Raw genomic sequence first — 111,430 nt, 5'->3', positions numbered from 1 at the left:
GTCGTACCAGGTCACCCCGCCGAGCGTGGCGATGCGCTCCATCCGGTGCCGGAGGCCGGGGAAGGTCTCAAGCCCTTGCTCGATCACCTTGGGCTCAAGGCCGAGCTTCACGCAGGTGGCGATTGCGGCAGCCGCATTCTGCGCATTGTGCGCGCCTCGAAGGGCAGGCCAACGTGACTGATCGGCGACAGGATTACGGCCGATTAAGAAGGTCTGCTCACCGCGACCCGCCAAGCCATTCGCGATCCTGTTCGAGGCGTCGTCCATCACGCCAATGACGACGTCATGCTCCGCCGACTGCATCGCGAACAGCCGCGCCTTGCTCGCGGCATACGCCTCGAAACTGCCGTCGTAGCGGTCGAGGTGGTCCGGAGTGATGTTGAGCAGCACCGCGACGTCGCAGTCGAGCGTCCGTGTCAGATCGATCTGGTAGCTCGACAGTTCGAGGACGTAGACGCCGCCTGCCGGAAGCGGGTCCTGCGACAGGATCGGCACGCCGATGTTGCCGCCCATCAGCGCCGACACCCCCGCGGTCTTGAGGATATGGGTGACGAGCGCGGTGGTGGTCGACTTGCCGTTGGTGCCGGTGATGCCGACGACCTTGTGCGGCGGAAGTTCGGCGCGGGCCTGGGCGAACAGCTCGATGTCGCCGATGATCGGCACCCCCGCCGCCCGCGCCGCCGCGGCGAGCGGGTGAGTGTTGAGCGGGACACCGGGGGAGAGGATCAGGGCGTCGAACTTGGCGAGGTCGAGGTTGGCGAGGTCGGCGAGTTGCAAATCCTCCCCGGTACGCGGAGGGGGACCATCCGAAGGATGGTGGAGGGGGCCCGCCACGGGCGATGTCGCTTGGGGCGGAGCCCCCTCCACCACTCGCTGAATGCTCGTGGTCCCCCTCCCCGTTCCGGGGAGGATTTGATTGCGCCACCCCTCGTCCGCGTCCCACGCCACCACGCTCGCCCCGCTCGCCAGCAACGCCGCGACCGTCGCCGCGCCGGAGCGCGCCAGCCCCAGCACCGCGTAGCGCTTCCCAGCCCAGGCGTGGCTGGTGATCACCGCAGCTTCAACGTCGCGAGGCCCGCGAGCGCCAGCACGAACGCCACGATCCAGAAGCGGATCACGACGGTCGGCTCGCTCCAGCCGAGCTGTTCGAAATGGTGGTGGATCGGCGCCATGCGGAAGATCCGCCGGCCGGTGCGCTTGTACCAGAAGACCTGGATGATGACGGAGAGCGCCTCGACCACGAACAGCCCGCCGATGATCCCGAGCACGATCTCGTGGTGCGCCGCGACCGCGATCGTCCCCAGCGCGCCGCCGAGCGCGAGGCTGCCGGTGTCGCCCATGAACACCGCCGCCGGAGGCGCATTGTACCAGAGGAAGGCAAATCCCGCCCCGATCATCGCGCCCGTGAAGATGCCCAGTTCGCCGACGCGCGGAACATGGGGGATGCCGAGGTAATCGGCGAACTTCACGTTCCCCGCGACATAGACGATCACGGTGAAGGCGAGCGCGGCGATGATGACGGGCATGGTCGCCAGCCCATCCAGCCCGTCGGTCAGGTTCACCGCATTGCCGAACGCAACGATCGTGAAGGCGGCGAAGACCGGGAAGAACCAGCCGAGATCGACGTACCAGCGGTTGGTGAAGGGCAGGTACAGGTGCGATCCGTTCTCGATCATGATGATCGACGCCGCCGCGCCGGCAATGGCGAACTCCAGCAGCAGGCGAGTGCGGCCCGAGATGCCCGCGACGCTCGCTTTGCGCACCTTGTCGTAGTCGTCGAGGAAGCCGATCGCGCCGAAGCCGAGCGTGACGAACAGCCCCGCCCAGACGAACGGATTCGACAGGTCCATCCAGATCAGCACCGCGGCGGCGAGCGCGGTGAGGATCATCAGCCCGCCCATGGTCGGCGTGCCGCGCTTGGCGAGGTGGGTCTGCGGGCCGTCGGTGCGGATCGGCTGACCCTTGCCCTGGCGGACGCGGAGCCAGCCGATGAACTTCGGGCCGATGATCAGGCCGATCAGCAAAGCGGTCGCGATCGCCCCGCCCATCCGCACCGTCTGGTAGCGGAACAGGTTCAGAAGGCCGGGAAACCCCAGCTGTTGGGCGATCCAGTACAGCACTAACTCGTTCCCTTCAGGCCCGCGACGAGACGCGCGAGCCCCACTCCATTCGATCCCTTAACGAGAACCGTGTCGCCGGGCGCGAGCATCCCGGGCAGGAGTTCGAGCGCCTCCGCGGCGGTCGCCACATGGACGAGATCGACCCCTCCCTCAAGCGCCTCTGCGAGCGGCGCCATCGCTTCGCCGACCAGCAGCGCCCGTTCGACGCGGGCGTCCCGGACCGGCCCGGCGAGGTCGCGGTGATAGTCGGCGGAGCCTTCCCCAAGCTCACGCATCTCGCCCAGCACCGCGACATGGCGGCCCGGCTCCTGCGCCAGCACCGCGAGCGTCGCGCGCATCGAAGCGGGGTTGGCGTTGTAGCTCTCGTCGATCACGAGGACCTCACCGTCCCGGACCGGGATGGCGGTGCGCGCGCCGCGCCCGGCGAGGCCGCCGAGTTCGGCAAGCGCCAGTCCCGCCTGCGCCAGATCGGCCCCGACCGCGTCGACCGCGGCGAGCACGGCCAGCGCGTTGGACACCCAATGCGCGCCGGGCTGGGCGATCGTGAAGGAGAGTTCGCGTTCGCCGACGCGCGCGGTGACGAAGGTGCCGCCGGTCGCTGTCCGCATCGTCTCCAGCGGGCGGACGTCCGCGGCCTTGTCGGTGCCGAACGTCACGATCCGCTCGGCGTAGGGCCTCGCAGCCGCGATCAGGCGCTCGCGGTGCGGGCTGTCGTAGGGGACGATCGCGACGCCGCCCGGCTCCAGCCCGCGGAAGATCTCGCCTTTCGCGTCGGCGATCTGCCATTCGCCCTCGAAGAACTCGGTGTGCGCCGGCGCGATCGCGGTGACGATCGCGACGTGCGGGCGGACGAGCGTGGTCAGATGCGCGAGCTCGCCCGGATGGTTCATCCCCATCTCGAGCACGGCATAGCGCGTCGCCGCGGGCATCCGCGCCAGGCTGAGCGGGACGCCGGTGTGGTTGTTGTAGCTCTTGACGCTGCGGTGGGCCTCGCCGGGCACTGTGCGATCGAGACAGGCGTAGAGCGCCTCCTTAGTCCCGGTCTTGCCGACCGAGCCGGTGACGCCGATCACGCGGGCGTCGGTGCGCGCGCGGGCGGTGCGGGCGAGGCCTTCGAGCGCGGCGAAGGTGTCGGCGACACGGACGTTCGGCCCCCCGCATTCCTCGGAGACGATCGCGCCGCCCGCCCCTTGCGCGAAGACCTGACCGAGGAAGCGGTGCCCGTCGGTCGCCTCGCCCTTCAGCGCGATGAACAGATCGCCGGCCCGGACCTCGCGCGAGTCGAAGGTCACGCCGGTCGCGACGAACGGCGCGGACGCGACGCCCCCCGCGGCGGCGGCGATCTCGGCTGAGGTCCAGAGCGGCCGGGTCAAGATTACCGCAGCCCGCTCACGCCTTCGCCCGTCACCGCGTCGTAACGCAGCCCCAGACGACGCCGCTCGCGCGGCTCGCGCTCCTCCGCGGGGCGGATCGCAGGCTTCGACGGGATCACGACCTTCCTCTTCATGCCACTTCCCTCGCTACGGTGACGTCGTCGAACGGCAGGATCAGATCGCCGACGATCTGACCCTGCTCGTGTCCCTTGCCGGCGATCAGGACGATGTCCTCGCCCGTCGCCATCTCGACCGCGCGCGCGATGGCGGCGCGGCGATCGCCCAGTTCGATCGCGTGCGGGGCGCCCTCGAGCACCTGCGCACGGATCGCGGCGGGGCTCTCGGTGCGCGGATTGTCGTCGGTGACGATCGCGACATCGGCGACACGGGCGGCGACCTCGCCCATCGGCTGGCGCTTGCCCTGATCGCGGTCGCCGCCCGCGCCGAAGACGAGGATCAGCCGCCCCGCCACATGCGGCCGCAGCGCCGCGGCCGCCGCCTCCAGCGCGTCGGGCGTGTGGGCGTAATCGACATAGATCGGCGCGCCCGCCTTCGAGATCGCCGCGCGTTCGAGCCGGCCGCGTACCGGCTGGAGGCGCGCGAGATTGGCGAGCGTCGTCGCGACCTCGCCGCCGGTTGCGATCACCAGCCCGGCGGCGATCAGCGCATTGGCGGTCTGATAGGCGCCGATCAACGGCAGGTTGACCCGGTGCGCGCGGCCCTCGGCCTCGATCACCAGCCCCTGACCCAGCAAGGTCGGATCGCGCGAGACGAGCCGCAGCGTGTCGCCGTGCTCGCCGACCGTCACGAGCGTGTTGCGACGCTGCCGCGCGAGGTCGATCACGCGCTCGGAACTCGGATCGTCCACCCACACGACGGCGGTTCCGTCGTCGCCCAGCACCTCGCTGAACAGGCGGAGCTTGGCGGTGAAGTAGCTCGCCATGTCGCCGTGATAGTCGAGGTGGTCGCGGCTGAGATTGGTGAACGCCGCCGCCGCGACCGGCACCCCCTGGATGCGGTATTGCGCCAGCCCGTGGCTCGACGCCTCGAAGGCGAGATGGGTCACCCCCTCACGCGCGAGCCCGGCGACGTTCGACAGGAAGGTGACGACGTCGGGCGTGGTCAGGCCGGTGACGGCGCGATCCTCTGCGGTCGTCACGCCCAGCGTGCCGATCGAAGCGGCGTGGTGGCCCGCCATCCGCCACAGCTGGCGCGTCATCTCGACGGTGGACGTCTTGCCGTTGGTGCCGGTGACGGCGACGCAGGTGGCGGGGAACGGCGCGAAGAACTGCGCCGCCAGATCGGCGAAGCAGGCGCGCGGGTTGTCGGCGGCGATGTGGACCGCGCCGTCGACCTTCGCCTGCGGACGCGCGACCACCGCGATCGCCCCGGCGGCGACGGCGGCGGGGATGAAGTCCTCGCCGCTGACGCGCAGCCCCTCGAACGCGCCGAACACCGTGCCGGGCGCGACCTTGCGGTGGTCGATCGCGAAGCCGGTGACGGTCGCGGTCTGATCATCGCCGGTGAGCGCGCCCAATCTCACTGCGGAATCCCCACCGCCTTGCCGCGATCGGCGATCACCATCGTCAGCGCCGGGGCGAGATCGTTCAAGTCGATGTCGCGGCGGTCGTCGGGCGTGACGCCGAGCATCGCGCCGGTGCGCGCGATCACGCGGCCGACCACCGGCGCGGCATTCCAGGCGGCGGTCTTGAAGCCGTAGGTCTCCTTGGTGGCGTTCGGCGAATCGAGCATCGCCAGCACCACGTAGCGCGGCGCCTCCATCGGGAAGGCGGCGGCGAAGGTCGCGACGTTGCGGCTGCGGTCGTAGCCACCCGCGGCCGCCGCTTCCGCCGTCCCGGTCTTGCCCCCGACGCGGTAGCCCGGCGCATCGCCCTTCCGGCCCGTGCCGTAGAGCACGATCAGCCGCAGCAGCTGGCGCATCCGGGCGCTGGTCGCCTCGCTGAACACGCGCCGTCCGGCGGCCTCATGCCCCGGCCGGACCTTGAGCAGGGTGGCCGGCCGCCAGACGCCGCCGTTGACGAGCGCGGCATAGGCGCTGGCGAGCTGGAGCGGGGTGATGGCGATGCCGTGGCCGTAGGCGGTGGTCATCACCGTCGTCCGCGCCCAATAGGTCGGCCACAGCGGGCGGCCCTTCTCCTTCAGCTCGATGTCGGGCTTGGTGTCGAACGCAAGCTTCCTGAACATCGCCTGCATCCGCTGCGCGCCGAGCTCGTCGGCGACGCGCGCAGTGGCGATGTTCGACGAATAGATCAGCGTCTCGGGGATGTTGAGCCAACGCTTCTGCTCGTCGCCGCGATCGTCGTGGATGGTGTAGCCGCCGACATGCATCGGCGCCGTCGCGTCGAAGCGCCGGGTCATGTCGGTGACCATCCCGCTGTCGATCGCCGCCGCCATCGTCAGCGGCTTGAAGGTCGAGCCGAGTTCATAGACGCTCTGGATCGTCGTGTTGCGCAGCTGGTCCGCGCCCGCCATGCCGACCCGATTGGGATTGAAGGTCGGCAGCGAGGTCATCGCGATCACCTCGCCGGTCCGCACGTCGAGCACGATCCCCGCCGCCGAGCGCGCGGCGAACGTCGCCATCGCGCGCCCGAGTTCCGACTCCATCGCCCCTTGGACACGGGTGTCGAGCGAGAGCTGGACGGGCGCGTGAGCGGTGGCGGGGTTGGTCAGCTGCGGTTCGAGCACGCGCTCCATGCCGAGCCGGCCCATGAAGGTCGGGTCCTTCGCGGTGGGCCCGACGTAGCCGAGCACATGCGCGGCGAGCGTCACCTGCGGGTAGAGGCGCTGCGGCTCGGCGGCATAGACGATCCCCGGCTCGCCGATCGCGTTCACCGCCTCGACCAGCGCGGGGCTGGCGCGACGATCGAGATAGGTGAAGTTCACGTCTTTCATCAGCTGCGTGAAGAACCACGCCTGGTCGCCGACCTCGGGCATCAGATCGGCGAGCTTCTGCGCGATCTCGCGCTTGTCGCCCAGGATCTCGCGCGGGTGGACGCCGATCGTCCAGGCGTCGATCGTGCGCGCGAGCGGCTGTCCGTTGCGATCGACGATGTCGCCGCGGGCGACATAGCCGGCGGTCGGCGAAGCGCGTTCGCCCGACGAGAGGACGCCCAGGACGCCGAGCCGGATCGTGATGCCCGCCATCGCCGTCGCGAACAGCAGCATCAGCACCATCAGCCGCATGTGCTGCGTCGCGAGCAGCTGACCACGCTGCGCGGCACTGCGCTGGGGCGTATGGATCGGCCGGGCGACGATCGTCGTCAACGCAGCGTCCTCGCTTCGCTGCGCGCGCCGCTGACCAGATCGCCGAGCGTCGCGTCGGACAGGAGCATCGCGACCGCCTGGCGGCGGACGGGCGCGGGCTTCGCGACCGTCGCGACGGCGGGGATCATCCGCGCGGGCGGAGCGCCTGCGGCGACCTTGACCGTCACGGGCGCACGGCTCGGCCCGGCGGCGGCGACCTTGATCGTGACCGGCCCAGGAGTCGGCGCGGCGGGCGCGATCGTCGGCGCGGTCACGGCGGCGGGCGGCGTGAAGGCGGGAACGACCAGCGCCGCGGTCCGCACCGGCGCGCCCGCCTGACCGCCGTCGAAGCGGATCGACGCGAGCTGCGCCTCGTCGCGGACGAACTGGCCCGCCGTCGGCGCGACCAGCGCCAGCGTGTCGCCGTTCCAGCGCTCGAGCTGGGTCAGGTTCGCGCGCGTGTCGAACTCGGTCTCCAGCGCGCGGATGTCGCGCTGGGCGACGCGGATGCGCGCATCGGCCTGTTCGAGCTTCTTGCGCTCGGCCGCGACCTGGAGGCTGACGAGGTAGAAGCCGAGCGCCACCATCACGCAGCCGCCGAACCAGCCCAGACCCTTCAACCGATATGCCGCCGTCATGCCACTCCTCCACTCGCCGAATTGCTCGCCGCGCCCGTGTCGTCCCACGCCGACGCCGCCGTCCGCCGCGCCGCGCGCAGCGTCGCCGAGCGCGCACGGGGGTTCGCCGCCAGCTCCGCCTCGCCCGCGCGCACCGCCTTCGCGACGCCATCGAAGGTCGGCGCCCGCGCCGCCGTCGTCTGCGGGAGATGACGCGAACCTGACGGCTCCGCGCCCGAGCGCCCGCGCAGGAACTGCTTGACCAGCCGGTCCTCCAGGCTGTGGAAGGTCACCACCGCCAGCCTCCCGCCGGGCTTTAGCACCGCCTCCGCCGCCGCGAGGCCGTTGGCGAGCTCGCCCAGCTCCCGATTGACGTGGATGCGCAGCGCCTGGAACGTGCGCGTAGCCGGATCCTTCTTGTCGTGCGGCTTGTGGCCCAGCGCGCGGCGGACGATCGCCGCCAGCTCGCCGGTCCGCGTGACCGGGCGTGCGGCGACGATCGCCCGCGCGACGCGGCGCGACTGGCGCTCCTCGCCGTAGAGATAAAGGACATCGGCGATCTCCGCCTCGTCCGCCGTGTTGACGAAGTCGGCGGCGGTCGGACCGTCCTGGCTCATCCGCATGTCGAGCGGCCCGTCCGCCTGGAACGAGAAACCCCGCTCGGCCCGGTCGAGGTGCATCGACGACACGCCGATGTCGAACACCGCGCCGTCCGCCTGCGCGACGACGTCGGCGATACGCGAGAACTCGGCGTGGTGGAGCGTGACGCCGGGGATCGCCGCTGCCTGGCCGATCGCGATCGCGTCCGGATCGCGGTCGAACGCGATCACCGCCGCGCCGGTCGCCGCGATCGCCCGGGCGTAACCGCCCGCGCCGAACGTGCCGTCGACGATCGTCTCGCCCGGCTGCGGCGCCAGCGCCGCCAGCACCTCGGCGAGGAGGACGGGAGTGTGCGGAGCCGGGATCACGGCGCGATCCCGTTCTTCTCGCACGCCCACACGCACGCCTCCTGAACAAAGGGATCGAAGTCCTCGAGCGCGAGCAGCACCTGGGGCGACCAGATGCTGATCACCCGCGAATCCCCATTGAAGAAGGCCGCCCCGTCGATCCGCGCGTAGCGGCGCTCGAACGCCGGCAGGACGAAGCGGCCGGAACCGTCGAACGGCAGCTCCTCGGTCGCGTTGGCGCGCGCGGCGATCGCATAATCGCGCTTGCCGGTCCGCGCGAACGCCTCGGCCTCCAGCCGCGCGACATCGGCGTCGATCTCGTCGGCGTAGGCCGGGTCGTAGGCGATCAGGCAGCGGTACTCGGGATGGGGGGCGAGCACGACCGTGCCGCCGTCCTTGCCGTCGGCGCGCGGAGCGTTCTGGGCAAGGGCATTGCGGAGCGCGACGGGGATCGCGACGCGACCCTTGTCGTCGACGAGCCCGAGCCCCTTGCCTCGATATTTCGCCCGATCCGACACGCACACCCCGCACCTGGCGTGCAGACTTCCCCGTTTCCGGAAACGGCTTTCACCGAATCCGGAGTGTTCGAACCTCGAACACGGCGACGCTGCCCCTGTCTAAGCAGAGGACGTATCAACTTACGTTGGGGATTGGAAGGGAAATTGCGGGAAAATCGGGGACCGTGATCAATCTTCTCGACTGCCCAGGAGATCGTGCCACGCCCAGTCGCAACGGACCTGTTTCGTTCGCACCCGAGGTGGCGGTTTCGGGCGCGCGATCCCGAACCGGGCCGTCATCGCCCGGCTCGTCCCGACTTTTCCCCGATCGTCGATCACTTGCCCGCCGGTTGCGCGGCGTTGGTGTCGGCGGACGGCGCCACGCCGAGTTCGGCGAGGGGCTCATTCGCCGGATCGGCGGCGTTGGCGGCGGGCTTGGCGGCGGCGACGTTGGCGGGATCGACCGCGATCGGCCGTTCGCGATTGGCGGCGCTGAAGATCGCGCTCGCCAGCCCGATCAGCAGGATCACCACGGCGAGGCCGACCATGCCGACCTTCACGCGCTGGACCGTCTGGTGAGAAGATGGGCTCGCCGGTCTCATTCCGTCCGCCGGGTGTACCGGTTCGTCACCCGCTTGTCGAACCGGTTGTGCGATCGTCGCGGACGAGCCCCTTCGCCGCTCGCCATGCCGGATCGTGGAGCGTGGAAAGATAGCGGAATCCGGTGTCGCACAGGATCGTCGCGATGCGTCTGCCCGAGCCGAGCAGCCGCGCCAGCCGCACCGCGCCGGCGACGTTGATGCCCGACGAGAGCCCCAGGCACAGCCCTTCCTCGCGCAGCAGCCGATCGACCCAGGTATAACCCTCGATATCCGACACGCGGAACTGGGTGTCGATCGGCGCGCCTTCGAGATTGCCGGTGATCCGCCCCTGACCGATCCCCTCCGCGACCGAGCATCCCTCGCTGCGCAGCTCTCCGTGCGCGTAGAAGTCGTAGAGCGCGGCACCGTGCGGATCGGTCAGCGCGATCGTCACCGCCTCGTCCTTGGCCTTGAGCCCGAGGCCCACCCCGGCGATCGTCCCGCCGGTGCCGGCGGCGCAGGTGAAGCCGTCGATCCGGCCATCCATCTGCGCCCAGATCTCCTCGGCGGTACCGGCGATGTGCGCGCGGCGGTTGGCGACATTGTCGAACTGGTTCGCCCAGACCGCGCCCGGCGTTTCCTCCGCGATGCGCCGCGACTGGTGGACGAAATGGCAGGGCGACGAATAGGGCGCGGCCGGGACCAGGACCAGCTCGGCCCCGAGCGCGCGCAGCGTGTCCATCTTCTCGCGGCTCTGCGTCTCGGGCATGACGATGATCGTCTTGTAGCCCTTGGCGTTGGCGACGAGCGCCGCGCCGATGCCGGTGTTACCGGCCGTGCCCTCGACGATCGTGCCACCGGGCGCGAGCAGCCCGCGCTCCTCCGCGTCCTCGACGATCGACAGCGCGGCGCGGTCCTTCACGGACCCGCCGGGGTTCGCGAACTCGCACTTGCCGAAGATCTCGCAGCCCGCGGCCTCGCTCGGCCCGGCGAGGCGGACGAGCGGGGTGTTGCCGATGAGGGCGAGCGTGTCGGGGGTGATTGGCATTGCGGGGAGATGGCGGGGGCTAGGCCGGGGCGCAACCGCAGCTATCCTTGGTTGCGAGCAAGCGAGCGGTCGGGTATATCGGCGGCCTCAAAGGTAGAAGATGGTGGTCCAGCTCAACATCAAGGATCCGGAGACTGTCGCACTCGCACGGACGATGGCCGAGCGGAGCGGCAAATCGGTGACGGCGACGATCCGGGACGCGCTTGAGCGAGCGGACGCGACAAACGCCGCGGCGGCGAAAGCACGGGCGGAACGGATCATGGCGGAGTTAAGGGCGATCAATCCGAATCCACGCGACCTGCTGTCGCCGGAGTGGCGCGACAAAAACTCGGTCGAGATCGCCAATTCGATCTACGACGAAGATGGCTCCTCTGCAGGGTGATTGTCGACACCTCCGTGATGGTCGCTCTGCTTCTTCACGAACCTGAAGAGCCGCTCTTCGTGTCCGAACTCGAGCGTGCGACCCGACGTTTGATCTCCGCGGGGAATTGGATCGAGCTGTCAACGGTGATCGCCCGACGGTTTGATGTGCAGATGCTCGATCGAGCCGACCGGAGCATCGCGGCTCTCGCCATCGACATCGCACCGGTCACGACGACGCAGGCCCAGATCGGGCGAGACGGCTACCGAAGATTCGGCTGCGGTTCCGGGTCGCGCGCGCGACTCAACCTCGGCGATTGTTTCGCCTACGCGCTCGCCAAAGAGGCTGACGAACCCCTGCTCTTCAAGGGTGACAACTTCATCCACACCGATGTGAAACAGGCGATCCCACGCTGAAATCGAGCTTCCCGCCGATCGTCGACGCGCGCACGCGGGTGCTGGTACTCGGCAGCCTGCCGGGGGAGCGGTCGCTGGCGGCCGGACGCTATTATGCGCATCCGCAGAACCAGTTCTGGCGGCTGATCGGGTCCGCGATCGGCCGCGACGTCGCGGCGCGGCCCTATGACGACCGGCTGGCGACGCTGCTGGCGGCGGGAGTCGGACTGTGGGACGTGGTCGCCGAGGCGCGGCGCGCGGGGAGCAGCGACGCCGCGATCCGCGATGCCACCGCCAACGATCTCGGCGCACTGGCCGACACCCTGCCCGGCCTTCGCGCCGTCGCGTTCAACGGCGGGACGGCGGCGGCGATCGGGCGGCCGCTGCTCGCGGGCCGCCCGCTCGCGCTGATCACCCTGCCCTCGTCGAGCCCGCTGCACACCATCGGTGTCCCTGCCAAACAGCCGGCGTGGAGCCGGCTGGCGGAGTGGCTGGTGGACTGAGCGTCAGCTCGTCTGAGCTTCGGGCGAGGTCGCCGAAGGAGTACGGCGGCGGCGCTTCGGCTTGGGCTCGCCCTCCACGGTCGCTTCGTTCGCCGCCACGGGCTCGTCCGAGCGGGCCGAAAGGCCGAGCGACGGCGGCAGCCGGTCGGCGTCCAGGCCCTCAGCGACGACCGGCGCGGGCTTGCGGGCGCGCGTCGACGGGCGGCGCGACGACGGCTTCGGCTCGTCTCCGCTCGCCGCGGCCGCCGTCACTTCGAGATCGTTGGCGACGCGCTCACGATAGCCGTGCCCGTTCGGCTGCGACGCGGGCTGCTCCGCGCGCTCGTCGCGGGCCTGCTCGCGCGAGTCCTGGCGCGGCTGGTACTCGCGCTGCGGGCGCTCGTCGCGACGTGCCTCCTGGCGGTTATCCTCGCGGCGGCCGTCGTCGCGGCGGGGCGGCTGCTGGGGGTCGCGGGCGTTCTGCTGATACGAAGGCTGAGGCTCACGACCGTTCGGCTGATACGGCTGCTGCGAATCGCGGCCGTTCTGCTGATACGGCTGCTGACGCCCGTCGCCCTGCTCGTTGGCGCGGATCGGCTCGCCCTCGTCGCCATATTCCTCGTCCGAACCGTCGAAATCGTCGACGGGGCGGATCGGGCGGTGATCGTCGGAGCGCGCGCGGCTGTCCGACAGTACACGGAAATAATGGTCGGCGAACTGGAGGTAATATTCCACCTGGACGCGGTCGCCCGACATCTGCGCGTCGCGGGCCATGTTCTTGTACTTCTCGAGCAACTGGGCGGCGTTGCCGCGCGCGCGGCTGTCGATCCGGTTGCCGCTGTCGCGCTGCCCCGAACTGCTTCCCGACGAACGCTGCTGCGAACTTCCACCGCGGCCGCGACGGCGGCTGCCCTGGCGATTGTTGATCAAGTCTATGTCCTTGTCCTGACCCTGAGGGTGCCCTGGAACTGGTACGGCGCGTGGCTCCCGGATGCGCGGCCGTCGGCCGGCGCGATGCGAGGGGATCGGTGAACCGAGCCTGTCACGACCGCCGGCAGCCGACGGTCCGTGACGAGGGATCCGGGCACGCGCCCGAGATCAACAGCTTTTGCCGATGTCCCACCCCGCGGAGCGACCCTTATCGCGGCGTGAAAGCTTCTCAAAGCGAAATATCGTGTCGCAGCGGCGGGCTTCAAGGTGTGACGACGAGGCAACGATCGCGACCGGCAAGATCCGGGCGCAGCCCGACCGTCAGCCCTTCGGCGCGGAACAGGACGGCGGCGCTCTCCCCCTGGTCGTGACCGATCTCGACGCAGGCAGCCGCGCCGGGCGCGAGCGCGCGGGCGATCTGGGGCGGGAGGACGCGGTAGGCGTCGAGCCCGTCGGGGCCGGCGAACAGCGCCGCGGCGGGCTCGTGGTCGGACACCTCGGGCGGCAGCGCGGCGCCGGTGGCGACATAGGGCGGGTTGCAGAGGATCAGGTCGAAGCGCGCGTCCCTGCCCGCCAGCCAGTCGCCGTGGTCGAAGCGCGCGCGGTCGCCCATGCCCAGGCTCGCCGCATTGCCGCGCGCATAGGCGAGCGCCGCCTCGGACGCATCGATGCCCAACCCGTGCGCCCGCGGCCATTCGTCCAGGGCCGCGAGCAGGAGCGTGCCGGGCCCCGTGCCGAGATCGAGGATCGCGTTCGGGCCGAGCGTCCCGGCGAAGTGCGCGACCGCGGCCTCGATCAGCGTCTCGCTGTCGGCACGGGGGATCAGTACGCCGGGGCCGACGCGGAGGTCGATCGTCCAGAACGCGCGCTCGCCGGTGATGTAGGCGACGGGTTCGTGCCGCGCGCGGCGTTCGACCAGCGCGGCGAAGGTCGGCGGGACCCGGTGGTCGTCGAGCGTCAGCAGCAGCCGCTCGCGAGAGATGCCGAGCGCGTGGGCGAGCAGAAGCTCGGCATCGAGCCGGGGCGTTGCCGCGAAGGCGAGGCGCGCGACGGCATCGCGCAGTGCCTCTCGCGCGCTCGCCCCCATCAGGAGTCGAGACTGGCCAGCCGCTCCGCCTCGTCCTCGGCGATCAGCGCGCCGATCAGCTCGTCCATGTCGCCCTGGAGGATCTCGGGCAGGCGGTGGAGGGTCAGGTTGATGCGGTGGTCGGTCACCCGGCCTTGCGGGAAATTGTAGGTGCGGATGCGCTCGGAACGGTCGCCCGAGCCGACTTGCGACTTGCGCTCGCCCGCGCGCGCCGCCGCCAGTCGCTCGCGTTCGGCCTCGTACAAGCGTGTCCGCAGCACCTTCAATGCCTTGGCCTTGTTCTTGTGCTGGGACTTCTCGTCCTGCTGGATCACGGTGAGCCCCGTCGGGATGTGGACGATCCTGACCGCGCTGTCGGTGGTGTTGACCGACTGCCCGCCGGGGCCGGACGAGCGGTAGACGTCGATCCGCAGATCCTTCGCCTCGTCGATCTGGACGTCGACCTCCTCCGCCTCGGGCAGCACCGCCACGGTCGCAGCGGAGGTGTGGATGCGGCCACCGCTTTCGGTCACCGGCACGCGCTGGACGCGGTGGACGCCGCTCTCGAACTTGAGCTTGGCGAACACGCCCTTGCCCTCGACCGAGGCGACCGCCTCCTTGAAGCCGCCGCTGTCGGAGGCGGAGGAGGAGATCAGCTCGACGCGCCAGCCCTGGGTCTCGGCATAGCGCTGGTACATGCGGAACAGGTCGCCCGCGAACAGCGCCGCCTCGTCGCCGCCGGTGCCGGCGCGAACCTCGAGCATCGCCGAGCGCTCGTCGGCGGCATCGCGCGGCAGCAGCGCAAGCGCGAGCTTGCGGTCGGCATCGGCGAGCGCGCCCTCGTTGGCGCGCAGCTCGTCGGCGGCCATCGCGCGGAGTTCGGGGTCGCTCTCCTGCGTCATGTGCTCCAGGCTCTCGGCCTCGGCGCGCAGGCGGCGCACCTCGGTCGCGGCGGCGGCGACCGGCTCGAGTTCGGCATATTCCTTGGAGACCTGGACGAAGCGATCGCCGGCGAGCTCGCCCGACGCCATCTGCGCGGCGAGCTCGTCGCGGCGGGCCTCGATCTGGCGGATGCGGTCGAGGGAGATGGCGGTCATGCTAAAATCCTCCCCGGCACGGGGAGGTGGCGCGCAGCGACGGAGGGGGCGTTCCACCAGCGGATCGCTCGCGGCCAGCCCCCTCCACCATTCGCTGAATGCTCATGGTCCCCCTCCCCGTCCCGGGGAGGATTGAGTGCGCACTCATCGCAGCGTCTCAAGCAGTGGAGCCGTTCGCGCGGTCACACCCTTCGCGCTCAGACTTACCGCGCCGTCCACCGACGTGACGACCACCAGTTCAGCCGAGCCAGCCTTTACCGCCTTGTCAAAGCGTTTGCGCGGGGAGCCGGACGCGAAAAGTTCGGCGGCGTAGCCACCCCGACGAAGCGTCGCGAGCGCGCGCAGGCCAGCTCCGATAACTGCGTCATCCTCGACGACGACGGCGATCGGTGCCGAGATCGGGGCAGACTCCCCCACCAGCATCGCCAGCCGCTCCACTCCCGCGGCCCAGCCCACACCAGCCGTCGGCGGGCCACCCAACGTCTCGATCAGCCCGTCATACCTACCGCCGCCGAGCACCGTCCCCTGCGCGCCGAGCCGATCGGTGACGAACTCGAACGCGGTGTGGCGATAGTAATCGAGCCCGCGGACCAGCCGGGCGTCGCGCTCCCACGCCACGCCCGCGGCATCCAGCCCGCGCGTCACCGCCTCGAAGAACGCGCCCGCTTCGCTCGTCAGATGGTCGTCGATCCCCGGCGCGGCGTCGGCGATCGGGCGGTCGCGCGGGTCCTTCGAATCGAGGATGCGCAAGGGGTTCTTGTCGAGGCGGGCGAGCGAATCCTCGCTCAGATCGCCGCGGTGCGCCTCGAAGTGCGCGACCAAAGCCGCGCGCCAGGCGTCGCGGGTCTCGGCATCGCCCAAAGTATTCAGCTTCAGCGTCACGCCGTCGGCGATGCCCAGCTCGTTGAGCAGCTGATCGGCCAGCGCGAGCAGTTCGACGTCCGCCGCGGGCTCGGGCGCGCCGATCACCTCGGCGTCGATCTGGTGGAACTGGCGGTACCGCCCCTTCTGCGGGCGCTCGTAGCGGAACACCGCGCCCGACGTCGCCAGCTTCATCGGCGCATACTGCTGCCAGCCCTCGGTCAGGAACGCCCGCGCGATCCCGGCGGTAAACTCCGGGCGCAGCGTGATCGAATCCCCGCCACGGTCGGCAAAGGTGTACATCTCCTTCGAGACGACATCGGTGGTCTCGCCGATCGAGCGGGCGAAGACCTGGGTGTCCTCGAACATCGGAATCTCGACCCGCTGGAAGCAATAGAGCCGCCGCACGCGATCGAAGGTGTCGAGCACGTGCGCGAAGCGGCGCTCGGCGTCGCCGAAGATGTCCTGCGTGCCGCGCACGCGGTTGGGGGTCTGGATACGGGCCATAAGTGCGGGGCATCTAGGCGAGCGGCGGCGCGATCGCTAGCGTCCGGCGAATGGCGAAGACGGGCGGGCGGTGGCAGATCGGCAGGCGGGTCGCGCCCGCACGTTTCATCGCCTTCGTGATGGTGCTGGTCGTCGCCACCGCAGCCGCGGCCTGGCCGCTCGGCGTCAAGCTCGGCCGCGCGCTGCTCGCCGGGTTCGACGTGGCGAGCGCGCTGTTCCTCGTCTCGCTCTATCCGCTGCTCGGCGAGGAGACGCAGCAGATGCGCGAGCGGGCGGAGTCGAACGACGCCAATCGCGCCGGGCTGCTCGCGATCACCGGGCTGGTCATGCTCGTCGTGCTGGTCGCGGTCGCCAACGAGCTGGCGGGCAAGCCGACGCCGACCGCGGTCGCGCTGGTGATCGGGACGTTGGTGCTCGCCTGGCTGTTCTCGAACGTGATCTACGCCCTCCATTACGCCCACGTCTTCTACCGCGACGTCGACGGCGACGAGAAGGACGACGGCGGGCTCGATTTCCCCGACTGCGACGAGCCCGACTACTGGGACTTCCTCTATTTCAGCTTCACGCTGGGCATGACGTTCCAGACCTCCGACGTGTCGATCGGCTCGGCGCGGATGCGGCGGATCGTGCTGGGGCACACGATGGCGGCGTTCGTGTTCAACATCGGCGTCCTCGCCTTCACGATCAACGTGCTCGGCGGCGGCAGCTGAGGCGGATCCTGCCGCAGCGCAGCACTCGACACGTCTTGGACCCTCGGCTACCCGCCCGCCCCGAACGATCGCCGCCGCGGCGCTTTCGCGAACAGGGAAGACGATGCGCATTGACCTGATCCCGGTGGGCAAGAACCCGCCCGACGACCTCAACGTCATCATCGAGGTGCCGACCGGCGGCGAGCCGGTGAAGTACGAGTTCGACAAGGCGAGCGGCGCGCTGTTCGTCGACCGCATCCTCCACACGCCGATGCGCTACCCGGCCAATTACGGCTTCGTGCCGCACACATTGTCGCCCGACGGCGACCCGCTGGACGCGCTGGTCGTGGCGCGCTCGCCGTTCATTCCCGGCTGCGTCGTCCGCGCGCGGCCGATCGCGGTGCTGAACCTGGAGGACGAGGCGGGCGGCGACGAGAAGCTGGTCTGCGTCCCGGTCGACTCGACCTTCCCCTATTATTCGAACGTCAGCGAGCGCGGCGACATGCCCGAGATCGTGTTCGAGCAGATCGAGCACTTCTTCACCCACTACAAGGACCTGGAGAAGAAGAAGTGGGTGCGCGTCGGCACCTGGGGCGGGCGCGACGAGGCCCGCCGGATCACGCTGGAGGCGATCGACCGCTACAACGAAGCCAAGGCGCAAGGGCAGCAGGCGCAGGGCTTCGAGGTGCCGGGGCGCGAGGACAGCTAGGCGGTCGCCTTGAGCCCGGCGATGCAGCCGACGACGCCCAGGATCAGCAGCCCGCGCACCGCGGTCAGCGGCTCGTGGAACCAGAGCATGCCGACCAGCACCGTCCCGAGCGCGCCGATGCCGGTCCACACCGCATAGGCCGTTCCCATCGGAATCGCGCGCGAGGCGAGTTCGAGCAGCCCCATCGACAGCGTCACGCTGGCGAGGAAGCCGAGCGTCCAGGGCAGGTTGCGGAAGCCATCGGCATGGCGCAGGCAGGTGGTGAACCCCACCTCGAACAACCCGCCCAGGATCAGCCACGCCCATGCCATGCCGGGCGTGTGGGCGAGTGCGGGCGCGGCGGCAACCCCGACCCGTTCGTGCCAAGCGACGTCGAGGCACCGGCCCCGCGAGGTCCCTCGACGTCGCTCGGGACGAACGGAGATCCGGTTGCATCCGCGCCAGGTTTCCGCTAACGGCGCGCGCTTCCATCACGGTGGAACCATGCGGGAGGGGGTGCGCGAGCGCCGCCGCTATCACCGCTCGACTTGAAAGAGAGTGACATATGGCGAAGAAGATCACCGGCTACATCAAGCTGCAGGTGCCCGCGGGCTCTGCCAATCCGTCTCCGCCGATCGGCCCGGCGCTGGGTCAGCGCGGCGTCAACATCATGGAATTCTGCAAGGCGTTCAACGCGAAGACCGCGGACATGGAGAAGGGCTCGCCCCTCCCCACCGTCATCACCGTCTATGCCGACCGCAGCTTCACCTTCGAGACCAAGACCCCGCCCGCGACCTATCTGATCAAGAAGGTGCTGGGGCTGAAGTCGGGTTCGAAGGAGCCGGGCAAGGCGTCCGCGGGCAAGATCAAGCGCTCGCAGCTCGCCGAGGTGGCGCAGGCCAAGATGGCGGACCTGAACGCCAACGACCTCGAAGCGGCGACGAAGATCATCGAAGGCAGCGCCCGCGCGATGGGCCTCGAAGTGGTGGAGGGCTGATCCCATGGCGAAGCTGAGCAAGAAGCAGAAGGTCTGGACGATCTCCCCCGAGCAGCTCCACGGCGTCGACGAGGCGATCACCCTCGCCAAGACCAACGCGACGAGCAAGTTCGACGAGACGATCGAGGTCGCACTGGGCCTGGGCGTCGATCCGCGTCACGCCGACCAGATGGTCCGCGGCGTGGTGACGCTGCCCAAGGGCACCGGCAAGACGGTGCGCGTCGGCGTGTTCGCGCGCGGCCCCAAGGCCGACGAGGCGCGTGCCGCGGGTGCGGACGTCGTCGGGGCCGAGGACCTGATGGAGCAGATCCAGGGCGGCAAGATCGACTTCGACCGCTGCATCGCGACTCCGGACATGATGGGGATCGTCGGCCGGCTGGGTAAGGTGCTCGGCCCCAAGGGGCTGATGCCGAACCCGAAGCTGGGCACGGTGACGATGAACGTCGCCGCCGCGGTCGAGGCGGCCAAGGGCGGCCAGGTCGAATACCGCGTCGAGAAGGCGGGGATCATCCACTCGGGCATCGGCAAGGCGAGCTTCCCGGCCGAGGACCTCCGCGCGAACTTCGACGCGCTGGTCGACGCGGTGATCAAGTCGAAGCCATCGGGCGCGAAGGGCAAGTACGTCCAGAAGGTCGCGATCTCGAGCACGATGGGCCCGGGCATCCGTGTCGACGTGTCGGACGTCGTGGGGGCGTAAGGCCCTTCGCGCTTAGCGCGGGGTTGGAAGGGGCCGGGGGAGCGATCCTCCGGCCTTTTTTCGTGTCGACGGCAGCGAAAAAACTTAGCTCATCTAGGAGAAATAATTACCTTAATTTTTATGTGGCCGCCGCCCCTCTCAAGATCTCGCTCTAATCCATACGGATTGTTTATTTTTTCCTTCGGATCGTACACGAAGCAAACAAGAGTCCCACAGTCAGGGTGAATTTCGTATCTAGCGCGATCTATGATAAGTTGATCTCCAATTTCGCCTGCCCTTAGCCCATCCCGGGTCTTTTTCACTTCAACAATTATGCGCTCTTCCTTAAGTAAAAAAATCAACACGTGATGACTTTCCAGCATAACTCGGAGTCCATTCCTCCGGTCTGACGTCATTGTAATGCAATCTCAGAATCACATGCAATAAATCCTGGACGTCATACTCATCTGCAATCTCCAGCGTCGGTCGGCCACCATGTCGCACGCGCAACTGACGGGCTGCGAGGTGAAACCTCAACAAGATCCGCTCCAGAAGATCGAGAGCTCCACCAGATTGCTCCACCTCTTCACCGAGACCATAATCCTTGATCTCATCTATCATCGACGACAAAACAGCCTCAGCCCGTCCTAAACCTCTGAGATAGCTTGACTGAAAAACAGATTGCGGGCTACTGGTAGAAAAGGCTATGGGCGTATATCTTATTTCTACGAAATCCTCTACTTGACGAGACTCTACAGAGAATATACGCTCGATTGCGATCTCCGTATCTCTTTTCCATTTCGAGAAATCATCCGAACCACTCGCGGTCGATTTCAACGAGAGGGCGACTGCTCGCTGCCTCTCAAGAATTTCAATCGCCCTGTCAGCTTTCACACCCCACCTCTAAAATTAGCGCTTTCAAGCCGCCGCGCAATGAGCCCGGCTGAGTACCCAGACTGCTCGGCGCAGGTCCATCCCCCGCCCACCCCTTTCTCCCCCCCGGACTAGCACCGTCGACAATCCAGGGGCGAGGCGAGGTTCGAACGGAGGATAGCGCATCCGCTGCAACGATGACGAAGCCCCCCTCACCCCAACATCGGCGCCATCCCCGGCTCCGCCTTCGCCATCGCGCGCTGATACGCCTCCCTCTCCCCGATCCGCTGCAGATACGCCCGCGTGTTCGGCAATTCCCCGAGCGCGCCGCCGAAGGCTCGCGCAGTCGTCAGCGTATAGACCATCATGATGTCGGCCAGCGTCACCTCGCGCCCGCCGAAGTACTCAGCCTCGCCCAGCCGCGCCTCGATCATCGCGGTCGCGCGATCGGCGCGGTCGGCGACCAAGGGGACCGCCGCAGGATCGTTCCCCGAGACGGTCAGCACCAGCTGCATCATCCGCGTCGTCATGTAGGTCGCGTTCGACCAATGGAACCAGAACAGATGGTCCGCGAAGTCCGCATCGTCCGCCGCCGGGGCCAGCCGCCCGCCGCCGTGCTTGACGTTGAGATAGTCGCAGATCGCGCCGCTCTCGCCCAGCACCAGGTCGCCTTCGGTAATCACCGGCGCAATCCCCATCGGGTGGAGCGCCTTGTAGTCGTCGGGCGCGAGCCGGTTGTCGGCGCGGCGGTCGTAGAGCTTGAGCTCGTAATCGAGGCCCAGCTCCTCGCACAGCCAGACGATGCGCTCGGATTGTGAGAGTCGCAGGTGGTGGACGGTCAGCATCGGGGCGCTCCTCGCATGGTTTGAGGGAGCTTGGTCCCATCGGGAACACGGCTCAACCCTTCAACGTTGCACAACCCCAACGACGTGCGCTGTCCCGGGCGTCCAACTAGACGAGAGGCTGTATATGCGTTCTTTCACCCGCACTTCGCTCGCCGCCGTGGCGGTGCTCACGGGCTCGGTCGCGCTCGGTGGCTGTGCGACCAAGGGCTATGTCAACGAGCAGATCGCGACCGTGAACCAGCGGATCGACGGGCTCGACGGGAGGCTGAGGACGGTCGAGGGTACCTCGGGCCAGGCGCTCGCCGCGGCGCAGGCGGCGGCCGGCCAGGCGCAGCAGAACGGGCAGCGGATCGACCAGCTCCAGGGCCGCGTCGACGGGCTCGACCAGCAGGTCCAGCAGATGCGCGCGCGTCCGCGTCGCCCGCGCGGCTGAGCCCCGCGTTCAGCCTTGCGTAACGGACGGTTCGGCCAGACGTCATCCCGATGAAGGCAGGACCGTTCCGTTGCGCGCTCGCCGGGTTGTCGCTGGGGATCGCCCCCGCGACGGCGCCGGCCGCACCCGCCAAGCCGCCAGCGAAGGCGAAAGCTCCGGCGAAAATGGCGGCCAAGAAGACGGCCGCAAAGGCCGCTGCCGCGCCGCTGCCCGATCCGGTCGCCACGCCCGAGGCGGGGCGGCTGATCGATTGGGTGGCGGCGTCGCACGACAACGGCGCGATGCCGTATATCGTGATCGACAAGCAGCAGGCGGCGCTGTTCCTCTTCGATCGCAAGGGCAGGTTCCTCGGCCAGACGCCGGTGCTGATCGGCATCGGCGTGGGCGACGAGTCGACCCCTGGCGTCGGCGCGAAGACGCTGTCGGAGATCGGCCCGGCCGAGCGAACCACGCCTGCTGGGCGCTACGTGGCCAAGTTCGGGCTCGCGGTCGGCGGGACGAAGGTGCTCTGGGTCGATTATGCGACCTCGGTCGCGCTCCACGCGGTGATCACCACCCATCCCAAGGAGCGTCGCGTCGAGCGGCTGAGGTCGCCCGAACCCGACGACAACCGCATCAGCTTCGGCTGCATCAACGTCGGCACGCCCTTCTATACGGGCAAGATCCGCCCGCTCTTCGCCAAGGGAGGGATGGTCTACATCATGCCGGACACCAAGACGCTGGACGAGGTGTTCCCGCGGGTGCGGATGCTGCCCTATCTGCGCGCGCAGGCCGAAAGCTGGTACCAGGGCTCATGATGATCCTGCTCCTCGCCGCGGTCGCCGCCGAACCGCCGCCAGTCGTCGTGAGTTCGCTCACGACCGAACAGCTCGCCGCACAGTGCATGGGGAACGATCGCGACACGCGGGCGACCTTCTGCACCGGCTATGTCCTGGGCGTGTTCGACGCGCTTTCCAGCACGCGCGCGATCTGTCCGACCGCCGGCAAGGCCTCGACGGCCGAAGTGATCGCCGCCCCGCGCAAGTACATGCGCAAGTACCACAAGAAATGGAGCGCCGCGCCGGCGTTCGTGGTGCGCGACGCGCTGCGCGAGGCGTTTCCCTGCAAGACGAAGTAGGCGAAGCCCCTCCCCCTCAGGGAGGGGCTCCGCGCGATTATTACTTCGGTCGCCCGCTGAACCCCGCCGCCTGGCGCAGCTCGTCGGCGTTCATCAGCGCGCCGTCGGACATGACCCACAAAGTCCGCCGCATCGCGCCGATCTCCTTCGAGGCGTCGCCGTCGACCAGCACCAGATCGGCCTGCTTGCCCACCCGAATCGAACCGGTCTCCTTGTCCGCGCCGACCAGCCGCGCCGGGACGAACGTCGCCGCCTGGAGTGCCTCGCCCGGGGTGAAGCCCGCGCCGACGTAGAGTTCGAGCTCGCGGACGATCTCCAGGCCCGAGCCGTCGGTCCCGGCGACGATCGGCACGCCCGCGTCGTGCAGCTTGCGGGTCAGCTGCGCGAGCTTGGCGTAGCTCGCGCGCCAGTCGGCGCGGGTCACGCCCTCGGGCGGCTTGAACCCGCTCTCGCGGAAGCCGCGTTCGACCTGCGGCGGCATCGTCCCGAGATAGGGCGCGTACGCCGGCGAGAGGTCGCCGTCCTCGGGCACGTACATCCCCTCGAACACCGACAGCGTCGGATCGACGGTGATCTTCTTGGCGGCCATCTCGGCGATCAGCGGCTTCATCGGCGCGGCGTCGAGGTTCACGTCCTTGGCGTATCGGCCGGGGCCGTAGAAACGCTGGATGCCGTTATCGATGTTGACCACCTCGTCGGGCATCGCCTGCATCATCACGAAGTTGATGTGAGTGATCTCGTCATAGCCGCCCTTGATGACGTCGGTGGGCCTAAGCGTCGCGGGAATATGGCCGTGGACGTGAAGGCCCAATTTGTGCGCCTCGGCGATCGCCGGCCACAGCCATTCGGGCTTCATCGAGGTGTAGAACTTGACCGCGGTGAAGCCGTTGTCCTTGGCCTTGTGGACTGCGGCGATCGCCTCCTCGGCGGACGACACCGAGATGCCGCCCTGCGCCGCCAGCGGACCCTTGCCGTCGATCAGCACCGACGAATAGACGGTCGGGAACAGCAGCTCGCCCTTGGCGATCCGCTGGTTCCTGAGGATCGTCGACTGGATGTCGGCGCCCGGATTGCGCGAACTCGTCTCGCCCTGGCTCAGCAGCTGGAGTCCCTGGAGGTCGCTGCCGACGTGCATGTGCGCGTCCCAGATGCCGGGCGAGAGCGTCTTGCCCCGCCCATCGATCACCTTGGCGTTCGCGGGAACCTTCACCGATCCGGCCGAGCCCACCGCGGCGATCGTCTTGCCGTTGGTGACGACGGTCTGATCGTCGATGAACGACGCCTTCTCCGCGTCGAACATGCGGACGTGGGTGAACGCCACGGGGACGGGCGAAACCTGGCCGAAGCGCTTCATGTACGCCGGGTTGCGCGCGGCCATCGCGTCGATCTGCGCCTTCTGGATCTTCAGCAGGTCGCCCGCATATTCGGGCGGGAGCATCCCAATCCCGAACACGAAGCCGAAGAAATTGCCATCCTTGTCGAGGAGCACCGGCTGCGGCTCGAGCCCGACGCCCTCGATGGTCCAGGCGGTGATCGTCTTCGCCGTCGCGCCGTTGCCGACGGGGATGTCGACGAGCCGGACCAGCCGCTCGGTGCCGCCGGGGAGCAGCGCAAGCGTCTTGTTCGGCGCATCGTAGAGCGACTTGACGGTGTAGACCGACGAGGCGGGTGTGCCGCCGTAGGTCGAATATTGGGCCTTGCCGTCATAGGCGACCGAGGCGTTCTCGACCTTGTTGCGCCAGGTCGCCTTGCCGTCCTTGATCTCGAACGTCTCGCCCGCGTCACCGTTCGGGGTGAAGCCGCGGACGACGATCCGGTCGGGCTGGCCGTTCGGGCCGAGGTGGATGACCTCGTCGGTCTCGAACACCTGCCCACGCAGGTTCATGCTGAACCGCGACGCCCAGCTGCCGTCGGGAAGCTTCCACGCCGACGAGGTACCGTGCTGCCCGGCGATCGAGACGATCACGAACTGCTGCGCGTCCGCAGGCGGCGTCATCAACTGTTCCTTGGTCGTCTGCGCGGCGGCCTGCGACGGAACCGCAGCGAGCGGCAGCATGGCGACGCCGGCGGCGAGCGCGGCGAGAAGTTTCAGGCGCATCGAGTCGTTCCCCCTGTATTGCTGTAGTGACACACTCCCCGATTCCGCGCGGCAGAGCAAGCGTCGCCCTCGAAAAACCTTACTCCCACCCCATATGCCCGAGCTCATGACATTCCCGGATCTCCCGCCCGCGCTCGGCGCGGCGCTCGCTGCGCGCGGTTACGAAGCGCTCACTCCCGTCCAGGCCGCGGTGACGGCGGAGGACGCGCGCGGCCGTGACCTGCTCGTCTCTGCTCAGACCGGATCGGGCAAGACCGTCGCCTTCGGCCTGGCGATGGCCGATGCGTTGCTTGGCGAAGGCGGTCTGCCCGCGCCCGCGGCGCCGCTGGCGCTGGTGATCGCACCGACCCGCGAGCTCGCGCTCCAGGTCGCGAAGGAGCTCGGCTGGCTCTATGCCGGCACGGGCGCACGGGTCGCGACCTGCGTCGGCGGGATGGACCCCTCGCGTGAGCGGCGGACGCTCAGCCACGGGACGCACATCGTCGTCGGCACGCCGGGCCGGTTGAAGGATCACGGCGAGCGCGGCGCGCTGGATCTGTCGGCGGTCCGCGTCGCCGTCCTCGACGAAGCCGACGAGATGCTCGACATGGGCTTTCGCGAGGACCTCGAGACGCTGCTCGACGCGACCCCGCGCGAACGGCGCACGCTGATGTTCTCGGCGACGCTCCCGGCGCAGATCGTCAGGCTCGCCAAGGGCTATCAGCGCGACGCGCACCGGATCGCGACGATCGGGCAGGACCGCGGCCACGGTGACATCGCCTATCAGGCGATGGCGGTGGCGCCGGCCGACATCGAACATGCGGTGGTCAACCTGCTGCGCTTCCACGAGGCGGAGACGGCGATGCTGTTCTGCGCGACCCGCGATGCGGTGCGGCGGCTGCACGCCAGCCTGGTCGAGCGCGGTTTCTCGGCGGTGGCGCTGTCGGGCGAGCATTCGCAGTCCGAGCGCAACCACGCGCTCCAGGCGCTGCGCGACAAGCGGGCGCGCGTCTGCGTGGCGACCGATGTGGCCGCGCGCGGGATCGACCTGCCGTCGCTGAGCCTGGTCGTCCATGTCGAGCTGCCGCGCGACGCCGAGACGCTCCAGCATCGCTCGGGCCGCACGGGACGTGCCGGACGCAAGGGCACGGCGGTGCTGGTCGTCCCCTTCCCCGCCCGACGCCGCGTCGAGGGGATGCTGCGCCAGGCCAAGATCGCGGTCGAGTGGATGCCGGTGCCGAGCGCCGAGGCGATCCGCGCCAACGACCGCGAGCGGCTGATCGCGACGCTATCGCAGCCGGTCGAGATCGACGACGAGGACCGCGCCATCGCCGAGCGGCTGCTCGCCGAGCGCGAGCCGCTCGATATTGCCGCCGCGCTGGTCCACGCCAGCCGCGCCGCGCTGCCGCAGCCCGAGGAGCTGATCGACCGCGCGCCGCAGGTGCCCGTCCACCGCGACGGCTTCGACGATACGGTGTGGTTCCGGATGAACATCGGCCGCCGCCACAACGCCGATCCACGCTGGCTGCTGCCGCTGATCTGTCGCCGGGGGCACGTCACCAAGGCGGAGATCGGCGCGATCCGGATCGGCGCGGCGGAGTCGCGCTTCCAGGTGCCGCGCGCGATCTCCGGACGCTTCGCCCAGGCGGTGCGCGCCTCGTTGGTCGCGGGCGCGGACGACGAATCGGGCGTGTTGATCGAACAGGCGGATGGGCCGCCGCCACAGCTCACGCGCGCGCCCTCGCCGCCGCGCCAATATGCGGCACGGCCCACGGGCGGGATGGGGCAGGCGGCGCGCAAGCACCGGAAGTGAGGTCGGGACCGATTCTCCTCCAACCGTTCGTCCTGAGTAGGGACCGAGCGCAGCGAAGGCCCGTATCGAAGGACGGTGCGCCTCCATGTCCTTCGATACGCCACTTCGCTACGCTCAGCGGCTACTCACGACGAACGGAAGAGTTGGATAGAGAGTGGCCGAGTCTAAGCGCATCCTCGTCGATGCTGACGCCTGCCCGGTCAAGGACGAGATCTACAAGGTCGCGTGGCGGCGCGAGGTGCCGGTCGTCGTCGTCAGCAACGCGCGCATCCGCATCCCCGAGCACCCGCTGGTGACGCGGCAGGTGGTGAGCGACGCCTTCGACGCCGCCGACGATTGGATCGCCGGCCCAGAAGGTGTCGGGGCCGTGCCCGGCGCGGTGGTGGTGACCGCCGACATCCTGCTCGCCGACCGCTGCCTGAAGGCGGGGGCGGCGGTGGTGTCGCCGACCGGACGCGAGTTCACGACCGCCTCGATCGGCGCGCAGATCGCGACCCGCGCGATCATGGCGGACCTGCGCGCGGGCGGCGACCAGCTCGGTGGCCCGGCGGCGTTCACCAAGGCCGATCGCTCGCGCTTTCTTCAGACCCTCGACATGGTGCTGGCGCGGCGCTGAATGTCGCGCCGGCTCAGAGGATGAGATCGGCGGCGATGAGGGGCGCTTCCGTGGTGACGACGATGGCGAAATCGGCCTTGCCGTCGTGATTGGTGTCGCCCTGCAGTGTCACGGTCCCGTCGCCGTTGACGTGTTGGCGCAATTCGAAGGCCAACCCGCCCCGGCCGGTGAATTCAGCCTGATCGATGAAGGTGAAGTGCTGGAAGCCGTGGGGCTTTCCTGCGTCCACCCGCGAGAGATCGATCTTGTCCCCGTCCCCTCGCGAGAAGTCCAGAACACGATCCGGCGAGGCGGGGCCGGATTCATCGCGTCCTGTCCATGCGAACACGTCGGCGCCAGCGCCGCCTGTCAGCAGGTCAGCGCCCACGCCGCCGAACAGGAAATCCCCGCCGCCGCCGCCCGAGAGCTGATCATCACCCGTGTCCCCGAAGAACGTGTCGGCGTTTCCGCCACCAGTCGCGACATCGTCGTTATCGCCGAGATAGACGACATAGCTCTCCACGTTACGGAATTGGCCGATGTTGCTGATGGCGCGGCCGTCGCTGCCGACGATGAAGTGATCTGTGCTGCCGATGCCGGTGAACGTGACCGTCACCGTATCGTAGCCCGCACCAGCATCGAAGTCGAACGCCGCGACGTCGCTCCGCGCGTATGAAACGATGTTGATGTGCTCCGTGCCTGCCGTACCTTTGTAAACGATGCGCTGCGCCTCACCAACCCCCAATCCCGATCCGTCATCAGGATTGGATATGAAGTCATCGAGGTACCCGTTGACAGAGAAGTCCATCTGGACTTCGAAATAGACGTCCCAAACCGAGTTAACCGGTGCGCCAGAATAATTGATCTTTACAGTATCATTGCCACCGTAGCCCCAGACCCTGTCGTAGCCACCGTAGCGCATGACGAAAACGTCATCGCCGCTGCCGCCGTCGAATTCTTCGCTGTCCTTGGTGCTGTGAAACTTCATCGCTCCGCCCCCGCGAGATTCGTCACTCCCGACGCCGCGGCGATCATGGTCGCCTTTTATGACAGCGTAAAGATCGTCATGGATCAGCCCCACGCCAAGCGAGCATCCGGATCGGGCAATCCTGGGAGTGTCGATGTGATTTACACCACCGATAAGCGGGCAGCTGCGGTTAACCATCGAAGCGGTTGAAAAACCGCCGTTCTCGCGGGCTGGCATAAGACCTGCTAGGTACTCAGCGCACCGAGCGTTTCGAACGCTTCAGCAGGGCGGGCCGGTTCGGCTCACCCGGTCCCCCCAACGGACCGGCCCGCCCTCACCCGGCGCCTCAGGCCTTTTCGAACATTTGCTGGAGCTCGCCGCTCTCGTACATCTCCATCATGATGTCGGAGCCGCCGACGAACTCGCCGTTCGCATAGAGCTGGGGGATCGTCGGCCAGTCCGAATAGGCCTTGATGCCCTGGCGGATGCCCTGGTCCTGAAGGACGTCGACCGTCTCGAACTCGACGTTTAGATGCTGGAGGATCGCGACCGCCCGGCTGGAGAAGCCGCACTGCGGGAACAGCGCGGTTCCCTTCATGAACAGCACCACGGGATGGGCCTTGACGATGGCGTCGATGCGGGCGGTCGTGTCGTCGGTCATGGGTTCGTCCTCGGTCCGGAGCCCCGCGGGGGCCAGGTGTTTTCCGAACGTTACTTCGGGACGGCCGTCGTCAACTGCAAGGCATGGAGCACACCCCCCATGCGGCCCCCGAGCGCGGCATAGACCGCCTGGTGCTGCTTGACCCGCGGCATCCCCGCGAAGGAGGCGCTGACCACGCGCGCCGCCCAATGGTCGCCGTCGCCCGCGAGATCGGTCATCTCGACCTCTGCGTCGGGGATCCCGGCACGGATCAATTCGGCGATCTCGTCGCCCGCCATCGGCATCGCGGCTACTCCGACTGCATCAGCTGGCGACGCGCCTCCACGGTCTTCTCCTCGATCGCGCGGCGCACCGTCGCCTCGTCGACCTCGGCCTGCGCCGCGGTCAGGTCGCCGACCAGCTTGCGGACGACGTCCTCGTGCCCGGCTTCCTCGAAGTCGGCCTGGACCACCGACTTGGCGTAGGCGTCGGTCTCCTCCGGGGTCAGCCCCATCAGCCCGGCCGCCCATTGCCCGAGCAGGCGGTTGCGACGGGCGACGATGCGGAACGCCATCTCGTCGTCCCGCGCGAACTTGGCCTCGAACGCGCGCTCGCGATCCTCGAAGGTGGACATGGCTGCTCCCGTTAACGTGCCGCTGCGTGGTTAGAGGCCGACGGCGCGGGTGGCAACGTCACTCCGCCACCCGCACCACCAGCTTCCCGATGGCGCCGCGCGCCGCCATCTTGGCGATGGCGTCGCCGCCGCGCTCGAACGGGAACACCTCGGTGACGCGCGGGGCGATCCTGCCGGCCTGCCAAAGGTCGAACAGCTGGGCGATGTTGGCACGATTGTGCTCGGGATCGCGCGCCGCCGCCGCGCCCCAGAACACGCCGCAGACGTCGCAGCTCTTGAGCAGGGTCAGGTTGAGCGCGATCTTAGGGATGCCGGCGGGGAAGCCGATCACCAGATAGCGCCCTTCCCAACCGATCGAGCGCAGCGCCGGCTCGGCGTAGTCGCCGCCGACCGCGTCGTAGATCAGGTCGTAGCCGCTCTTGCCGCCATGCGCCTTGAACTCCTCGGCGAGCGCCTTGGACTGGTCCTTGTCGAAGGGCGCGCGGCCATAGACGATGACGTCGTCGGCCCCCGCCTGGCGCACGGCTTCCGCCTTCTCCTCGCTGGAGACCGCGCCCACGACGCGCGCGCCGAACGCCTTGCCCAGCTCGACCGCCGCCAGCCCGACGCCGCCCGCCGCGCCGAGCACGAGCAGGCTCTCGCCCGCCTTGATATGCCCGCGGTCGACCAGCGCGTGGATCGTCGTGCCATAGGTCAGCAGCATCGCCGCGCCTTCCTCGAACGAGCGCTCGTCGGGAATCGCGTAGATATTGTCGACCTTCATCACGAGCTTCTCGACAAGCCCGCCCATGCCGGTGTTGCCCATCACCCGGTCGCCCGGCTTGAAGCGGGTCACGCCCTCGCCGACGCTCTCGACCACGCCGGACACCTCGCCGCCGGGAGCGAAGGGGCGCTGCGGCTTGAACTGGTATCTGTCCTCGATGACGAGCACGTCGGGATAGTTGATCGCGCACGCCTTGACCGCGACGACGACTTCGCCCGCGCCGGCGATGGGATCGGGCAGCTCGCCCAGCTCCAGAGTTTCAGGTCCGCCCGGCGCCTTCGACAGCAATGCCCGCATTTTGGCTCTCTCCCACGATCCAGGGGCGCTCGTGGAAGAGCGCATCCTCGTATTTCGAAATCGCGGTATCCCTTGCCAGCGTCAGCCCGATCTCGTCCAGCCCTTCCATCAGGCACCGACGGCGGAACGGATCGAGCGCGAACGCAAAGCGATCCTGATAGGGCGTTGTCACCGTCATGGTCTCGAGGTCGACGGTGATCGGCGCGTCCTTGGCGACTTCGAGCAGCCGGTCGATCGCCGGCTGCGGCAGGACGACCGTGACGATGCCGTTCTTGAAGGCGTTGCCGGAGAAGATGTCCGAGAAGCTCGGCGCGATCACCGCGGCGATGCCCATGTCGGCGAGCGCCCAGGCGGCATGTTCGCGGCTCGATCCGCAGCCGAAATTGTCGCCCGCGATCAGGATCGGCGACCCGGCGTACTTCGGATCGTCGAACACATTCCCCGGCTCCGCCCGCACCGTCTCGAACGCGCCGCGCGCGAGGCCCGAGCGGGTGATCGTCTTGAGCCAATGCGCGGGGATGATCACGTCGGTGTCGACGTTCTTCTGACCCCAGGGATAGGCCGAGCCCTCGACGGTCGTGACGGGGGTCACGACCCGCTCACCGGGATCGCGTCTTCGCAGGGGCCGCGGGCTTGGCGATCGCCGCATAGGCGGCGACGCCGCTCAGCACCGAGCCGACGATCAGCAGCGCCAGAACCTTCTTCATGTCTCGACCCTTTTCCTACGCCAACACTAAGCCATCAACTCGCGCACGTCGGCGAGCCGCCCCGTCACCGCCGCCGCCGCCGCCATCGCCGGCGACAGCAGATGCGTCCGCGCGCCCGGCCCCTGCCGCCCGACGAAATTGCGGTTCGAGGTCGACGCGCAGCGCTCGCCCGCGGGGACCTTGTCCGGGTTCATCGCCAGGCACATCGAGCAGCCCGGCTCGCGCCATTCGAACCCGGCTTCGGCGAAGACGCGGTCGAGCCCCTCGGCCTCGGCCTGACGCTTGACCAGTCCCGAGCCGGGGACGACGAGCGCGCGCACCCCGTCCGCGACCCGCCGCCCGCGCGCGATCTCGGCGGCGACGCGCAGGTCCTCGATCCGGCTGTTGGTGCAACTGCCGATGAAGACGTGCTGGATCGCGACGTCCTCCATCCGCATCCCGGGCGCGAGACCCATGTAATCGAGCGACTTCCTTGCGGCCGTCTGCTTGGACGGATCGGTGAAGCTCTCGGGCGAGGGTACCACGCCGGTGATCGGCACGACATCCTCAGGAGACGTGCCCCAGGTGAGCGACGGCGCGATATCGGCGGCGTCGAGCACCACCGTCCGATCGTACCGCGCGCCCGGATCGCCCGGCAGCGTGCGCCACCAGGCGACCGCCGCGTCCCAGTCGGCTCCAACCGGCGCCATGGGCCGGCCCTTCAGATAGGCGAAGGTGGTCTCGTCGGGCGCGATCAGCCCGGCGCGCGCACCTGCCTCGATGCTCATGTTGGCGACCGTCAGGCGACCCTCGACCGACATCGCCCGGATCGTGCTGCCCGTATATTCGATGACATGCCCGGTGCCGCCCGCCGCGCCGATCCGGCCGATGATCGCCAGCACGACGTCCTTGGGCGCGACCCCGCGTCCCAACGTTCCCTCGACCCGGATCTCCATCGTCTTCGCGGGCGCGAGCAGCAGCGTCTGCGTCGCGAGCACATGCTCGACCTCGCTCGTGCCGATGCCGAAGGCCAGCGCCCCCAGCGCACCGTGCGCGGAGGTATGGCTGTCGCCGCACACCAAGGTCGTCCCCGGCAGCGTGAACCCCTGCTCGGGGCCGACGACGTGGACGATCCCCTGCGCGGCGGCCAGCGCGTCGATATAGGGAACGCCGAACTCGGCGACGTTGGCGCGCAGCGCGGCAAGCTGAGTCGCGCTTTCGGCGTCGGCGATCGGCAGCTCGCGGTCGTGCGCGTCGACACGCGCCGTGGTCGGCAGGTTGTGATCCGGCACCGCCAGCGTCAGTTCGGGGCGGCGGACCCGGCGACCGGCGGCGCGGAGCCCCTCGAACGCCTGCGGGCTGGTGACCTCGTGGACGAGATGGCGGTCGATGTAGACCAGGCACGTCCCGTCGTCGCGCCGTTCGACGACGTGAGCGTCCCAGATCTTCTCGTAGAGGGTGCGAGGGGCGGTCACGCCGCAGGCGTTAACCGGAAACGGCGGCAAGGCAAGGAGTCTCGCATCTAGCCCGCGGCCAGTTCCTTGAGCGTGATCCCGGTGTCCGCCAGTCGCTCCGCCGGGATCGTCGCGCCCGCGACGACGAGCGCGCGGCCCTGGGCATAGTCCCTGACCGCGTTGACGCAGTCGAGCGCGATCACCTTGCCGCCCTTGAGATAGACGAGCGAAAAGGATCGTGTGGCCGGCTCGCCGCGCACGACCACCTCGTCGTGACCGCTCGACAGCCCCACCGTCTGGAGCTTCAAGTCGTACTGGTCGGACCAGAACCACGGCGTCGCGTCATAGACGGTCGGCGTTCCGGTGAGCGTCTTCGCCACGACCGTCGCCTGGTCGTTGGCGTTCTGGACGGACTCGAGGCGGATCGTCGCGCCGTCGGCGAAGCGGTTGGCGTGAGCGGCGCAGTCGCCGATCGCGAAGACGTCGGGAAGCGAGGTGCGGCACGATCCGTCGACGAGCACGCCGTTGCCGCCGTCCGCGCCCGCCTCTAGCAACGGCTGCACCGCGGGGACGATGCCGATGCCGACGATCACCATCCGGCACGCGATCACCTCGCCGGTCGCCAGCCGGACGCCCGACGTCCTGCCGTCAGCTTCAAGGATGCAGTCGACCAAAACGCCCAGCCGGACGTCGACGCCGCGCGCGCGGTGCTCGGCCTCGAAGAAGCGCGACAGCGGCTCGCCCGCGACGCGCGCGAGGACGCGGTCGAGCGCCTCCAGCACCGTTACGCGCTTGCCGAGCTTGGTCAGCACCGCCGCCGCCTCGAGCCCGATATAGCCGCCGCCGATCACCACCGCATGGTCAACCCCGGCGAGCTCGGCCATCATCCGGTCGGCGTCGGCGCGGGTCCGGACGGTGTGGACACCGATCAGGTCGTGCCCGGAGCAGACCAGCGACCGCGCCGCGCCGCCGGTCGCCCAGATCAGCGTGCCGTAACCGACCGTCGCACCGTCGGCGATCGTCAGCAGGTGCGCCGCGGCGTTTACCCCCATCACCCTCCGCCCGAGCAGCATCGTCACGCCCTTGTCGGCCCAGAAGGCCTCCGGGCGCAGCAGGAGCCGCTCGAAGCTGCGGAGCCCGGAAAGGTAGTCCTTGGACAGCGGCGGGCGCTCGTAGGGCGGATACGGCTCGTCGCCGATCATCGCGATCGTCCCCGAAAAGCCGCGCTGGCGCAGGGACACCGCGGCCTGCGCGCCCGCATGCCCGGCGCCGACGATCACGATATCGTACTGCACCATTGCCACCTGCGGCTCATCCTCGTTGTTTCGACGGCATGCGGTGCAAAATGCCGGTGTCGTCGTCAATCGGAACGAGCGACCGGTCCCGGCGGCGATGTAGCGCGCTTACCTCCGCCTCAGGGAATGCTCACGACGCCGGGCGGCTGCTCGGGGTAAGATCGGAGGACGGCGCGGCTCAGGTCCGCCGCCGTCTCCTGGTCGCTGCCCGCTCCAGTCCCGTGCGCACGAACCGTGAGCGCGGCCGCGTGCCAGAGCACGGCGGTTCCGCCGCGCTTGCGGATCCACATCTCGAGCACGACGCGCTCGAGGGGGACCGGACGCGACTTCGCCGCGGCGAGCGGCAGCGTCACGCCGCCGCCGACGCCGCTCCCCCCTCCCGGCGTGACGATTCCCCGCTCGCCCCTCACGCGGGCGGAGCCGGTGCCCACCTCGGCGCGGCTGAGCCGAAGCGTCGCGACATAGGCCGAGTGGCCCGGATCGTTCAGGACCGTGAATCCTCGCTCGGCAAGCGCGCTGCCGACCGCATCGTCGAGCTCTTTCGTCGTCGCCCCCGCACCGGGTCCGGCATCGCTCCGCTCGACCGTGATCGTGCCGGCGCGCGGCGGCGCGTCAGCTTGAGAAAGCGCGGGACCGGAGGCGAAGACGGTCGCGACGAGTCCGGCCACGATGCGGGTGAACGATCCAACCATGCGCAGGCCTAAGCGCCGGACGGGACGAGAGGTCCAGCGCAAACATCGGCCTCGGCGCGCTCCCCTCTGCCCCGGCCGCCGTCACGCGAGCCGACTTCGGCCGGTGCCCGCCTCCCGCCGCATCAGCGCGGTCTCAGGCGCCGTAGCCGAATAAAGCTTGGTTGCTCGCCTCGCCTGCTTCTTGTCTTGCCTTGCATCAATAACGGAGATCAGCCGCGCTCCATCTTCTGTCAAAACTTGATGCAGATCACCTCAAAATACGGAAGAGACGGCGACACCTTCCAAGTCCCGAGCGGTTCTTCCCTGACGACGATCGGGAGACCATCATGTACTATCACGACAAGCGCCTCCAATATCCGGTGACGGTCGACAAGCCCGATCCGCGGTTCGCGCGGATGCTCCAGCAGGCGATCGGCGGCGTCGAGGGCGAGATCCGCGTCTGCATGCAGTACTTCTTCCAGGCCTGGGGGAATCGCGCTCCGACGACCAAGTATCGCGACATGCTGCTTCACACCGCGACCGAGGAGATCGGGCATATCGAGATGCTGGCCACTGCGGTCGCGCTCAATCTCGAGACCGCGCCCGCCTCGCTGCAGGAAGACGGCGCCGCCGACGGGATCGTCGGCGCGGTCATGGGCGGCGGCAGCGCCAAGGCCTCGATCGAGAGCCTGATTCACAAGAACCTGCTCTCGGGCGGGCTGGCCGCGATGCCGATGGATTCGGACGGCGTACCGTTCAACATGAGCCACATCTACGCAAGCGGCAACGTCGCCGCCGACATGTATTGCAATGTCGCCGCGGAGAGCACCGGCCGCGTGCTCGCCACCCGGCTGTACAATGCCGCCGAGGACGAGGGCATGAAGAAGATGCTCCACTACATGATCGCGCGCGACACGATGCATCAGGAGCAGTGGCTCGCGGTGATCGAGGAGCTGGGCGGCCCCGCCGCCGGGATGCCCATCCCCAATTCCTTCCCGCAGGAGCAGGAGGATCAGGGGAACAACTACAATTTCTACGTCACCTCGGTCGACGGCAGCTACCCGGAGGGACGCTGGACGAGCGGGCCGTCGGTCGACGGCAAGGGCGAGTTCACCGTCTTCCGCAACGAACCGTTGGGCGAGGAGCCCGTCCTCGGGCCGGCGCGTCCGGACAGCGGCGCGCAGGCCGAGCAGATCGGCTGAGGCGACGCCGGCCGGCTCGATGGGAGCCGGCCGGTCCGCTTGCGCGAGAGACCATCCCATGCGGATCCATCATCTGAATTGCGGCACCGATTGCCCGCTCGGCGGCGCGTTGTTCGACGGGCGCAGCCTCGGCCCGCTCGGCCATATCGTCTGCCATTGCCTTTTGATCGAGACCGACGCGCACGGACTGGTGCTGGTCGACACGGGCTATGGCCTGCGCGACGTCGCTCACCCCCATCGCCACCCGGAGCCGCGCATCACCCTGCCGTGGCGGATGATGCTCAACATCCGGCTGCGCGAGCGCGAGACCGCGATCCGCCAGGTCGAGGCGCTCGGCTTCCAGGCCGGCGACGTCCGGCACATCATCGCCACCCATCTCGACTTCGATCATGCCGGCGGCCTGGAGGATTTCCCGAACGCGGCCGTCCACGTCATGCAGCGCGAATATGACGACGCCGTCGCGCCCCACCAAGGCTTCGTCGCCCGCAATCGCTGGCGCCCGCGGCAACTCGTCGAGGTGCGGGCCTGGCGCGGCTACGGTGCGCGCGGCGAGCCGTGGTTCGGGTTCGACGCCGTTCGGGATCTCGACGGGCTGCCCCCCGAAATCTTGATGGTTCCGCTGCCGGGCCACACCTGGGGACATGCCGGTGTCGCCATTCGCCGCGGGGATGGTCGCTGGCTGCTCCACGCCGGTGACGCCTATTTCTACCGCGGCGAGATGCGCGGTGCGCGGCGCCGATGCACGCCGGGCCTTCGCGCCTACCAACGCCTCATGGAGGTCGACGCGACCAGTCGTCTGGCGAACCAGCAGCGGCTCCGCGCGTTATCCGTCGAGCGGCGCGAGGACGTGACGATCACCTGCACCCACGATCCCGTGGAACTCGAACGGTGCCAGGCGGGGTCCCCGCTCTGAGCCGCGCACCGAATTCATCAAGGAGACTCCAATCATGGCCAGTTCACCCGATACGATCACCTCGCTCTTCATCGTCGGACTCCGCAACGCGCATGCGGTCGAGAAGCAGGCGCTGGCGATCATGACGCCGCAGGTCTCGCGGATCGAACATTATCCCGAGGTGGCTAATCGGCTGCGCGAACATATCGAGGAGACCAACGGCCAGATCACCCGGCTCGACGAGATCCTCGCCGGCTTCGATACGAGCGCGTCGGCGCTCAAGGACACCGCGCTCAGCTTCACCGGCACGATGGCCGCGCTGGCGCATACGCCGGCGGGTGACGAGATCCTCAAGAACAGCTTCGCCAATTACGCCTTCGAGCATTTCGAGATCGCGAGCTACAAGTCGCTGCTGACGCTGGCGGACGACGGCGGCTTCGCCCAGGCGACGACGCTGCTGCGGCAGTCGCTCGACGAGGAGGTTCGGATGGCCGAGTGGATCGACCAGTCGCTCCCGCTCGTCACCCGACGCTACGCCGAGCTGTACGCGGCCCAGGGGGCGCACGAAGCGAAGGTCTGACGGACGCTCTTCCGCCCGACAGCTGGGTTTCAGGAGGCGCCGTCGCGCCGGCGATCGTTCGTCGGCCGGCGCCGCCGCCGCCTGCCGATCGGTGTCGGCAGCGCGGCGTCCACCCCGGCGCGGCGCATCGACAGCGGTCACGGCTGCGCGGCGGGAGGGCGCCACGCCGCTACGGATCGGTGCGCAGACGATAGCCGACCCCGAGTTCGTTGGCGATCAGACTGCCCACCGGTTCGGGCGCTTCCAGCTTCTGGCGCAGGTTGCGGATCACGATGCGGAGATATTCGACGCGCGGGTCCTCGTCGCCGCCCCACGCCGCGTCGATGATGCGGTCGTGGGTGACGACCCGGCCGGCGTGACGCGCGAGCACCGCTAGGACGTCATACTCCTTGCGGGTCAGGTGCTGCTCCTCACCCGCGCGCGCGACGATCCGGCGATCGAGGTCGATGGCCAAATCCTTGGTCCGGATGAGCTTGGGTGGAGCCTCGGCGCCGCCGCGGTGACGCAGGGCCACACGGAGCCTCGCGAGCAGCTCGTCGGTGTCGAACGGCTTCGTCACATAATCGTCCGCGCCGAGATCGAGCGCGCTGACCTTCTCCTCGGTCGCGTCTCGCGCCGAGACGACGAGAAGCACGCGCCGCTCGCCGGAGCGCAGCAGCGGAATCAGACCCAGTCCCTCCCGGTCCGGCAGGCCGAGGTCGAGCAGCACCGCATCGGGATGCTCGGCGGTCGCGGCGGTCAGGGCTTCGCGGCCATCGCGCGCTTCCACGACGGCATGGCCCGCCCGCTCCAGCGTGTTGCGCAGCAGGCGGCGGATCGCCGCATCGTCGTCGACGACCAGAATCTTGGCGGGCATCAGGTCAGCCGCTCCTCGGCCACGTCGTGCACGATGAGGGTCTCGGGGAAGACCAGCGTGAACGCGGCGCCCCGACCATCGGGTCGGTTGGCCGCCTCGACGCTCATGCCCATCGCCTCCGCGAACGCCTTGACGATCGCGAGGCCGAGCCCCGTGCCGCCGACGACGCGGTCCGATCCCTCAAAGCGGCGAAAGGTCTCGAACACCTCCGTCTCCCGGCCGGCGGGCAGGCCCGGCCCATGATCGAGCACGGTCAGGCGGAGCTGGCCGTAGCGATGACGCCCCTCGATCACGATCTCGGTTCCCGGATCGCCGTATCGCCCCGCGTTGTCGAGCAGATTGAGCAGGCAGTGGTGGAGCAGCTGAGGATCGGCGCGAACCAACGGCAGATCGGGCGGCACGTCGAGCCGCACCTTATGCCCTTCCAGCGCCCGACGGGCGTCGTGCGCGGCCCCCGTCACGGCATCGCTCAAATCGGTCGCCTCGACGGCGAGCTTCAGCGCGCCCGCTTCGACCCGCGCCATGTCGAGCAGGTTGGCGACGAAGCGGTTGAGCCGAGCCGCCTCCGCTTTCACGGTCGCGATCAGTTCGGGCGTGGCGCCGTGTTCAAGCTGGTCGGCCGCCGCGATCACCGCGGTCAGCGGGGTGCGCAGGTCGTGACCGACGGACGAGAGCAGCGCCTGGCGGAGCCGGTCGCGGGTCCGCACCGTGTCGACGTCGCGGACTTCGGACTCCAGCCGCAAGCGCTCGAGCGCCAGCGCCGACTGATCGATCAGGCCGGTCAGCAGCGGCAGCTCATCGGCGCGGATCGGGTCCGCACCGCTGTCCTTGGCGAGTCCCAGCACCGCGAGCGTTCGCTCGCCGGCGCGCACCGGCTGGAACAGCCATTCGGAGGCGGCGAGCGTCGCCGAGCCCTTGCCCGCGGCCACGCCGGTGTCCTGCGCCCAGTTCGCCGCGGCGAGGTCCATCGTGCCGAGCCGATAATCGGGGTTCGTCGCCGCCTGTACGGTCAGCCCCGCGCCCTCGACGGCGGTGAGCAGGACCGCCTGGACGCCGAACAGTCGCCCGATGTCGTCGCAGATGATCTGCCCCGCCGCCAACGCCGTGTTGCAGCCGGTCAGCCGGCGCAGGAAGCCCGCGAGCGTCGCGTTGGTGCGTGCGCTCGCCGACGCCAGATCGGCCTGCTCGCGGACGCGCGAGGTCAGCTGGCTCGTCGCGACCGCGATGCCGAGCAGGACGAAGATCGACACGACGTTCTCGGGATTGCTGACGGTGAGCGTGCCGGTGGGCGGCAGGAAGAAGAAGTTGTACGCAAGGCTGGAGGCGATGCCTGCAAACACGCCGGTCCGCAGGCCGTAGAGGCTCGCCGCCGCCATCACCGGCAACAGGTAGAGCAGCGCGACGTTGCCGAGATCGAGGATGTGGAACAGCGCGCTGGCGAGCGCCGTCACCGCGGCCACCCCGGCGAGCGTCGCCGCATAGCCGGCCGGGCGCCCCCAGCCGCGGGTGGGCCGCCGCCCGCGCGCCTCCGGCCGCGCCTCCCCATCCAGCGGCAACACGTGGACGGTGACGCCGGGGGTCCCGCGAACCAGGCGATCGACGACCGAGCCGTGCCGGAACTCGAACCAGCGCGAGCGCCGCGACTTGCCGACCACCAGCTGCGTCGCGCGGGCGTCGGTCAGGAAGGTCTGGATGCCGTCGAACACCGACGTCGCGGGCACGGTCGCGACCGCGCCGCCCAATTGCGTCGCGAGCGTCATCGTCGCCGCGACGCGGCCATGCTGCGTCTCGTCGAAATGAAGGGCGCGCGGCGTCTCGACGAACAGCGCGGTCCACGGCGCCCTGAGCGCATCCGCCGCGCGCTTCGCCGCCCGCACCAGCTCGTCCGCGCCCGGAAGTTCCGACACCGCGACGACGATGCGGTCGCTTCCCGCCCAGGTGCCGCCCACCCCCAGGCTGCGGACGTGCTCCAGCATCTGCGCGTCGACCGCCTGGGCGGCGCGGCGCAGCGCCAGCTCGCGCAGCGCGGACAGGTTCGATTTGGAGAAGAAGTGGTTGAGCGCGCGCGTCGCTTCCTGCGGCAGATAGACCTTGCCCGCCTTCAGCCGCTCGATCAGTTCGTCGGGCGGGATGTCGACGACCTCGATCTCCGCCATCTCCAGGATACGGTCGGGCACCGTCTCGCGGACCCTGACGCGCGTGAAGCTCGCGACCACGTCGTTGAGGCTCTCGACGTGCTGGATGTTGACGGTCGAATAGACGTCGATGCCGGCGGCGAGCAGCTCCTCGACGTCCTGATACCGTTTAGGGTGGCGGGTGCCGGGGGCGTTGGTGTGCGCCAGTTCGTCGACGAGCGCGAGGCGCGGCGCTCGGGCGAGGACCGCGTCGAGGTCCATTTCGCGGAGCGTTCGCCCTTCGTAGGCGATCTCGCGGCGGGGCAGCACCTCATGGCCGCGCAGCAGCGCCTCGGTCTCGACGCGGCCGTGCGTCTCGACCACGGCCACGACGACGTCGACCCCGTCCCGGCGCCGCGACGCGCCCTCCGACAGCATCTCGAAGGTCTTGCCGACGCCCGGCGCGGCGCCCAGGAAGATCTTGAGACGGCCGCGACCCTCCTGCGCCGCCTGGCGCAGGAGGGCGTCGGGATCGGGCCTGCCGGTCCCCGACGTGGCCATCAGCGCGCGAGTGCGTCGAGGGATCGATTGAGCGCGAGCACGTTGACGTGCGGGTCGCCGAACGGCGATGTCTCGACCCGCTGCTCCACCAACGCCCGCACTCGCTCGATCGGCAACCCGCGCACCCGCGCGACACGGGCCGCCTGGGCGGACGCAGCCTCGGGCGACAGGTCGGGGTCGAGACCCGAGCCGCTCGCCGTCACGAGGTCGGCGGGCAGCGGTCCGACCGCCCCCTCGGCGCGGCGCCTCGCCAGATCGGACCTCACCCGATCGACCAGCGCCCGGCTGGCCGGACCCAGGTTCGAGCCGGAGGACGCGAGCCCGTCATAGCCCTTGCCGGCGGCGGACGGACGGGTCTGGAAGTAGCGGTCGCTGGCGAACGCCTGCCCGACCACCGTCGAGCCGATCACGCGACCGGCGCCGTCGCGCACCAGGCTGCCGTTCGCCTGCGCCGGGAAGATCAGCTGGCCGATGCCGGTCATCAGCAGCGGATAGGCCAAGCCGAGAAGGATCGCGAACAGGATCGTCATGACGATCGCCGGACGCAGCGCGGAACCGATATCCTTGCCCATGTCGATGCACTCCTTACGCGAGCCCGAGCCCGCCGACCACGAGGTCGATGATCTTGATGCCGACGAACGGCGCGACGAGCCCACCAAGGCCGTAGATCGCCAGGTTGCGCGCGAGCAGCGGGCCGGCGCCCATGGGCGTGTAGGTGACGCCCTTCAGCGCCAGCGGGACCAGCAGCGGGATGATCAGCGCATTGAAGATGATCGCGCTGAGGATCGCCGACTGCGGCGTCGCCAGCCCCATCACGTTGAGCACGCCCAGCCCCGGGTAGAGCGCGACGAACATCGCGGGGATGATCGCGAAATATTTCGCGACGTCGTTCGCGACCGAGAAGGTGGTCAGCGCGCCGCGCGTCATCAGCAGCTGCTTGCCGAGCCCGACGACCTCGATCAGCTTGGTCGGATCGCTGTCGAGGTCGACCATGTTGCCCGCCTCGCGCGCGGCTTGCGTGCCGGTGTTCATCGCCACGCCGACGTCCGCCTGAGCCAGCGCGGGAGCGTCGTTGGTGCCGTCGCCGCACATCGCCACCAGTTTCCCGCCCTGCTGCTCGTGGCGGATGAGCGCAAGCTTGTCCTCCGGAGTCGCCTGGGCGAGGAAGTCGTCGACCCCCGCCTCGGCGGCGATCGCGGCGGCGGTGAGCGGGTTGTCGCCGGTGATCATCACCGTGCGGATGCCCATCTGCCGCAGTTCGCCGAACCGCTCGCGGATGCCGGCCTTGACCACGTCCTTGAGGAAGATCGCGCCGAGCAGCCGGCCGTCCTTCGCGACCGCCAAGGGGGTGCCGCCCGCGCGTGCGATCTCGTCGGTGATGCGGCGCAGCTCGGTCGCCGTTGCGGTCTCGCCGGTGCCGGGGTTGGCCTTCAGGATCGAGTCGACCGCGCCCTTCTGGATCAGCGCATCGCCGGTCCTGACGCCGGAGATGCGGGTCTGCGCGGTGAACGGGATCACCTCCGCCCCCGATGGGAGCGCCGCCGTCCTCACCTGGAACCTGTCGCGCGCCAACACCACGATCGAGCGCCCTTCGGGCGTCTCGTCGGCGAGGCTGGCGAGCAACGCCGCCTCCGCCAGCTCCGCCGCGCTGGCGCCGCCGACCGGCCGGAACTCGCTCGCCTGCCGATCCCCGATCGTGATCGTTCCCGTCTTGTCGAGCAGCAGCACGTCGACATCGCCGGCCGCCTCGACCGCGCGGCCGGACTTGGCGAGGACGTTGAAGCGCACCAGCCGGTCCATGCCCGCTATGCCGATCGCCGAGAGGAGCGCGGCGATGGTGGTCGGGATCAGCGTGATGAGCAGCGCCGCCAGGATCGCAACGGGGATGCCGCCGCCCGCATAGCTGGCGAAGCCCGGGATCGTGCCGACCGCGATCAGGAAGATGATCGTCAGCCCGACCAGCAGGATCGTCAGCGCGACTTCGTTCGGGGTCTTCTGCCGCTCGGCGCCCTCGACCAACGCGATCATACGGTCGAGGAAGCCCTGTCCGGGCTCCACCGAGACGCGGACCTTGATCCGGTCGGAGATGACGCGCGTGCCCGCGGTCACCGCCGAACGGTCGCCCCCCGCTTCCCGGATCACGGGCGCGCTCTCGCCGGTGATCGCGGCCTCGTTGACGGAGGCGACGCCCCAGATCACCTCGCCGTCGCTCGGGATCAGATCGCCGGTCTCGACCAGCACGACCTCGCCCACCGAGAGGCGGGTGGCGGGCACCAGTTCCCAGGTGTCGCCGACGCCGCTCAGCAGCTTGGCCTTCAGCTCGGCCTTGGCATTGCGCAGGCTTGCCGCCTGCGCCTTGCCGCGCCCTTCCGCCAGCGCCTCGGCGAAGGTGCCGAACAGCACCGTCAGCCACAGCCAGATGGCCAGCTGCGCCTTGAACGCGGCGCCGAGATGGTCGTGGCCGACGGCGAGCAGCACGGTCATCAGCGCCGCGACCGTCGCGGTGACGAACATGACCGGGTTGCGGACGAGCTGGCGCGGATCGAGCTTCGTGAACGAACCCGCGATCGCCGGCAGGATCAGGTCGGCGGTGAACAGGCTCTTCGTCTGGGATGTCTGCATGGTGGTCCTCCGCTCAGGACAGCTGGCCGCGGATCATGGCGAGATGATCGGCGATGGGTCCGAGCGCGAGGCTCGGCAGGAAGGTGAGGCCGCCCAGGATCAGGATGATGCCGACGAGGAGGCCGACCCACAGCCCACCGGTGGTGGGAAAGGAACCGGCGCTCTCGGGCGTATGCGTCTTCGCCGCGAGCGACCCGGCGATCGCCAGCATCGGCACGATGACGAAGAAGCGGCCGACCCACATCGCGATGCCCAGCAGCCCGTCATAATACGGCGTGTTGGCGGTCACGCCGGCGAACGCCGACCCGTTGTTCCCGACCGCGCTGGTGAAGGCGTAGAGAATCTCGGAAAAGCCGTGCGGCCCCTTGTTGAGCGGCCCGGCGAGCCCCTGCGCCAGCACCGACGACAGCGCCGTCAGCCCCAGGATCATCAGCGGCAGCACCGCGATCGCCAGCACCGCCAGCTTGACCTCGCGGCTCTCGATCTTCTTGCCGACATATTCGGGCGTGCGCCCGACCATCAGCCCGGCGACGAACACCGCCAGGATCGCGAACAGCAGGAAGCCGTAGATCCCCGCGCCGACGCCGCCGACGACGACTTCGCCGAGCTGGATGTTGAACAGCGGGATCATCCCGCCGAGCGCGGTGAAGCTGTCGTGCATCGCATTCACCGCGCCGCACGAGGCGGCGGTCGTGACCACGGAGAACAAGGCCGACATGGCAACACCGAAGCGCACCTCCTTGCCCTCCATGTTGCCCCCGGCCACACCGAGCTGGTGGAGGACCGGATTGCCGGCCGCTTCCTGCCAATAGGTGACGGTCACGCCGGCGACGAACAGGATCACCATCGCGGAGAGGATCGCCCAGCCTTGGCGCGGATTGCCGACCGCCTTGCCGAAGGTCCAGGTCAGCCCGAAGCCGATCAGGAAGATCGACAGCATCTGGACGAAGTTGGTCAGCGCGGTGGGGTTCTCGAACGGATGCGCCGAATTCGCGTTGAAGAAGCCGCCGCCGTTGGTGCCGAGCATCTTGATCGCTTCCTGGCTCGCGACCGGACCGGTGACGAGCACCTGCCGCGCGCCCTCGAGCGTATCGATGTCGATCGTCCCCGCCAGCGTCTGCGGCACACCGCTTGCGATCAGGACGATCGTATAGGCGACGCAGATCGGCAGCAGCAGGTAGAGGGTGATCCGGGTCAGGTCGGCCCAGAAGTTCCCCACCCCGGTCGTCTGCCGCCGCGCGAAGCCGCGGAACAGCGCGAAGGCGAGCGCGATCCCCGTCGCCGCCGAGGCGAAGTTGTGGATCGTCAGCGCGAGCATCTGGCTGAGGTTCGACATCGTCGATTCCCCGCCGTAGCTCTGCCAATTCGTGTTGGTGGTGAAGCTGACGGCGGTGTTGAACGACAGATGCTCGCTCGGCGCGGGCAGGCCCTGCGGGTTCAGCGGCAGCAGCGCCTGCATCCGCAGCACCGCATAGGTGAGCAGCATCAGCGCGGCGTTGAACAGCAGCATGTGGACCGCGTAGCGGCGCCAGCCCTGCTCCTGGGTCGGATCGATCCCCGACGCGGCGTAGAAGCCGCGCTCGACCGGGCCGAAGACCAGGTGGAGCGGCGTCCGGCGTCCTTCGTAGAGCGCGTGGAGCCAGAGCCCCATCGGCTTGGCGAGCGCGAGCAGGATGGCGACGAACGCGCCGATCAGGAGCCAGCCTTGGAGTGTCATGGAACCGCCCCCTTCAGAAGCGTTCGGGGCGGATCAGCACCGCCACGAGGTAGATGAGGAGCCCGACCGCGGTGCCCGCGGCGAGCCAGAGATCGAGCGTCATCGCCATCCCCTCACGCATTGTCGCACAGGCGGACGTAGGCGAGCGTCGCCGCCGCCAATCCGACCATGACGAGGATCCAAAGAACGTCCTGCATGGGTCAGCCCTTTCGTCAGAAGCGCGTCGACAGGCCGGCATAGACCTGCGCGTCGGGGGTGTTGCGGTTGAGCCCGAAGTTGCCGCCGAGATCGACCTGCCACACCGGGGTGAGCAGGTAGGCGAGGCCGAGGTCGGCCGAATATTGCCGCACGGTGCCCGCCGGATCGAAGTTCTGCGCGGTCCAGAGCTCGGCGTAGAGCGTCGCCTTGCCCACGGACCTGGCAAGGTTGGCGACGCCGACCAGCTGCGCATGATGGCCGCCGGAGAGGTCGCCGTCGGCGAGCACGTCGATCTCCGGACCGACGTTCAGCGTGAATCCCTGCGGCAGCGAGAAGACGATCGGCGCCGCCAACCCGCCCTCCCACTCGCCGTTGCCGATGCCGAGCTTCGCGACGGGCGCCTTGACGTAAGGGATCAGCGCGACCTGCACCTTGGCGTCGGAGGCGGTCAGTCCCTGCTTCAGCCGGACGTACAGGTCGCCGACGCCGTCGACCGTGTCATGCGCCCCGCCGATCCGCGTCCGCGCAGTGACATAAGGCGCGACGTTGACTTCGAGGTCGGTGCGCGCGCCCAGGCCGTATTTGAGGGTCGGGTTGGTGTAGAGGACGATGTCCGTCTGGACGCCGGCCCCGGTCGTCCGCGTCCAGTTGACGATGTCGCTCTCGAGCTGGAGCGCGCCTTCGGGCACGGTACACGCCGCGTTCGCCTTGGTCGGGCGATCGGTGCAGATGGGAGTGGCCGCCGCTGGCTCGGGCGGCGGGCCCTCGGGTGCCGATTGCGCCTGTGCGACTGCGGTCGCGGCGAGCAGCGTCGCCGCTGCGATGATGACGAACCTCATTGTGTCCCCCACGGGTGACCGCCCACGACGATCGGGGCAGCGTTCAGGGACAGGCGATTAGGCGTGCGCCGCGTAGCAAATCGAGAGCGATTCCGCAGTTTCGCATAGCATTGGCGTAGTGCTCGCCTGGGCCGAGAAACTTTTGTCGCGCTGCTGCGTCACTCCCCTTGATGATCACGGCTGTAAAGAGCAGTGGACATCGGCAGGCCGCCGTCGGAGAATGCGCGGGCCTGAACGGGAGTCAGGAGCGAGAGGAACGCGATGATGCAATCTGGATCGAAGGCTCGCCTTGGATGGATGGCGATGGGGGTGGCGGCTTCGGCGCTGGCTCTGACCGCTTGCTCCAAGAAGACCGAAAGCACGGATTCGACGACCACCACGACGGCCACCGACACCACCGCGACGAACACCGGCACGGCCACCACCACGCCCGCGACCACCCCGGCGGCGGCGCCTGCCGCGGGCGCGCCCGCCGCCGATAACGTGGACACGATCAGCGGCCTCAAATACGCCAGCTACACGGGCGACGCGGCGAAGGGGAAGACGGATTTCCTCACCTGCCAGACCTGCCACGCGATCGACGCGGGCGTGAACAAGATCGGTCCGTCGCTGCACGGCGTGGTCGGTCGCAAGGCGGGGATCATCCCCGGCTTCACCTATTCCGCCGCGAACAAGAACAGCGGCATCACCTGGACCGAAGAGAAGCTGTTCCAGTATCTCGAAAAGCCGCAGCGGGTGGTTCCGGGCACGAAGATGACCTTCGCCGGCTGGACCGATCCGCAGAAGCGCGCGGACGTGATCGCCTACCTCAAGACCAATTCCTGACTTTGGCGCGGCCCGGCGGATCAGCCGCCGGGTCGCGACCCGCCCCGGGCCAGATCGGCCAGGTGGATCGGGAACGACGCCAGCAGCGCCAGCGCGATCCACCACCAGTCGAACGCGGTGAGCGCGCCGCGCAGCGCGACGAGCATCAGGGCACCGGGTCCCAGCCGCAGCGCCGCCTCGAGCGGACGCCAGCCGCGGCGGCCCACCAGCCAGACCGACTCCAGCACGATCACCATGAGGACGAGGTCGGCCGCGCGCCCGCTCGCGAAGAATGCCGTCATCGCCGCCTGCGCCGCCCCGGTCAGGAGAACGGGCCGTTCAGGCGCACGATCGTCATCGTCAGATACCCTGCGAACGTCACCCAGAGCAGATACGGCACGAGCAACGTCGCAGCGGTCATCGATCGCCGCCAGCTGAAGACGATCAGCGCCAGGACCGACACCCACAGCGCCAGCACCTCGATCAACGCCCAATCGGGGCGGTGAACGCGGAAGAACAGCACGCTCCATGCGATGTTGAGGAAGCCGTTCAACGCGAACAGACCGACCAGCCATTCGCGCCCGGACCGGCTGTCGATCGAAAGCCAGGCGGTGACGCCCGCGAGCGCGGTCAGCGCGTAGATGATGGTCCAGGCGATCGCGTACGTCGCCTCGGGCGGCGCCCAACGGGGTTGGGTCAACGCATGATACCAGGGACCGATGTCGGTGATCGTCGCGCCCATGATCGCGACCGCCAGCGCGAACAGCCCGGCGACGATCACGGGGAGCAGCCAGGCGCGTCCCATCGCTCAGCCCGCGGTCTGGAGCAGATGCCGCAGATCCTTGGCGAAGATCCGCAGATAGGCGAGCGGCCGCGCATAGACCAACCGCTTGTCGAGATAGGCGGGCCAGATCAGGCTCTGCACGTCGACGTCCTCGCACATCGCGACGAAGCGCTCGCGGCGCCGATCGCTGCCATACCAGAAATGCTGCATGATCCCCAGGATCCAGAACACCCGGCCGTGCGCGCGCATGAACGCACGCCGGGCGGCGCGAAGCTCGCGCGGATCGCCCGACGCGAGGAAAGCGTCGACCGCCGCCGCCGCGTTGCGGCCCGCGACCATCGCATAATAGATGCCCTCCCCCGACGCCGGCGCGACGACTCCGGCGGCGTCGCCGGTGACCAGCACGTCGCGCCCGTTGTCCCACCGCGCCAGCGGCTTGAGCGGGATCGGAGCCCCTTCCCGCCGGATCGTCTCGCAATCGCTCAGCCCCTCGCGCGCGCGCAGCCGCGCCACGGCCGCGCGCAACGCGAACCCCTTGCGCGCGCTGCCCACGCCGACGCTGGCGGTGTCGCCGTGCGGGAAGATCCAGGCGTAGAAGTCGGGCGACAGCGCATCCTGGTAGAAGACGTCGCATCGGCTGCGGTCGAACGACTCGTCTCCGTCGCGGGCGCCGGGGGAGCGGATCACCTCGTGATAGGCGAAGACGCACGGCATCTCCCCGGCGCCCGTCAGCGCCCCTTGCGCGACGCGCGAGCGTGCGCCGTCGGCGCCGATGACGCACCGCGCGCCAACCCTGCGCTCGGCCCCGCCGCGCTCGTCGCGGTAGACCACGGTCGCGGCGCCATCCGCGCCGCGATCGATCCGCACGAACGTGCCGGTCGCGCGCGTCGCGCCCGTCTCGCCGGCACGCGCGCGCAGCCATTCATCGAAGTCCTCGCGGTCGACCATGCCGACCGACGCGCCGCCGTCCGGGTCGACGACCATGTCGACCGCCGAGTTCGATGGCGCGATCATCCGCGCCGAGGTCGCGCGCCCGACGATCAGATGCTCGGGGATCGCGAAGTCCCGGATCAGGCGCGGCGGGATCGCGCCGCCGCACGGCTTCACGCGGCCGCCCCGGTCGAGCAGCAGCACGCGCCGCCCCGCCGCCGCAAGATCGGTCGCGGCGGTCGCCCCCGACGGCCCGCCGCCGACCACGACGCAGTCGACGTCGGTCATGCCGGGCGGCGCGCGAGCGCAAGCGAGTCGCGGCGGCGAACCGGAGGCCGCATCGCCAGCGCGGCGGCGACGAGGAAGAGCAGCGCTTCGCAGGCGAACACGGTCGTGAAGGCGGCCGCCGTCGACCCGGCGAGCGCCCGCCCGACATCGACCCCGACCGCGCCGATCAACCCGCCAAGTCCAAAGGCGATCGCCTGCGCCGCCCCCCAGATCCCCATGCGCAGACCTTCGCGGCCCGGCTCGCGTCCCGCGAGCGCCATCATCGCGCCGATCGCCGCCACCGCGAACACGCCGTTGGCGACGCCGAGGACGGCGATGTTGGCGGCGAGCGGCCAGCCCGCCCCGATCCGCGCGGCCAGGGCCAGCCCGGCGAGCGCAAGCGCCGATCCGACGCACCCGCCGACGATCCACCGCCGCAGGCCGTCGGCCGTGCGTCGGCCGCCCCGCCCGACAAACGGCACACTGCCGCCCGCACCGACCGCGATCATGCCCGCGAGCACGCCGCCGTGCTGCACACCCGACAATTGGGTCGACTGCCCGGCGGTGAAGCCGAAAGCCAGCCCGGCGAACGGCTCCAGGATCAGGTCCTGCATCGAGTAAGCGAGCATCGAGACGAACACGAAGATCGTGAACCGCCGCGCGTCGGCATCGTCCCACATCTCGCGCAGCGCTTCCCGGAATGCGGGCGCGGCGGCGGCCGTCGCCGGGTTGGGGTCGGGGTCGGGGTCGGCACCCGCGCCCTGGCCCTCGACGGCCAGGATCGCCAGCAGCGACAGGACGAAGGCCGCGGCGGCGACTCCGCCGACCACCCTCGCCAAACGCCCGAGCGAGAAGGGATCGATCAGCGATCCCGCCACGCCGGCGGTGACGACGATCCCCACGATCATCATGATCCAGGTGATCGAGGCGGCGGCGGCGCGGCGCTCGGGCGCGACGCGGGTGGCGAGCAGCGCGAGCAGCGAGGTGCCCGCCGCGCCGACCCCGCCGCCGATCATCGTGAAGGCGAGGATCGCCACCGCATAGCCCCAGCGCGATTCCGCCGAGATGAGCGCCAGGCCCCCCACTGCCGTGATCGCGCCGAGCGCCAGCACGGCCATCCCCAGCACGATCCAGGGAGTCCGGCGCCCGCCACGGTCCGATCCGTATCCCCAGGCCGGACGCGACAGCTGGACCGCATAGTGCCAGGCGACCAGTCCCGCGGGGAGCGCCGCCGGAAGCGCATATTCGACGACCATCACGCGGTTGAGCAGCGATGTGGCGAGCATCACGATCGCGCCAATCGCGCTCTGCACCAGTCCCAGCCGGACGATCCCGATCCAGCCGAGCGGCGTCACAATCCGGCCACTCCCCCAAGCCCGAAGGCCGCAGCCAACATGCCGAGCACGTAGAGCGTCGTGCCGGTCGCATTGTACCAGGGCGCATGCCGCCGCGGATCGGTCAGCAGCCGACGCATCAGCACCAACTGCCCCGCCACCAACGCCGCCACCCCGATCGCAACGGCCGAATGCCCCCAATGTGCAAGCAGCGCGACGACGACGACCTGGGGTGCGGCCATCACCGCACAGGCGACGCGCGCGGCGACATCGACCCCGAGCACGACCGGCAGCGAGCGGAGGCCGGTCGCGCGATCGCCTTCAACGGCCTTGAAGTCGTTGAGGGTCATGATGCCGTGCGCGCCCGCGCTGTACAGCGCCAGCACGATCAGCACCGGCGTCGACGGCAGCGCTCCCGCCATCACCGACGCGCCGGTGAACCAGGTCAGCCCCTCATAGGTCAGCGCGACCACCGCCGGCCCGACGACGCCGCTGGTCTTGAACCGGAACGGCGGCGCGCTGTAGGCCCAGGCGCAGGCGAGCCCGAGGCAGGTGGCGGCGAACACCCATGCCCCCGTCGCTGCGGCGACGATCAGCGACACGGCGGTGCCGATCACCGCGATCGCCAGCCCCCAGCGACCCGCGATCCGTCCGGATGGGATCGGGCGCGCGGGCTCGTTGATGGCGTCGACGTGACGGTCGAACCAGTCGTTCACCGCCTGGCTCGTGCCGCACACCAGCGGCCCGGTCAGCAGCACCCCGGCGAGGAGGAAGGGCCAGCGCTCGGCGAGCGGGACGCCCGACGAGACGACCCCGCAGACGAAGGCCCAGATCGGCGGAAACCAGGTGATCGGTTTGAGGAGTTCGAGGATGTCACGCGGCGCGGGCAGCGGCGCGGCACGTCCAAGAACCCCGGATCGATCCATCCGCGAAAGCTACGGCTGACACCCGTAGCCGTCAAATCAAATAGACACAGCGCGCCCGTTTCCGCCCTCGCCGGCCACCAGATTGCCGAGACCGTGCCGGTGCAGTTTCGAATACAGGCTCTGGCGGCTGACCCCCAAGATCTCGGCGGCCAGCGCCCGATTGTCCGAGGTATAGGCCAGCGCCGCCTCGATGCAGAGCCGCTCGATCAGGTCGGTCGACTCGCGGACGATCTCCTTGAGCGACATCCGGCCGACGAGTTCGGTCAGCTGCTCGACGGACCGCGGTGCGTCGCGGACGCTCGGGGCGGCGTCGCGCAGCCGGCGTCCGACCAGCCGGATGGTGAAGCCGAAGCAGTCGCCGTCGCCGGTCGGCGCCTGGACTCCCGACACCTCGATCTGCTCCTCGGCACCGGCGGCGCCGCGGAAGATCGTGGAGACGTTGCGCACCGATCCGTGCTCGCGCAGTTGCGCCGTGATCAGATCGAGGTCGACCCCGGGGCGGCCGATCCAGGTGCCCAGCCGCGCACCGCGAACCCGGTCGATGGTCGGGAGCTGCGTGAGTTCGACGAAGGCGGCGTTGGCGGTCAGCACCGTCAGCTCGCGGTCGGCGAGCACGAACGCATCGGGCATCCGCTCGACGACCTCGCTCAAGCTCGCGTCATGGCGGTGACGGACCGAGACCGCGTCCGGGGACGCGCTGATCCGCACCAGCAGCAGCGGTGCGCGAGCCTGGCGGAACAGCCGGGCGGTGAGCGCCGCCTCGCCGCGATCGTCGACGAGCCGGAGGGTGACCGGAGGAAGGTCGTCCGCCGCCTCCGCCGCGCCCAGATAGGCGATGAAATCGTCGCGGTCCCGCTCGTCGATCAGTCCCTGGACGGGGGACCCGATGAGGGTTCCGTCCGCGGCGTCGAGAAGATGGTGCGCGGCGGGATTCGCCTCGCGGATGCGGCGCGAGTCGGAGTCGACGATCAGCACCGGTTCGGACGCCATGTCGAACAGCAACCGGTACCGCGACTCCGCCTGACGCAGGCGGATGTAATCGCGTTCGAGCGACTGCTGGGTCTGGAGCAGCCGCTGCTGCATCGCCGCGATGCCGCGCATGTCGCGTCCGATCGCGATCAGCCGGTCGCTCTCGCCCAGGCTCATCACCAGATACCGTACCGGGACATCGCCGCCCGGCGCGGGATGGTTGACCTGGCGCCAGCGCGGCGGCGCGCCCATGCGCCGCGCCTCCTCGAGCATCTCGCCGATCTTGGGACGGCTCTCGACCGTCACGGTCGCGCGCCACGGCTCGCCCACCCATTCGGTGAAGCCGTGATTGGCGAGATCGCCGTGCGAGACCGCGACATCGAGGATCACGCCGTCCGACGACAAGATGAGCGCGACGTCGCCGGCGGCCGCCAGCAGCGTGGCCGCCGCCGCGGCGGACAAGGAGCCGGGCACCGCATCGGCGCTGGCGAAGCCCGCCGTCCTGATCAGGGCCATGTGCGTGTTCATCTAAGCGGGTCGCGCTCCGGATTGGGTGATCTCAGCTCCTTGCCGCGCCCTGCCCCTCGCGCAAGCGAACAATTTCGGCGGCGGCCTTCAGCGCCAGACGCGCGTCGCGCGCGGTGGCGTCCGCTCCGACGAGGGCGGCAAGATCGGGATCCGCGCTGAACACGCGCCCCCCGACCATGACGCAAACGCCGCTGTTCCTGGAAACGTTGCGAAGCGCGGCGATCATCGCCGGCAGGGTGGCGACGTTCCGGTCGCAGCTGACGGTCAATCCCACCACGTCGAACCATTCCTCGCCGACGCGCTTCGCCAGATCGGCGGCGGTGACGTCGCTCAGTCGGGCGGTGATCCAACCGTCGCGGCGGAACATCTCGTCGACCACGACGGTGCCGAAGCTGTGCTGGTCCCCGGGCATGGAGGCGAACAGCGCGCGCCGCCCCCCGGCCGCGAACGTCCGCTCCGACGGACGCCGCGCGGCGATCTCATGCACCACCTCCTGGAGCCGCCACAGACCCATCGTCACGTCGACGAAGTCGCAGCGATCCTCCTCCCAGAACTCGCCGAGCAGCCGCGCGGTCGGCGCCAGCAGATCGACCATGACCGTGTCGACCGCCACGCCGCGTTCAAGGATCGCCTCGATATGGCCGAGCAGCGCGTCGGCCTCGACCTGGAGCGCCAGCGGCGCGAGCCGCGCAATCTCGGCGGCGTCGACATCCTCGGCGGCCACCTCGCACGGGCCGGCGGCGTGCGCGATCAGCAGCCGGGGGATGATCTCGCTCTCGATCAGCGTCGACAGCGAGCGCTCATAGTCGACCGTGGCGAGCGTGCGAAACGCCTTGAGCCCAGGCGAGTCGCCGGCGAGCATTCGGGAAAGAGGCCCGCGCCGTGCCGGGGCGGACTCCTCTTTGAATTGCGCCGTGGACGCCATCGCCAGCCCTCTCCCGCCTGGTTCGACCGATCACCTCAGAGACACTTGATCACTCGCTAGAGGCCCCGTTTCGTGCGAGCGTATGCCTATCGGAACCGCGTGACAACACGGAAGAGACGCTGCGTCGCAGCAAGTGTCAAATCTTTTAGGCGTCAATATTAGTTGACACTTTTCGCGTGCGAGATCACTCTCCTGGAACGTTCCGGAGAGGCGAGACGCGAGAGATGGGCGAGGGTGGCGCGACAGATGCGGGGCGGAAGGGGTTCGATGCGAGCCTGCTCTACACCCCCGATCAACGCCGCCGGCGGGACGCTACGCGCTGGACCCTTGTCCAGGGGATCCTCGCCCCGATCCAGTTCGCCGTCTTCCTGATCAGCCTGGCGCTCGTGGTCCGCTATCTGGCGACCGGTTCCGGCGCCGTGGCGGCGACCGCGTCGATCGTGGTCAAGACCTGCACACTCTACGCGATCATGATCACGGGTTCGATCTGGGAGAAGGTCGTGTTCGGCCGCTGGCTGTTCGTCCCCGCCTTCTTCTGGGAGGACGTGTTCAGCATGCTCGTGCTGGCGCTCCACACGGCCTATCTGGTCGCGCTGATCGGCGGTCTCGGCACCGAACGCGGCCGGATGCTGCTGGCGCTCGCCGCCTACGCCACGTACGCGATCAACGCGGCCCAGTTCGTACTGAAGCTGCGCGCCGCCCGGTTGCAGAGCACACCGATGCGCCGGATGGCGGTGGCGGGATGAGCGCGCCGCTGCCCGCCGCCGCGATCGGGTGCGACTCCGCGCCCGTGCTGCGCGAGCGCGGGCAGCGAGAAGTGTTCTGCGGGCTGACCGGGATCATCTGGCTCCACCGCAAGGTCCAGGACGCCTTCTTCCTCGTCGTCGGCTCCAGGACCTGCGCGCACCTGCTGCAATCCGCCGCGGGCGTGATGGTGTTCGCCGAACCACGCTTCGGCACCGCGATTATCGAGGAGCGCGACCTCGCCGGCATGGCGGACTGCAACGAGGAGCTCGACCGCGTCGTCGACCGGCTCCTCACGCGCCGGCCCGACATCAAGCTGCTGTTCCTGGTCGGCTCCTGCCCGTCGGAGGTCATCAAGCTCGACCTGTCGCGCGCCGCCGCGCGGCTCTCGGTCAAGCACGCGGGCACGACCAAGATCCTCAACTATTCGGGCTCGGGCATCGAGACGACCTTCACGGAAGGGGAAGACGCCTGCCTCGCGGCGCTGGTGCCCGATCTCGTCGCCGACCTGTCGGACGCGCCCAGCCTGATGATCGTCGGCGCGCTGCCCGACGTCGTCGAGGACCAGTTCCTGCGGCTGTTCGCCGAACTCGGCATCACCACCGTCCACTCGCTGCCCGCGCGCCGCGCCGCGGCGATGCCCCGGGTCGGCTCGAACACCCGCTTCCTGCTCGCCCAGCCGTTCCTCGGCGAGACCGCCCGCGCGCTCGAGGATCGCGGCGCCCAACGGTTGGACGCGCTGTTCCCGTTCGGCGCGGAGGGGACGACCGACTGGCTCCACGCCGCCGCGCGCGCCTTCGGGATCGACGAGATGCACTTCCGCCGCGTGATCGCGCCCGGCCGCGAGCGCGCCAAGCGCGCGATCGCGCATTCGCGCGGCAAGCTCGACGGCAAGCGCATCACCTTCCTCCCCGATTCGCAGCTCGAAGTGCCGCTCGCGCGCTTCCTCGCGACCGAGCTCGGGATGGTCCCGGTCGAGGTGAGCACGCCTTACCTCCACCGCCGGCACCTCGCGCGCGAACTGGCGCTGCTCCCGTCCGACACGCTGATCAGCGAGGGCCAGGATGTCGACAAGCAGCTCGACCGCGTCCGCGCCACGAAGCCCGACCTCACCGTCTGCGGCCTCGGCCTCGCCAATCCGCTCGAGTCGGAGGGGCTGACGACCAAATGGGCGATCGAGCTGGTGTTCTCGCCAATCCACGGCTTCGACCAGGCGGGCGACCTCGCCGAACTCTTCGCGCGACCGCTGCGGCGGCGCGACGTGCTGCGCGTATGAAGCCGAACCCCTCCCCATCCCCGTTCGTCCCGAGCGAAGTCGAGGGACAGGGCCAAAGCGGTGCCTCGACTGCGCTCGGCACGAACGGAAGGCTCGCATCATGCAGCTGACCGTCTGGACCTACGAAGGCCCGCCCCATGTCGGGGCGATGCGGATCGCGACCGCAATGGAGGGGGTCCATTACGTCCTCCATGCGCCGCAGGGCGACACTTACGCCGACCTGCTGTTCACGATGATCGAGCGCCGTGGCAAGCGCCCGCCGGTCACCTACACCACCTTCCAGGCGCGCGATCTCGGCAAGGACACCGCCGAGCTGTTCCAGACCGCGACCCGTGACGCCTATGCCCGCTTCCAGCCGCAGGCGATGCTGGTCGGCGCGTCGTGCACCGCCGAGCTGATCCAGGACGACCCCGCGGGCATGGCACAGGCGATGGGGCTCCCGATCCCGGTCGTGGCGCTCGAGCTGCCGAGCTATCAGCGCAAGGAGAATTGGGGCGCGGCGGAGACCTTCTACCAATTGGTCCGCAGGCTCGCCGACAAGGAGATGCGGCCCGCCGCGCGCGAAGGCCGCCGCCCGCTCGCCAACCTGCTCGGCCCGACCGCGCTCGGCTTCCGCCACCGCGACGACGTCATCGAGATCACCCGGCTGCTCGGCGCGCTCGGTGTCGATGTGAACGTCGCCGCGCCGATGGGTGCCTCCCCCGCCGACCTCGCGCGGCTGGGCGCGGCGGATTTCAACATTTGCCTCTATCCGGAGATCGCCGACACGGCGTGCCGCTGGCTGGAGAAGACCTTCGCCCAGAAGACCGTGCGCACCGTGCCGATCGGCCACGCCGCCACCCGCGACTTCATCGCCGAGGTCGCCGCCCTCGCCGGCGTCGATCCCGCTGCGGTCCTCGACACCTCGAACCTGCCGTGGTGGAGCCGCTCCGTCGACTCGACCTATCTCACCGGCAAGCGCGTCTTCGTCTTCGGCGACGCGACTCACGCCGTCGCCGCGGCGCGGGTCGCGCGCGACGAGCTGGGCTTCGAGGTCGTCGGGCTCGGCTGCTACAATCGCGAGTTCGCCCGCGACGTGCGCGACGCCGCCAAGCTCTACGGCGTCGAGCCGCTCATCACCGACGACTATCTCGAGGTCGAGGCGGCGATCCAGGCGCTCCAGCCCGAACTGGTGCTCGGCACACAGATGGAGCGCCATATCGCCAAGCGGCTGCGGATCCCCTGCGCGGTGATCTCCGCTCCGGTCCACGTCCAGGATTTCCCCGCGCGCTATTCGCCGCAGATGGGGTTCGAGGGCGCGAACGTGCTGTTCGACACCTGGGTCCACCCCCTCGTCATGGGGCTGGAGGAGCATCTGCTGACGATGTTCCGCGACGATTTCGAGTTCTCGGACGCGAGCGGCGCCAGCCATCTCGGACATGGGTCTTCTGCTCAAATCCTCCCCGTTCACGGGGAGGGGGACCAGCCGCAGGCTGGTGGAGGGGGCTCACCCCAGGCGACGGGCTCGCGGCCCACCCCCTCCGGCGACGCTATGCGCCGCCACCTCCCCGTAAACGGAGAGGATTTTTGGTCCGCCGACGCCGAGCGCGAGCTCCTCAAGATCCCGTTCTTCGTCCGCGGCAAGGCGCGGCGGAATACCGAGAAATACGCCGCCGAGCAGGGCCTGGCCACGATCACGCTCGACACCCTCTATGACGCGAAGGCGCATTATGCCCGGTAGCGCGCCTCTTCGCGTCGTGATCGTCACGCTCGACAACCATCTGTCGGGCGCCGCCGAGCGCGCGGCGGCGCGGTTCGCGCGCGAGGGCGCCGGCATCACCATCGGCTTCCACGCCGCCGCCGACTGGGACCGGACGCCCGGCGCGCTCGACCGCTGCGTCGCCGACATCGCGCGCGGCGACATCGTCATCGCGACGATGCTGTTCCTCGACGATCATATCCGCGCCGTCCTCCCGGCCCTGACCGCACGCCGCGACGATTGCGCGGCGATGCTCGGCCTCATGTCGGGCAGCGAGGTCGTCAAGCTCACCCGCATGGGCGACTACCGGATGGACAGGCCGGCGAAAGGCCCGCTGGCGCTGCTCAAGCGGCTGCGCGGATCGGGCAAGCCCGGCGCGTCGTCGGGCGCGGGGCAGATGAAGATGCTGCGCCGTCTCCCCAAGATGCTGCGCTTCATCCCGGGCACGGCGCAGGACGTCCGGGCCTATTTCCTGACGCTGCAGTACTGGCTGGCGGGATCGGACGACAATGTCGTCGGCATGATCCAGGCGCTGGCGCACCGTTACGCGGGACACGCGGTGCGCGCGCTCGCGCCGCACGAGTATCCCGAGGTCGGCGTCTATCACCCCAGGCTCGCCGGGCGGATGGCCGAGCGGGTCGAGGCGCTTCCGGTCGTCCCGCGCGCGAACGGCACCGTCGGCGTCCTGATGCTCCGCTCGTACCTGCTCGGCCACGACACCGGCCATTACGACGGGGTGATCGCGGCGCTCGAGGCGAAGGGGCTGCGGGTGATCCCCGCCTTCGCCAGCGGACTCGATTCGCGCCCGGCGATCGAGCGCTATTTCATGGCGGACGGGCGCGCGACGGTAGACGCGATCGTCTCGCTCACCGGCTTCAGCCTGGTCGGCGGACCCGCCTACAACGACGCCGCCGCCGCCGAGGCGATCCTGGCGCAGCTCGACGTGCCCTATGTCGGCGCGCATCCGATCGAGTTCCAGTCGCTCCAGCAATGGGGTGCGAGCCGACAGGGGCTGCTCCCGATCGAAGCGACGATGATGGTCGCCATCCCCGAACTCGACGGCGCGGTGCTGCCGAGCGTCTTCGGCGGCCGCGCCGACGGGTCGGGCGAGCCCTGCACCGGCTGCGGACGGCGCTGCACCTTCACCGCGTCCGGCCTGACCCGCGAGATGCAGTCGTGCCCGGAACGCGCGGAGACGCTCGCCGCCAAGGTCGCGAAACTGGTGGCGCTGCGCCGCTCGGAGCGCGCCGCGCGCCGCCTCGCGGTGGTGCTGTTCAACTTCCCGCCCAACGCCGGCGCGACGGGAACCGCCGCGCACCTGGCGGTGTGGGAGTCGCTCCACGCGACGCTGACCAAGCTGGCGGACGAGGGCTATGCGGTGGACGTGCCGGCCGACGTCGATGCGCTGCGCGAAGCGGTGCTCCACGGCAACGCCGCCCGGTTCGGCGCCGACGCCAACGTCCACGCCCGGATCGCCGCCGACGACCATGTCCGGCGCGAGCCGCATCTGGCGCAGATCGAGGCCCAATGGGGCCCCGCCCCCGGCAAGCAACAGAGCGACGGCGCGACGATCCATGTGCTGGGCGCGCGGTTCGGCAACGTGTTCGTCGGCATCCAGCCCGCCTTCGGTTACGAGGGCGATCCGATGCGGCTACTGTTCGAGGGGCACTTCACCCCGACCCACGCCTTCAGCGCCTTCTATCGCTGGCTGCGCGAGGATTTCGCGGCCGACGCGGTGCTCCACTTCGGCACCCACGGCGCGCTCGAGTTCATGCCCGGCAAACAGGCCGGGCTGAGCGGCGATTGCTGGCCCGAGCGGCTGATCGGCGACCTGCCCAACCTCTATCTTTACGCTGCGAACAATCCGTCCGAGGGACTGATCGCCAAGCGCCGCTCGGGCGCGACCCTGGTCAGCTACCTGACGCCGCCGCTCACCCAATCCGGGCTCTACAAGGGACTGGCCGACCTCAAGGCGCTGGTCGAGCGGTGGCGGTCGTCCCCGGCGGAGGCGGAGCGCACCGCGCTCGAGCCGATGATCCGCACAAGCGCCCAGACGCTCGATCTCAACGCCGGCGACATCGCGACGCTCGCCGCGCGCCTCTACGAAGTCGAGCGCGAGCTGATCCCGCACGGCCTCCATGTCCTCGGCAGCGCGATCCCCGACGAGCAGCGCGCGCAAATGATCGCCGCGGGCGCCGAGCTGCCCGAGGCGAACGGCGAACTCGACGCGCTCGTCCATGCGCTCGACGCCGGGTTCGTCCGCCCAGCGCCGGGCGGGGACGTGCTGCGCAACCCCAAGGTGCTGCCGACCGGGCGCAACATCCACGGCTTCGATCCCTTCCGCATCCCCGGCGCGTTCGCGCTGGCCGAAGGGACGCGGCAGGCCGAGGAACTGATCGCGCGCCACACCGCGACCGCCGCCTTCCCCGAGACGCTGGCGATGGTCCTGTGGGGCACCGACAACCTCAAATCCGAAGGCGTCCAGATCGCGCAGGCGCTGGCGCTGATCGGCGCGCGGCCCCGCTTCGACGGCTACGGCCGCCTGGCGGGCGCGGAACTGGTGCCGCTCGCCGAACTTGGCCGCCCGCGCATCGACGTGGTGGTGACGCTCTCGGGCATCTTCCGCGACCTCCTGCCGCTCCAGACGCGGATGATCGCCGAAGCCGCCTGGCTCGCCGCGTCCGCCGATGAGCCGGCCGATCAGAACTTCGTTCGCAAGCACAGCCTCGCCCACGCCGCCGAGCACGACTGCGATCTGGAGACGGCGGCCTTGCGCGTCTTCTCCAACGCCGAAGGCTCCTACGGCGCGAACGTCAATATGCTGATCGACGACGGCGCCTGGACCGATCCCGACGAGATCGCCGAAGTGTTCGAGCGGCAGAAGGGCTATGCCTACGGCCGCAACGGCGAGCCCGCGCGACAGGCGGCGCTGTTCAAATCGGCGCTCGCCGGGGTCGACCTCGCCTATCAGAACCTCGACTCGGTCGAGTTGGGCGTCACCGACATCGATCATTATGTCGACGCGCTCGGCGGGATCAGCCGCTCGATCACTCGCGCCAAGGGCAAGGCCGCGCCGATCTACATCGTCGACGCGACGCAGGGCGCGACCAAGGTCCGCACGCTTTCCGAGCAGGTCGATCTCGAGACCCGGACGCGGATGCTCAATCCGCTCTGGTACGAGGGGCAGCTGAAGCACGGCTTCGAGGGTGTCCGGAACATCGAGGCGCACGTGACCAATACGGTGGGCTGGTCGGCGACCACGGGCGAGGTCAGCCCCTGGGTCTATCAGCAGATCAGCGAGACCTTCGTGCTCGACCCGGCGATGCGCGAGCGGCTGGCGGGGCTCAATCCCAAGGCGTCGGCGCGCGTCGCCAACCGCCTGATCGAGGCGAGCGACCGGCAGTTCTGGGCGCCCGACGCCGAGACACTCGCGGCGCTCCACGCCGCCAGCGACGACCTCGAAGACCGCCTCGAAGGCATCACCGCGGTGGCGGCATAAGGATCAGACCATGGCATTGTTCGACCCCCCTGCACGCGGACTGGACGGCGACGGATCGGTCCAGGTCGCGCTCGATCCGAGCGACCGGATCGGCAACGCGAAGGTGTTCGCGGTCTACGGCAAGGGCGGGATCGGCAAGTCGACGACCTCGTCGAACCTGTCGGCCGCCTTCTCGCTGCTCGGCAAGCGCGTGCTCCAGATCGGCTGCGACCCGAAGCACGATTCGACCTTTACACTCACCAAGAAGCTGATGCCGACCGTCATCGACGTGCTCGAGACCGTCAACTTCCACAGCGAGGAGCTCCGCCCCGAGGACTATATGTTCGAGGGCTATAACGGCGTGATGTGCGTCGAGGCGGGTGGGCCGCCGGCGGGCACCGGCTGCGGCGGCTATGTCGTCGGGCAGACGGTCAAGCTCTTGAAGCAGCACCACCTGCTCGAGGAGACCGACGTCGTCCTGTTCGACGTGCTGGGCGACGTGGTATGCGGCGGGTTCGCCGCGCCGCTGCAACATGCCGAGCGCGCGGTGGTGGTGGCGTCGAACGACTTCGACAGCATCTTCGCGATGAACAGGATCGTCGCCGCGATCAAGGCGAAGGCCAAGAACTACGACGTGCGAATGGCCGGCGTCATCGCGAACCGCTCGGCCGCGACCGACGAGATCGATCGCTTCAACGCCGCGACCGGGCTCAAGACTTTGGCGCATTTCCCCGATCTCGACGCGATCCGCCGCTCGCGCCTCAAGAAATGCACGCTGTTCGAGATGGAGCAGACGCCCGAGGTCGCCGCCGCGTGCGACGAGTACAAGCGCCTCGCCGCGCAGATGTGGGCGGGCTGCGACGCGCTCGACGCAAACCCGATGAAGGATCGCGATATCTTCGAGTTCCTGGGATTCGAATGATGGCCACCGCGTTCGCCACACCCAGCTACGACGCTCGCCGCGGGCGGCTGGAGACCTATTTCGATCGCACCGCGTCGAAGACGTGGGAGCGGCTGACCTCCGACGCGCCGGTCAGCGGCATTCGCGCGACGGTCCGCGCCGGGCGCAACCGGATGCGCGAGACGTTGCTGTCCTGGCTGCCTGCCGACATGACCGGGCTGCGCGTCCTCGACGCCGGCTGCGGCACGGGCGCGCTCGCCGTCGCGGCGGCCGAGCGCGGGGCGGAGGTCGTGGCGATCGACGTCGCCGGCAGCCTCGTCTCGGTGGCGCGCGAGCGGGCGCCCGCGAACCTCGCGATCGACTGGCGTGTCGGCGACCTCCTCGATCCGGCTCTCGGACAGTTCGACCACGTGGTCGCGATGGATTCGCTGATCCACTACGATGCGTTCGACATCGTCGAAGTGCTGCGGACGCTGGCCGAGCGAACGCGGGGGTCTTTGCTCTTCACCTTCGCGCCCTCGACCCGGCCGCTCGTCGTGATGCACGCGGTGGGCAAGCTGTTCCCCCGCTCCGACCGTGCGCCCGCCATCGAGCCCGTGCGCGAGCGCCTGCTGCGCACCCTGATCGCCAACGCGCGGCCGTCCGCCCGGATCGGGCGCGGCGAGCGGATCGCCAGCGGCTTCTATACCAGCCACGCGCTGGAGGTGCTGCCGGGATGAGCCGGATCGTCGCCTTGAAGACCGGCGCCTTCTGGGCGCGGCTGGGCACGCGCTTCCTGCCGTTCGCCGATGCTGCGACCAAGGAGCTGCCGCTCGCCCGGCTGCTGCGGCTGTCGCTGTTCCAGGTCTCGGTCGGGATGGCGGCGGTGCTGCTGACGGGCACGCTCAACCGGGTGATGATCGTCGAGCTCCACATGTCGGCGTCGATCGTGGCCGCGATGGTCTCGCTGCCGCTGCTGTTCGCGCCGATGCGCGCGCTGATCGGCTTCAAGTCCGATACGCACCAGTCACTGCTGGGGTGGAAGCGCGTCCCCTACATCTGGTTCGGCACGCTGATGCAGTTCGGCGGCCTGGCGCTGCTGCCGTTCGCGCTGCTGGTGATGACCGGCGAGGGCGACGGGCCTGCGGTCTACGGCCAGATCGGCGCGGGCATCGCGTTCCTGCTGGTCGGAGCCGGGATGCACACGACCCAGACCGCGGGGCTGGCGCTCGCGACCGATCTGGCGACCGACCAGTCCCGGCCACGGGTCGTCGCGCTGCTCTACGTCATGCTGTTGGTGGGGATGATGGTCAGCGCCATCGTGATCGGTCGCACGCTGTCGAACTTCTCGCCGACCAAGCTCGTCCAGCTCGTGCAGGGCGCGGCGGTGCTGACGATGGTCCTCAACATCGTCGCGCTGTGGAAGCAGGAGCCGCGCAACCGGAACGCCACCGCCGCGCGCGAGGACCGGCCCGCTTTCGCCGAAGTCTGGGCGATCTTCATCGCCCGGCCCAAGACGGTGCGGCTGCTCGTCGCGGTCGGACTGGGCGCGGCCGCATTCAGCATGCAGGACGTCTTGCTCGAACCCTATGGCGGCCAGATCCTGGGGCTGTCGGTCGGCGCGACGACGTCGCTGACCGCGGTCTGGGCGATTGGGATGCTCGCCGGCTTCACCTATGCCGCGCGCCAGCTCGCGACCGGAGCCGATCCGCATCGGCTGGCCGGCTACGGCGGAGTCGCCGGGATCGCCGCGTTCCTGACGGTGATCTTCGCTGGACCGCTTCACTCACCCACGCTGCTCGCGATCGGTGCCGGCCTCATCGGCTGCGGTGCCGGCCTGTTCTCGGTCGGCACGCTGACCGCGGCGATGGCGATCTCGGACGAACGCGCTCTCGACGGGCGCACCGGACTCGCGCTCGGCGCCTGGGGCGCGGTCCAGGCGACCGCGGCAGGCGCGGCGATCGCGATCGGCGCGTTCGCGCGCGACGCGGTCTCGGCCGCCGCCGTCGATCATCGCCTCGGCGCGGCGCTGGCGGCGCCCGCCACAGGCTACACCGTCGTCTATTTCGCCGAGATCCTGCTGCTGCTCGCGACACTGGTCGCGCTCGGCCCGCTGGTTCGAGGCGCGTCGCCGATGGCGGCCATCATCCCGCCCGCCCGCTTCGGCCTCAGCGAATTCCCGATCTGAAAGGCATCGCCATGCTGCACCCCGATCTCACCCCCCATCTCGATGTCGCCATGCTGGTGTTCTGGGCGTTCGTGCTCTTCTTCGTCGGTCTGGTCTTCTATCTCCGCCGCGAGGACCGTCGCGAAGGCTATCCGCTCGAGGACGAGGCGTCGGGCCGGCTCGATACCTATGGCGGCGTGCTCCACACCGGATCGACCAAATCCTTCCTCCTGCCCTTCGGCCACGGCGTCGTCACCGCGCCGACCAAAGGACGTGAGCCGGTCGACATCGCCGCGCGGCGGACGGACCGGTTCGCCGGCGCGCCCTACGCCCCGACCGGCGACCCGCTGGTCGACGGCATCGGCCCGGCGGCCTGGGCGGATCGCGCCAAGCGCCCCGATGTCGACATGGAGGGCCACCCGCGGATCGTCCCGCTCAGCACCACCGGCGACTTCTGGATCGCCGCGCGCGATTCCGACCTGGTCGGCTGGCCGGTCGTCGGCGCCGACGGCGGGGTCGCGGGAACCGTCGCCGACCTCTGGATCGACCGGGCGGACCGGCTGGTCCGCTATCTCCAGATCGCAGGCGAGGGGGGACCCGCACTGGTCCCGATCATGATGTCCAAGGTCGATCGCCGCCACCGGCGGATCGTGTGCGACGCGCTGAACGCCGCGCGCTTCGCCGGCGTGCCGCGGCTCGAGGCCGCGGATCGGATCACGCTGTACGAGGAGGAGCGCGTCCAAGCCTATTTCGGCGGAGGCTACCTCTACGCCAACGCCAGCCGCCAGGAGCCCTTCCTGTGATCGAATATGCGAACGAGCCGGTCGCCGGACTGCCCGGAGTGCCGCCCCCGGGCGAGCGCATCCTCTGGCAGGGCTCGCCCGACTGGCGGGCATTGGCGCGGAGCGCGTTCCACACCCGGCTGATCGCCGGCTACTTCACCGTGCTGACCTTAGTCGCCGCCGGGTTCGCGGTGCGCAGCGGCGCCGCGAGCGGGCTGGTCATCACCGCGGCGCTCGGCGTCTGCGCGGTGGCGCTCCTCCATGCGCTCGCCTGGGGTTCGGCGCGCACGACGATCTACACGCTGACCAACCGGCGGATCGTGCTGCGGATCGGCATGGCGGTGCCGAAATGCGTCAACCTGCCGCTCGCCCTGTTGGCCTCGGTCGATCTCGCCGCGCGCGCGGACGGCACCGGCGATCTGCCGCTGACGCTCGCGGCGGCGCCGAAGCTCGGTTATCTGGCGCTGTGGCCGCATGCGCGTCCGTTGCGGATCGCGCGGCCGCAGCCGATGCTGCGCGCGGTCCCCGATGCGGCGAACGTCGCCGCGCTGATCGCCCGCGCGTGTCTCGGCGTCTGTCCCGACGGGCGGGTCGCCGCGCGCGACCGCCCGGCGCCGGCCGCACCGGCGTTCGCGACGGCGCGGGCCGCATGACCGTCGCCCCCGCCCCCGCCACGATGCTGCCGCGCGGCACGCTGCTGCTTGCCGGCGCGCTGGTGACGTTCGCCTTAGCGTCCACCATGATCGTCCGCATCGCGGGTGTCCCGGTCGCGGCCTCGCCCGAGGCGATGCGCGCCGAGGCGCACGTCGCGCCGGTCGCCTCGCGCTCGCTGCGCTTCGTCGATCGCGCGGACGGGGCGGTGGTGATCGAGGACGTGGCGACCGGCGGGGTGGCATCGGTGATCCGGCCGGGCCAGCAGACCGGCTTCGTCCGCGGCGTGATGCGCGGGCTTGCGCGCGAGCGGCGGATGCATCGGATCGGCGACGGTCCGCCGTTCACTTTGACCCTGTGGCGCGACGGCGAGTTGTCGCTGACCGATTCCGCCACCGGGCGCTCGATCGAGATGACCGCGTTCGGATCCGCCAATCGCGCGTCCTTCGCGGCGTTGCTGCCGAGGACGGGACGATGATCGCGCGCCAGAAGCTGCTGGGCCGCACCGCCTTCGACGTGCCGTGCACCGTCGACGTCGAGCACAGCGACGAATTCATGCGCGCCGATGTCGTCCTGGCCGGCGACTATCAGGTCGGCCCCGGCGACCGCGTCCGCGTCCACGGCGCGCCGATCGTCGTCGCCTTCGGCGAGCGCCGCATCGAGGAGCGGATCGCCACCGTCGAGCGCGCCAGCGCCGCCGAGCGGTTGTGGACCAAGTTCGCCGGCCATTTCGAGATGCGCGAGCTCTACGAAGTCAGTTTCAGCGATCGGATCACCGTATGAACGCCCACAGCTCGGTCAAGCCCGCCACCAGCGCCGACGCGATGGCGATCGCGCGCGAGGACACCGTGCTCTCGCCGCGCTTCTACACCACCGACTTCGCCGCGATGGACCGGATCGACGTGTCCGGGGTCCGCCGCGAGTGGGACGCGCTGATCAAGGAGATGGCCGACGATCCCAACCGCCTCCACTTCAAGCGGACCGAGGCGTTCGACGGGGTGATCGAGAGCCTGCCCGACGGGCTGCGGCAGGAGTTCACGGACTTCCTCGTCAGCTCGCTGACGGCAGAGTTCTCGGGCTGCATCCTCTATTCCGAGATCGCGAAGCGGGTGACGAACCCCGACATCAAGCAGCTCTTCAAGCTGATGGCGCGCGACGAGAGCCGCCATGCCGGCTTCATCAACGATACGCTCAAGGACGCCGGGATCGGCGTCGATCTCGGCTTCCTGACCCGCACCAAGAAATACACGTACTTTCGCCCGAAGTTCATCTTCTACGCCACCTATCTGAGCGAGAAGATCGGCTACGCCCGCTACATCACCATCTTCCGCCATCTGGCGCGGCATCCCGAGCTGCGGTTTCACCCGATCTTCAACTGGTTCGAATTGTGGTGCAACGACGAGTTCCGCCACGGCGACGCCTTCGCGATCCTGATGCGGACCGATCCGAAACTGTTGAGCGGGATCAACAAGCTCTGGATCCGCTTCTTCCTCGTCGCGGTCTACGCGACGATGTACGTGCGCGACCACAACCGGCCTGCCTTCCACAAGGCGTTGGGGATCGACCCGACCGAATTCGACCGGCGCGTGTTCACGATCTGCTCGCAGATCACGCGCCAGGTGTTCCCCGTCGTGCTCGACACCGACTCGCCCGCCTTCGCACGCGGGTTGGAGCGGATGCGGACGATCGCGGTCAAGATCGACGCAGCGAAGACGCAGGGCGGCGTCGGCGGCGCGGTCAAGCGCGCCGGGCTGCTCGCCGCGGCGGCGGTCGGCTTCGCGCGGCTGTATCTTACCCCGGTCAAGCGCAACGAGGCGCCCGCCGATGTCCGGCTGGTCCCGGCCTGGTGACGCTGCCGCCGCTCCTTTTCGCATTGCTGATGTGGTTCATCGGAACGGCCGCGGTCGTCTGGCTCGACAGCCGGCCGCGCGCGACATTCCGGACGAGCCTGACGATCGCAGGACTGGTGGCGATCGGGGCCGCGGTCCTCGTCTGGATGCACGCGGACAGCACGACACCGGGGGGCGCCTATGTCGGCTTCGCGGCGGCGATCGTGATCTGGGGCTGGCACGAGATGAGCTTTCTGATGGGCGAGGTCGCGGGGCCGAACCGCGCGCCGCTGCCGCCGGGGACGGTCGGCTGGGCCCGGTTCAAGGCAGCGACCGCCACCGTGATCCATCACGAGCTGGCGATCGCCGCCACTGCCATCGCGCTGTTCGCGATCACCTGGGGCGAGCGCAATCAGGCCGCGCCGCTGACCTTCGCGCTGCTCTTCGCGCTGCGGCTGTCGGCCAAGTTCAACCTGTTCCTGGGCGTGCCCAACCTCAGCGACGAGGTGTTCCCGGAGCACCTCGCCTATCTGAAAAGCTATTTTCGCACACGCGCGATGAACGCGCTGTTTCCGTTCTCGATCATCGGCGGCGGCGCGCTGGCCGTCTGGGCCTGGACGGTGGCGGAGGCCGCCCCCGCGGGCAGCGGCTCGGCCGCATCCGGAACGCTGATCGCGGGGCTCGCGATCCTGGGCGTCGTCGAGCATTTGTTCCTTGTGCTTCCCTTGCGGGACGGCAAGATGTTCCGCTGGGCGGTGAACACCAACAAGGCGGCCAAAGTCGCCACGATCGAATGAGTGGAGGGGTTATGGACTACGAAGCGGTGTTCACCGAGCAGCTCGCCGGCCTGCACGACGCGGGCAACTACCGCGTCTTCGCCGAGCTCGAGCGCCAGTGCGGCAACTTCCCGCGCGCCAGGCGCTGGACCGACAGTTTCGAAGTCGTCGACGTCACCGTCTGGTGCTCGAACGACTATCTGGGCATGGGCCAGCACCCGAAGGTGCTCGCGGCGATGCACGAGACGCTCGACCGCTGCGGCGCGGGCGCGGGCGGCACGCGCAACATCTCGGGCACCAACCATCAGCACGTCCTGCTCGAGCGCGAACTCGCCGACCTCCACGGCAAGGACGCCGCGCTGATCTTCACGAGCGGCTACGTCTCGAACTGGGCGGCGCTGTCGACGCTCGCGTCGCGGCTGCCCGACTGCGTCGTCTTCTCCGATGCGCTCAACCACGCCTCGATGATCGAAGGCATCCGGCACAGCCGCGCGGAGTGCAAGCGCTTCCGCCACAACGACGTCGCGCACCTCGACGAGCTACTGAGCCAGGTCGCGCCGGGCCGCGCCAAGCTCGTCGCGTTCGAGAGCGTCTATTCGATGGACGGCGACATCGCGCCCATCGCCGAGATCCTCGACGTCTGCGAGAAGCACGGCGCTTTGAGCTACATCGACGAGGTCCACGCCGTCGGCCTCTACGGCCCGCGCGGCGGCGGCGTCGCCGAGGAACTCGGCCTCATGGACCGGATCGACGTGATCGAGGGGACGCTGGGCAAGGCGTTCGGCGTCATGGGCGGCTACATCACCGCGTCGAAGGCGCTGTGCGATTTCGTCCGCAGCTTCGCCAGCGGGTTCATTTTCTCGACGGCATTACCGCCCGCGCTGGCGGCCGGGGCGATCGCCTCGATCCGGCACCTCAAGGAGAGTCAGATCGAGCGGGTGCGCCACCAGAACCGGGTCAAGATCGTCCGCCAGCGGCTCGATGCGCTGGGCATCCCGCACCTGCCCAACCCCAGCCACATCATTCCGGTGATGGTAGGGAACGCGCACCACGCCAAGATGATCAGCGACTGGCTGATGGACAACCACGGCATCTACGTCCAGCCGATCAACTACCCGACCGTGCCGATGGGGACCGAGCGGCTGCGGATCACGCCGTCGCCGGTCCACACCGACGGCGATATCGACCGGCTGGTCAAGGCGCTGAGCGAATGCTGGTCGATGTGCGAGCTGGCGCGGAAGCCGCTCGCCGCCTGACGATCATAGCTCCGAGCGCACCTGCGCGTGGGCGAGCGCGGCGAACAGGCCGGTGCCGCCGATGATGTTGCCCGCCAGCGCCGGCAGGATGAACCCGAAGATCGCGGCCGACACGCCGATTTCACCCGTCGTCACCAGCAGCCACGCCTCGGCCGAGCCGGCGATGACATGGCTGAAGCCGGCGATCGCGATGACATAGGTGAGCAGCGTCACGACCCAGATCTGCTGCCCGGGCGCATTGGGCAGCACCCAGGCGATCGTCGCCAGCACGAACCCGGCGGGAACGCCTCGCCAGAGCACCTCGATCGGCGTCCCCTCGGTCCCATGGTGCGCGATCCCCACCATCGCGGCCAATTGCTCCGCAGACACCAGCCCGCCCAAAGGGATCAGCAGCGCGACCGTGAGCGTGCCGGCGAGATTGGCGGCGAACACCAACGCCCAGAGCCGCATCGTCCGCCCGAGGCTGGACCAGCTCGGCGCGGCGGCGAGCGGCAGCACCGCGACAATGGTGCTTTCGGTGAAGAGCTGCATTCGGCCCAGGATCACCACCACGAAGCCGACGCTGTAGCCCAGCGAGATGATCGCGGGCGACCAGGACGACGGCGGCAGCTTGAGCGTGAGCGCGGCCTGCGCGATCACCGACAGCCAGATGACGACCCCCGCCGCTGCGCCCGACCACAGCAGCGACGCGGTCGGGCGTTCGAGCTCGTCCACGCCCTCCTGGCGGATGATCTCGTGAACGACGCGCGCGCTCGGCGCCTTGCGCTGCTCGACCGCCTCGCGCTCGCGCGGCTCGAGATCGGCGGCGCGATCCTGTTCGGTGTCGCCGGCTTCGGCCATCATGATTCTCCGAAAGGGACGGCGACGCGACGCGGCGCGGTGGCGGTCGACCCGCGCGCGTCCGCATGAGCAGGTCCAGCCGCACGCGCCGACCCGGCGGGACGGAGATGTCGAGCCACCACGGACAGAACCGCAGGACGTGGCGGGGGGTTCCGCCGGCTCAGTCGTGCAGGCGCCGCCGCAGCCGCATCAGCGAAATCGTCACCGCCGTGAGCACCAGCGGCACCGCGACCGCCATCGCCAGCTCGTGCCGGAGCCCCGGCACGACACCGACCGCATAGCCGATCAGCGCGACGAGGTAATAACTGATCGCCACCACCGACAGGCCTTCCACCGTCTGCTGCAAGCGCAGCTGCAAGTGGGTGCGGCGATCCATCGACGTCAGGAGATCGCGGTTCTGCTTCGCCAGCGCGATGTCCACGCGGGTGCGGAGCAGTTCGCTGGTCCATGCGGCGCGCTGCGACAGATCCTCCAGCCGCGCGGCGAAGCTGTCGCAGGTCCGGACCGCGGGCGTCAGTCTCCGCTCGGTGAAGTCGGCCAGCGTCTGGTGCCCCCGGACCGGGCCGATGCACAAGGATTCGAGCCGATCGAGGCTAAGCTGGGCGTAGGCGCGGGTCGCGCTCATCCGGTACCGGGTTTCGGCGAGGAGACGGGCGAGTTCCGCGGAGAGGAAGGTCAGCTCGTCGAGCAGCCGGTCGTCTTCGGATCGGCGCTCGGACACCGCGCCGGTCAGCTCCGCGAGGCGAGTCTCCAGCCCGGTCACGGTCGGGGTGAGGCGTTGCGCGAGCGGCAGACCGAGCAGCGCCATGTTGCGATAATTGCCGAGCTCCTGGAGGCGCTGGACCAGCTGCGCCGGCTCGTCCCCCGTCAGATCGCGGTCGAGCACCAGCAGCCGGCCATAGCCGTCGTCGTGGAGCCGGAAGTCGGAGACGATCCTCGCGGCGCCGTCGGCGACGTCGCAGATCACCGTCGCATGCGGCGCGAACCAGGCGTCGCGCTCAGCCGCGGTCGGATCCGCGGCGCCGCGCGGAACCAACGCGATCTGCGTGGCGCGCACGATCTCGCCGGGCATCGCGGCGAGGATGGCGGCGAGGTGGGGTTCGAAACGAGCCGGATCGAACGGCGCGTCGAACGGCCCGTCGCGGAGCAACGTATAGCTCGCGAACTCGGTATGCCGCTCCCAGACGAGCGCGACGTCGCCGAGCGTCATCGCGCCGTACTTCGCCGCGATCGGCACGGTCACCACCGCCGTCCGCGCCAGCGCCTCGATATGGCGCCGCCCCTCGCCCGCGGTGTTTTCGCCCATCACCGTCACGATCTGCATCAGCCGGCACGGTGCCGCGAAGCGCGGCAGGCGCCGGACATGCATCTCCTCCGACAGCGAGGCGCGCAGGGCATGGCTGCCGATCACGGCATCCCGCTCGCCCGCGCCGCGCCGCCGGACGCGCGGGTCATTTGCGCGTCGTGGTCGGGGCCGGCTCGTTCTTCACGGTCATGGATGCGGGATCGTTGAAGGCCGCGGGCACCGTCGTCGCCGCCGCCGCACCGCCCTCGGGGACGGCCGCCGGGACCAGCGGTCCGCGCAGCGCCGGCGCCTGGTCGAGCATGCTGACCCCGCCGAGTGGCTTCGACACGCCCTGGTGGCAGGTCATGCAATTGACCTTGTAAGGGTCGCCGTGCGGACCCTTGCGATAGGCCGGGAATACCGACGCGAGCGTCGAGATGTAGTTCTGGTCGATGTCGCGGACCATGCGGATGCCGTAATAGGCCGTGCCGCGCTGCGCCCGGCTGAGGTTCCAGGCACGGAACGACTGGCTGTTGTGGCAATAGGTGCAGTTGACGCCCAGCGCGGTGCTGACGTGCATCATCAGGCCGTACGTCTTCTCCGCGTCCTTGATCGAGGCGTGATGGCTCGCGGCGTCCGGCAGCGCGGTGCTGGCGGCCACCCGGATGTTGGCCTGCCCGCCGAAATAGGCCGCGAACGGATCGGACGGCAGCGATGCGTAGCCGACGTTGGGGTCGGGCGCGTTCTGCCCGTGGCGATTGCCGCGGATCGAGCGCGGGTTGAGCGTTCCCTCCGCCAGCGCCCATTTATACTCGGGCACCGCATTGCCGCGGTGGCAGGTATAGCAGGTGACGCCGGTCCCCTTGACGTGGCTCGCCCACTTGGAATTGATCGTCCGCGTCATCTGCAACATCCGGCGCGCGACCACCTTGGTGTATTTCTCGTCCGAGGCCATGTTCTCCGGATTGTGGCAATAGTTGCAGCCCTGCTCCGGCGGCGCGACCCACTGGTTCATCTCCGCCATTAGGTGGTTGAACCGTTCGGTGCTGACGGCGCCCAGGACCCGCACGTTCTGATAGGTCTGGGCCGCGGTCGGACCGCCATCGGGCGGGAGCGGATAGGGCGCGGGCGGGATTACGGCGGCCTTGGCGATATGGTCGTTGTCGACGATCTGTTCGAGTCCGGTTCCGCGGTAACCGGTCTGGACCGAGGTCTTCGGACCGGGCTCGCACCCGGCGAGCAGCAGCGCGCTCCCCGCGACGGCCCCGGCCAACGCGATCGTGGTTGAACGTCCCCTCATTTCGGCGCTCCCGGCAGGGTGGCAGGATCGATCACCCCGGTGGTGGGATAATCGGGCGCGTAGCCGTGGAGCACCGCCCACAGATACCAATTGTCGACGACCGTGCCTGTCAGCAGAATGCCGATCGCGCCGGTCAGCGGGCACAGGACCGCGAACCACCACGCCCAGCGGTGGATAGATTCCGCCGTGGCGTTGAAGCCCATCGTCCAGCGCCAGAACAGCATTCCGCGCTCGAACGCGGTGCCGCGATCGGTGATCTGCTCGATCTCGCGCTCGCTGCCGTAGCGGCCGGTGGCGAGGACCGTCGCGCCGTGCATCGCGAACAGCATCGTCGATCCGTACAGAAACACGATCGAAAGGCAGTGGAAGGGGTTGTAGAAGAGGTTGCCGTAGCGGATCGAGAAGGCCGCGGTCCAATCCAGGTGGGGGAAGATGCCGAACGGCACCGCCTCGGCCCAGCTGCCCATCAGCATCGGCCGGATGAAGCCGAGCGTCAGGATCAGCGAGATGCCCGCGCCGAACGCCCAGGCGACGTGGGTTCCCATGCCCAGCGCGCGTGCGCGGCGGAAAGTGCGCAGCCACCACAGGATCAGCGCCGACGACATGAAGAAGCCCGCGAACTGCCACCAGCCGCCCTCGGCCAGCGGCACGAACAGCGTGAAGCCCCATTCGGGCCCCGGCGGCTCGAGCGCGAGCCAGGGCAATTGGCGGACGAACTGGATCGGATTCCAGTTGACGCTCGCCATCATGTTGAGGCCGATGATCTCGAAGGCGAGGAAGGCGCAGATCAGCGAGGCGAGGCCGAGCTTGCCGAGGTAGATCGGCCCAATCTGCGCCGCGCCGAGCTTGCCCGCCCAATAGTTGTAGAAGGCCGAGTTGCCGCGGACGAAGCTGCCAGTGCGGATCGAGGGTCCGGTCTCCAGCGGTCCCCTGAGCTGCACCTGGGTGAAGATGTTCTGATAGCGCATGGCGGTTCCCCCCTCAGGACCAGATCGGCAGGTTGAGCCACCAGGTCCACCATTCGGGCCAGCCGCGGGTCCACAGCGGGCCTGAGATGATGATGCACACCGCGCTCCAGAAGCCTGCCGACAGCGCCAGGATCAGCCCGAGCCGGTGGATGCCGAGCGTCCCGACCGAATAGCCGATGGTGTCGCGGAAGAAGGCGTCCTCATATTCGGGCGATTTCACCGGCTCGCCCGGCGCGGGATTGACCGACGACAGCACCAGCGCGCCGTGGAACGCGAGCGCGCCGCCGGTCACGAAGAAGAAGCTGACGGCGATCATGTGCGCCGGATTGTAGTGGAAGTGGAGATATTGGTAGCCGGTGTTCGACACCCAATCGAGATGACTGAAGATGCCGTAGGGAAAGCCGAACCCCCAGGCGCCCAGCATCATCGGGCGGATTACCACCAGGCTGACATAAGCGAAGATCGCGAAGCTGTAGGCGAAGGGGACATGATAGCCCATGCCCAGCTTCCGCGAGATCTCCACCTGCCGCAGCGCCCAGGAGCTGAAAGCGATGATCGCGCAGACCGTAATGATCTGCCACAGCCCGCCCTCGCGCAACGGCGCGAGCGCCAGGCCGTACGTGATGTCAGGCGGCGCGATGCTGATGAGCCAGGGATTCCAGGTCTTCCCCAAAGACGCGGCGTAGAAGATCAGCGCGGTGCCCAGCGCGGCGGTGATCGCCGCCGTGACGCCGAAGAACCCGACGTAGAACGGGCCGACCCAGAAGTCGAAGAGATCGCCGCCGATCAGCGTGCCACCCCGGACCCGATATTTCCGCTCGAAGCTCAGCAGCGCCATGCCCATACCTTTCGATCACCGCTCCCAAAGGAGCGTCGGATCGCCTTCCATGATGAACTCGCCCGTTCCCGGGTGGAGGCGCTTGCGCCGAACGGCGCAGGCCCATCCACCCGGGCCCCCGTGCCGAAACCCTCAGGTCCCGGTCGGAGCGGGGCCGCCCGCCGCGGGCGCAGCCGCAGTCGTGGTCGCGTGACGCGGACCGTCGAGCCAGTTGAACTTGTCGGTGCTCAGCAGGATGAAGTGGATCAACAGTGCCAGCACGAACAAGAAGATGAACAAGGCGACCAGCGTTCTCCGCGGGTCGAAGATCATCCACAATCTCCACATCGGTCAGTTCCTTTTCAAAAGAGGATGGGCGCCGGCTCCGCTCAGAGCCACGGCCTCCAATTCCACACCAGGAAGTGGGCGACGACCGCCACTGCCGTGAAGATGAGGAAGCTCATGATGAAGATCTTGTGGAACTCCTTCGCCTCCTCGGGGCTCAGGTAGGTCCCGGGCCCCATCCTTTCGTCCGTATGTCTCAGATCGCTCATTTCACGTCTCCTTTGTTCCCGACGAGGACAGGAGCGTGGGAACGCGCTCCCCGACGGCATCCGCGCGAGCCTGCAGCCCGTGTGGATCGGTGGGTCCGCCAGTGCCGGCAAGGGCCTGGGGAGAAGGGCTGACCGCGGTCATCCGCCGCGGCTTTCGGAAAGGGCGAGCGCAAGCCGCTCGGGGGTGACGGACGCCTCGCCGGCATGTCGCGCGGCGCGTTCGGCGGCATCGCGGATGCGCTTCGCCATCGAGATGCGGACGAGGACCGGCGCGCGTTCGACCGCGGCGTCGAACTCGCTCTTCGCCGCCTCGTCCCACGCCAGTTCGCGCTCCATCCGGGCCGGGGTCGCCTGGACCTGGTCGAGCTGGCCGGCGAGCGGTAGAATGTGAAAAAGCGCGTCGAACAGCGCGTTACAGACCTCCTGGATCAGGTAGGTCGCGCCGGAATAGCCCATGAACGGCGTGCCGGTATGGCGGCGGATCACTGCGCCGGGAAAGCTCGCCGGGATGTAGCAGCCGCGGCCGCCGGCTTCGGCCATATACATCCGCTCGTTGAAGCTGCCGAACAGCACCAGCGGCGGGGTGTTGCGGATCATGTCCTTGACCGCCTGGTTGTCGGATTTCGCCCCGGCGCAGCGCGACACCGCGAAGGTGCAGGGCAGCCCCATGTCGTCCTCTAGGAACTTGCGGATGCCGCGCGCATAGGTGTCGGTCGCGACGACGCCGAAGCTGGCGGTGCCGAAGAAGTCCTGCGTGACCGAACGCCACAGGTCCCAGAGCGGCTTGATCGTGGTGTGCTTCTCGCGCTCGATGAAGGGTTCGGGATCGAGGCCCGTCAGCTCGCCCAGCTTGCGCAGGAAGAGCGTGGTCGATTCGAGCCCGATCGGCGCCTGGAGGTAGGGCCGCTCGAGCGCCTCGCACAGCCCGCGGCCGAACTCGCGGTAGAGGCACACGTTGACCGAGGCGGCGGCGAGCTTCTTGACGTCCGCCAGATGGCTGCCGAGCGGGAAGGCCATGTTGACCTCGGCACCGATCCCCTCGATCAGCCGGCGGATCTCGGCGAGGTCCGACGGCATGTTGAAGGTGCCGTACATCGGCCCGATGATGTTGACCCTGGGCTTCTCGCCCTCGCGCAGCGGCTTGACGGCGGGCACTTTCTTCGGCCCGAACTGCGTCCACAGCCAGGTGAGTGCGCGGTCCGCGGCCTGCCACTGATCCTCGTCGATCGTGCGCGGTAGGAAGCGCTGGATGTTCGTGCCCTCGGGCGTCACCCCGCCGCCGATCATCTCGGCGATCGAGCCGGTGACGACGACCGCGGGCAGATCGGGATCGAGCGTCGCCCAGGCGCGTTTCATCGCGCCCTCGGTCCCGTCCCGGCCGAGCTCCTGCTCGCCCAGCCCGGTGACGACGATCGGCAGCTCGTGCGGGGGCAGCGCGTCGGTGTAGTGGAGCACCGAGGTGACCGGCAGGTTCTCGCAACCGACGGGCCCGTCGATGATGACCTGCAGGCCCTTGATCGCGGTGAAGGCGTAGACGGCGCCCCAATAGCCGCCGGCCCGATCATGATCGAGGATCAGGGTCATGTGCCGATATGCTCCTCGGCCTTGGCGGCGGCGATGCGCTTCGCCGCGAACTTCGCCTTGAACTCGGGACGGTCGACGGGCGTCGTTTCCCACTGTCCGGCGGTCGCGCCGACGCCCACGCCCTCGAAGAACTCGCGCATCCGGTCGAACCGCGCCTGGTTGCCGAGCGCGGCGTTGACTACCGTCGCGAGGCTCCCCGCCCCCGCCGGCCCCATCAGCGGCCGTGCCGAAATGAGGTTGGTGAAATAGAGCGCCGGGATCGCCTTCTGCTTGGCGTGTTGGACGACCGGTGTGGTGCCGATCGCGAGGTCCGGGCCAAACTCCTCGACCGCGGCGATATCCTGCTCCAGGCTGGCGCGGTACTGGACGCGAACTCCGTGCGCCTCGAGCCAGTCGCGGTCGGGATCGGACCACACCGTGCGCGGACAGGCGGTGCCGACATAGAGAACCTCCGCTCCGCTTTCGATCAACAGCCGCGCGACGAGCAGCTCGGAACCCTCGTAGCCCGATACGGTGATCCGGCCCTTGATCGGTCGCGCGGCGAGCGCGCCGCGGATGGCGGGGATGAAGCGGTTCTTCGAGGCGTCGATCCGGTCCTGCGCAATGCCGCAGGCCGCGCCGATCGCGTCGAGCCAGGCGGCGGTGCCATCCACGCCGACCGGGGCAGACCCGACGACAGTGCGCCCCGCAGCCTCGAACTCGCGGACGCTGGCGGTGTAGAAGGGGTGGATCGCGGCGACGACCGCGCAGTCGAGCGCGGCATAGAGCTCGCGCCACTCGCGGGTCGGCACCACCGGTCCGGCGGCGAGCCCGAGCGGCTCGAGCATCAGCCCGATACCGGGGGGATCGGCTGGGAACATCTCGCCCAGCAGCGTCACGGTCGGACGGTCGGGACGGGTCGCGGGTGCTGCCACCGGCCCGGCCACGACTTCCTTGCGGGCGTAGGCGAGCATCGCGCCGGCGAGCACGTCCTTCGCCTCGGCATGCGTCGGCACGCCGAAGCCCGGCACGTCGATGCCGATGACGCGGACGCCGTTGATCTGGTCGGGCAGCAACTGAAGCGGCACGCCCGAGGCGGTCGGCACGCACAGGTTGGTGACGACGATCGTGTCGTAGAGCGCCGGGTCGGCGAGATCGTGGACCGCGTCGCGAATGTCCTCGAACAGCTTGCCGGTGACGAGCGTCTCGGACGAGAACGGCACGTAGCCGACGCTGCGCTTGGCCCCGTAGAAATGCGAGGTGAAGGTCAGCCCGTAGACGCAGCACGCCGAGCCTGACAGCACGGTCGCGGTGCGGCGCATCCTCAGACCCACCCGCAGCGACCCGAACGCGGGGCACATCGACTGCGGCTGATCGTGCGGGCCTTGCGGGTAATCAGCCGCATATCTGGCGAGCAAGTCCGACTTGCCCGCCTCGATCGCGGCGGCGCGCAGCGTGTCCTTCGAGCCGCAGCCGCCTTCGGTCGCCGCCAGATCGAGGCGGTCGCGTGCGCGGGGGGAGGCGAGCTGGACGCTCACGCCGCGTCGTACACGACTTCGAGGGACGGCTTGCTCACGTACTCCGCGCCGCGCATGTCGGCCTGGGTCGCTGGCCGCAGCGTGAAATCCGCGCCGGTCACGTCGGCGCTGAACAGGTTCAGCAGCCCGTCCTGGTCGAGCGGCGTCGGCCGCAGCGGCGGGGCCTCGGCGACGTTGACCGCGAGCTGTTCGAACAGCGACGCCCATTGCCCGCCGGGCTTGCCGATGATCTGGTAGTTCGCGCTCTTCTTGCGGATGTCCTCGTTCGCCGGGATCGCGGTCAGCACCGGAATGCCGACGGCTTGCGCGAAGGCGTTCGCCTCGCCGGTGCCGTCGTCCTTGTTGAGGATCATCCCCGCGACGCCGACGTTGCCGCCCATCTTGCGGAAATATTCGACCGCCTTGCAGACGTTGTTGGCGACGTAGAGCGATTGCAGGTCGTTCGAGGCGACGACGATCACCTTCTGGCACATATCGCGCGCGATCGGCAGCCCGAAGCCGCCGCAGACGACGTCGCCCAGGAAGTCGAGCAGGACGTAGTCGAAGCCCCATTCGTGGAAGCCGAGCTTCTCGAGCGTCTCGAACCCGTGGATGATCCCGCGTCCGCCGCAGCCGCGGCCAACCTCGGGGCCACCCAGCTCCATCGCGAACACGCCGTCGCGCTGGAAGCAGACGTCCTCTATCCCGATCTCCTCGCCGGCCAGCTTCTTCTTACTGCTGGTCTCGATGATCGTCGGGGTCGATTTGCCGCCGAACAGCAGGCTGGTCGTGTCGCTCTTGGGATCGCAGCCGATCAGCAGCACGCGCTTGCCCTGCTGCGCCATCATGTAGCTGAGATTGGCGAGCGCGAAGGACTTGCCCGAGCCCCCCTTGCCGTAGATCGCGATGATCTGCGTCTCCTTGGTCACCGGGCTGGTGGGGACGGGATCGGGCTCGTAGGAGGCTTCCTCGCGCAGTTCGCCAGGGTCGAACATGCTCATATCGCTCTCCAGTCGAGGACCATCTTGAGGCACTCGGGATCGGTGAAGGCCTGCGGATAGGCGTCCGCGGCGTCGGCGGCGGGTCGCGCGTGCGAGATCAACCCGCCGAGATCGAGCACGCCACGGTCGATCAGCGCGATCACCGCGGTAACGTCGGCAGGGGTGAACTCGGCGGCGATGCGAACGCGAGCCTCGCGCATGAAGGCGGGCGGGAAGGCGAACGAGAGCCGGTCGTAGAAGCCGGCGAGCACGACTTCGCCGCCCTTGGCGAGTCGGGCGATGGCGACGTCGAGCACGTCGCCTGCGCCGCTCGCGTCGCAGATCGCGCGGTATTCGCGGCGCGCGTCGTCGTCGGGTGCGATCACCGGATAGCCGACACCTTCGCGGCGTGCGGGATTGGTCTCCCAGACGGCGGGCACCGCAGCTCCGGTCGCGACCGTGATGCGAGTGATCAGCCGCCCGAGGATGCCGTGGCCGATCACGAGATCGGGCGCGCCGGCGGCAACGATCGCGTGATGCGCGGTCGCCGCCAGCGCGAGCAGGATGCCGTCGCGGCCCAGCGTCTCGGCGATCGCGATGGCGCGCGCCTGCGGCAGGACGACGGTGCGCGCAGTGCCGCCGAACAGTCCGCGGGCGTCGCGGTAACAATTGGCGCCGGGGACGAACACCCACTCGCCGATCCGTGATCGCACCTCGCCCCCCGCATCGACCACGCGGCCGATCGATTCGTAGCCGGGCACGAGAGGATATCCCATGCCGGGAAAGCTCGGCATCCGCCCGGTCCACAGCAGCTTCTCGGTGCCGGACGACACCCCGCTCCAGTCGATCTCGACCAGGACGTCGCCGGCGGTCAGCGGATTGAGCGCGAGGGTGCGGAGCGCGAGCCGTTCCGGCGCCTCCAGTACGACCGCGACCGCGTCCATACTCCCCTCCTCACCCGATGCGGGGTCTCCATTGGCCCATTCGCGTATGTAACTTGATCCTGACATTCTATGCTGTCAACTGGTTTGGACACTTATCGCTTGGCCGCGGTGATGACACTCGCCGTGAGGGGCATGGCCGTTGCGCGATGGCGGACCTGCGCAAAGCCCGCGCCGCGCAGCATGGCCGCGATCTCGCTTTGGTTCCGCGGTCGCCCCGACCCCATCGCCAGCAGATACATTCCGAAATAAGCGTCACCCATCGCCTGGGCGCCGCGCGTCCGCGCCATCGGCTCGGCGATGAACACCGTTCCGCCGGGCGGCAGCGCGGTGTGGATGGCGCGCAGCAACGTCTGCGCGGGCGCATCGTCGTGATCATGGAGGACGCGGACCAGCGACACGATGTCGTAGCCCGGCGGCAGCGCGTCGCGCAGGAAATCGCCGCCGTGGAGCGTCACCCTGTGCGGCGGCCTGCCCGAGTCGAAGCGCGTGCGTGCCCGCGCGACGACCGCGGGCAGATCGAACAATCCGAGATCCAGTGCGGGGACGCGCGTGGCGACCGCGCTCAGGAACACGCCCTCGCCGCCGCCGACGTCGAGCAGCCGGCGGTGGCGGTGGAACGGATAGGCGTCCAGCGCCTGCGCGGCGACCATCGGCTGCGACGCCGCCATCAGCGCCGAATAGTCGGCCACCGCCGCCGCGTCGCCCGCGCCCGCATCTTCGGCATAGTGCCACAAGCCGGACAGCGCGCCCCCGCCCCCGCCGCGACGGAGCAGTGCAACCGGATCGGCGAGGTCGGCGTAAAGCAGGCGGTGGTGCGCGACCATCTCGGCGATCCCCGGATTGCCGCGCAGCGCCGCGCCATCGGCGCCCAGCACCCAGGTTTCTCCGAGCGGCTCCGCCAGACGCAGCCCCGCGGCGGCACGAAGGAGCCGGGTCGCGCCCTCGACGGGCAGCTCCACTCGCGCAGCGACCGCCTCGGCGGTGTGCGGCCCTTCGGCGAGAAGTTCGAGCAGCCCGGTCTCGAGACACGCCGCCAGAATCTGCGAATAGGTAAAACCCGCGACCAGATCGAACAGCGCGCCGGCGCGGCGTCTCGCTGTCGGCCGGGTCAGTGGACATCGGACCGCGAATCGCTGGAACCTTGGCGAGGCGAGCACGCGGTTGCGCCACCCGATCCAACGCTCACGAAGTTTGGACGAAATCATCTGTCCACTTTTGTGGACAACTGGTACGCTTCCGTCAAATGGAGGCGTGATGCCGCAGGAGCGGGTGGTCGTGATCGGGGCAGGCGTCGGCGGGCTGGTCGCCGCAGCGCTGCTCGCCGCGCGCGGCTGCGACGTGACGCTGGTCGAGGCCGCCGCCACGCCCGGCGGCAAGCTCCGCGCCGTTCCGGTCGACGGCGAGCCGATCGACGGCGGACCCACCGTCTTCACGATGCGCGGCATCTTCGATGAACTCTTCACCGGATGCGGCGAGTCGCTGGAGGATCATGTCGTCCTCACCCCCGCGAGGACGCTCGCGCGCCATGCCTGGGGCGACGCGCGGCTGGACCTCTGCGCCGACCCGGCGGAAAGCGAGGCCGCCATCGGCGAGTTCGCCGGCGCGGCGGCGGCGCGCGGGTATCGTGACTTCCGCCACGAGGCGAAGCGGCTGTTCGACGCGCTCGACCGCCCCTTTCTGCGCGCGACCAAGCCCGATCCGATCACGCTGGGCTGGCGGATGGGCGCAAGAGGCCTGCCGGACTATCTCAACCTGCGCGCCTACACGTCGATGTGGCGCGCGCTCGGCCGCTACTTCACCGATCCGAGGCTGCGGCAGCTGTTCGCTCGTTACGCGACCTACTGCGGGTCTTCCCCCTTCGCCTGCCCGGCGACGCTGCTGCTGATCGCGCATGTCGAGGCGAGCGGGGTATGGCTGGTGGAGGGCGGCATGCACCGGCTGGCGCTCGCGCTGGAAGCGCTCGGGCGGCGGCAGGGGGTGCGGTTCCGCTACGGCTCGGCGGTATGCGAGATCGCGGTCGAGCACGGCCGCGCCGCCGGGGTAGTGCTCGACACCGGCGAACGCCTCGCGGCCGACGCCGTCGTCTGCAACGCCGATCCCGCCGCGCTCGCCGCCGGCGCGTTCGGCCCGGCGGCGCGGCGCGGTGTGAGCGCGGTGCCCCCGCGTCGTCGGTCACTCAGCGCCATGGTGTGGACGGCGCGCGCGCAAGCCTCGGGCTTCCCGCTTTCCCGCCACACCGTGTTCTTTTCGGGCGACTATCCCGCTGAGTTCGCCGCGCTCGCCGCCGGCCGGCTCGCGGACGCGCCCAGCGTCTACGTCTGCGCGCAGGACCGCGCCGACGGGACGCCCCCGCCCGCGACGCGCGAGCGCGTCCAGATCATCGTCAATGCGTCGGCGAACGGCGATGGCGCGCCCCCTTCCCCAGCGGAGATCGACCGATGCACGCAGGCCATGCTGAACAGCGTTTCGCGGGCGGGACTTTCGCTCGATCTGGGGCCGTCGGCGGTGCTGACGACGCCGCACGATTTCGCGGCGATGTTTCCGTCGACGGGTGGAGCCCTTTATGGACCGGCCTCGCACGGGTGGGCGGCATCCTTCCGCCGCCAAGGCAGCCGGACAGCGATCCCTGGGCTCTATTGCGCGGGCGGGAGCACGCACCCCGGCGCGGGCGTCCCGATGGCGGCGCTTTCCGGCCGACTAGCCGTAGAATGCCTGCTCAGGGACCGCGCTTCGACGTCGCGGTCGAGAAGAACGGCTACGCCTGGTGGTATATCGACGCGACCAGCGCGGACGGTCGCTACGGGCTGACGATCATCGCCTTCGTCGGCAGCGTCTTCTCGCCTTATTACAAGCTCAGCGGCCGGGCGCGGCCGGACAATCACTGCGCGATCAACGTCTCCCTGAGCGGCCCGCGCGCAAGCGCCTGGGCGATGACCGAGCGCGGCGCGGCGCGCGTCGATCGCGGGGCGGATCATTTCGCGGTCGGCCCAAGCAGCGTGCGCTGGGACGGCGACACGCTGGTGATCGAGGTCGACGAGATCTCGGCCCCCCTGCCCTACCGGGTTCGCGGGACGGTGCGCGTCAGCCCGGAGATGATCGGCACCACCGCCTTCGCGCTCGACCCCGCCGGGCGCCATCGCTGGCACCCGGTCGCGCCGCGCGCCCGCGTTGCGGTGGAGATGTCGCATCCCGGCGTGCGCTGGTCGGGCGACGGCTATTTCGACTCGAACTTCGGGGACGAGCCGCTCGAGGAGGGATTCAATGACTGGCATTGGTCGCGCGCGCACCTGAAGAGCGACGTTGCGGTCCTCTACGAAGGGACGCGCCGCGACGGGACGCCGTTCGACCTCGCGCTCAAGTTCGACCGGCAGGGCCGCTGGCACGACGTCGTCCAGCCCGCGCCCGCGCGGCTGCCGCGCACCGGCTGGCTGGTGAACCGCGCAACCCGCGCCGATTCGGGCTGCGACCCCGCGGTTCTCAGGACCTGGATCGACGCGCCCTTCTACGCGCGCTCGGCGCTGTCGACGCGGCTGTTCGGCGAGGAGTGCACCGCGGTCCACGAGAGCTTGGCCCTCGGGCGGTTCCGCTCACCGATCGTCCAGACGATGCTCCCCTATCGGATGCCGAGAGCCTTCTGGTAACTCCTTCTTGGCTTTGTCCTTCGCGATCTCGCGATTGACCGAGATCAGCTGCCAGATGCCGAAGGCGAGCGCGGGGACGCCCGCGATCGCGAGGTCCATGAGACTGAAATAGCTCGCGCTCATCCGGCGCCCTCCACGAAGCCGCGGATCAGTTCGGCGATCCGCTCCGGCTGCTCCTCGTGCGCGAGGTGGCCGAGCGCGGGCAACGCGACCAGCCGCCCGTCCCCGACCAGCGTTGCGGCCTCGCGCGCGGTCGCGATCGGGATCGCCGCGTCATCCTCGCCGTGGATCAGCAGCAGCGGGACCGACAGGCGCGGCAGATCGCGCTTCAGCGCCGCCAGATCCCAATCCGCCATCATCGTCAGCGCGCCCGCGACATGCGCGGGAGATCGCAGCAGAGTCTGGTAGTGCCGCACCCCCTCGGCGTCGATCGCCGAGCCCGTGCTGCGGCGGAGGAACCGTCCGGTCTCGCCCGAAACCGCCGCCATCCGCGCGAACAGGTGCGGCGCGAACGGGTTGACGAACAGCGCGCGGGCGAGCGCGGGGAATAGTCGTGCGGCGAGACCGCGGAATGGCAGCAGCGCGGCGTTGAGTCCGACGATCGCACGCGGCTCGACATGACCGTCGATCGCCATCCGGATCGCGATCGCAGCCCCAGCCGAATGCCCGACCAGCGCCGTCGGGGCGATGCCGAGCGCACGCACGAGATCGCCGACCGCCCGCGCCATCGCCGGCATCGCCAGTCCGCCGGCGGGCCGACCAGTCGTGAAGCCGTGGCCGGGCAGGTCGGGCGCGACGATGGTGAAACGCTCGGCGAGCAGCGGCATCAGCGCGCGCCAGCTGTGCGTCGCCGCGCCGGTGCCGTGGATCAGCAGCAGCACCGGCGCCGCACCCGGCTCCGGCCCCATCACCTGGACGTGCCAGCGCAGCCGTCCGGTGTCGACGAAGCGGCTGGCGGTCCGATTGGGCCAGTCGCGGCCCTCGACCGACCAGCGGAGCGCGCCGCTCACCGCGACTGCGCCGCGCGGACTGCGGCGTGCATCCGCGCCGCATCGGCGCGCGGGAGAGGCAGGTAGCGCGCGCCCATCGCAGCGGCGAGCGCGGCCCCCTCGGGGCGGGGACGCGCGGAGATGTCGACGAAGGCGGCGGCGATCCCTGCGGCGCCGATCGCCTTCGCCGCCGCGTCCGCATCCGCGGCGGCGGCGGTCCGGGCGGCGGAGCCGTCCGCGGCGACGTTGGCGCGCCCGTCGGTCAGGAGCACGAGAAACGGCGTCTGGCCCTTCGCCTTCGCCGCCTCCGCCAAGGCGCGCGCGGCGTGGAGCCCCGCCGCGAGCGGCGTGCCGCCGCCGCCGGGCAGCTCGGCGAGCGCGCGCCGGGCGCGAGTCAGCGAGCGGGTCGGCGGCAGCAGGAGTTCGGCCGTCGACCCGCGAAAGGCGATCAGCGCCACCTGGGCGCGCTTCACATAGGCCTCGGCGAGCAGCAATTCGACCGCACCCTTCGCCTCGGCCAGTCGCGCGAGCGCGGACGAGCCGGAGGCGTCGACCGCGAAGATCGTGAGCGCCTCCGCTCGGGTCTCGAACCGGCGGACGCGAAGGTCGTCGCGCCGAACCACGATCCGGTCGCAGGGCTCACGACCACGGAGCCGCTGCCAGGGCGCGGCGGCGCGCAGCGTGTCGATCAGGCTCAGCCGCAGCCCCCCGCGCGGCACGCCCGGGCGCGTCCCCATCGGACGGCCGCGGGCGGTCGACTTGCGGCGCTCCCCTGCGCCGCTGGCGCGTGTCGCCTGCCCGCTGCGCCCGGCGGCGATCCGGGCCAGCATGTCGGGCGGAAGCGACGCGAGCGCGGCGGCGAGCACGACATCCTCCAGCTTGCCCGGATCGCCGCGCTCCTCGTCGGCGCCGTCGCGCTGGGACGGTGGCGGCGGCGGGTCGGCCGGAGCCTCATCGGGCGCCGCCGGTAGGCGGGTCGCGCGAGGACCGAGCACCAGCCGGGCGGCGAGCGTCACATCCTCCTCGGCGGTCTCCGCACGTCCCGCCAGCCGCGCCGCCGCCCGCGCCGCGCGCAGCGCGAAGAGCGGCGCGCGGATCGAGTCGACGCCAAGCGCCGCGGCGGTGGCGGCAAGGGTGGTGCGAACGGCGCCGTCGGGGATCGCCTCTCCGCCTGACGCCCGAGCCCAGTCTCCACCGGCTCGCGGCTGGGCGCCGGCGTTCGCCGGGGAAGCGGCAGTGAGGTCCACCCAGAACGCCAGCCGTTCGGCCAGAGCCGCCGGCGCACGCTCGTCGGGTTCGGCGCCGTCGTCGAGTGCGACGACGATCACCCGTGCATCGGCGCGCAGCGTCGCGCCGTCGCGCTCCACCACGGCCTTCCCGGTGTCGAGCACCGCCGCCAGTCGTCCCGCCAGCCCGTCCGACAGCCGCTCGGCCATCGGCACGATCACCGCCCCGCCGTCCGCCTCGGCGAGCAGGCCAGCTCGAGACACCGTGCGACCCAGCGCCAGCGTCGCGGTCAGATCGATGCCGCCGAGCAGTCGATCGTCGTCGATATGCACCGGCATCCGTCGCATCGGCGCATCCGGCGGCAGCGCGCCGCGCAGTTCTTCGAACACGGCGTCTCGCCCCGAACCGCCGCCACGCAGGACCATACCGCCAAGCGCCGGATCGAGCGCGCACAGCCGCGCCGCGATCAGCGCATCGCCCCACCGATCGGGCGGCGCGGCGCCATCTTTGGTCACGCCGCCAGCTCCTCCAGCGCACGCCCAATCCGCGCGGTCGATCCGGTCTCATCGAGGACGCTCCGACGCAGCCGGTGACGCAGCGCCATCGGCGCCACTGACGCGACGTGAGCGGGTGTCGTCGCCGCCGCGCCCTCAAGCGCCGCAAGCGCGCGCGAGGCGCGCATCAGCGTCAGCTCGCCGCGCAGCCCATCCGCCCCCACCGCCATGCACAGCCGCGAGGCGAAGGTCAGCACCGCATCGGGCATCGCCACCCCGGCCAGCGCCGCGCGACCGCGCGCGATCTTGCGCAACGCTTTCTGCTCCTGCGCGCGCCACGTCTCGGCGAACGCCTCGGGTTCGCGCTCGAAGGCGTCGCAGCGCTTGAGGATCTCGACCCGCGCCGACAGGTCCTGCGGCGTACGGACCTCGACCGACAGCCCGAAGCGGTCGAGCAGCTGCGGACGCAGCTCGCCCTCCTCGGGGTTGCCGCTGCCGATCAGCACGAACCGCGCCGGGTGGCGGACGCTCAGCCCCTCGCGCTCGACGACATTCTCTCCCGAAGCGGCGACATCGAGCAGCAGGTCGACGATATGATCCTCCAGCAGATTGACCTCGTCGATGTAGAGGAAGCCGCCGTTGGCGCGCGCGAGCAGCCCCGGCTCGAACGCCTTCACCCCCGCGCCCAGCGCACGTTCGAGGTCGAGCGCGCCGACGACGCGATCTTCGGTCGCGCCCAGCGGCAGGTCGACGAACGGGACCGGGACCTTACCCTTGCGAACGGTCCCGTCCTGATAGCCGGCGTCGGCGGCGGGGATCGGCGGCAGCAGCGCGGCGAGCGCGCGCACCGCGGTCGACTTGCCGGTGCCACGATCGCCGAACACCATCACGCCGCCGATCCGCGGATCGACCGCGGCGATCAGCAGCGCACGCTTCATCTCGTCCTGGCCGACGATCGCGGAGAAGGGGAACGACACGCGCACTCCATGCGTGTAACACGCGCTGGACACTCCACAAGCGGAACGGCGCCCTTGCTCTCCACCCCGACGATCATCGCTGCCGGCACAGCCATCTTCCTCGGGGTGGCGGGCGGGCTGATGACCCCGATCGGCCCGTGGTACAGGAATCTCCGCAAGCCCTCACTCCAACCGCCCGATTGGCTGTTCGGCCCGGCGTGGACGATCATCCTCGGGCTCGCCGCCTGGTCGACGGTGATCGCCTGGAACGCGGCGGCGACTTCGGCCGAGCGGACCAGCGTCGTCATCCTGTTCGGGGTCAACGCGATCTGCCACCTGCTGTGGAGTCCCTTGTTCTTCAAGCTGCGACGGCCCGACTGGGCCTTGATCGAGGTCGTGTTCCTCTGGTCGTCGCTGGTCGCGCTGGTCGTCGGGCTGTGGCCGATCTCGCACTTCGCCAGCCTGCTGATCGTCCCCTATCTGCTCTGGGTCAGCTTCGCCTCCTGGCTCAACTGGACGATCGTCCGGCTCAACCGGCCGTTCGCGTGACGGATCAGCGACCCGCGCGCCGCTGGGCGTCCGCCATCGCCTGGACCTGATCGAGCAGTGCCAGCCGCTCGGCGAGCTCGAGCCGGATCGGCGACCCCATGGGCGTGAGCGACAGCGCGCGGAGCCAGGCGATCTTTGCAGCAGGAAAGTCGCCCGATTCGGCAAGCGCGAGGCCGAGGAAGAACGGCGGTCCGGCCGCGTTCGGCGCGAGCGACCAGCCGCGACGGAAAGCGAGCTGCGCCGCGGGCGAGACCTGCCCTTCGTCATGCGCCGCGATCGCCGAGCCGAGTCCCGTCCACAAGGCGGAGTCGCGCGGCGCGCGGCGGATCGCGTCGACCAGCCCCTGGACCGCTGCTTGCGCGTCGCCGGTGCGAAGCTGCGCGTCCGCCGCCGCCAGCGCCGCCCGATCCGCCGCGGTGGCGGGCAGGATCGCCTGCCGGAACGCGGCCATTGTCGGGTCGACGTCGATCGCGCGGTCGGCCGCCGTCACCGGTCGCCCCGGCAGCCCCGCGTTCTGCTGCACGGCATAGCCCGCCGCGCCCAGCATCAGCGCCGCCGCCGCCATCATCCAGAACCCTCGCGCGCCGCCGATCAGCCGAAGTGCCGCGAACGCGATCGCAGCGATCGCCGCCAGCGCCAGCCACCCCATCAGCGCCGCCGCCGCTTGAAGCTGCGCGCCGCGAACACGCCGCCGATCACGAGCAGCAGCAGCGGCGTCGCCCAGAGCGGCGCGGTCACCGCGCTGAACGGCGGATCGTAGGTGACGTAATCGCCGTAGCTGCGGATCAGCTGGCGGCGGATGCTGTCCGGGCTTTCCCCGGCGGCGATCCGCGAGCGCACCAGCGAACGCATGTCGCCCGCCATCTCGGCGTTGCTATCGGCGATCGACTGCCCCTGGCAGACGAGGCAGCGCAGCGTCTCCATCAGCGTCTTCGCCTCGGCCTCGCGCGCCGGATCGGCGAGCTGGACGTTGGCGTAACGGGCGGCGGGGAGGGTCGAGTCGGCGAAGGCCGGCGCGGCGAGGAGCAGCGCCAGCGCCGCAAACCGCTTCATCGCGCCCTCTCCACCGCGACGAGGATGTCGGACACGTCGCCCGGATTGATCCCGCCGACATGCTGGAGCACGATCTTGCCCTGCCCGTCGATCACGAAGCTTTCCGGCACCCCCGACGAGCCGAGCGAGAGCTGGAAGCGCGATTCGGGATCGCTCCCGATCCGGGCGTACGGATCGCCGTTGCGGCGCAGAAAATCCTCGATCGCTGGGCCGGTGTCGCGGATCGCGACCGCGTCGATCGTCACCCCCGCCTGCTTGAGCGCGAGGAGCTGCGGCGCTTCGGCGATGCAGGGGATGCACCAGCTGGCGAAGACGTTGAGCAGCCGCGGCTTGCCTTGCGCGAAGTCGGCGGTGGCGAGCCCCGGCTTGCCCGCGGCGATCGGCGGCAGCGCGAAGGCGGGGAGCGGCTTGCCGATCAGCGCCGAGCGAACGGTGCGGTCGGCGGGGCGGTACAGCCCAACCGCGATCACCGCGATCAGCACGACGAAGCCGATCAGCGGCAGCCAGAGCAAGGGCCGCTTCACGCCACCGCGGCCTTCGCGCCGCGCCATTCGCGCCGCAGCCGACCGAGGAGCGACAGCGCGCCGCCGAACGCGATCAGCGCCCCGCCCAGCCAGATCAGCGTCACGAACGGCTTCCACCACAGCCGCAGCTGCCAGCGCCCGCCCTCGTCCTGCTGGCCGAGCACGGTGTAGAGCTGGCCGTCAAGCTTGGTGGCGATCGCCGACTCGCTCGTGACCGTGGTGGGGTTGGCGAAGAAGCGCGATTGCGGCCGGAGGATGAACGGCTCGCCGTCGCCGCGTCGCGCGCTCAGCCGCGCCTCGATCGCCGACCAATTATCGCCGATCGCGGGAGAGACTCCGTCGAGCGTGACGGTATACGGCCCGACCCGCTGCGGCTCGCCGACGCGCGCGGCGACCAGCGTCTCCTGGGTGAACGCGCTGACCGCCGCCATCCCGGCGAGGCTGACCGCGATCCCGAGATGCGCGAGGACCATGCCCCAGGTGAACAGCGGCGTGCGCCGCAGGTCGCGGCCCCAAAGCGGCGCGAGGCTCGCCACCGCGACTCCGGCCGCGATGGTCAGCCCCAGCAGCGGCAGGACGCCGATGCCGGGTGCCAGGACCAGCGCCGCGATCAGCGCGACCGCGACCACGCCGGCCGGGATCGCGACCCGGCGGAGCGCGGCCGCCAGCCGGTCACGCCGCCAGCGCAGCAGCGGGCCGACCGCCATGACGGCGACCAGCACCAGCGCCACCGGCCCCGCCGCCTTGTCGAAGAACGGCGGCCCGACCGAGAGCTGGACCCCGAACGCCGCCGCGACGATCGGGTAGAGCGTCCCGATCAGCACGATCCCGAGGATCACGCTCAAAAGCAGGTTGTTGAGCACGAGCGCGCCCTCGCGGCTCACCGCCTCGAAGGTGTTGCCCGCACGCACCGTCCCGACGCGGAGCGCGAACAGCGCCAGCGCGCCGCCGATGTAGAGCGCCAGCAGCACCAGGATGAACGTCCCGCGCTTCGGGTCAACGGCGAAGGCATGGACGCTCGTCAGGATGCCCGAGCGGACCAGGAAGGTGCCGATCATCGACATCGAGAAGGCGACCACCGCCAGCATGATCGTCCACGCCCGCAACCCGTCGCGTGTCGCCAGCACCGTCACCGAATGGAGCAGCGCGGTCGCCGCCAGCCACGGCATCAGCGATGCGTTCTCGACCGGGTCCCAGAACCACCAGCCGCCCCAGCCGAGCTCGTAATAGGCCCAATAGCTCCCCGCGGTGATCCCCAGCGTCAGGAAGATCCATGCGCCCAGCACCCAGGGCCGCATCGCCCGCGCGAACGCCGGCCCGACATCGCGGGTCACCATCGCCCCCACCGCGAAGCTGAACGCGATCGAGATGCCGACATAGCCGAGGTAGAGCGTCGGCGGATGGAAGGCGAGGCCGGGATCCTGCAGCAGCGGGTTCAGCCCCTGCCCGTCCGCGGGCGCCGGGTTCAGGCGCGCGAACGGGTTCGAGGCGAACAGCAGGAAGGCGTAGAAGCCGAGCGCGATCACCGCCTGTGCGCCGAGCGTCGCGATCAGCGTCCGCCCGGCGAGCCGCCGCTCGAGCAGCGCCACGGCGCCGCCGGACAGGCCGAGCACGGTCACCCACAAGAGCATCGAGCCCTCGTGGTTCCCCCAGGCGCCCGCGAACTTGTAGAGCATCGGCTTGGCCGAGTGGCTGTTCTCCGCGACCAGCGCGACGCTCATGTCCGATCGGACGAAGACGGTGATCAGCAGCGCCATCGCCAAGGCGGCGAGCAGCCCCTGGACGACCGCGACGGCGCGGACGGGACGTGCCGCCTCGGGCAGCGCGCCCGCGACTCCGGTCGCGGCCAGCACCATCTGGAGCAGCGCCAGCGCGCCGGCGAGCCAAAGGGCGGCAAGACCCGCTTCGGCGATCACGCCGAAGCCTGCGATCGACGATCGGTCATTGTTTCGCCAGCGTCTCGGTCTTGTGCATCTTGCCCGCGACCTGCGGGGGCATGTAGCGTTCGTCGTGCTTGGCGAGGATCGTGTCGGCGACGAAGGCCCCGCCGGCCGCGATCCGGCCTTCGGCCACGACGCCGGAGCCTTCGCGGAACAGGTCCGGGACGATGCCGCGATAGGAAACGGGGATCGACGCTGCGTTGTCGGTCACGACGAAATCGGTGGTGACCCCGTCGGGCTGCTTCCTGACCGAACCCTTCGCGACCATCCCGCCGAGCCGGATCGCGGCGCCCGGCGCGACGCCGTCCTTCACGATATCGCTCGGCGCATAGAAGAACGCCGCCTGGTCCTTGAGCGCCGACAGCGCGAGGACGCCAGCGCCGACCACCGCGGCGAGCGCGAGCAGCACCAGCGTCAACCGCTGGTTCTTGGCCGTCATCGCCGCCGCTCCGACTCGGCGGCGCGCTCGGCCCGGCGCATCGCGAGAAAGGCCCACAGCGCCAGCCCGCCGGTGGTCGCGAGCGTCACGGCATAAGCGCCGATGATGAACGGCCAGGGGTTCACGCGCAGTTCGGGTCGGCGGGGAAACTGGCCACGTGCGGAACATAGCGGGGATCGACGGCGGATGCCAAGCGCGGCGTACGCCGATTGCGGCGGTCTCGAACCGGCTGCTATGTCCCTCGGTCCGGCGTCCCGCCGGTCGATGGAGAGTGTCCCGATGCCCTGTCACCACCCGGCCGAGGCGGCATGACGACGATCCGGCTCGGCACCCGGGGCTCGCCGCTCGCGCTCGTCCAGGCGGGCATGGTGCGGGACTCGCTCGTCGCGAAATACGGCATCGCGGTCGAGATCGTCGTGATCCGCACGACAGGCGACGCGGTGCAGGACCGTCCGCTCGCCGAGATCGGCGGCAAGGCGCTGTGGACCAAGGAGCTCGACCGTGCGCTGCTCGGCGGCGAGATCGACTGTGCGGTCCATTCGATGAAGGATGTCGAGACGATCCGCCCCGACGCAATCGCGATCGGCGCGATCCTGCCGCGCGCCGACGTGCGCGACCGGCTGATCGGGGCGGCGTCCGTGGCCGATCTGCGCCTTGGCGCGACGGTCGGTACCAGCTCGCCGCGGCGGCGCGCGCAGCTGCTGGCGATGCGACCGGATCTGCGCATCGTCTCGTTCCGGGGGAACGTCGACACGCGCCTCGCCAAGCTGGCGGCCGGCGAGGCCGACGCGACGCTCCTCGCCGCCGCCGGGCTGGAGCGACTGGGTCGCCCGGATGTCGGGACCCCGATCCCGCTCGCCGTCATGTTGCCCGCGCCGGCGCAGGGAGCGGTGGGTGTCGAGGTCCGGGCCGACGACGCGGCGACCGGAGCGCTCGTCGGCACGCTCGATCATGCCCCCACGCGGCGGTGCGTGCTGGCCGAACGCGCGTTGCTTGCGGCCCTCCAGGCGGATTGTCACTCGCCGGTCGCGGCGCTGGCGAGCGAGGACGGGACGATCCGCGCCGAGCTCTTCGCCGAAGACGGTGGGGCGAGCGTCACCGGGGCGGGCGAGAACCCGGCCGCGCTCGCGCTCGATCTGCTGAGCCGCGCGCCCGATAGCATCTCCCGGCTGTTCGCCGGCGTCGCACGGGTGATCTGACCCAGGGGCCGGCCGTTCATACGCTGAAGCTGGGCGCAGCCGCGGCGACTGCCCAGACGAGACAGCCGACCACCAGCGCCGCCGCGGTCAGACGCGACCCGTGCAGCCGGGACCAGAGCAGCACCCCGGTCACGCTCATCGTCACCAGCGCACCGGCGATCGTATCGATCAGCAGCACCCAGGCGACCCCGAGGCCCGAGCCGAGATGCAGGTTCTTGAGGATGGCGAGCAGCCCCACCGCCTCGCGCCGCACGCCGACCACGCCCGATCGCGGCACGGTCGACAGCGTGACGCGGCCGTCGACGAGCGGATAGCTCCGCACGAGCGGCTCGACCGGCGTCACCCGCCGCCCGAGCAGCAGCACCGGCCCCGTCGTCTCGGGCGGCGGCGTCCGACCGGGGCCGGCAAGGCCCAGCGTCGTCTTCGCCCAGGCGTCGAGCGCCTCGTCGTCGGCGATCCGCCCCGGCGCGATCGCGATCTCGGCACGCGACACCTCATGCGGCGCACCGGTCTCGATCTTCAGGATCGTGCGATGGTTGAGCAGGAAGCCGCTGGTCCCCAGCCCGAAGAAGATCAGCGCGCCCCACAATCCCGTCCAGGCGTGGACGCGCTTGAGCCACTTGAGGACGGCGATGCGCTGCCACCGCGCGGGCACGAACAGCAGCGGCCCGGTCTTCGGCCGCGGCCGCGTCGTCGCCGATGGTCCCATAACGCGATCAGAACCCGACACGTGCCGTCACCAGCGCGCTGCGCGGCGAACCGGGGACGTTGAGGATCGGCGAGGTGCCATGGCCGGAGATGATGTAGCGCTCGTCGGTCAGATTGTAGACGTTGAGCTGGAGGCGCACCGGCCCCAGCGCGACCCAGGCCAGCGCGTCGGCGGTCACGTACTGCGGCAGGACGGTGGTGTTAGCCGGATCCGCCCAGCGATCACCGACATAGTTCACGCCGCCGCCGATCCCGAATCGCCCGCCGAAGTCCTTGGTGACGAAGCCGTTCGCCTGGTTCTCCGGCGTCAGCGTCGACCGCCGGCCGACGAAGGTCGGCGTCGCCGAGGCGGTGATCCGCCCGTCGAGATACGAATAGCCCGCGATCGCGCGCCAGCCGCTCGGCAGGTCCAGCGCGGCGCTGAGTTCGACGCCTCGGGTGCGCTGGGTGCCGATCGGAATGACCTGCTGGGTGACCGGATCGGTTCCCTTGATGCCGGTGCGCTTGAGGATGAACGCCGCCGCCTGGATCGACAGATGCTGGTCGAACAGCGAATATTTGGCGCCGACCTCGCGGTTGATCGTCTGTTCCGGGGCGATGTCGGCGTTCGTGGCGGCGAGCGCGAAGGTCTCGCCCGACGGTTGGTAGCTGCGGCTCCATGACAGGTAATAGGATTGCGCGTCGTCGGGCTGGAAGACGAGGCCCGCGCGCGGGCTCCAGGTCTTGTCGGTGCGCGCGAGATCGGGCTGGCCGGCGATCCGCTGCCGGGTCGTCTGGTCGAACCGGTCGTAGCGGACGCCGACCAGCGCCTTGATGCCGATGCCGAAATCGACAAGGTCCTGGACGTAGAGCCCGGTCGTCTTGAAGCGATTGACGTTGCTCGTGCTCAGCTTGGTGAACGTGGCGGGGTCGATCGTCGGCAGCACGGGCGCGGCGATCGGCGTCACCGCGACCACGCGCGAGGCGGTCGTGCTCGCGTCCTTCACCTGCAACGCCTGCTCCCAGCCGTAGAGCACGGTGTGGCGCGTGCCTGCCACCGACAACTTCTGGGTCAGCTCGGCCTGGTTCGACCAGCCGTCCTCGTCGCGGTCGATCCCGCCGTGGCTGAGCGAGACGGTGCGTGCGACCGGATCGACCGCGGTCGGGTTCGTGTTCCGCCGGTTGAGCGTGTAGCGATAGTGGCGGAAACCGTCGCGGAAGCTGAGGCTGTCCGAGAAGCGATGCGCCAGCGTCACCGTCTGCGACCAGACCTCGGCGCGGCTGACGTCCGCGTCGCGCGCGTTGGCCGCGCCGTAATAGGTATCGGGCGGCACGTCGACCGGACGGCCGTCGATCGCCGGCACGCCGAAGTCGGTGAGGCGGCGATCCTTGAGGTAATCCGCCTGGACGAGCACGCTCGTCCCCGCGCCGTCATCGAGCAGCAGCGACGGCGCGAGCGCGACGCGCTTGAGGAACTGCTGGTCGCGGAAGCTGCCGTCGTCCTCGACCGCACCGGTCAGCCGCGCGCCGACCATCCCCTCGCGGACGCCCAGATCGATCTCGCCCCGCTTGGTGTCGTAAGAGCCGGCGGTGAGCGTCACCGCCGCGATGTCGCCATCGGGTTTCTTAGTCACCCGGTTGATGAGGCCGCCCGACGAGCCGCGGCCGTACAGGACCGCCGCCGGGCCCTTGATCACCTCGATCCGGTCGACGTTCGAGAGGTCGCGGAAGTAGAGCCCGTCGTCGCGGAAGCCGTCGACATATTGATCGGCGATGGCCGAGAAGCCGCGGATGAAGACCTGGTCGCGCTGCCCGTCGCCCGAGCTCAGCCCGATGCCCGGCACGTTCTTGAGCGCGTCCTGAAGCGACAGCGCGCGCTGATCGCGCAGCACCTCGGCCGGCACGACCGCGATCGACTGCGGGATGTCGCGCAGCGGCGCGTCGATCTTCGCGGCGTTGGTCTCGGTCACGACATAGCCCGGCTGATCGCGTACGCCGGTGACGACGACGTCGCGCGCGTCATCGCCGGCGTCGGCGACCGACCGACCATCTCCGGGCTCGGCACGCGCAGGCAAAGCGGTGACGACGAGCGCGACCATCGCGGCCGCACCGATCACGTTCATCATGATGGTTCCCCTTCTCGCGCACCTGCTACAGAGTCAAACACGCTAATGCAAGTCACTCGCATCCGCAGGATGCATCTCATCGTTGGGGCGACCGGCAGAGGGTGTATTCACATCCCGCTCGAGCGGCTAAGCTCGCGGCGGATTTGGCGGTCGTCCGGGAGATTGGGATGCGGTTCACGATCAACGGCCGGACGCACGAGGCGGACCTCGACATCCGCACGTCCGTTCTCGATCTGCTGCGCGAATCTGTCGGGCTGACCGGCACCAAGAAGGGGTGCGATCACGGCCAGTGCGGGGCGTGCACCGTGCTGATCAACGGGCGGCGGGTGAATGCGTGTCTGACCCTGGCGGTGATGCACCAGGAGGATGAGATCACGACAATCGAAGGGCTGGGATCGACCGATCGCCTGCACCCCCTCCAGACGGCGTTCGTGGCGCACGACGGCTATCAATGCGGCTATTGCACGCCGGGCCAGATCTGCTCGGCGGTGGGGATGCTCGACGAGGTGCGGAAGGGCTGGGCCAGCCACGTCTCCGCCGATCTCCACGACAGCCCGCTCGACGACGCCGAAGTCGCCGAGCGGATGAGCGGCAACATCTGCCGGTGTGCCGCCTACCCCAACATCGTCGCCGCGATCCGCGACGTCGTCGGGTCCGAGGCATGAAGACCTTCGCCTACGCAAGGGCGAGCAGCCCCGAAGCCGCGGCGAGGGCGATCACTCCCGCGGCGCGATTCATCGCGGGCGGCACCAACCTGCTCGACCTCATGAAGCTGCAGGTCGAAACGCCCGACACGCTGGTCGACATCAGCCGGCTCGATCTCGCCCAGATCGAGGACATGGCGGACGGAAGCCTGCGCATCGGTGCGCTGACCCCCAACAGCGATCTCGCCGCCGACCCGCGCGTGACCGCCCGCTACGAGGTCCTCGCGCGCGCGATCCTCGCGGGGGCGTCCGGGCAGCTGCGCAACAAGGCGACGACCGGCGGCAACCTGCTTCAGCGCACCCGGTGCTATTATTTCTACGACATCGCCAGCCCCTGCAACAAGCGACGGCAGGGATCGGGCTGCTCGGCGATCGACGGCTTCAACCGCATCCACGCCGTGCTCGGCGCGAGCGAGGCCTGCATCGCGACGCATCCGGGCGACATGCCGGTGGCGATGCGCGCGCTCGACGCGACGATCCTGACGCTGACGCCGGGTGGCGATCGACGGCGAATCTCGATCCACGACTTCTATCGGCTGCCGGGCGATACGCCCGCGATCGAGACCGTGCTGGAACTCGGCGAGCTGATCACCCACGTCGAACTGCCGCCGCCGCCGGCAGGTGCGAGGCAGCTGTACCGCAAGGTTCGCGACCGCGCCTCCTATGCCTTCGCGCTGGTCTCGGTCGCGGGCGTCGTCGGCATGGTCGAGGGCAGGATCGCCACCGCTGCGCTGGCCTTCGGCGGGCTCGGGCCGATGCCGTGGCGCGACGCGACGGTCGAGCGTGGGCTGATCGGCCAAGCGCCCTCGGCCGCGAGGTTCGCGGCCGCCGCCGACGCGCTGCTCGCCGAGGCGAAGGGTCACGGCGCGAACGATTTCAAGATCCCGCTCGCCCGCCGCACGCTGATCGCCTGCCTGCGCGAGCTTACGGCGCAATGACGCAAGGACGGCCGATGAACGAGATGATGGTGGACACGCCGTTCCGACCGGCGGGGTTGACGCACGCCGAACAGGGTCTCCTGGGCGAGCCGCTGGCGCGGATCGACGGTCCGGCGAAGGTCACCGGCGCGGCAGCCTACGCCTTCGAGGGACTCCCGCCGGGCGTCGCCTATGCCGCGATCGTCGGCGCGCCGATCGCGTCGGGCGTCGTCACCGGGATCGACGCGAGCGCGGCCGAGGCGCTGCCGGGCGTCCTCGCCGTCATTCACGGCGATCCGCGGATGCCCGCCGGCGAGTCGAACAGCCGCGCCTTGCCGAGCATCGCGACCACCCGGATCTTCCACGCGGGACAGCCGGTCGCGATCGTCGTCGCGGAGAGCCAGGCGATCGCGTCGGAGGCGGCCGGGCTGGTCGCGGTCGCGACCGAAGCACATGCGAACCGCTTCGATCCGCGCGAACAGCCGATCGACCGCGCGCCCAAGATCGGCTTCCTGCCGCCGATCCGCAAAGGCGACCTCGAGGCGGCGCTGGCGTCGTCGGAGGTCGTCCTCGACCAGACCTACACCACCCCGATCCATTTTCCCGCCGCGCTGGAGCCGCACGCCTCGACCGTGTGGTGGGAGGGCGGCAAGCTGACGGTACGCTCGAGCAACCAGGTGATCGGTGCGGCACGGACGACGATCGCGCAGGTCCTGGGGATCGACGCCGCCAACGTGCGGGTCCTCGCCCCCTATGTCGGCGGCGGCTTCGGGGGCAAGACCGGGGTCGGGCCCGAGGTGATCCTCGCCGCCATCGCCGCCGAGCGCATCGGCCGTCCGGTCAAGGTCGCGCTGCCGCGACGGCAGACCGCCTATCTGGTCCATCACCGCTCCGACACCGTGCAGCGGCTGCGGATCGGGTGCGACCGTGACGGCCGGATCGCCGCGATCGCGCACGAGAGCGTCGCCGCGCAGAACGACGACGGCGAGTTCCTCGAGCCGGTGCCGTTCGGGTCGATGCCGCTCTACGCCGGGGCCGTGCGGCACTTCACGACCGATCTCGTCCGGGTCGACCTGCCCGCGACGGGCGCGGTCCGCGCACCGGGCGAGGCGATCGGGACCTTCGCGCTCGAATGCGCGATGGACGAACTCGCCGAGCGGCTGGCGCTCGATCCGATCGAGCTGAGGAAGCGCAACGAGCCGGCGGTCGACCCGCTGAGCGGCAAGCCGTTCAGCACGCGCCGACTGATCGACTGCTACGACGAAGGGGCGGCGCGGTTCGGCTGGGATCCACAGCCGGTCGGGTCGGTGCGCGAGGGGGAATGGCTGATCGGCACCGGCATGGCCGCGGCGCTGCGCGGCAACTTCACCGTCAACGCCCAGGCGCGCGTCCGGCTCGAGGCGGACGGCCGCGCCGTGGTCGAGACCGACATGACCGACATCGGCACCGGAACCTACACGATCCTGGCGCAGACCGTCGGCGAGATGCTGGGCCTGCCGCTGACGTCCGTCGAGGTGCGGATCGGCGACACCGATCTGCCGCCGAGCGCGGGATCGGGCGGCTCGTTCGGCGCGGGCTCCGCCTGTGCGGCGGCGATCCTCGCGTGCGAAGACATCCTCGCCGAACTCGCGCTGCGCATGAACGCCGCGCCGGAGGAGCTGCGGCTGAAAGACGGCTGCGTCGCCGTCGGCGGCCGCCAGGTCGGTCTTCCCGACCTGGTCCGCGGCCAGCCGATCGTCGCCGACGGCAAGACCGGACCCGGCGCGGAGAGCAAGCGGACCAGCCAGGCGAGCCATGGCGCACACTTCTGCGAGGTCGCGGTCAATGCCGTCACCGGCGAGGCGCGCGTCCGCCGGATGATCGGGGTGTTCGACGTCGGCCGCGTCCTCAATCGCAAGACCGCCGCCAATCAGCTGATCGGCGGCATCGTCTGGGGGATCGCTTACGCCTTGTGCGAGGACGCGATCGTCGACACGCGAACCGGGCGCTTCGTCAATCCCGATTTCGGGGAATATCATGTCGCGACCAACGCCGACGCGCCGCGGATCGAGGTGCATTTCGTCGAGGAGATCGACGATTCGGCGAACCCGGCGGGCGCCAAGGGCGTCGGCGAGCTCGGCATCTCGGGCGCCGGCGCCGCGGTCGCGAATGCGATCTACAATGCCACCGGCGTTCGGGTGCGGGACTTCCCGATCACCCTCGACAAGCTGCTGATCGGCCTTCCCGCGATCTGAACCACGGGGCGGCGTCGGCGCGGGCGCCTCGCCCGTGCGTCACTGGGTGCCCATGCCGCGCTCGCGCCCCCAGACCACGGCGCCGCTGCGGCGATTGACGCCGATCTTGGCGTAGAGCCGGGCGACGTGGTTGCGGACGGTGTTGCGCGAGATCGTCAGCCGTTCGGCGATCGCGGCGTCGTCGAGGTCGTCGCAGATCAGATCCAGGATTTCCCGCTCGCGCGGGCTGAGATCGACCGTGACCGCATGCGCCGCCGGCCGCCGGAGGGTCGCCAACTTGTCGAGGATCGACCGGCTGAGCCAGCTGGCGTCCTTCAGCACTTCGTCGATGGCGGCACCCAGCTCCGCCTCGCTCCGGCGACGTTCGGTCACGTCCTGGTACACCCAGAGCACGCACGCTGTCCCCTGGACGTCGATCGTCTCGGCGGAGACCAGGCAGTCGACCGGCACCCCCGTTCGCGACACCAGCCGAGCGTCGGCGTTGCGCACGCTTCCCTGGTCACGGACCTCGGCCTCCAGCGCGGCACGCCGATTCCGGTCTTCCCACAGCGCCAGCTCGTCGGCGGTGTGGTCGATCGCCTGGTCGCCGGCGTGGCCGGTCAGCTGGCGGAAAGCGGCGTTGACGCGGGCGATCCGATGATCGGCGTCGCGAGTGATGGCCATGGCGACGGGTGCCATCTCGAACACCGCCTGGAGGTGGCGCTCGCTCGCGGCGAGCGCGACCTGCGCCTGGCGCCGCGGCTCCAGATCGGCGAAGGTGAGGAGCAGCGCGTCCTCCTGCGTCACGTCGATCGGCTGGCCGGCGAACAGCACCAGCCGCCGCGAGCCGTCCGCGACCAGCAGCTCGGCGTCGGCCTGGGCGACGACCTCGCCGCGCTCGATCCGGCTACGGGTCCCCGCGGGGTCGGCGAGGCCGGCGAGGAGATCGAGCCCGAAGATCGTCTTGCCCAGCAGCTGCTCCGGCGCGAAGCCCGTGAGGGCGAGGAAGCCCGAATTCGCCTCGACGATCCGCTGGTCCCGCAGCCGCACGATGATCGCGGGGGCGGGATTGGCCTGGAACATCGCCCTGAACCGCGCCTCGGCGTCGAAGCGCTGCGACACGTCGTTGAGGACCAGCGCCAGATAGTCGGGCTCGCCGCCGTCCACGTCCATGTTGACGTCGCGAACCTGGTGGACCCACCGCGCCTCGTCCTCGCCCGCGGGGGCGACCTCGACCACCATGTCCGGGATGCGGTCTCCCGACAGCAGGCGGAACAGCGGATAGTCGCGGCGGTTCAGCCGCCGGTGATCCGGCGACCAGAGGGTAAAGCGCGCGGCATAGTCCTCCGCGGTGGTCCCGAGTTCCGCCACCTCACGGACCCCGTGCATCGCCAGCGCGGCCGCATTGGCGCTCAGGATGACGCCGGTCGGATCGACCAGGATCACGCCGTCGAGCAGCTGCGCCATGAGCTGTTCGAGATGGCGCAACGTGGGATGGTGGCTGTGAGCCGGAGGAGCTGGAGGCATAAGGCACCAGCGCTCGGCAGCCGCGCGTGTTCCCGCGCGATGTACCAGCGTCCTTGGTGCTCCAGCACCCACCGGTTCGATCCCGCACCGGCGGCGATCTGAACATCTGCACCGCGTCCCCCGTTTCTTGCGCCGTCACCAAATCGGGAAGGAACAGTCATGGGTATCATCGTGCTTCTTATCGTCGGCGGGCTGATCGGCTGGGTCGCCAGTATGATCATGCGGACGGACGGGCAGCAGGGGGTCATCCTCAACATCGTCGTCGGCATCGTCGGCGCGCTGATCGCCGGGTTCGTCGTCACCCCGCTCGTCGGCGGCGTCCCGATCACCAGCGGCGAGATCAGCATCCCGTCGATCCTGGTGTCGCTGCTCGGCGCGATCGTGCTGCTCGCGATCATCAACCTCTTTCGCCGCGGCAGCGTCCGCTGAGCGAGCCGGGGCGGGCGGGAGCCGCGTCGCGGCATCCCGTCTGCTCCACCGTCTTCACGCGCACGCCGAGCGACGCCGCGCGGCTTCGCGCGGCTCGAGACCACAGAGGAGAGACCAATGTCCCAGAAGTTCATCGCCGTCGCGCTGGCGGCCAGCATGGCCACAGGCGCGTTCGCGCAGGCGAGCACGAGCTCGCACAACCCGGCCGTGAAGGATCCTTCGCCCCGCACGACCGCGGCCCCCGCCCAGGGACGCAACTCGTTCACCGAGGCGCAGGCCCGCGGGCGGATCGCCAAGGCGGGCTACACCAACGTCGGCGCGCTGGTGAAGACCCGGGCCGGCGTCTGGCAGGGCACCGCCATGAAGGGCGGCGCGAAGGTGACGGTGGGGCTCGACTACAAGGGCAACGTCACCACCCATTGATCCAACGTTTGGAGAACACCCATGTCGAAGACCATCACCCGCCTGTTCGACCATTATAGCGACGCGACCGCCGCGGTCCGCGATCTCGAGGCGCTCGGCCTGAGCCACGACGACGTCAGCATCGTCGCCAACAACGCCCATGGGCATCACGGCACGGATGGCGTCGGCGATCATGACGGCGTGAACGACCACGGCGACGTGAGCCGCGGCACCTCAACCGGAGCGCTGGTCGGCGGTGCGGGCGGCCTGCTTGCGGGCCTCGGCCTGCTTGCCATTCCCGGCCTTGGTCCGATCGTCGCCGCCGGCTGGCTCGCCGCGACCGCGGTCGGCGCCGGGATCGGTGCGGCGGGCGGGGCGGCCACCGGCAGCCTGGTCGGCGCGCTCAAGAACGCCGGGCACACCGATGAGGAGGCGAACGTCTATTCCGAAGGTGTCCGCCGCGGCGGCACCCTGGTGAGCGCGCGCGTACCGGACGATCGCGTGGCGGAGGCCGAAGCCGCGCTCGACCGCAACCGTTCGGTCGACGCCTCGACTCGCGGCGCCGCCTACCGCGAGAGCGGCTGGAGCACCTTCGACGCCGACGCTTCGGCCTACACGGGTGAGGAGGTTGATCGCGAGCGCGCCAGCTATGCGTCGACGACCGCCGAGCGCTACTGACCGGTGAGGGGGCGTCAAAGGCGCCCCCTCAAGGTCTTTCCCGGTGCCGACCCGGCGGAGCCGCGGCCGAGCTCGGCGGCGATGCTTCGCTAGGGCAACCGAAAGCGCCAGCGCCCGGCATCACCAAGGCCGTCGGCACGGCTGAGGATCGGAGTGCTCGCCCCGAGCGCGACCAGCGCCAAGTTGGGATCGCTCCGCGGCGCGATCCGGTAGCTGCCGTCGATCAGCTGGTCGATCCGCCACACTTGGGTGGGCGCGCCGGTGAAGGCGGGCTCCGCCACCACCTCACCCCCGTTCGCCGCGAGCGCCCGATCCGTCCCCGCCACGACGATCTTGTAGAAGGGCGCGCCGAACGCGCCGCCCGCCTCGGGCACGGGCGTGATCGTCCATCGTTGGTGCGGGCGGATCATATAATCGCCGAGGTCGACGCCGATCCGCCCCGCCGGCCACGCCGCCGAGTCCTGCGCCAGCGACAGGTTCGGGATCGCGCCGGTCGGATCGCCGGGCTTGGCGAAGAAGCTGCGCCGAGCGTCGAAGTCGATTCGGACGAAATCGACCGCGAGCTGAAGCGCGCCGCCGCTGCGCTGCGATTCGATCTCGTAGACGCCCGCGGGCAGGTTCTCGCCCGCGACCGGCCAGCCGTCCCGCCAGAGGAGCGGCGCGATCGCGAGGACGCTGCGCCCGCCGCGATCCATGTCGGCCTCGTAATGCATCGACATCTTCTCGACGCCGTTGCCCAGATCAATCAGCCCGAAGTGGCCAGGGCCATATTGGCGCCCTCGTCCTGCCGCGACCAGCTTGCCGCCACCGCGCAGCAGCGGCACGCCCATGTTGTCGACGAACGGCCCGGTCGCCGCACGCGAGCGGCCCACGCGGATGTTGTACGACGAGTTCGGCCCGTCGCAGCAGGTGCCGTGGGTGCCGAGCAGGTAATACCAGCCGTCGCGGTGGAGCAACGCGGTCGCCTCCATGTCGATCGCCACGTCGACCGGCTGATTCCCGGCGACGCGCTGCCCAGTCTTGGGGTCGAGTTCGACCATGCGGATCGAGCCGAAATAGGTGCCGTAGCTCAGCCACAGCCGGCCCTCCGCGTAGAGAAAGGCCGGGTCAATCGCGTCGTTCGTCTCGACGCCGTTGCTCGACGCGACGGTGCCGACGTCGTGATAGCCGAACTTCGGGGACTTCGGATCGAGCGACAGCGTCCACATGATCTTGACGTCGCTTGCGTGGCCGCCGTTCGTGCCGCCGCCGCCGACCGCATAGGCGACGTAATAGCGCTCGCCGATCTTGATGATGTCGGGCGCGACACCGCCGCCGGGTCGCTCGCCACCCTGACGCCAGGTCCAGCCGTCCTCTGAGACCAGCCCGCCCGCGCGTGTCCCGAAGGTCCACCAGCGCCCGTCGGAATAGGTGACGGTGGATGGATCGTGGATGAACGGCTCGCCGGCGAGTTGCGCGGAGGCCGGGCCGGCGAGGGCGAGGGAGAGTGCGAGCGCGGCGGCGGCGATCTTCATGGGCTTCCTCACTGCACGCTGATCGTGATGTCGCGGATCGGCCGCCCGCGCTCGTCCAGGAACCGGACGCAGAAGTCGCTTAGCCCGGGGCCGTTGATGACCGCCCCGCGCAGGACGTTGCGCCCTTTGTGGAGCGTCAGCGGGCGCGAGACGACGTCATCCATCACCATCCGCCGATCGTCGAACAGCCCGGCGACCTCCGTGCCGTTCAGCCACCAGCGCGACGCCGAGTTCGATCCCACGGCGAAGCGAACCCCCGCCATCTCGCGTGGGCTGTTCACGACCGTCGCCGCCCAGAAGATCACGCCATAGGTCGGCTTGCCGAGACCCTGCGCGAGGTTGAACAAGCGGACGTCGAAGCCGGTCGCGTCGAGCGCATGCCAGCGCGGCGGTCCGGGTGCGGCGGCGGCCTCGGCGTCGCGGGGCAGTGCGGTGAAGCGGCCGGGGTAGGTCGCCGGGTCGAGTGCTGCGCGGACGTAGCTGGCGGTGAAGACCGTGTTGGTGCGGTTCGGCTTGCTGATCGGCTCCAGCAGCAGCCAGCGGCGCAGGAACCCGTCGACGTCAGGCGACGTCGCACCGGGCGCGGCGCGGACAAAATGCGGGGCCAGCCCGGTCGGCGGCGGCAGCCTCTCGACCACGTCGCCGGCGGTCTGCGCCGGCAGGCCGGTGGTAAGCGACGCGGCCGCCAACGCCAGCGCCATGCCGGCTCGCCTTGCGCGATTGGCCCCGATCATTCGTGCTCTCCTCATTTCAGCAACGCCGCCTCGCCCCAGTTGACCGACAGCCGCGAGCCGCCCGCGCCGGGGCTGGCGGCGACGAGTTCGACGATTGTCGCGCCCGCGACCGGCGCGCTGATCTCCTGCGGCGCGTCGCCCAGTTTGAGCGGGCGCGAGCGTGCGACGGGGCGACCGTCGGCATAGACGGTGAAGGTCACGCTGCGGCCGGGGGCGTCGGTCGAGTCGTCGACACCCACCTTCGCGCGGAAGGTCCGGTAGCCTGCGCTGCGGACCTCGAGCCGCGAGTTGGCGAGGACGCCGATCCCCTGCGCCATCGCCGCCCCCTTGACGACTAGCGGCTGATCGTAGGGCGTGCGGTTGACCCGCGCCCCGCCCCAGCCGCCGTAGCGCGGGAAGTCGCCCGAGCGGCGCGTCCCGAACCACGGCAGCGGCGCGCGGTGGACGAGCGGATCGGGTTCGGGCGTCTCGATCCCCTCGACCGCCGGGTTCACGCTCCCCGGCTGCTCGGACAGGTACACCCCGTTCGCCAGCTGGCGCGTCCCGGCCGCGGTGAAGATCAAAGTCTCGCGCGGGGCGAGGCGGAAGCCCTGCTCCTTGGTGAAGCGCGAGGGCTTGCCGGTCCACAGATCGGTCAGCGCGATCGGCGCATCGTCGGTGAAGGCCAGGTGCTGCGCGGTCAGCGTCACGTCGGCCGCGCCGCTGCCGCGGTTGAACAGCGCAACCGCCTTGCGGCCGTCGGCGAGCGTCTTGACGTAGATCTGCACCTCGTCGGTGTCGAAGGCTAGCGAGGCCTGGTTTCCGGCCGGGTCCTGATTGACCGCGATGATCCGCGCGTTGCCGAGCATCTCGAGCAGCCCCGGCCAGGGCTTGCGCAGGTCGTAGCCGATGAAGAGCGGCGAGTTCTCGATCGCCCAGAGCGCGAAGTGCGAGCGCACCTCGGTCATGTGATCCTTGTCGAACTCGCCACTGCCGAGGAACAGCATGTCGGCGTCGTTCCACGTGCCGGGATGCGCGTAGAGCTCGCGCCGGCTGACCGTGTCGAGATTGTGGAGCAGCCGCCCCCAGCTCGGCGACAAATCCTCGCTCGTTCGCGAGACGCCGCCCAGGTCCTTGCCCCAGGCGCGGACGTTCGACGATCCCCACAGGCAGATCGAGAACAGGTACGCGCCGTCCGGATTGTGCCGGATCAGCGCATCCGCGACCTGCTGGTAGAGCGCGCGCACCGCCGCCACGTCGGTCCGCGCGAGCGAATCGCCCGCGATCAGCGGCGGGAAGGCGCGGAACCTGCCGGCGATCACCTTCGGATCGCTGGCGGGGAGGCCACGAACGCCGCAGCCGTCGACCTTGATCAGATCGAAGCCCCAGTCGGCGAAATAGAGCCGGATGTCCTGATCGACATGGCCGTAGAGCCCGATCTCGCGCTCGGCGACGGTGCCGACCGGCTGGCTCGCCGCGTCGTCGCCGCCGTAGATCTGCCCGCACGAATTGCGCCCGATGTCGCTGTAGATGCCGACCTTCAGCCCCATCGCGTGCAGCCGGTTCGTGAAGGGGCGGAACGTCGGATCGTCGCCGCCGACCGCGGCGGAGGGGAAGCGCTCGGCGCGGATCAGGACCCGCCCGTCGCTCTGGCGTCGCTGCCGCCACCAGCCGTCGTCGATGTTGACGTAGCGATAGCCCTTCACCGCCAGTCCCGAACGCACCAGCACGTCGGCGGAGGCGAGCACCTTCTCCTCGGTCACGTCGGTGAAGAAGGCGTTCCAGCTGCTCCACCCCATCGGCGGCAGCGTGGCTTCCCCGCGGGTGTTGGCGGACCAGCGGCCGGTCGGCACGAGCGGATCGGCAGGTGCGGCGGCGGCGGGCGGGAGCTTGGTCGCGACCTGGGCCGAGGGATTGCTCGGACATATCGACGCGACCGAGACTGCGACGAGCGCCGCCCGAACAAGATCCGTGCTCCGCCTGACGGTCATCGCGCCCCCTCCAACGTCCCTTGCCCGGCTCGCTGATATCGCTACCATAACACCGCAGGCGGAGCCGTCCACCGGCTCGGCGCAGAAAATCCGAACGGATCGGAGGGGAGCAGGTGGTGCGCAGAACTCTGGGAATCGCAGCCGCGTCGACGGCGATCGCGTTCGCGCTATTGTCCGGGTTGGGCGCGCCCGCCGTGGCGCAGCAGGAGCCCGCCGGGCCGACCAAGGCCGAGGCCGACCGGCTCGCTGCCGCGATCGTCGCGCGGATGACCACCGCCGAGAAGCTGCCCCAGCTCCTCAATGTCGCGCCCGCGATCCCGCGGCTGCGCATCCCCGCGTATAATTGGTGGACCGAATCGCTCCACGGCGCGATCGGCCCCGTCCCGACCACCAACTTCCCCGAGCCGATCGGGCTTGCCGCGAGCTTCGACGCGCCCCTGGTCAACCGCGTGGCGGGCGCGGTGAGCACCGAGGTCCGCGCGCTCCACACCCTGGGCCGCGAGACCGGCAAGCTCGGACGGATCGGCACTGGGCTCGACACCTGGTCGCCCAACATCAATATCTTCCGCGATCCGCGCTGGGGTCGTGGGCAGGAGACCTATGGCGAGGACCCATATCTGACCGCGACGATCGGCGTCGCCTTCGTGACGGGCATGCAGGGGCCGAACCCCGATCTGCCGGCGGTCATCGCCACGCCCAAGCATTTCGCGGTCCATTCCGGCCCCGAATCGACGCGGCATTCGGCCAACGTCTTCGTCTCGCCGCACGACCTGGAGGACACCTATCTTCCCGCCTTCCGCGCCGCGATCGTCGAGGGGCGCGCCGGCTCGATCATGTGCGCGTACAACCGGATCGACGGCCAGCCCGCCTGCGCCAGCGACCTGCTGCTCAAGGAGCATCTGCGCGGCGCGTGGGGCTTCACCGGCTATGTCGTGTCCGACTGCGACGCGGTGAAGGACGTCGCGGACAACCACAAATACGCGCCCGACCAGGCGACCGCGGTCGCCGCGTCGATGAAGGCCGGCGTCGACAACGAGTGCAACACGCAGACGATCGGCGATATGGCCGGCTTGCCCGATAGGTTCGGCGAGGCGCTACAGCGCGACCTGATCTCCGTGGGCGACATCGACCGCACGCTGGTGCGGCTGTTCTCGGCGCGCATCCGCAACGGCGATCTTCCCGGCGTCGCCGTCGCGCCCAAGCCGGGGCCGGTGTCGGCGATCGGCGGCCCTGAGCACGACGCGCTCGCGCGCGAGGCAGCGGCGAAGAGCATGGTGCTGCTCAAGAACGACGGCGTGCTGCCGCTCAAGCCCGGCCTGCGCGTCGCGGTGATCGGCCCGCTCGGCGACGCGACGCGGGTGCTGCGCGGCAATTACTCCTCGACGCAATCGGCACCGCCGGTGTCGGTGGTCGACGGCCTGCGCCGCGCGCCCGGCGTCGCCTCGGTCACGCTCGTCCCCTTCGGCGAGACGATCACCGACGGCGACCGCGTACCGACGAGCGCGCTGCTGACCCCGGACGGCAAGCCCGGCCTGCTCGCGCGCTACTACAACCCGGTCGTGCCGCCCAAGCTTCCGTTCGCACCGGGGACCGATCGCGAGGCGATGAAGGCGCTACGCTATCAGGCGAAGCCGGTCGTCACGCAGCGCGAGCCCGACGTCGCGGCGCGCGGACTGACGCTGCCGCGTGTCGACGATTATCACCGCACCGAATGGACCGGATTCCTCGTCGCGCCCGCGACGGGGACCTACCGGCTGGGGATCGGCGGCAGCGGGCTGCTCGAGCTCGATGGCCAAACTTTCCTCGACATTCCCGAAGGCCGGTTCAGCCCGCTACCGACGCTCAAGTCGGTGCCGCTCGAAGCGGGCCGCCGCTACAAGCTGCGGCTGGTCTCCACCGCGCGCGGCTTTGGCAACACCGACCTTGTGTGGAAGCGGATCTCGACCCAGCCCGACACCGATCTCGACGCCGCCGCGAAGACCGCCGACGTGCTGGTCGCCGCGGTCGGCCTCACCTCCGATCTCGAGGCGGAAGAGACGGGGCTCGACGTTCCCGGCTTCAAGGGCGGGGACAAGACGACGCTCGATCTGCCGGCCGAGCAGCTGCGGATGCTCGAGCGCGCCAAGGCGACCGGCAAGCCGCTGATCGTCGTCGCGATGAACGGCAGCCCGATCAACCTCGCCTGGGCGAAGGACAATGCCGCGGCGATCGTCGAGGCCTGGTATCCGGGCCAGTCGGGCGGGACGGCGATCGCCGACGTGCTGACCGGCCGGGTCAATCCGGGCGGAAGGCTCCCGCTCACCTTCTACCGCAGCGTCGACGATCTGCCGCCGTTCGACGACTATACGATGAAGGAGCGGACTTATCGCTACTTCACGGGCAAGCCGGTCTATCCCTTCGGCTACGGCCTCAGCTACACCAGCTTTAGCTATGCGCCGCTGGGCGTGATGCCCGCAGCTGGCGGCGCGGCGGGGGGCGTGCAGGTGTCGACCGAGGTGAGCAACACCGGCCAGCGCGTCGGCGACGAGGTCGTCCAGCTCTACCTCAACTTCCCCGACGTGCCGGGCGCGCCGCGGGTGGCGCTGCGGGGATTCCAGCGCGTGACGCTCCAGCCGGGCGAGACGCGGCCGGTGACCTTCGACCTGTCGCCGCGAGACCTCAGCGCGGTCGCGCTCGACGGGACGCGGCAGGTGATGGCGGGGCGCTACCGCGTCAGCGTCGGTTCGGGCCAGCCGGGGACGGGCGTCGCCGTGCGGTCGGCCGAGTTCACCGCCGAGGGCGGCGCACCGCTGCCCAAGTAGCGCCCGGACCTGCCGAGCGCGAGGGCGACCGAACCGACCCCGCTGGTCGGCGCCGCCCCGCACCCCTGTCAATCGAGGTCGAGCACCACCACCGACATCGCCGGCAGCGTCACCGACAGCGCGCCGTTCGCCACCAGCGCGCCCGCGAAGGGCTTGGGGGTGACGACGTCCGGCCGGTCGAAGTCGTTGTGCGCGTCCATCGCCGCGCCCGTTAGCACCCGGCCCGAAACGCTGCTCGCCGTGACGCCGGCGAGCGCGACCGACACGGGGATCGCCCGCTTCGGGTCGAGGTTGACGAAGGCGACATGGACGCGGCCCGCCTTGTCGCGCACCGCGGACACGCTGACCGCGGGCACCGCGACCTCGGCTTCGTGATACCAGGGCGAGGTCAACTCGACCGGCAGCGTCGTCGCGTCCTGCCACGGCTGGTAGAGGTCGAACACCCAATAGGTCGGCGTCCTCACCATCTTCGCGCCGTCGGTGAGCAGCATCGCCTGGAGCACATTCACCATCTGCGCGATCGCCGCCATCTTCACCCGGTCCGCATGGTGCGCGAAGATGTTGAGGTTGAGCCCGGCGACGATTGCATCGCGCAGGCTGTTCTGCTGGACGAGGAAGCCGGGATTGCTGCCCGGCGCGGGATCGTACCACGTCCCCCATTCGTCGACGACCAGCCACTTTGTCTTCTCGGGATCGTATTGGTCCATGATCGCCGAATGCCTGGTGATGAACTCGTCCATCGCCAGCGTGTTCTTCATCGTCGTCGCCCATTCGTGCTCGGGGAAGCCGAGGGCGGCGCCCTTGTCCTCCCACGTCGCCATTCGCGGGCGGGTGTAGTAATGGAGCGACAGGCCATCGATGTACTTGGCCGACTGCTTCATCAGCACCTCGGTCCAATGATAATCGGCGTCGCTCGGCCCGGCGGCGATCTTCAGCGTCTTGCCCGACTGGACCTTGGCGAACTGCGCATAGCGATTGATCTCGGCGGCGGCGTATTCGGCGGTCATGTTGCCGCCGCAGCCCCACAGCTCGTTGCCGAGCCCGACATATCGGACGGGGAACGGCGTGGGATGGCCGTTCGCCGCACGCTCCTTCGCCGGCGACGAGCCGGTCGGCGCGGTGAGATATTCGAGCCACTGCGCAGTCTCGCTCGGCGGCGCGCTGCCGAGGTTGGCGGAGAGATAGGCCTCCGCCCCCAATCGCTCGACGAACCCCATATATTCCTGGGTGCCGAAGGCGTTGTCCTCGTTCACCCCGCCCCAGTTCGTGTTGATCTTGATCGGGCGCTTGGCGCGCGGGCCGATGCCGTCGCGCCAGTGATATTCGTCGGCGAAGCAGCCGCCGGGCCAGCGCACGACGGGGACCTTGATCGCCTTGAGCGCGGCGAGCACGTCGCGGCGATAGCCGGCCTCGTTGGGAATCTTCGACCCCGGTCCGACCCAGACGCCGCCATAAATGCCGTGGCCGAGATGCTCGGCGAACTGGCCGAAGACCTGGCGGTTCATCACCGGGCCGGGGCGGTCGGCATGGAGCGTCGCGGTCGCCGCCTGCGGCTCGGCGTCCTGCGCCGCGGCCGAAACCGGCAGCGCAAGCGTCAGCGCGGCGATCAGCGCGGTGCGACGAGTGGCGGCCTTCACCGTGACGAGCATTGCGATCCCCTCCTCCGGCGTCGTGCCGACGCTCTCGTCAAATGTCTGAGCATAATCCGCTTGCGAGCGTCAACGCTTTATTGGTACCGCTATCATCGAAGCCGGCTGGGAGAGGGCTGCGGCCATGGCCAAGATCGACGATGGGACCGGGCGCGGTACCCGGACGCTGCGCAGTCGCGCGTGGTTCGACAATCCATTGAACATCGACATGACGTCGCTGTATCTGGAGCGGTATCTGAACTTCGGGCTGAGCCTGGAGGAGCTGCGGTCCGGCAAGCCGATCATCGGCATCGCCCAGACCGGCAGCGATCTCAGCCCG

General features: G+C 69.7%; 114 protein-coding genes (1 of these 114 cut by a window edge). 42 read left to right on the top strand and 72 right to left on the bottom strand.

Features of this window, described 5'->3' with window-relative positions; translation table 11 throughout:
- From murD to AC4GYY_RS13910, 11 genes are all read right to left on the bottom strand, one after another.
- Positions 1–1,053, bottom strand: the 5' portion of a protein-coding gene (murD, locus tag AC4GYY_RS13960) for a UDP-N-acetylmuramoyl-L-alanine--D-glutamate ligase (protein ID WP_491121426.1). It extends 363 nt beyond the left edge of the window; the window shows 1,053 of its 1,416 coding nt (coding positions 1–1,053); its start codon is at positions 1,051–1,053; its stop codon lies beyond the left edge, outside the window.
- Positions 1,050–2,120, bottom strand: coding sequence for a phospho-N-acetylmuramoyl-pentapeptide-transferase (mraY, locus tag AC4GYY_RS13955; RefSeq protein WP_491121424.1), 1,071 nt, complete (start codon positions 2,118–2,120; stop codon positions 1,050–1,052). Before mraY ends, murD begins: the two co-directional genes overlap by 4 nt.
- A complete protein-coding gene (locus AC4GYY_RS13950; protein WP_491121422.1) occupies positions 2,120–3,493 on the bottom strand; it encodes a UDP-N-acetylmuramoyl-tripeptide--D-alanyl-D-alanine ligase in 1,374 nt (457 codons plus the stop codon). Before AC4GYY_RS13950 ends, mraY begins: the two co-directional genes overlap by 1 nt.
- Before the next feature lie 2 nt (positions 3,494–3,495).
- Positions 3,496–3,627: a hypothetical protein gene (locus AC4GYY_RS13945; protein ID WP_491121420.1), complete on the bottom strand. Its 132-nt coding sequence runs from the start codon at positions 3,625–3,627 to the stop codon at positions 3,496–3,498.
- Positions 3,624–5,036, bottom strand: coding sequence for a UDP-N-acetylmuramoyl-L-alanyl-D-glutamate--2,6-diaminopimelate ligase (locus AC4GYY_RS13940; protein ID WP_491121418.1), 1,413 nt, complete (start codon positions 5,034–5,036; stop codon positions 3,624–3,626). Before AC4GYY_RS13940 ends, AC4GYY_RS13945 begins: the two co-directional genes overlap by 4 nt.
- On the bottom strand, positions 5,033–6,778 hold the full coding sequence (locus AC4GYY_RS13935; protein ID WP_491121416.1) for a peptidoglycan D,D-transpeptidase FtsI family protein: 1,746 nt from the start codon (positions 6,776–6,778) through the stop codon (positions 5,033–5,035). The genes AC4GYY_RS13940 and AC4GYY_RS13935 overlap by 4 nt, the downstream gene beginning before the upstream one ends.
- A complete protein-coding gene (locus AC4GYY_RS13930; RefSeq protein ID WP_491121414.1) occupies positions 6,775–7,395 on the bottom strand; it encodes a hypothetical protein in 621 nt (206 codons plus the stop codon). The genes AC4GYY_RS13935 and AC4GYY_RS13930 overlap by 4 nt, the downstream gene beginning before the upstream one ends.
- Entirely contained in the window at positions 7,392–8,342 is a 951-nt protein-coding gene (gene rsmH / locus AC4GYY_RS13925; protein ID WP_491121412.1) for a 16S rRNA (cytosine(1402)-N(4))-methyltransferase RsmH, read from the bottom strand. The genes AC4GYY_RS13930 and rsmH overlap by 4 nt, the downstream gene beginning before the upstream one ends.
- Entirely contained in the window at positions 8,339–8,839 is a 501-nt protein-coding gene (locus AC4GYY_RS13920) for a division/cell wall cluster transcriptional repressor MraZ (RefSeq protein WP_491121410.1), read from the bottom strand. The genes rsmH and AC4GYY_RS13920 overlap by 4 nt, the downstream gene beginning before the upstream one ends.
- A gap of 314 nt (positions 8,840–9,153) precedes the next feature.
- A complete protein-coding gene (locus AC4GYY_RS13915; protein ID WP_491121408.1) occupies positions 9,154–9,378 on the bottom strand; it encodes a hypothetical protein in 225 nt (74 codons plus the stop codon).
- 67 nt (positions 9,379–9,445) lie between these two features.
- Entirely contained in the window at positions 9,446–10,447 is a 1,002-nt protein-coding gene (locus tag AC4GYY_RS13910) for a cysteine synthase A (RefSeq protein ID WP_491121406.1), read from the bottom strand.
- A gap of 100 nt (positions 10,448–10,547) precedes the next feature.
- Here AC4GYY_RS13910 and AC4GYY_RS13905 point away from each other — a divergent pair, with 100 nt between their 5' ends.
- Genes AC4GYY_RS13905 through AC4GYY_RS13895 form a run of 3 tightly spaced genes read left to right on the top strand, consistent with a single transcriptional unit; the run spans position 10,548 to position 11,706 of the window.
- Positions 10,548–10,829 carry a type II toxin-antitoxin system VapB family antitoxin gene (locus AC4GYY_RS13905; RefSeq protein WP_491121404.1) on the top strand — a complete coding sequence of 94 codons (282 nt, stop codon included), beginning with the start codon at positions 10,548–10,550 and terminating at the stop codon, positions 10,827–10,829.
- A gap of 17 nt (positions 10,830–10,846) precedes the next feature.
- Complete coding sequence (locus tag AC4GYY_RS13900) at positions 10,847–11,224, top strand: type II toxin-antitoxin system VapC family toxin (protein ID WP_491121402.1); 378 nt, start codon at positions 10,847–10,849, stop codon at positions 11,222–11,224.
- Complete coding sequence (locus AC4GYY_RS13895; protein ID WP_491122005.1) at positions 11,221–11,706, top strand: DNA-deoxyinosine glycosylase; 486 nt, start codon at positions 11,221–11,223, stop codon at positions 11,704–11,706. Before AC4GYY_RS13900 ends, AC4GYY_RS13895 begins: the two co-directional genes overlap by 4 nt.
- A gap of 3 nt (positions 11,707–11,709) precedes the next feature.
- Here the strand turns inward: AC4GYY_RS13895 and AC4GYY_RS13890 are convergent, their stop codons facing one another.
- The 4 genes from AC4GYY_RS13890 to hisS form a co-directional block, all read right to left on the bottom strand.
- Positions 11,710–12,615, bottom strand: a complete 906-nt coding sequence (locus AC4GYY_RS13890) for a DUF4167 domain-containing protein (RefSeq protein ID WP_491121400.1) — start codon at positions 12,613–12,615, stop codon at positions 11,710–11,712.
- A gap of 262 nt (positions 12,616–12,877) precedes the next feature.
- On the bottom strand, positions 12,878–13,702 hold the full coding sequence (prmC, locus tag AC4GYY_RS13885; protein WP_491121398.1) for a peptide chain release factor N(5)-glutamine methyltransferase: 825 nt from the start codon (positions 13,700–13,702) through the stop codon (positions 12,878–12,880).
- Entirely contained in the window at positions 13,702–14,778 is a 1,077-nt protein-coding gene (gene prfA, locus AC4GYY_RS13880) for a peptide chain release factor 1 (protein WP_491121396.1), read from the bottom strand. The genes prmC and prfA overlap by 1 nt, the downstream gene beginning before the upstream one ends.
- Before the next feature lie 144 nt (positions 14,779–14,922).
- Positions 14,923–16,146: a histidine--tRNA ligase gene (gene hisS, locus AC4GYY_RS13875; RefSeq protein WP_491121394.1), complete on the bottom strand. Its 1,224-nt coding sequence runs from the start codon at positions 16,144–16,146 to the stop codon at positions 14,923–14,925.
- A 50-nt stretch (positions 16,147–16,196) separates the two neighbouring features.
- Between hisS and AC4GYY_RS13870 the strand changes: the two genes are divergently transcribed.
- On the top strand, positions 16,197–16,856 hold the full coding sequence (locus tag AC4GYY_RS13870) for a DUF1345 domain-containing protein (protein WP_491121392.1): 660 nt from the start codon (positions 16,197–16,199) through the stop codon (positions 16,854–16,856).
- Between the two features lie 103 nt (positions 16,857–16,959).
- Entirely contained in the window at positions 16,960–17,544 is a 585-nt protein-coding gene (ppa, locus tag AC4GYY_RS13865; protein ID WP_491121390.1) for an inorganic diphosphatase, read from the top strand.
- On the opposite strand, the gene AC4GYY_RS13860 is transcribed toward ppa, so the two are convergent.
- Positions 17,541–17,855, bottom strand: coding sequence for a DMT family transporter (locus AC4GYY_RS13860; protein WP_491121388.1), 315 nt, complete (start codon positions 17,853–17,855; stop codon positions 17,541–17,543). The two genes, ppa and AC4GYY_RS13860, sit on opposite strands and share 4 nt — an antisense overlap.
- Positions 17,856–18,088: 233 nt before the next feature.
- On the opposite strand from AC4GYY_RS13860, the gene rplK reads away from it, so the two are divergent.
- Both rplK and rplA read left to right on the top strand, forming a co-directional pair.
- Complete coding sequence (gene rplK / locus AC4GYY_RS13855; RefSeq protein ID WP_491121386.1) at positions 18,089–18,520, top strand: 50S ribosomal protein L11; 432 nt, start codon at positions 18,089–18,091, stop codon at positions 18,518–18,520.
- Positions 18,521–18,524: 4 nt separating this feature from the next.
- Entirely contained in the window at positions 18,525–19,217 is a 693-nt protein-coding gene (rplA, locus tag AC4GYY_RS13850; protein WP_491121384.1) for a 50S ribosomal protein L1, read from the top strand.
- An 89-nt stretch (positions 19,218–19,306) separates the two neighbouring features.
- On the opposite strand, the gene AC4GYY_RS13845 is transcribed toward rplA, so the two are convergent.
- The 3 genes from AC4GYY_RS13845 to AC4GYY_RS13835 form a co-directional block, all read right to left on the bottom strand.
- The gene (locus AC4GYY_RS13845) at positions 19,307–19,579 is read right to left on the bottom strand and encodes a PD-(D/E)XK nuclease domain-containing protein (RefSeq protein ID WP_491121382.1); all 273 of its coding nucleotides are present in this window, start codon (positions 19,577–19,579) and stop codon (positions 19,307–19,309) included.
- On the bottom strand, positions 19,542–20,090 hold the full coding sequence (locus AC4GYY_RS13840) for a PD-(D/E)XK nuclease domain-containing protein (protein ID WP_491121380.1): 549 nt from the start codon (positions 20,088–20,090) through the stop codon (positions 19,542–19,544). Before AC4GYY_RS13840 ends, AC4GYY_RS13845 begins: the two co-directional genes overlap by 38 nt.
- A 191-nt stretch (positions 20,091–20,281) precedes the next feature.
- The gene (locus tag AC4GYY_RS13835) at positions 20,282–20,914 is read right to left on the bottom strand and encodes a glutathione S-transferase family protein (protein ID WP_491121379.1); all 633 of its coding nucleotides are present in this window, start codon (positions 20,912–20,914) and stop codon (positions 20,282–20,284) included.
- Between the two features lie 124 nt (positions 20,915–21,038).
- On the opposite strand from AC4GYY_RS13835, the gene AC4GYY_RS13830 reads away from it, so the two are divergent.
- From AC4GYY_RS13830 to AC4GYY_RS13820, 3 genes are read left to right on the top strand one after another with little or no spacing between them, the layout of a single operon-like run.
- Positions 21,039–21,347: a hypothetical protein gene (locus AC4GYY_RS13830; protein ID WP_491121377.1), complete on the top strand. Its 309-nt coding sequence runs from the start codon at positions 21,039–21,041 to the stop codon at positions 21,345–21,347.
- A gap of 50 nt (positions 21,348–21,397) precedes the next feature.
- Positions 21,398–22,144, top strand: a complete 747-nt coding sequence (locus AC4GYY_RS13825) for a hypothetical protein (protein ID WP_491121376.1) — start codon at positions 21,398–21,400, stop codon at positions 22,142–22,144.
- Positions 22,141–22,464: a Rap1a/Tai family immunity protein gene (locus AC4GYY_RS13820; RefSeq protein ID WP_491121374.1), complete on the top strand. Its 324-nt coding sequence runs from the start codon at positions 22,141–22,143 to the stop codon at positions 22,462–22,464. The genes AC4GYY_RS13825 and AC4GYY_RS13820 overlap by 4 nt, the downstream gene beginning before the upstream one ends.
- Before the next feature lie 40 nt (positions 22,465–22,504).
- Here AC4GYY_RS13820 and AC4GYY_RS13815 read toward each other — a convergent pair whose 3' ends face one another.
- The gene (locus AC4GYY_RS13815) at positions 22,505–24,562 is read right to left on the bottom strand and encodes an amidohydrolase family protein (RefSeq protein WP_491121372.1); all 2,058 of its coding nucleotides are present in this window, start codon (positions 24,560–24,562) and stop codon (positions 22,505–22,507) included.
- 106 nt (positions 24,563–24,668) lie between these two features.
- On the opposite strand from AC4GYY_RS13815, the gene AC4GYY_RS13810 reads away from it, so the two are divergent.
- Both AC4GYY_RS13810 and AC4GYY_RS13805 read left to right on the top strand, forming a co-directional pair.
- Positions 24,669–26,354 (top strand): DEAD/DEAH box helicase, encoded by a 1,686-nt coding sequence (locus tag AC4GYY_RS13810; RefSeq protein ID WP_491121370.1) that lies wholly within the window; start codon positions 24,669–24,671, stop codon positions 26,352–26,354.
- Between the two features lie 154 nt (positions 26,355–26,508).
- Complete coding sequence (locus AC4GYY_RS13805; RefSeq protein ID WP_491121369.1) at positions 26,509–26,970, top strand: YaiI/YqxD family protein; 462 nt, start codon at positions 26,509–26,511, stop codon at positions 26,968–26,970.
- A gap of 13 nt (positions 26,971–26,983) precedes the next feature.
- Here AC4GYY_RS13805 and AC4GYY_RS13800 read toward each other — a convergent pair whose 3' ends face one another.
- The 9 genes from AC4GYY_RS13800 to AC4GYY_RS13760 form a co-directional block, all read right to left on the bottom strand.
- Complete coding sequence (locus AC4GYY_RS13800) at positions 26,984–28,153, bottom strand: M10 family metallopeptidase C-terminal domain-containing protein (protein ID WP_491121367.1); 1,170 nt, start codon at positions 28,151–28,153, stop codon at positions 26,984–26,986.
- A 109-nt stretch (positions 28,154–28,262) separates the two neighbouring features.
- Positions 28,263–28,577, bottom strand: coding sequence for a Grx4 family monothiol glutaredoxin (grxD, locus tag AC4GYY_RS13795; protein ID WP_491121365.1), 315 nt, complete (start codon positions 28,575–28,577; stop codon positions 28,263–28,265).
- Positions 28,578–28,627: 50 nt separating this feature from the next.
- Positions 28,628–28,861, bottom strand: a complete 234-nt coding sequence (locus tag AC4GYY_RS13790) for a BolA family protein (RefSeq protein ID WP_491121363.1) — start codon at positions 28,859–28,861, stop codon at positions 28,628–28,630.
- A gap of 5 nt (positions 28,862–28,866) precedes the next feature.
- Positions 28,867–29,190, bottom strand: a complete 324-nt coding sequence (locus AC4GYY_RS13785; RefSeq protein ID WP_491121362.1) for a DUF1476 domain-containing protein — start codon at positions 29,188–29,190, stop codon at positions 28,867–28,869.
- Between the two features lie 58 nt (positions 29,191–29,248).
- A complete protein-coding gene (locus AC4GYY_RS13780; protein ID WP_491121360.1) occupies positions 29,249–30,250 on the bottom strand; it encodes an NADPH:quinone oxidoreductase family protein in 1,002 nt (333 codons plus the stop codon).
- Positions 30,213–30,842: a 3-isopropylmalate dehydratase small subunit gene (gene leuD, locus AC4GYY_RS13775; RefSeq protein ID WP_491121358.1), complete on the bottom strand. Its 630-nt coding sequence runs from the start codon at positions 30,840–30,842 to the stop codon at positions 30,213–30,215. The genes AC4GYY_RS13780 and leuD overlap by 38 nt, the downstream gene beginning before the upstream one ends.
- 141 nt (positions 30,843–30,983) lie before the next feature.
- Positions 30,984–32,411, bottom strand: coding sequence for a 3-isopropylmalate dehydratase large subunit (leuC, locus tag AC4GYY_RS13770; RefSeq protein ID WP_491121356.1), 1,428 nt, complete (start codon positions 32,409–32,411; stop codon positions 30,984–30,986).
- A gap of 47 nt (positions 32,412–32,458) precedes the next feature.
- A complete protein-coding gene (locus AC4GYY_RS13765; RefSeq protein ID WP_491122004.1) occupies positions 32,459–33,688 on the bottom strand; it encodes an NAD(P)/FAD-dependent oxidoreductase in 1,230 nt (409 codons plus the stop codon).
- A gap of 116 nt (positions 33,689–33,804) precedes the next feature.
- A complete protein-coding gene (locus tag AC4GYY_RS13760) occupies positions 33,805–34,377 on the bottom strand; it encodes a hypothetical protein (protein WP_491121354.1) in 573 nt (190 codons plus the stop codon).
- Between the two features lie 326 nt (positions 34,378–34,703).
- Here AC4GYY_RS13760 and AC4GYY_RS13755 point away from each other — a divergent pair, with 326 nt between their 5' ends.
- Genes AC4GYY_RS13755 through AC4GYY_RS13745 form a run of 3 tightly spaced genes read left to right on the top strand, consistent with a single transcriptional unit; the run spans position 34,704 to position 37,030 of the window.
- On the top strand, positions 34,704–35,558 hold the full coding sequence (locus AC4GYY_RS13755; RefSeq protein ID WP_491121353.1) for a manganese catalase family protein: 855 nt from the start codon (positions 34,704–34,706) through the stop codon (positions 35,556–35,558).
- A 58-nt stretch (positions 35,559–35,616) separates the two neighbouring features.
- Positions 35,617–36,471 carry an MBL fold metallo-hydrolase gene (locus AC4GYY_RS13750; RefSeq protein ID WP_491121352.1) on the top strand — a complete coding sequence of 285 codons (855 nt, stop codon included), beginning with the start codon at positions 35,617–35,619 and terminating at the stop codon, positions 36,469–36,471.
- Between the two features lie 34 nt (positions 36,472–36,505).
- Positions 36,506–37,030 (top strand): ferritin-like domain-containing protein, encoded by a 525-nt coding sequence (locus AC4GYY_RS13745; RefSeq protein ID WP_491121350.1) that lies wholly within the window; start codon positions 36,506–36,508, stop codon positions 37,028–37,030.
- 169 nt (positions 37,031–37,199) lie between these two features.
- Here the strand turns inward: AC4GYY_RS13745 and AC4GYY_RS13740 are convergent, their stop codons facing one another.
- The 8 genes from AC4GYY_RS13740 to AC4GYY_RS13705 all read right to left on the bottom strand — a co-directional run bounded on the left by AC4GYY_RS13740 (position 37,200) and on the right by AC4GYY_RS13705 (position 46,443).
- On the bottom strand, positions 37,200–37,886 hold the full coding sequence (locus AC4GYY_RS13740) for a response regulator transcription factor (protein WP_491121349.1): 687 nt from the start codon (positions 37,884–37,886) through the stop codon (positions 37,200–37,202).
- On the bottom strand, positions 37,886–40,561 hold the full coding sequence (locus tag AC4GYY_RS13735) for a DUF4118 domain-containing protein (RefSeq protein ID WP_491121347.1): 2,676 nt from the start codon (positions 40,559–40,561) through the stop codon (positions 37,886–37,888). Before AC4GYY_RS13735 ends, AC4GYY_RS13740 begins: the two co-directional genes overlap by 1 nt.
- On the bottom strand, positions 40,561–41,133 hold the full coding sequence (gene kdpC, locus AC4GYY_RS13730) for a potassium-transporting ATPase subunit KdpC (RefSeq protein ID WP_491121345.1): 573 nt from the start codon (positions 41,131–41,133) through the stop codon (positions 40,561–40,563). The genes AC4GYY_RS13735 and kdpC overlap by 1 nt, the downstream gene beginning before the upstream one ends.
- A gap of 13 nt (positions 41,134–41,146) precedes the next feature.
- Positions 41,147–43,183, bottom strand: coding sequence for a potassium-transporting ATPase subunit KdpB (gene kdpB, locus AC4GYY_RS13725; RefSeq protein WP_491121343.1), 2,037 nt, complete (start codon positions 43,181–43,183; stop codon positions 41,147–41,149).
- Between the two features lie 13 nt (positions 43,184–43,196).
- Positions 43,197–44,900: a potassium-transporting ATPase subunit KdpA gene (kdpA, locus tag AC4GYY_RS13720; protein WP_491121341.1), complete on the bottom strand. Its 1,704-nt coding sequence runs from the start codon at positions 44,898–44,900 to the stop codon at positions 43,197–43,199.
- 13 nt (positions 44,901–44,913) lie between these two features.
- Entirely contained in the window at positions 44,914–45,003 is a 90-nt protein-coding gene (kdpF, locus tag AC4GYY_RS13715) for a K(+)-transporting ATPase subunit F (RefSeq protein ID WP_491121339.1), read from the bottom strand.
- Positions 45,004–45,112: 109 nt separating this feature from the next.
- A complete protein-coding gene (locus AC4GYY_RS13710; RefSeq protein WP_491121338.1) occupies positions 45,113–45,937 on the bottom strand; it encodes a transporter in 825 nt (274 codons plus the stop codon).
- A 158-nt stretch (positions 45,938–46,095) separates the two neighbouring features.
- Complete coding sequence (locus AC4GYY_RS13705; protein ID WP_491121336.1) at positions 46,096–46,443, bottom strand: hypothetical protein; 348 nt, start codon at positions 46,441–46,443, stop codon at positions 46,096–46,098.
- Between AC4GYY_RS13705 and AC4GYY_RS13700 the strand changes: the two genes are divergently transcribed.
- A complete protein-coding gene (locus AC4GYY_RS13700) occupies positions 46,421–46,762 on the top strand; it encodes a c-type cytochrome (protein WP_491121334.1) in 342 nt (113 codons plus the stop codon). The two genes, AC4GYY_RS13705 and AC4GYY_RS13700, sit on opposite strands and share 23 nt — an antisense overlap.
- Positions 46,763–46,782: 20 nt before the next feature.
- Here the strand turns inward: AC4GYY_RS13700 and AC4GYY_RS13695 are convergent, their stop codons facing one another.
- Genes AC4GYY_RS13695 through AC4GYY_RS13665 form a run of 7 tightly spaced genes read right to left on the bottom strand, consistent with a single transcriptional unit; the run spans position 46,783 to position 53,341 of the window.
- On the bottom strand, positions 46,783–47,043 hold the full coding sequence (locus tag AC4GYY_RS13695; RefSeq protein ID WP_491121332.1) for a hypothetical protein: 261 nt from the start codon (positions 47,041–47,043) through the stop codon (positions 46,783–46,785).
- 20 nt (positions 47,044–47,063) lie between these two features.
- On the bottom strand, positions 47,064–47,546 hold the full coding sequence (locus AC4GYY_RS13690) for a TspO/MBR family protein (protein ID WP_491121330.1): 483 nt from the start codon (positions 47,544–47,546) through the stop codon (positions 47,064–47,066).
- A gap of 3 nt (positions 47,547–47,549) precedes the next feature.
- On the bottom strand, positions 47,550–48,743 hold the full coding sequence (locus AC4GYY_RS13685) for a geranylgeranyl diphosphate reductase (protein ID WP_491121328.1): 1,194 nt from the start codon (positions 48,741–48,743) through the stop codon (positions 47,550–47,552).
- Positions 48,740–50,077: a BCD family MFS transporter gene (locus AC4GYY_RS13680; protein WP_491121327.1), complete on the bottom strand. Its 1,338-nt coding sequence runs from the start codon at positions 50,075–50,077 to the stop codon at positions 48,740–48,742. The genes AC4GYY_RS13685 and AC4GYY_RS13680 overlap by 4 nt, the downstream gene beginning before the upstream one ends.
- Entirely contained in the window at positions 50,074–50,982 is a 909-nt protein-coding gene (gene chlG / locus AC4GYY_RS13675; protein ID WP_491121326.1) for a chlorophyll synthase ChlG, read from the bottom strand. Before chlG ends, AC4GYY_RS13680 begins: the two co-directional genes overlap by 4 nt.
- 36 nt (positions 50,983–51,018) lie before the next feature.
- Entirely contained in the window at positions 51,019–52,467 is a 1,449-nt protein-coding gene (ppsR, locus tag AC4GYY_RS13670) for a transcriptional regulator PpsR (RefSeq protein ID WP_491121324.1), read from the bottom strand.
- Positions 52,468–52,510: 43 nt separating this feature from the next.
- Entirely contained in the window at positions 52,511–53,341 is an 831-nt protein-coding gene (locus AC4GYY_RS13665) for a cobalamin B12-binding domain-containing protein (protein WP_491121322.1), read from the bottom strand.
- Between the two features lie 287 nt (positions 53,342–53,628).
- Between AC4GYY_RS13665 and bchF the strand changes: the two genes are divergently transcribed.
- The 14 genes from bchF to hemA all read left to right on the top strand — a co-directional run bounded on the left by bchF (position 53,629) and on the right by hemA (position 68,981).
- Complete coding sequence (bchF, locus tag AC4GYY_RS13660) at positions 53,629–54,150, top strand: 2-vinyl bacteriochlorophyllide hydratase (protein WP_491121320.1); 522 nt, start codon at positions 53,629–53,631, stop codon at positions 54,148–54,150.
- Complete coding sequence (locus tag AC4GYY_RS13655; protein WP_491121318.1) at positions 54,147–55,424, top strand: ferredoxin:protochlorophyllide reductase (ATP-dependent) subunit N; 1,278 nt, start codon at positions 54,147–54,149, stop codon at positions 55,422–55,424. The genes bchF and AC4GYY_RS13655 overlap by 4 nt, the downstream gene beginning before the upstream one ends.
- 100 nt (positions 55,425–55,524) lie before the next feature.
- Positions 55,525–57,144: a ferredoxin:protochlorophyllide reductase (ATP-dependent) subunit B gene (gene bchB, locus AC4GYY_RS13650; protein ID WP_491121316.1), complete on the top strand. Its 1,620-nt coding sequence runs from the start codon at positions 55,525–55,527 to the stop codon at positions 57,142–57,144.
- Entirely contained in the window at positions 57,134–60,661 is a 3,528-nt protein-coding gene (locus AC4GYY_RS13645) for a magnesium chelatase subunit H (protein ID WP_491121314.1), read from the top strand. The genes bchB and AC4GYY_RS13645 overlap by 11 nt, the downstream gene beginning before the upstream one ends.
- Before the next feature lie 10 nt (positions 60,662–60,671).
- A complete protein-coding gene (bchL, locus tag AC4GYY_RS13640) occupies positions 60,672–61,562 on the top strand; it encodes a ferredoxin:protochlorophyllide reductase (ATP-dependent) iron-sulfur ATP-binding protein (protein ID WP_491121313.1) in 891 nt (296 codons plus the stop codon).
- On the top strand, positions 61,562–62,260 hold the full coding sequence (bchM, locus tag AC4GYY_RS13635) for a magnesium protoporphyrin IX methyltransferase (protein ID WP_491121312.1): 699 nt from the start codon (positions 61,562–61,564) through the stop codon (positions 62,258–62,260). The genes bchL and bchM overlap by 1 nt, the downstream gene beginning before the upstream one ends.
- Entirely contained in the window at positions 62,257–63,708 is a 1,452-nt protein-coding gene (locus AC4GYY_RS13630) for a BCD family MFS transporter (protein WP_491121310.1), read from the top strand. The genes bchM and AC4GYY_RS13630 overlap by 4 nt, the downstream gene beginning before the upstream one ends.
- An 11-nt stretch (positions 63,709–63,719) precedes the next feature.
- Complete coding sequence (gene puhA, locus AC4GYY_RS13625; RefSeq protein WP_491121309.1) at positions 63,720–64,490, top strand: photosynthetic reaction center subunit H; 771 nt, start codon at positions 63,720–63,722, stop codon at positions 64,488–64,490.
- Positions 64,487–65,122, top strand: coding sequence for a photosynthetic complex putative assembly protein PuhB (gene puhB, locus AC4GYY_RS13620; protein WP_491121307.1), 636 nt, complete (start codon positions 64,487–64,489; stop codon positions 65,120–65,122). Before puhA ends, puhB begins: the two co-directional genes overlap by 4 nt.
- Positions 65,119–65,598 (top strand): photosynthetic complex assembly protein PuhC, encoded by a 480-nt coding sequence (puhC, locus tag AC4GYY_RS13615; RefSeq protein ID WP_491121306.1) that lies wholly within the window; start codon positions 65,119–65,121, stop codon positions 65,596–65,598. The genes puhB and puhC overlap by 4 nt, the downstream gene beginning before the upstream one ends.
- On the top strand, positions 65,595–65,903 hold the full coding sequence (locus AC4GYY_RS13610; RefSeq protein WP_491121305.1) for a hypothetical protein: 309 nt from the start codon (positions 65,595–65,597) through the stop codon (positions 65,901–65,903). The genes puhC and AC4GYY_RS13610 overlap by 4 nt, the downstream gene beginning before the upstream one ends.
- Positions 65,900–66,970, top strand: a complete 1,071-nt coding sequence (gene acsF / locus AC4GYY_RS13605) for a magnesium-protoporphyrin IX monomethyl ester (oxidative) cyclase (RefSeq protein ID WP_491121303.1) — start codon at positions 65,900–65,902, stop codon at positions 66,968–66,970. Before AC4GYY_RS13610 ends, acsF begins: the two co-directional genes overlap by 4 nt.
- The gene (gene puhE, locus AC4GYY_RS13600) at positions 66,967–67,746 is read left to right on the top strand and encodes a putative photosynthetic complex assembly protein PuhE (protein WP_491121301.1); all 780 of its coding nucleotides are present in this window, start codon (positions 66,967–66,969) and stop codon (positions 67,744–67,746) included. The genes acsF and puhE overlap by 4 nt, the downstream gene beginning before the upstream one ends.
- Before the next feature lie 11 nt (positions 67,747–67,757).
- On the top strand, positions 67,758–68,981 hold the full coding sequence (gene hemA, locus AC4GYY_RS13595; RefSeq protein WP_491121300.1) for a 5-aminolevulinate synthase: 1,224 nt from the start codon (positions 67,758–67,760) through the stop codon (positions 68,979–68,981).
- Between the two features lie 3 nt (positions 68,982–68,984).
- On the opposite strand, the gene AC4GYY_RS13590 is transcribed toward hemA, so the two are convergent.
- From AC4GYY_RS13590 to AC4GYY_RS13535, 12 genes are all read right to left on the bottom strand, one after another.
- A complete protein-coding gene (locus AC4GYY_RS13590) occupies positions 68,985–69,824 on the bottom strand; it encodes a formate/nitrite transporter family protein (protein WP_491121298.1) in 840 nt (279 codons plus the stop codon).
- A gap of 157 nt (positions 69,825–69,981) precedes the next feature.
- On the bottom strand, positions 69,982–71,232 hold the full coding sequence (locus AC4GYY_RS13585) for a DUF3422 domain-containing protein (protein ID WP_491121296.1): 1,251 nt from the start codon (positions 71,230–71,232) through the stop codon (positions 69,982–69,984).
- A 40-nt stretch (positions 71,233–71,272) separates the two neighbouring features.
- Positions 71,273–72,406 (bottom strand): photosynthetic reaction center cytochrome PufC, encoded by a 1,134-nt coding sequence (gene pufC, locus AC4GYY_RS13580; RefSeq protein WP_491121295.1) that lies wholly within the window; start codon positions 72,404–72,406, stop codon positions 71,273–71,275.
- A complete protein-coding gene (pufM, locus tag AC4GYY_RS13575) occupies positions 72,403–73,374 on the bottom strand; it encodes a photosynthetic reaction center subunit M (RefSeq protein ID WP_491121294.1) in 972 nt (323 codons plus the stop codon). Before pufM ends, pufC begins: the two co-directional genes overlap by 4 nt.
- A 13-nt stretch (positions 73,375–73,387) precedes the next feature.
- Positions 73,388–74,212 carry a photosynthetic reaction center subunit L gene (gene pufL, locus AC4GYY_RS13570; protein WP_491121293.1) on the bottom strand — a complete coding sequence of 275 codons (825 nt, stop codon included), beginning with the start codon at positions 74,210–74,212 and terminating at the stop codon, positions 73,388–73,390.
- A 132-nt stretch (positions 74,213–74,344) separates the two neighbouring features.
- Positions 74,345–74,539, bottom strand: a complete 195-nt coding sequence (gene pufA / locus AC4GYY_RS13565) for a light-harvesting antenna LH1, alpha subunit (RefSeq protein ID WP_491121291.1) — start codon at positions 74,537–74,539, stop codon at positions 74,345–74,347.
- A 41-nt stretch (positions 74,540–74,580) separates the two neighbouring features.
- Positions 74,581–74,745 (bottom strand): light-harvesting antenna LH1, beta subunit, encoded by a 165-nt coding sequence (gene pufB, locus AC4GYY_RS13560; RefSeq protein WP_491121289.1) that lies wholly within the window; start codon positions 74,743–74,745, stop codon positions 74,581–74,583.
- Between the two features lie 138 nt (positions 74,746–74,883).
- Entirely contained in the window at positions 74,884–76,329 is a 1,446-nt protein-coding gene (gene bchZ, locus AC4GYY_RS13555; RefSeq protein WP_491121288.1) for a chlorophyllide a reductase subunit Z, read from the bottom strand.
- Positions 76,326–77,846, bottom strand: coding sequence for a chlorophyllide a reductase subunit Y (gene bchY, locus AC4GYY_RS13550; RefSeq protein ID WP_491121286.1), 1,521 nt, complete (start codon positions 77,844–77,846; stop codon positions 76,326–76,328). Before bchY ends, bchZ begins: the two co-directional genes overlap by 4 nt.
- Positions 77,843–78,826 carry a chlorophyllide a reductase iron protein subunit X gene (locus AC4GYY_RS13545; protein ID WP_491121284.1) on the bottom strand — a complete coding sequence of 328 codons (984 nt, stop codon included), beginning with the start codon at positions 78,824–78,826 and terminating at the stop codon, positions 77,843–77,845. The genes bchY and AC4GYY_RS13545 overlap by 4 nt, the downstream gene beginning before the upstream one ends.
- The gene (gene bchC, locus AC4GYY_RS13540; protein WP_491121282.1) at positions 78,823–79,749 is read right to left on the bottom strand and encodes a chlorophyll synthesis pathway protein BchC; all 927 of its coding nucleotides are present in this window, start codon (positions 79,747–79,749) and stop codon (positions 78,823–78,825) included. Before bchC ends, AC4GYY_RS13545 begins: the two co-directional genes overlap by 4 nt.
- A 92-nt stretch (positions 79,750–79,841) precedes the next feature.
- Complete coding sequence (locus AC4GYY_RS13535; protein WP_491121280.1) at positions 79,842–80,954, bottom strand: methyltransferase; 1,113 nt, start codon at positions 80,952–80,954, stop codon at positions 79,842–79,844.
- A 49-nt stretch (positions 80,955–81,003) separates the two neighbouring features.
- Here AC4GYY_RS13535 and crtD point away from each other — a divergent pair, with 49 nt between their 5' ends.
- On the top strand, positions 81,004–82,557 hold the full coding sequence (gene crtD, locus AC4GYY_RS13530; protein ID WP_491121278.1) for a 1-hydroxycarotenoid 3,4-desaturase CrtD: 1,554 nt from the start codon (positions 81,004–81,006) through the stop codon (positions 82,555–82,557).
- Positions 82,458–83,390, top strand: a complete 933-nt coding sequence (locus tag AC4GYY_RS13525; RefSeq protein ID WP_491121276.1) for a hydratase — start codon at positions 82,458–82,460, stop codon at positions 83,388–83,390. The genes crtD and AC4GYY_RS13525 overlap by 100 nt, the downstream gene beginning before the upstream one ends.
- Before the next feature lie 119 nt (positions 83,391–83,509).
- Here the strand turns inward: AC4GYY_RS13525 and bchO are convergent, their stop codons facing one another.
- The 3 genes from bchO to AC4GYY_RS13510 are packed head-to-tail and all read right to left on the bottom strand — an operon-like array spanning position 83,510 to position 87,083.
- Positions 83,510–84,400 (bottom strand): alpha/beta fold hydrolase BchO, encoded by an 891-nt coding sequence (gene bchO / locus AC4GYY_RS13520; RefSeq protein ID WP_491121275.1) that lies wholly within the window; start codon positions 84,398–84,400, stop codon positions 83,510–83,512.
- Positions 84,397–86,121, bottom strand: coding sequence for a magnesium chelatase subunit D (locus AC4GYY_RS13515; protein WP_491121273.1), 1,725 nt, complete (start codon positions 86,119–86,121; stop codon positions 84,397–84,399). The genes bchO and AC4GYY_RS13515 overlap by 4 nt, the downstream gene beginning before the upstream one ends.
- A complete protein-coding gene (locus AC4GYY_RS13510; RefSeq protein WP_491121272.1) occupies positions 86,118–87,083 on the bottom strand; it encodes a magnesium chelatase ATPase subunit I in 966 nt (321 codons plus the stop codon). The genes AC4GYY_RS13515 and AC4GYY_RS13510 overlap by 4 nt, the downstream gene beginning before the upstream one ends.
- A 48-nt stretch (positions 87,084–87,131) precedes the next feature.
- Here AC4GYY_RS13510 and AC4GYY_RS13505 point away from each other — a divergent pair, with 48 nt between their 5' ends.
- Entirely contained in the window at positions 87,132–87,605 is a 474-nt protein-coding gene (locus AC4GYY_RS13505; RefSeq protein WP_491121270.1) for a TspO/MBR family protein, read from the top strand.
- A gap of 4 nt (positions 87,606–87,609) precedes the next feature.
- Here AC4GYY_RS13505 and AC4GYY_RS13500 read toward each other — a convergent pair whose 3' ends face one another.
- The 6 genes from AC4GYY_RS13500 to ccmD are packed head-to-tail and all read right to left on the bottom strand — an operon-like array spanning position 87,610 to position 91,686.
- A complete protein-coding gene (locus tag AC4GYY_RS13500; protein ID WP_491121268.1) occupies positions 87,610–88,254 on the bottom strand; it encodes a tetratricopeptide repeat protein in 645 nt (214 codons plus the stop codon).
- A complete protein-coding gene (locus AC4GYY_RS13495) occupies positions 88,254–88,658 on the bottom strand; it encodes a cytochrome c-type biogenesis protein (protein ID WP_491121267.1) in 405 nt (134 codons plus the stop codon). Before AC4GYY_RS13495 ends, AC4GYY_RS13500 begins: the two co-directional genes overlap by 1 nt.
- Positions 88,655–89,182: a redoxin family protein gene (locus tag AC4GYY_RS13490; protein WP_491121265.1), complete on the bottom strand. Its 528-nt coding sequence runs from the start codon at positions 89,180–89,182 to the stop codon at positions 88,655–88,657. Before AC4GYY_RS13490 ends, AC4GYY_RS13495 begins: the two co-directional genes overlap by 4 nt.
- A complete protein-coding gene (locus AC4GYY_RS13485) occupies positions 89,179–91,098 on the bottom strand; it encodes a heme lyase CcmF/NrfE family subunit (protein WP_491121263.1) in 1,920 nt (639 codons plus the stop codon). The genes AC4GYY_RS13490 and AC4GYY_RS13485 overlap by 4 nt, the downstream gene beginning before the upstream one ends.
- A gap of 25 nt (positions 91,099–91,123) precedes the next feature.
- Entirely contained in the window at positions 91,124–91,561 is a 438-nt protein-coding gene (ccmE, locus tag AC4GYY_RS13480; protein ID WP_491121261.1) for a cytochrome c maturation protein CcmE, read from the bottom strand.
- Positions 91,558–91,686 carry a heme exporter protein CcmD gene (ccmD, locus tag AC4GYY_RS13475; protein ID WP_491121259.1) on the bottom strand — a complete coding sequence of 43 codons (129 nt, stop codon included), beginning with the start codon at positions 91,684–91,686 and terminating at the stop codon, positions 91,558–91,560. Before ccmD ends, ccmE begins: the two co-directional genes overlap by 4 nt.
- Before the next feature lie 183 nt (positions 91,687–91,869).
- On the opposite strand from ccmD, the gene hemC reads away from it, so the two are divergent.
- Complete coding sequence (hemC, locus tag AC4GYY_RS13470; RefSeq protein ID WP_491121257.1) at positions 91,870–92,760, top strand: hydroxymethylbilane synthase; 891 nt, start codon at positions 91,870–91,872, stop codon at positions 92,758–92,760.
- A gap of 16 nt (positions 92,761–92,776) precedes the next feature.
- On the opposite strand, the gene AC4GYY_RS13465 is transcribed toward hemC, so the two are convergent.
- Together AC4GYY_RS13465 and AC4GYY_RS13460 are read right to left on the bottom strand one after the other, a co-directional pair.
- Positions 92,777–93,469 (bottom strand): PepSY-associated TM helix domain-containing protein, encoded by a 693-nt coding sequence (locus tag AC4GYY_RS13465; RefSeq protein ID WP_491121255.1) that lies wholly within the window; start codon positions 93,467–93,469, stop codon positions 92,777–92,779.
- Between the two features lie 7 nt (positions 93,470–93,476).
- Positions 93,477–95,573 carry a TonB-dependent receptor gene (locus AC4GYY_RS13460; RefSeq protein WP_491121253.1) on the bottom strand — a complete coding sequence of 699 codons (2,097 nt, stop codon included), beginning with the start codon at positions 95,571–95,573 and terminating at the stop codon, positions 93,477–93,479.
- A gap of 167 nt (positions 95,574–95,740) precedes the next feature.
- Here AC4GYY_RS13460 and AC4GYY_RS13455 point away from each other — a divergent pair, with 167 nt between their 5' ends.
- Genes AC4GYY_RS13455 through AC4GYY_RS13445 form a run of 3 tightly spaced genes read left to right on the top strand, consistent with a single transcriptional unit; the run spans position 95,741 to position 99,428 of the window.
- Positions 95,741–96,238 carry a 2Fe-2S iron-sulfur cluster-binding protein gene (locus AC4GYY_RS13455; protein ID WP_491121251.1) on the top strand — a complete coding sequence of 166 codons (498 nt, stop codon included), beginning with the start codon at positions 95,741–95,743 and terminating at the stop codon, positions 96,236–96,238.
- Entirely contained in the window at positions 96,235–97,215 is a 981-nt protein-coding gene (locus AC4GYY_RS13450) for an FAD binding domain-containing protein (protein ID WP_491121250.1), read from the top strand. Before AC4GYY_RS13455 ends, AC4GYY_RS13450 begins: the two co-directional genes overlap by 4 nt.
- Before the next feature lie 14 nt (positions 97,216–97,229).
- On the top strand, positions 97,230–99,428 hold the full coding sequence (locus tag AC4GYY_RS13445) for a xanthine dehydrogenase family protein molybdopterin-binding subunit (RefSeq protein WP_491121248.1): 2,199 nt from the start codon (positions 97,230–97,232) through the stop codon (positions 99,426–99,428).
- Between the two features lie 39 nt (positions 99,429–99,467).
- Here the strand turns inward: AC4GYY_RS13445 and AC4GYY_RS13440 are convergent, their stop codons facing one another.
- Positions 99,468–100,934, bottom strand: coding sequence for a PAS domain S-box protein (locus AC4GYY_RS13440; protein ID WP_491121246.1), 1,467 nt, complete (start codon positions 100,932–100,934; stop codon positions 99,468–99,470).
- A gap of 159 nt (positions 100,935–101,093) precedes the next feature.
- Between AC4GYY_RS13440 and AC4GYY_RS13435 the strand changes: the two genes are divergently transcribed.
- The 3 genes from AC4GYY_RS13435 (at position 101,094) to AC4GYY_RS13425 (ending at position 102,443) form a co-directional block, all read left to right on the top strand.
- Positions 101,094–101,363, top strand: coding sequence for a GlsB/YeaQ/YmgE family stress response membrane protein (locus tag AC4GYY_RS13435; protein ID WP_491121245.1), 270 nt, complete (start codon positions 101,094–101,096; stop codon positions 101,361–101,363).
- Between the two features lie 117 nt (positions 101,364–101,480).
- Positions 101,481–101,786: a hypothetical protein gene (locus AC4GYY_RS13430; RefSeq protein ID WP_491121243.1), complete on the top strand. Its 306-nt coding sequence runs from the start codon at positions 101,481–101,483 to the stop codon at positions 101,784–101,786.
- Between the two features lie 21 nt (positions 101,787–101,807).
- Entirely contained in the window at positions 101,808–102,443 is a 636-nt protein-coding gene (locus AC4GYY_RS13425; RefSeq protein WP_491121241.1) for a hypothetical protein, read from the top strand.
- 89 nt (positions 102,444–102,532) lie between these two features.
- On the opposite strand, the gene AC4GYY_RS13420 is transcribed toward AC4GYY_RS13425, so the two are convergent.
- The 3 genes from AC4GYY_RS13420 to AC4GYY_RS13410 are packed head-to-tail and all read right to left on the bottom strand — an operon-like array spanning position 102,533 to position 106,661.
- Positions 102,533–103,957 (bottom strand): family 43 glycosylhydrolase, encoded by a 1,425-nt coding sequence (locus tag AC4GYY_RS13420; protein WP_491121239.1) that lies wholly within the window; start codon positions 103,955–103,957, stop codon positions 102,533–102,535.
- Between the two features lie 8 nt (positions 103,958–103,965).
- A complete protein-coding gene (locus tag AC4GYY_RS13415) occupies positions 103,966–104,658 on the bottom strand; it encodes an acetylxylan esterase (protein ID WP_491121237.1) in 693 nt (230 codons plus the stop codon).
- Between the two features lie 44 nt (positions 104,659–104,702).
- Positions 104,703–106,661 carry an NPCBM/NEW2 domain-containing protein gene (locus AC4GYY_RS13410; RefSeq protein WP_491121235.1) on the bottom strand — a complete coding sequence of 653 codons (1,959 nt, stop codon included), beginning with the start codon at positions 106,659–106,661 and terminating at the stop codon, positions 104,703–104,705.
- 116 nt (positions 106,662–106,777) lie between these two features.
- Here AC4GYY_RS13410 and AC4GYY_RS13405 point away from each other — a divergent pair, with 116 nt between their 5' ends.
- Complete coding sequence (locus tag AC4GYY_RS13405) at positions 106,778–109,462, top strand: glycoside hydrolase family 3 C-terminal domain-containing protein (protein WP_491121233.1); 2,685 nt, start codon at positions 106,778–106,780, stop codon at positions 109,460–109,462.
- Between the two features lie 68 nt (positions 109,463–109,530).
- Here the strand turns inward: AC4GYY_RS13405 and AC4GYY_RS13400 are convergent, their stop codons facing one another.
- Positions 109,531–111,111, bottom strand: a complete 1,581-nt coding sequence (locus AC4GYY_RS13400; protein WP_491121232.1) for an alpha-N-arabinofuranosidase — start codon at positions 111,109–111,111, stop codon at positions 109,531–109,533.
- A 124-nt stretch (positions 111,112–111,235) separates the two neighbouring features.
- Between AC4GYY_RS13400 and AC4GYY_RS13395 the strand changes: the two genes are divergently transcribed.
- Positions 111,236–111,430 (top strand): hypothetical protein (locus AC4GYY_RS13395; RefSeq protein WP_491121230.1); only part of this gene is annotated, 195 nt, incomplete at its 3' end.

The sequence above is a fragment of the Sphingomonas sp. SP6 genome, from assembly GCF_058313435.1.
The sequence above is the reverse complement of the archived record's forward strand: the minus strand, read 5'-3'. Positions and strand labels throughout refer to the sequence as shown.

What these genes read in the sequence shown, in the direction of transcription:
- AC4GYY_RS13945 (WP_491121420.1), bottom strand. Translation starts at nt 3,627, where the DNA reads ATGAAGAGGAAGGTCGTGATCCCGTCGAAGCCTGCGATCCGCCCCGCG.
- AC4GYY_RS13930 (WP_491121414.1), bottom strand. Translation starts at nt 7,395, where the DNA reads ATGACGGCGGCATATCGGTTGAAGGGTCTGGGCTGGTTCGGCGGCTGC.
- AC4GYY_RS13910 (WP_491121406.1), bottom strand. Translation starts at nt 10,447, where the DNA reads ATGCCAATCACCCCCGACACGCTCGCCCTCATCGGCAACACCCCGCTC.
- AC4GYY_RS13905 (WP_491121404.1), top strand. Translation starts at nt 10,548, where the DNA reads ATGGTGGTCCAGCTCAACATCAAGGATCCGGAGACTGTCGCACTCGCA.
- AC4GYY_RS13900 (WP_491121402.1), top strand. Translation starts at nt 10,847, where the DNA reads ATGGTCGCTCTGCTTCTTCACGAACCTGAAGAGCCGCTCTTCGTGTCC.
- prmC (WP_491121398.1), bottom strand. Translation starts at nt 13,702, where the DNA reads ATGGGGGCGAGCGCGCGAGAGGCACTGCGCGATGCCGTCGCGCGCCTC.
- prfA (WP_491121396.1), bottom strand. Translation starts at nt 14,778, where the DNA reads ATGACCGCCATCTCCCTCGACCGCATCCGCCAGATCGAGGCCCGCCGC.
- hisS (WP_491121394.1), bottom strand. Translation starts at nt 16,146, where the DNA reads ATGGCCCGTATCCAGACCCCCAACCGCGTGCGCGGCACGCAGGACATC.
- AC4GYY_RS13870 (WP_491121392.1), top strand. Translation starts at nt 16,197, where the DNA reads ATGGCGAAGACGGGCGGGCGGTGGCAGATCGGCAGGCGGGTCGCGCCC.
- ppa (WP_491121390.1), top strand. Translation starts at nt 16,960, where the DNA reads ATGCGCATTGACCTGATCCCGGTGGGCAAGAACCCGCCCGACGACCTC.
- AC4GYY_RS13860 (WP_491121388.1), bottom strand. Translation starts at nt 17,855, where the DNA reads ATGGCATGGGCGTGGCTGATCCTGGGCGGGTTGTTCGAGGTGGGGTTC.
- rplK (WP_491121386.1), top strand. Translation starts at nt 18,089, where the DNA reads ATGGCGAAGAAGATCACCGGCTACATCAAGCTGCAGGTGCCCGCGGGC.
- rplA (WP_491121384.1), top strand. Translation starts at nt 18,525, where the DNA reads ATGGCGAAGCTGAGCAAGAAGCAGAAGGTCTGGACGATCTCCCCCGAG.
- AC4GYY_RS13845 (WP_491121382.1), bottom strand. Translation starts at nt 19,579, where the DNA reads ATGCTGGAAAGTCATCACGTGTTGATTTTTTTACTTAAGGAAGAGCGC.
- AC4GYY_RS13835 (WP_491121379.1), bottom strand. Translation starts at nt 20,914, where the DNA reads ATGCTGACCGTCCACCACCTGCGACTCTCACAATCCGAGCGCATCGTC.
- AC4GYY_RS13830 (WP_491121377.1), top strand. Translation starts at nt 21,039, where the DNA reads ATGCGTTCTTTCACCCGCACTTCGCTCGCCGCCGTGGCGGTGCTCACG.
- AC4GYY_RS13825 (WP_491121376.1), top strand. Translation starts at nt 21,398, where the DNA reads ATGAAGGCAGGACCGTTCCGTTGCGCGCTCGCCGGGTTGTCGCTGGGG.
- AC4GYY_RS13820 (WP_491121374.1), top strand. Translation starts at nt 22,141, where the DNA reads ATGATGATCCTGCTCCTCGCCGCGGTCGCCGCCGAACCGCCGCCAGTC.
- AC4GYY_RS13815 (WP_491121372.1), bottom strand. Translation starts at nt 24,562, where the DNA reads ATGCGCCTGAAACTTCTCGCCGCGCTCGCCGCCGGCGTCGCCATGCTG.
- AC4GYY_RS13810 (WP_491121370.1), top strand. Translation starts at nt 24,669, where the DNA reads ATGACATTCCCGGATCTCCCGCCCGCGCTCGGCGCGGCGCTCGCTGCG.
- AC4GYY_RS13800 (WP_491121367.1), bottom strand. Translation starts at nt 28,153, where the DNA reads ATGCCAGCCCGCGAGAACGGCGGTTTTTCAACCGCTTCGATGGTTAAC.
- grxD (WP_491121365.1), bottom strand. Translation starts at nt 28,577, where the DNA reads ATGACCGACGACACGACCGCCCGCATCGACGCCATCGTCAAGGCCCAT.
- AC4GYY_RS13790 (WP_491121363.1), bottom strand. Translation starts at nt 28,861, where the DNA reads ATGCCGATGGCGGGCGACGAGATCGCCGAATTGATCCGTGCCGGGATC.
- AC4GYY_RS13785 (WP_491121362.1), bottom strand. Translation starts at nt 29,190, where the DNA reads ATGTCCACCTTCGAGGATCGCGAGCGCGCGTTCGAGGCCAAGTTCGCG.
- AC4GYY_RS13780 (WP_491121360.1), bottom strand. Translation starts at nt 30,250, where the DNA reads ATGCGGGCATTGCTGTCGAAGGCGCCGGGCGGACCTGAAACTCTGGAG.
- AC4GYY_RS13765 (WP_491122004.1), bottom strand. Translation starts at nt 33,688, where the DNA reads ATGGTGCAGTACGATATCGTGATCGTCGGCGCCGGGCATGCGGGCGCG.
- AC4GYY_RS13760 (WP_491121354.1), bottom strand. Translation starts at nt 34,377, where the DNA reads ATGGTTGGATCGTTCACCCGCATCGTGGCCGGACTCGTCGCGACCGTC.
- AC4GYY_RS13755 (WP_491121353.1), top strand. Translation starts at nt 34,704, where the DNA reads ATGTACTATCACGACAAGCGCCTCCAATATCCGGTGACGGTCGACAAG.
- AC4GYY_RS13750 (WP_491121352.1), top strand. Translation starts at nt 35,617, where the DNA reads ATGCGGATCCATCATCTGAATTGCGGCACCGATTGCCCGCTCGGCGGC.
- AC4GYY_RS13745 (WP_491121350.1), top strand. Translation starts at nt 36,506, where the DNA reads ATGGCCAGTTCACCCGATACGATCACCTCGCTCTTCATCGTCGGACTC.
- AC4GYY_RS13740 (WP_491121349.1), bottom strand. Translation starts at nt 37,886, where the DNA reads ATGCCCGCCAAGATTCTGGTCGTCGACGACGATGCGGCGATCCGCCGC.
- AC4GYY_RS13735 (WP_491121347.1), bottom strand. Translation starts at nt 40,561, where the DNA reads ATGGCCACGTCGGGGACCGGCAGGCCCGATCCCGACGCCCTCCTGCGC.
- kdpC (WP_491121345.1), bottom strand. Translation starts at nt 41,133, where the DNA reads ATGGGCAAGGATATCGGTTCCGCGCTGCGTCCGGCGATCGTCATGACG.
- kdpB (WP_491121343.1), bottom strand. Translation starts at nt 43,183, where the DNA reads ATGCAGACATCCCAGACGAAGAGCCTGTTCACCGCCGACCTGATCCTG.
- kdpA (WP_491121341.1), bottom strand. Translation starts at nt 44,900, where the DNA reads ATGACACTCCAAGGCTGGCTCCTGATCGGCGCGTTCGTCGCCATCCTG.
- kdpF (WP_491121339.1), bottom strand. Translation starts at nt 45,003, where the DNA reads ATGACGCTCGATCTCTGGCTCGCCGCGGGCACCGCGGTCGGGCTCCTC.
- AC4GYY_RS13710 (WP_491121338.1), bottom strand. Translation starts at nt 45,937, where the DNA reads ATGAGGTTCGTCATCATCGCAGCGGCGACGCTGCTCGCCGCGACCGCA.
- AC4GYY_RS13695 (WP_491121332.1), bottom strand. Translation starts at nt 47,043, where the DNA reads ATGACGGCATTCTTCGCGAGCGGGCGCGCGGCCGACCTCGTCCTCATG.
- AC4GYY_RS13690 (WP_491121330.1), bottom strand. Translation starts at nt 47,546, where the DNA reads ATGGGACGCGCCTGGCTGCTCCCCGTGATCGTCGCCGGGCTGTTCGCG.
- AC4GYY_RS13685 (WP_491121328.1), bottom strand. Translation starts at nt 48,743, where the DNA reads ATGACCGACGTCGACTGCGTCGTGGTCGGCGGCGGGCCGTCGGGGGCG.
- chlG (WP_491121326.1), bottom strand. Translation starts at nt 50,982, where the DNA reads ATGGATCGATCCGGGGTTCTTGGACGTGCCGCGCCGCTGCCCGCGCCG.
- ppsR (WP_491121324.1), bottom strand. Translation starts at nt 52,467, where the DNA reads ATGGCCCTGATCAGGACGGCGGGCTTCGCCAGCGCCGATGCGGTGCCC.
- AC4GYY_RS13665 (WP_491121322.1), bottom strand. Translation starts at nt 53,341, where the DNA reads ATGCTCGCCGGCGACTCGCCTGGGCTCAAGGCGTTTCGCACGCTCGCC.
- bchF (WP_491121320.1), top strand. Translation starts at nt 53,629, where the DNA reads ATGGGCGAGGGTGGCGCGACAGATGCGGGGCGGAAGGGGTTCGATGCG.
- AC4GYY_RS13655 (WP_491121318.1), top strand. Translation starts at nt 54,147, where the DNA reads ATGAGCGCGCCGCTGCCCGCCGCCGCGATCGGGTGCGACTCCGCGCCC.
- bchB (WP_491121316.1), top strand. Translation starts at nt 55,525, where the DNA reads ATGCAGCTGACCGTCTGGACCTACGAAGGCCCGCCCCATGTCGGGGCG.
- AC4GYY_RS13645 (WP_491121314.1), top strand. Translation starts at nt 57,134, where the DNA reads ATGCCCGGTAGCGCGCCTCTTCGCGTCGTGATCGTCACGCTCGACAAC.
- bchL (WP_491121313.1), top strand. Translation starts at nt 60,672, where the DNA reads ATGGCATTGTTCGACCCCCCTGCACGCGGACTGGACGGCGACGGATCG.
- bchM (WP_491121312.1), top strand. Translation starts at nt 61,562, where the DNA reads ATGGCCACCGCGTTCGCCACACCCAGCTACGACGCTCGCCGCGGGCGG.
- AC4GYY_RS13630 (WP_491121310.1), top strand. Translation starts at nt 62,257, where the DNA reads ATGAGCCGGATCGTCGCCTTGAAGACCGGCGCCTTCTGGGCGCGGCTG.
- puhA (WP_491121309.1), top strand. Translation starts at nt 63,720, where the DNA reads ATGCTGCACCCCGATCTCACCCCCCATCTCGATGTCGCCATGCTGGTG.
- puhC (WP_491121306.1), top strand. Translation starts at nt 65,119, where the DNA reads ATGACCGTCGCCCCCGCCCCCGCCACGATGCTGCCGCGCGGCACGCTG.
- AC4GYY_RS13610 (WP_491121305.1), top strand. Translation starts at nt 65,595, where the DNA reads ATGATCGCGCGCCAGAAGCTGCTGGGCCGCACCGCCTTCGACGTGCCG.
- acsF (WP_491121303.1), top strand. Translation starts at nt 65,900, where the DNA reads ATGAACGCCCACAGCTCGGTCAAGCCCGCCACCAGCGCCGACGCGATG.
- hemA (WP_491121300.1), top strand. Translation starts at nt 67,758, where the DNA reads ATGGACTACGAAGCGGTGTTCACCGAGCAGCTCGCCGGCCTGCACGAC.
- AC4GYY_RS13590 (WP_491121298.1), bottom strand. Translation starts at nt 69,824, where the DNA reads ATGATGGCCGAAGCCGGCGACACCGAACAGGATCGCGCCGCCGATCTC.
- pufC (WP_491121295.1), bottom strand. Translation starts at nt 72,406, where the DNA reads ATGAGGGGACGTTCAACCACGATCGCGTTGGCCGGGGCCGTCGCGGGG.
- pufM (WP_491121294.1), bottom strand. Translation starts at nt 73,374, where the DNA reads ATGCGCTATCAGAACATCTTCACCCAGGTGCAGCTCAGGGGACCGCTG.
- pufL (WP_491121293.1), bottom strand. Translation starts at nt 74,212, where the DNA reads ATGGCGCTGCTGAGCTTCGAGCGGAAATATCGGGTCCGGGGTGGCACG.
- pufA (WP_491121291.1), bottom strand. Translation starts at nt 74,539, where the DNA reads ATGTGGAGATTGTGGATGATCTTCGACCCGCGGAGAACGCTGGTCGCC.
- pufB (WP_491121289.1), bottom strand. Translation starts at nt 74,745, where the DNA reads ATGAGCGATCTGAGACATACGGACGAAAGGATGGGGCCCGGGACCTAC.
- bchZ (WP_491121288.1), bottom strand. Translation starts at nt 76,329, where the DNA reads ATGACCCTGATCCTCGATCATGATCGGGCCGGCGGCTATTGGGGCGCC.
- AC4GYY_RS13545 (WP_491121284.1), bottom strand. Translation starts at nt 78,826, where the DNA reads ATGAGCATGTTCGACCCTGGCGAACTGCGCGAGGAAGCCTCCTACGAG.
- bchC (WP_491121282.1), bottom strand. Translation starts at nt 79,749, where the DNA reads ATGGACGCGGTCGCGGTCGTACTGGAGGCGCCGGAACGGCTCGCGCTC.
- AC4GYY_RS13535 (WP_491121280.1), bottom strand. Translation starts at nt 80,954, where the DNA reads ATGATTTCGTCCAAACTTCGTGAGCGTTGGATCGGGTGGCGCAACCGC.
- crtD (WP_491121278.1), top strand. Translation starts at nt 81,004, where the DNA reads ATGCCGCAGGAGCGGGTGGTCGTGATCGGGGCAGGCGTCGGCGGGCTG.
- AC4GYY_RS13525 (WP_491121276.1), top strand. Translation starts at nt 82,458, where the DNA reads ATGCCTGCTCAGGGACCGCGCTTCGACGTCGCGGTCGAGAAGAACGGC.
- AC4GYY_RS13500 (WP_491121268.1), bottom strand. Translation starts at nt 88,254, where the DNA reads ATGGGGTGGCTGGCGCTGGCGGCGATCGCTGCGATCGCGTTCGCGGCA.
- AC4GYY_RS13495 (WP_491121267.1), bottom strand. Translation starts at nt 88,658, where the DNA reads ATGAAGCGGTTTGCGGCGCTGGCGCTGCTCCTCGCCGCGCCGGCCTTC.
- ccmE (WP_491121261.1), bottom strand. Translation starts at nt 91,561, where the DNA reads ATGACGGCCAAGAACCAGCGGTTGACGCTGGTGCTGCTCGCGCTCGCC.
- hemC (WP_491121257.1), top strand. Translation starts at nt 91,870, where the DNA reads ATGACGACGATCCGGCTCGGCACCCGGGGCTCGCCGCTCGCGCTCGTC.
- AC4GYY_RS13465 (WP_491121255.1), bottom strand. Translation starts at nt 93,469, where the DNA reads ATGGGACCATCGGCGACGACGCGGCCGCGGCCGAAGACCGGGCCGCTG.
- AC4GYY_RS13460 (WP_491121253.1), bottom strand. Translation starts at nt 95,573, where the DNA reads ATGATGAACGTGATCGGTGCGGCCGCGATGGTCGCGCTCGTCGTCACC.
- AC4GYY_RS13455 (WP_491121251.1), top strand. Translation starts at nt 95,741, where the DNA reads ATGCGGTTCACGATCAACGGCCGGACGCACGAGGCGGACCTCGACATC.
- AC4GYY_RS13450 (WP_491121250.1), top strand. Translation starts at nt 96,235, where the DNA reads ATGAAGACCTTCGCCTACGCAAGGGCGAGCAGCCCCGAAGCCGCGGCG.
- AC4GYY_RS13445 (WP_491121248.1), top strand. Translation starts at nt 97,230, where the DNA reads ATGAACGAGATGATGGTGGACACGCCGTTCCGACCGGCGGGGTTGACG.
- AC4GYY_RS13440 (WP_491121246.1), bottom strand. Translation starts at nt 100,934, where the DNA reads ATGCCTCCAGCTCCTCCGGCTCACAGCCACCATCCCACGTTGCGCCAT.
- AC4GYY_RS13435 (WP_491121245.1), top strand. Translation starts at nt 101,094, where the DNA reads ATGGGTATCATCGTGCTTCTTATCGTCGGCGGGCTGATCGGCTGGGTC.
- AC4GYY_RS13430 (WP_491121243.1), top strand. Translation starts at nt 101,481, where the DNA reads ATGTCCCAGAAGTTCATCGCCGTCGCGCTGGCGGCCAGCATGGCCACA.
- AC4GYY_RS13425 (WP_491121241.1), top strand. Translation starts at nt 101,808, where the DNA reads ATGTCGAAGACCATCACCCGCCTGTTCGACCATTATAGCGACGCGACC.
- AC4GYY_RS13420 (WP_491121239.1), bottom strand. Translation starts at nt 103,957, where the DNA reads ATGAAGATCGCCGCCGCCGCGCTCGCACTCTCCCTCGCCCTCGCCGGC.
- AC4GYY_RS13415 (WP_491121237.1), bottom strand. Translation starts at nt 104,658, where the DNA reads ATGGCGCTGGCGTTGGCGGCCGCGTCGCTTACCACCGGCCTGCCGGCG.
- AC4GYY_RS13410 (WP_491121235.1), bottom strand. Translation starts at nt 106,661, where the DNA reads ATGACCGTCAGGCGGAGCACGGATCTTGTTCGGGCGGCGCTCGTCGCA.
- AC4GYY_RS13400 (WP_491121232.1), bottom strand. Translation starts at nt 111,111, where the DNA reads ATGCTCGTCACGGTGAAGGCCGCCACTCGTCGCACCGCGCTGATCGCC.